Source organism: Nocardioides sp. 1609 (assembly GCF_004522105.1).
Classification (GTDB): Bacteria; Actinomycetota; Actinomycetes; order Propionibacteriales; family Nocardioidaceae; genus Nocardioides.
Genome location: NZ_SPUJ01000001.1, coordinates 57,672 through 173,014, shown reverse-complemented (window position 1 = coordinate 173,014; position 115,343 = coordinate 57,672). Strand labels below are relative to the sequence as shown.

Genomic DNA, 115,343 nt, shown 5'->3' with positions numbered 1-115,343 from the left:
CACCGTCCAGCGCGATGCGCGGCTTCGGGGTGACCATCGCCGACTTCGCCATCGAGTCGCAGATGGACCGCATCGCGCGAGCGCTCGACATCGACCCGCTCGAGCTCCGCCTGCGCAACGCCTACCGCGACGGGGACATGAAGGCGCACCGCAAGGTCGCCTCGGGCACCGCCCTGATCGAGGTCATCCAGCGGGCTGCGGCCCTGGTCGGTCACGACCTGCCGCCGGAGTACCTGGCCATGTCGTCGTCCACCCCGAGAGAGGCCTGAGCATGGCCCTGCTTCGTGGACGCGGCTACGCGTCCGTCAACTACCCCACCGGCATGAACCTCGGCGGCGACCCCTCCCAGGCGCTGATCCACGCCACCACCATGGGCGGCTTCGTCGTCAGCCTCTCCTCGGTCGACCTCGGCCAGGGGCTCAAGACCATCGCGGCGCAGTGCGCGGCCGAGACCCTCGGCATGCCCATGGACAACGTCATCGTCGACACCGCCGACACCGACACCGGCCCGCACTGCATGGGCACCTTCGCCAGCCGGGGCACCCACCGGGTCGGCAACGCCGTGATCATGGCGGCGCGCGAGGCCCGGGAGGTCATGCTGCAGGTCGCCGCCGAGGAGCTCGAGGTCGACGCGGACGACCTCGAGACCGACGGCTCGGGCTTCGTGCGGCTCAAGGGCAGTCCCGAGACGAAGATCCACGTCCAGGACATCGCGCTCGCGGCGCACTTCAAGCAGGGCAGGACCATCTCCGGGCGCGGCATCTTCCTCAAGGAGCGCAGCTACCCGGTCCCCGAGACCGGTGAGATGGACCCCGACTCGGCGCAGGCGCACGCGTGCACGGTCGCCGAGGTCGAGGTCGACGACGAGACCGGCATCGTCACCGTCCTCAGCCTGCACAACGCCTACGAGATCGGGCGGGCCCTGAACCCGGCGATGGTGACCCAGCAGGTCGAGGGCGGAGCGTGGATGGGTGTCTCGCACGCCGTCTTCGAGGCCACCGAGCCCTACTACCCGAGCTCGCGGGCGCACGGTCCCGTCGACTTCTGCGAGTACCTGATGCCCGGACCGGCCGAGACCCCCGTCCAGACCAGCGTCATCCTCGAGCGACCGGCGTCCAACGGTCCGTTCGGCGCCAAGGGCATCGGCGAGATGACGGCCAACGCCCCGATCCCGGCGGTGGCCAACGCCATCTTCGACGCCTGCGGCGTGCGGATCACGGTGATGCCGTTCACCCCGGAGTCGATCCTGCGGGGCCTCGACGAGCTGCGTGACGCGGAGCCGTCGGCCTGATGCTCATCGACCACGCCACGCTGGACCGGCAGCTGTCCGAGCGCCGGTACTTCGCGGACGAGGGCCTGCTGACGGCGGTTCGCCTGGCCGTCGCGCTGGGGCGACCGCTGCTGCTGGAGGGCGAGCCCGGGGTCGGCAAGACCGAGATCTCGCACGTGCTCGCCGAGGTGCTCGGACGCGAGCTCATCCGCCTGCAGTGCTACGAGGGGATCGACGTGTCCCAGGCGCTCTACGAGTGGGACTACCCCAAGCAGCTGCTGAGCCTGCGCGCCGCCGAGGTGGCCGGCGCCGTCGTCGCCGACCTCTACGACGACGCGTTCATCCTGGAGCGGCCGCTGCTGAAGGCCCTGCGCAGCCCCACGGGGGCGGTCCTGCTGATCGACGAGATCGACCGCGCCGACAGCGAGTTCGAGGCGTTCCTCCTGGAGTTCCTCGACGGCTTCCAGATCACCATCCCCGAGATGGGCACGGTGACCGCGACCGTGCCCCCGGTCGTGGTCCTGACCTCCAACCGGACCCGCGAGCTGCACGACGCGCTGAAGCGCCGCTGCCTCTACCACTGGATCCCGTTCCCCCAGCCCGAGCGCGAGCGGGCCATCGTCGAGGCGCAGGCACCCGGACTGAGCGCGCGCAGCGCCGAGCAGCTGGTGCGCTCGGTCAACGTCATCCGCAGCCTGGGCCCGGTCAAGCGGCCGGGCATCGCGGAGTCCATCGCGTGGGCCCAGGGGTCGGTGGCGCTGTCCGAGGACGGCACCGCGTGGGGCGAGGCGCTACGCGCCTCCCTCGGGCTCCTGGTCAAGAACGAGGAGGACGTCGAGCTGGTCGGAGCCCACGACCACGAGGTGTTCACCGATGCCGACGACTAGTCCCGGGGTGCGCGCGGCGGTCGACCCCCGCCTCGTCGCCCGGACCCAGGACCACCTCTTCGCGTTCCTGCGGGCCCTGCACCACGCGGGCCTCAGCGTGCCGGCCAACAAGCAGCGGGACTTCCTCGCCGGGATCGAGGCCGTGGCGCCGTCCACCACCGGACAGCTCTACTGGGTCGGCGTCGCCACGATCGTCACGTCCGAGTCCGGGCACCCGGTCTTCGACGAGGTCTTCCGCCGCTTCTTCGGCCCGCCCGAGGACGCCGTCCTCGTCGTCGACGAGCCCGAGGAGGATCCTGCCGAGCAGGACGGCGACGACGGGGAGGAGGAGCAGGGCTCGGCTCCAGGAGAGGACGAGGTCGAGGACCTCCTCGTCTCGGAGACGAGCGGCTCGGGCCTCCGAGCCGGACTGAGCAGCCCCGAGCTGCCGAGGCGCTTCGGGTGCACCTCGGCGTCGGCGCGCGCGGTGATGCGTGAGATCGCCGCCGAGCTGCCCCGCGCGGTTCCCCGGGCGCGCTCGCGCCGCTACCGACCAGGACGCCGCCGCTACCGGGTGGACCTGCGTGCGGTCTACCTCGAGTCGCGGCGCACGCAGGGCGAGATCGTCCGGTTGCGGTGGCGGCACCGGCCGACGCAGTCGCGTCGTGTCCTGGTGCTGATCGACGTCTCCGGCTCCATGAAGCAGCACAGCCCCGACTACCTGAGGTTCGCGCACACCGTGGTCGCGACCTGCTCGGGCGTGGAGGTCTTCACGTTCGGCACCCGGCTGACCCGGGTGACCTCGGCCCTGCGGCACCGCGACGTCGACGACGCGCTCGACTCGCTGGCTCCGCTGGTCCTGGACGCGGACGGCGGGACGCTGATCGGCGAGAGCCTGGCGGAGCTCCTGGACAACGCACACTTCGTGACCATGGCCCGGGGCGCGCTCGTGCTGGTCCTCTCCGACGGCCTCGAGCGCGGAGACTGCGCGGCCATGATCGGGGCGGTCGGGCGGCTCTCCCGGCTCGCGCACCAGCTCACCTGGTGGTCACCCCTGGCCTGCGACCCCGCCTACCGGCCGCTGACCCGCGGCATGGCCGCGGTGGTCGGGGACCTCGACGCACTCGCGGGTGTCCGCGACCTGGAGACCGCGCTGGCCCAGGTGCGCAGCTCGTTCTCCCACGCCCCCGCGCACCACTCCAGGAGGAGGAACCATGACTGAGCAGCTCTACGACGGCGACATCGTCGACGCGCACCACCACGTGTGGCGCCAGGCAGACATGCCGTGGCTCTCCGGCCCCATGGTGCCCCGCATCTTCGGACCCTACGAGCCGATCCGCCGTGACTACCTCGTCGAGGAGTACCTCGAGGACGCCCGCGCCTCCGGCATCGGGACCTCGGTCTACGTGCAACCCAACTGGCCGCTGGACCGGGTCGTCGACGAGGTGCGCTGGATCGCCGAGCTGCACGAGAGGACCGGCTGGCCGATGGCCGTCGTGGGGTGCGCCGACCTGTTCTCCGAGGACGCCGTCGAGGTGATGCGGACCCAGCAGGCGCTGAGCCCGCTCGTCGTGGGGACGCGGCTCCAGCTGCACTGGCACGAACGCCCGGAGTTCCGGTTCGCCGACGGCCCCGAGCAGATGAAGGACCCGGTCTTCGACCGCAACCTCGCGAGCCTCCCCGACCTCGGCTGGCTCTTCGAGCTGCAGGTCTTCGCCGGCCAGATGTCCGACGCCGCCGCGCTGGTCCAGGCGCACCCCCAGGTCACCTTCGTCCTGGTCCACGCCGGCATGCTCGTCGACCGGGACGACGCCGACGAGCTCCGCCAGTGGCGTCTCGGCATGGACCGGCTCGCCACCCTCCCGAACGTGGTGGTCAAGCTGACGGGGCAGGGCACCTTCGTGCACCGCCTCGACGAGCACCTCCTGCGCTTCGTCGCCGACGAGGTCCTCGACCGCTTCGGGTCGGATCGTGCGATGTTCGGCACCAACTTCCCGGTCGAGAAGCTGTGGACGTCGATGCCGGAGCTGACCCGGGCATGGAGGCGGGCAGTGAGCCGCCGCACGCCGGAGGAGCAGGCCGACGTCTTCTCGCGCACCGCCCGTCGCGTCTACGGGCTGGGGCCGGCTGGTGCGTGACATCCTGTCCTCCCTGGAGAGGTGGACGAGCGCCGAGGTGCCGTACGCCACGGGCACCGTCGTCGGTACCTGGAGCTCCGCGCCTCGCCAGCCCGGCGCCTCGATGGCCGTGGCCGCCGACGGCGAGGTCGTCGGGAGCGTCTCCGGCGGCTGTGTCGAGGGCGCGGTCTACGAGGAGTGTCGCGACGCGCTCGACACCGGCGTGCCGCGGCTGCTGCGCTACGGGGTGTCCGACGACGACGCCTTCGCCGTCGGTCTGACCTGCGGCGGGATCCTCGACGTCTTCGTCCAGCCGGCGACCGCCCAGCAGTCGGCTCTCCTCGACCAGGTCGGCGCCCTGGTGCGGGACCGGCGACCGGTGGCGCTGGCGACGGTGGTCGCGGGGGAGTCGATCGGCCGTCAGGTCCTGGTCACCCCGGACGGGTCCACCGGTGACCTGGGCTCGGACCGCCTGACCGAGGCCGTGGTCGACGACGCCCGTGGCCTGCTCGCCCGGGGTGCCAGCGCCACCATCACCCTCGGCGCCGACGGGCAACGCCGCATGGAGGAGCTCTCGGTCTTCGTCGAGTCGTTCGCCCCGCCGCCGCGACTCATCGTCTTCGGGGCCATCGACTTCGCGGCCGCGGTCGCTCGGATCGGGAAGTTCCTCGGCTACCACGTCGTCGTGTGCGACGCCCGTCCGGTGTTCGCGACGACCACCCGGTTCCCGGACGCCGACGAGGTGGTCGTCGAGTGGCCCCACCGCTACCTGGAGCGGGCCGAGGTCGATGCGTCGACGTCGCTCTGCGTGCTGACCCACGACCCGAAGTTCGACGTGCCGCTGCTCGTGGCGGCGCTGCGGACGCCGGCGGCCTACATCGGGGCGATGGGCAGCCGGCGCACCCACGACGACCGGGTCCGCCGCCTGCGGGAGGAGGGCGTGCCGCCGGAGGCGCTGGCACGGCTCCGCTCACCCATCGGCCTCGACCTCGGCGCCCGTACCCCCGAGGAGACGGCCGTCTCGATCGCTGCCGAGATGGTCGCCTCGACGTGGGGTGGCAGCGGACGCGCCCTGACCGGGACCAGACACCCCATCCACGCCCCGAGCGGGCTCTGACCGCCACGAACCCAGGAGACGACGACATGGAACTACTGCGACTCGGCCCCCTCGGCGCCGAGATCCCGGCCCTGCGGGTGGCCGACGAGGTCTACGACCTGAGGACCGTCACCGACGACATCGACCCGGGCTTCTTCGCCGCGGACGGTGTGGACCGGGTGCGCGAGGCCCTCGACGCCGGCCGGCTCGACGTGCTCGACGGGGCTGACGGCCTGCGCGTCGGCGTACCGGTCGCCCGGCCGGGGGCGGTGCTGTGCATCGGGCAGAACTACGCCGCGCACGCGGCGGAGTCCGGCAGCGAGCCCCCGCGCGAGCCGATCCTCTTCTTCAAGGCCCGCAGCTGCCTGGTCGGCGCGAACGACGACGTCGTCCTGCCTCCGGCGAGCACCCAGAGCGACTGGGAGGCCGAGCTGGTCGTCGTGATCGGCGCCCGCGCCAGCCGGCTCGACTCCCCGGCGGAGGCCGCCGGCGTGATCGCCGGCTACACCGTGGGCAACGACGTCTCCGAGCGGTCCTGGCAGCTCGGCAAGGACGGGGGCCAGTGGTCCCAGGGCAAGAGCTTCGCGACCTTCGGACCGCTCGGGCCCTCGATCGTGCTCGACCCTGTCGACCACGGCAGCCTCGCCATCCGGTCCTGGGTCAACGGCGAGCCGCGTCAGGACTCCAACACCAAGGACATGATCTTCGGCGTCGACCACCTGGTGTGGTGGCTCTCGCACGTGCTGGTCCTCGAGCCGGGCGACGTGGTCTTCACCGGGACCCCGGAGGGGGTCGCCCTCTCCGGGCGCTACCCCTACCTCCGCGACGGCGACGTCGTCGAGATCTCGATCGACGGCCTGGGCCGTCAGCGTCAGTCGGTCACCGCCGGCTGAACCCCTGTTTCCCCTGTGATCCACCTACGAAAGGAACGACCATGGCCTACTTCGTCCTCACCTACGGCTACCACGACACCCCCCTCCGAGCCGAGCGACGCCCCGACCACATGAGCCACCTCGCCCAGCTCGAGGAGGCCGGTTCCGTCGTCCTCGCCGGGCCGCTGGCGGACCTCACGGGCGGCATCATCGTCTTCTCCGCCGAGGACCTCGAGGCCGCGCAGGCGCTCGTGGACCAGGACCCCTACACCCGGCTGGACGTGACCAAGGACCGCACCCTGCAGGAGTGGAAGATCACCGTCGGCCCGTTCGCAGGCTGATGGGAGCGGCCGCCGGGGCCGAGCGCGGCGTCCGTGTGCTGGTGGCCCCTGACTCGTTCAAGGGCACCCACGGTGCGGACGTCGTGGCCGCCTCGGTGGCCGCCGGGCTGCGTTCCGCCGGCGTCGAGCCGGTGAGCATGCCGTTGGCCGACGGCGGCGAAGGCACGCTCGACGTGCTCCGTGGCGCCTACGGCGGCACGGTGCACGACGTGCAGGTGACCGGCCCCCTCGGGGCGCCGGTCACCGGTCGCTTCCTGGTGTCCGCGGACGGCCGCACGGCGGTGGTCGAGACGGCGTCGGCCAGCGGCATCACCCTCGTCGAGCCGCATCCCCTGGGTGCCTGGAACGCCAGCACCCGCGGCACCGGCGAGCTCGTCGTGGCGGCCGTGGCCGGCGGTGTCGAACGCATCCTGCTCGGCGTCGGTGGGAGCGCCACCACGGACGGAGGGGCCGGGGCGGTCGCGTCGATCCTCGAGCACGGGGGGCTGCGGGGCCGTCGCCTCGAGGTCCTCTGCGACGTGACCAGCCCGTTCGAGCGGGCCGCCGCCGTCTACTCGCCGCAGAAGGGCGCCGACGCGGCGACCGTCGCCCGGCTGGAGGAACGACTCGAGGCCCTGGCACGACGCCTGCCTCGTGACCCGAGAGGCGTGCCGCGCACCGGGTGCGCCGGCGGGCTGTCGGGCGGGCTGTGGGCCGCGCTCGGCGCGGAGCTCCGGCCCGGCATCGAGGTGGTCCTCGATGCTCTCGGGTTCGCCGAGGCAGCCGGTGGCTGTGTCGCCGTCGTCACCGGGGAAGGACGTCTGGACGACCAGACCCGGGAGGGCAAGGTGGTGGCCGGCGTGGTCGAGGCGTGCGGCCGGTCCGGTGGGGACCTGCCGGTCCACGCCGTGGTCGGCCAGACCCGGCTGAGCGACACCGGGTCACGAGCGCTCGGACTGTCCTCGGTCACGGTGGCCTCGACCACCGACGAGCTCGTGGCGGCCGGGCGGCGACTGGGCAGGCGGATCCTCGACGAGCACCGCGCAGCCGTGCCGGGCGCCGGCCGCCACGGCTGAGCGTCGTCAGCGCGAGGTCGGCGGCGAGGCGTTGACCCGCATCACGACCAGGAAGACACCACCGGCCAGGAGCGCCCAGAACGCCGCTCCCACGCCCAGGACCGTCAACCCGGACGCCGCGACGACGAACGTGACGGCGGCCGCCTCGCGGAAGCCCTCGTCGCCCAGGGCGGAGGCGGCCGCCGAGCCGAAGGTGCCGATCAGGGCGAGCCCGGCGACCGTGGCGATGACCCCGGCCGGGGCCACGGCCGACACCGTGGTCACCAGGGCGGTCAGCGGACCCAGCAGCATGTAGGTGACCCCCGTGGAGACGCCGGCCACCCAGCGACGGGCCGGGTCCTCCCCGGCCGTCGGTCCGGCCGAGATGGCCGCGGTGATCGCACCGAGGTTGATGGAGAAGCCGCCGAGCGGCGCGGTGGCCACCGTCGTGACACCGGTGTACCTCAGGGCCGGGGCCAGCGGGGCGCGGTAGCCGAACGAGCCGAGCACCGCGACGCCGGGGATGTTCTGGCTCGTCATCGTCACCAGGTAGAGGGGGACGCCGAGGGCCACCATGGTGGCGAGGTCGAAGGCCGGCGTCGTCCAGGTCAGGGTCGGGGCGAGGTCGCCGGCGGCGACCTCCGAGAGCGACCCGGAGGCCACGATGACGACGATCGCGGTGGCGAACGCGCCGGGCACGGCCCAGCGGCGGGCGACGCGCAGCAGCACGAGCCAGACCAGGAGCACGGGGGCCACGGCGCCCGGCTCGTCGACCACGGCCAGGAACGGCTGGACGCACAGGGTCAGCAGGACGCCGGCGAGCATCGCGTTGGCCAGCGAGGTCGGGATCCGGCGCACCAGGTCGCCCAGCGGCCGGACCAGGCCGGTCGCGAGGTAGAGGAACCCGGCCAGGGCGAAGGCGCCGACGGCGTCGGCGTACCCGCCGTCGGGCACAGTCGCGCCCGCCAGCAGGGCAGCGCCCGGGGTGGACCAGGCGATGGTCACCGGGATCCGGGTGCGCCAGGAGAACAGCAGGCAGCCCAGGCCCATGGTCGTGGTGACGACCAGCAGCCCGGAGGCCGCGTCACCGGGGGAGGCGCCGACCCGGTCCAGTCCGGCGAGGACGACCGCGAAGGAGGAGGTGAAGCCGACGACGGCGGTGATGACGCCGGCGACGACGGCCTGGCCCAGCTGCGGGTCGCGGGAGGAGTGGTGCTTGATGCGTCAGTCCTTGAGCTCGCAGAGGGTCTGGCCGCTGGTGACCGTCGCGCCGACCTCGGCCACCAACCCGGTGACGGTGCCGGCCTTGTGGGCCTTGAGGGGCTGCTCCATCTTCATGGCCTCGATGACGACGATGGTGTCGCCCTCGGCGACCTCCTGGCCGTCGGTGACGACGACCTTGACGATGGTGCCCTGCATCGGGCTGGTGACGGCGTCGCCCGACGCCGCGGCGCCGGCCTTCCTGCCGGCCGCGCGCCTCGGCTTCCCCTGGCCGCCCGCGCCCGCGCCGGAGGCCAGGCCGCCGAGGCCGCCCGGGAGGACGACCTCGAGCCGCCTGCCCCCGACCTCGACGACGACGCTCTGGCGCTCCTGGGCCTCCGCGGGCTCGGCCGTCGCGCCGGCGTACGGGGTGATCTGGTTGTCGAAGTCGGTCTCGATCCACTGCGTGTAGATGCTGAAGCCCTCGCCGTCGCCGATGAAGGCGGGGTCGCGGGTGACCGCGCGGTGGAACGGGATCACCGTCGGCATGCCGTCGACGACGAACTCGTCGAGGGCACGGCGCGAGCGCTCCAGGGCCTGGGTCCGGTCACGCCCGGTGACGACCAGCTTGGCGATCAGGGAGTCGAACGAGCCCGGGATGGTCTCCCCGTTCTCGTAACCGCCGTCGAGCCGGACGCCGGGGCCCTGCGGCGGGCTCCAGGCCGACAGGGTGCCGGGCGCGGGCATGAAGTTGGCACCGCCGTCCTCGGCGTTGATGCGGTACTCGATGGAGTGGCCGGTGACCGTGGGGTCGTCGTAGCCGAGCTCCTCGCCGGCGGCGATGCGGAACATCTCGCGCACCAGGTCGATGCCCGTGACCTCCTCGGAGACGCAGTGCTCGACCTGGAGACGGGTGTTGACCTCGAGGAAGGAGATGGTGCCGTCGGCGGCGACGAGGAACTCGCAGGTGCCGGCGCCGACGTAGGCCGCCTCGCGCAGGATCGCCTTGGACGAGGCGTAGAGCTGGGCGACCTGCTCGTCGGTGAGGAACGGCGCGGGTGCCTCCTCGACGAGCTTCTGGTTGCGGCGCTGCAGCGAGCAGTCGCGGGTCGAGACGACCACGACGTTGCCGTGCTGGTCGGCCAGGCACTGGGTCTCGACGTGGCGCGGCTTGTCGAGGAACTTCTCCACCAGGCACTCGCCGCGGCCGAACGCCGAGACGGCCTCGCGCACCGCGGACTCGTAGGCGTCGGGGATCTCCTCGATCGTGCGGGCGACCTTGAGCCCCCGGCCGCCGCCGCCGAAGACCGCCTTGATCGCGACCGGCAGGCCGTTGGCCTCGGCGAACGCGACGACCTCGTCGGCGTCCTTGACGGCGTCCTTGGTGCCGGGGGCCAGCGGCGCGTTCGCGCGCTCGGCGATGTGCTTGGCCTTGGCCTTGTCGCCGAGCGCCTCGATCGCGGCCGGCGGCGGGCCGATCCAGACCAGCCCGGCGTCGAGGACGGCCTGGGCGAAGGCGGCGTTCTCGGCGAGGAAGCCGTAGCCGGGGTGCACGGAGTCGGCGCCGGACCTCTGGGCCACGGCGATGATCTTGGCGATGTCGAGGTACGACTCGGCGGGGGTCGCGCCACCGAGGGAGTGCGCCTCGTCGGCGAGCCGGACGAACTGGGCGTCGCGGTCGGGGTCGGCGTACACCGCGACGCTGCCGATCCCCGCGTCCTTGCACGCCCGGACGACCCGGACGGCGATCTCGCCACGGTTGGCGATCAGGACCTTCTGCAACGGCTTGACGTCGGGCACGCGTGGCTCCTGTGGTGCGAGGGATCGGGCGGCGGCCGCGGTCGTGTCGCGGGCGCCGCCGGGCACGTTACCGCTCCCGGCCCGGCCCGGAGCGGGTGGGCCGAGGGGCAGACCGCGCGGCGGCGGAGCCCCTGTCTATGCTCGAGACGTGTCCGAGTACCAGCAGGAACGCAAGGGGTTCTGGTACGAGGCGAGCGGCATCGCCACCTCGGAACCCATCGCCCTCGAGACCTGGGCGCGAGCCGCCCACCCGATCCTGGAGGAGGCCGCCGCGTCGTACCACGCGGTGGTGCGGGAGACGGTGCTCGCCGAGCGGCTGCAGGTCGACTCCGGCATCCGCACGACCCGCTCCCACGACCGCTGGCTCACCAAGGTGCTGCTGCCCCTGGTGCACCTGCACGCCCGCGACGGCTACCCGCCGCTGACGGCGCTGGTCGTCGACGCGAACGGACGGGTGGGGGAGCGCTACGACGCCGTCCTCCAGGCCGCCGAGGAGCGTCCGATCACCGAGGCCCTGGCCCGCGAGCAGCACGCCGCGGAGTCCCGGCTCCTCTGCTACCAGTGGGCCGGCTCCGCGCCCGAGGACGGCGGCGTCCCCGACTCCGTCCACCGGACCCCGACGCGCGCGGCCCGCGCCCCCCGCGCCGCGGCAGCACCGCGCACGCCCCGCGCCCCGGGCGAGCCGAAGGCGCCGCGCGCGCCGCGCGAGCCGAAGGTGGTGGCGCCCAAGCGGGTGGCGGTCACCGACCGGCCGGTCAACGTCTGCCCGCGCTGCTTCATGGCGATCCCGGCGACCGGCCTTTGCGACAACTGCGACTGACCACTCCTAGAGTCTCCGCGTGGCTCTCTCCGACAAGCAGCAGGTCCCCGAACCCGATCCCGGCTCCGGCGATCCGACCGACTTCTGGTCGTGGTGGCTCGACGAGGGCGCGGACGCCTGCGAGACGGCCATCGAGAGCCGGTCCTTCGAGGCCGTCAGCGACGAGATCAACACGCGGGTGCACGCCGTGGACCCGCGCCTGGTCTGGGAGCTCGGCCCCGGCCGGGAGGCCCGCCACGTGCTGGTCGTGACGTCCGAGGGCGACGCCGGTGCCCGGGCCGTCGCCCGGCGGTGGCTGCGGGCCGCGCCCGCCGCGACGGCCACCTGGGAGTACGCCGACGCGCGGCAGGCCGAGGTCGACGTCGACGCGATGGTGCTCAAGATCGGCGAGACGGAGGTCGACTTCGCCGCCGTCCGGGTCGTGGCCGAGCGGGTGGGCAACCACGTCGACGTCGTCGTGCACCACCCGGCGATGGCGGCGCTGCCCGAGCAGGCCCGCAACACCGTCGCCTTCCTCGCCCTCGACGCCACCCTGGGGGAGAACGACTGCGAGACCTGGGTGGGCGCGGTCGAGGTCGCGCTGGCGCCACCGGTCGGCGCCACCCTCCTGTCCGCGCTGCGCGACGCCGTCGAGGAGGTCCGGGCCGACTCCGTCGACGAGCACGGGACGCCGGTCTGGGTGCTGCTGCGCGGCGAGGTCGACGGCGCGCCGATCATGGCCGCGGCGCAGGTGCCGCTCGCCGGCAGCTGGGCACCGCACCTCGACACCCACCTCGCGGTGGACGTGCCCTACCGGCGCGCGACCGAGCAGGGGCTGCCCGACCCCGGCACCCTCGAGTCGCTGCGCGCGCTCGAGGACCACCTCGGTGATCGGCTCGGCGACTCCGCGCGGCTGGTCGCGCACGAGACCTCCGCCGGCACCCGGACCCTGCACTTCTACGCCGACTCGACGGCCCCGGCCGCCGCCGTCGTCGAGGCCGCGGTGACCGGCTGGGACCAGGGCGCCGTCACGGTCGCGGCGCAGCCCGACCCGGCCTGGCACGCCGTGCGGCACCTGCGCACCTGACCCGGCCCGCGCCGGTTAACAAACGCTAACCAATCGGGCTACGATCGCGGGCATGACGTTCGAGCTGACCCGTGAGCACGAAGAGTTCCGACGCAGCGTCCGCGAGTTCGCGGAGGCCGAGATCGCGCCGCACGCGGCGCAGTGGGACCGCGACCACCACTTCCCGGTCGACGTGGTGCAGAAGATGGGCCGGCTCGGGCTGTTCGGCCTGACCGCCCCCGAGGAGTACGGCGGCGCCGGCGACGACGGCGACTTCACCAGCCTCTGCGTCGCGATCGAGGAGCTCGGCCGGGTCGACCAGTCGATGGGCATCACGCTCCAGGCGGGCGTCGGCCTCGGCATCAACCCGATCCTCACCTACGGCACCACCGAGCAGAAGGACCGCTGGCTGCCCGCCCTCGTGGCCGGCGACGCGCTGGCCGGCTTCGGGCTCACCGAGCCCGGCGCCGGGTCGGACGCCGGGGCCACGGCCACCCGGGCCGACCTGGTCGGCGACGAGTGGGTCGTCAACGGCGCGAAGCAGTTCATCACCAACTCCGGGTCCGACATCACCAGCCTGGTTACGGTCACCGCCCGCACCGGCACCCGCGACGACGGCCGCCCCGAGATCAGCGCCATCACGGTGCCCAGCGGCACGCCCGGCTTCGTCGCCGAGAAGGCCTACGACAAGCTCGGCTGGCACGCCTCCGACACCCACCCGCTCAGCTTCGACGACTGCCACGTCCCGGCCGACGCGCTGCTCGGCGAGCGCGGCCGCGGCTACGCGCAGTTCCTCGCCACCCTCGACGACGGCCGGGTCGCGATCTCCGCGCTCAGCGTCGGCTGCCTCCAGGCCTGCCTCGACATGGTCGTCCAGTACGCCGGCGAGCGGCAGACCTTCGGCGGACCGATCGGTCGCAAGCAGGGTGTCGCGTTCCAGATCGCCGACCTCGAGGTGATGCTCCAGGCCTCCCGCCTGCTCACCTACAAGGCGGCCGCGCTCAAGGACGCCGGGGCGCCGTACCGGCAGTTCAAGCAGGCCGCCGCCGTCGCCAAGGTCTACTCGACCGAGTCGGCCGTGACCGGCACCCGGATCGCCACCCAGGTCTTCGGCGGCTACGGCTTCATGGAGGAGTACCCCGTCGCCCGGTTCTACCGCGACGCGAAGGTCCTCGAGATCGGTGAGGGCACCTCGGAGGTGCAGCGGATGCTGATCGCCCGCGGACTCGGCCTGCCGGTCGAGTGACGCCTGCGCGGAACCCCGGTCGCCGTCTCCTACGATGGTCGGTGTGACCGACCCCTGGAGACGCCGTCTCGGTGAGGTCGCACGGTTCTTCGTGGTCGCCCAGGCGGCGACCTGGGTCTCCTTCGTGCTGTTCAACGTGCTGCTGCACGGGATGTTCGTCGGCGACGCCCTGCTGGAGGACCAGGCCATCCCGGCCTACGTGCTGGCCAACTGCGTCGGCATGGTCATCAGCTTCCACGGGTCCCGCGGCTGGGTCTTCCCGCACCGGCCCCCGCGACAGGCCGACGGTGGCCTGACGGCGTACGTCGTGATCAACCTGGCCGCGATGGTGCTGCCGGTCGGCTGCCTCTACCTCAGCCGCGAGGTCCTCGGTCTCGACAGCGCCCTGGCCGACAACCTCTCCGCGAACGGCATCGGCCTGGTGCTGGCCTTCGGCGCCCGGTTCCTGCTGTTCAAGCGGTTCGTCTTCCCGCTGCCGGCCGAGTCGACCCCGGACGCCGTCGCCACCCGGTGACCCGCTGCGGCCACGGGGACCCCCGGGGGTGAGGTAGGACGCGGCCGCGGGTGTGAGCGTGGGGCCCGTCCTACTCCGAGGAGGCCCCGTGCTCCCGTCCATCCTGGCTCGCGAGCGCACCGTCGCCGGCCCCGGCTACAGCCGCTGGCTCATCCCGCCCGCGGCCCTCGCCGTCCACCTGTGCATCGGGCAGGTCTACGCCACGAGCGTCTACAAGAACGCGCTGGTGGCCCACTTCGACAGCAGCCTGACCACGATCGGGTTCATCTTCTCGCTGGCCATCGTCATGCTCGGCCTGGCGGCCGGGTTCGGCGGCACGTGGGTCGACCGGAACGGGCCGCGGGCCGCCATGGCGGCCTCCGCGGCGTTCTGGGTCACCGGGTTCCTGGTCGCCGCGCTGGGGATCACGCTCGGGTGGCTCTGGCTCGTCTTCCTCGGCTACGGCGTGATCGGGGGGATCGGGCTCGGCATCGGCTACATCTCGCCGGTGTCGACGCTGATCAAGTGGTTCCCCGACCGGCCCGGGCTGGCCACCGGGATGGCGATCATGGGCTTCGGGGGCGGGGCGCTGATCGCGAGCCCCCTCAGCGGGCGCCTGATGGGCCTCTACGACTCCGGGTACGACGCCTCCGACCCCACCTCGGTCGCCGACGGCCACGCCGTCGCGCTGCTCTTCGTGACGCTCGCGGGCCTCTACCTCGTCTTCATGTCCTTCGGTGCGTTCACGGTGCGCGTCCCCGCCGACGACTGGGTGCCCGAGGGGTGGGACCCCTCCGAGGTGCAGACCAAGAAGCTCGTCACCACGGGCAACGTCTCGGCCGACAACGCGATCCGCACCCCGCAGTTCTGGCTGCTGTGGGTCGTGCTGTTCTGCAACGTCACCGCCGGCATCGGCATCCTCGAGCAGGCGGCGCCGATGATCCAGGACTTCTTCCGCGAGGGCGGGACGTCGAGCGTCAGCGCCGCGGCGGCCGGTGGGTTCGTCGGCCTGCTGTCGATCGCGAACATGTCGGGCCGCTTCGTCTGGTCCTCGACGTCCGACGTCGTCGGCCGCAAGCCGATCTTCCTGCTCTACCTCGGGGTGGGACTGGTGCTCTACATCCTGCTCGCCACCGTCGGGTCGTCGTCGACCGCGCTCTTCGTGCTGCTGGCCGCGGTCATCCTGACGTTCTACGGCGGCGGGTTCGCGACGATCCCGGCCTACCTGCGCGACCTCTTCGGCACCTTCCAGGTCGGCGCCATCCACGGCCGGCTCCTGACGGCCTGGTCGGCGGCGGGCGTGGCCGGCCCGTTCATCGTCAACCGCTTCCTGGACGCCCAGGGTGAGCCGGGAGCGTTGACCGCCGACGCGTACCGCCCGGCCCTGCTCACGATGGTGGCGCTGCTCGCCGTCGGCCTGGTCGCCAACCTGCTGGTCCGTCCGGTCTCGGAGCGGTTCCACGAGAAGTCCCACGAGAAGTCCCACGAGGGGAGCACGGCATGAGGGCCCGCATCGCGGTCGCCTGGGCCCTGGTCGGCGTCCCGCTGGCCTACGGCGTGGTCGAGACGCTCCGGAAGGCCGCGAGCCTGTTCAGCGGCTGAGCCACAGGTCGGTCCAGCGGTGGCCGAGGTCGAGCACGAGGGTGCGCAGCAGCGGCAGCGAGACGCCGACGACGTTGTGGAAGTCGCCCTCGATGCCGGTCACGAACGCGCCGCCGAGGCCGTCGACGGTGAACGCCCCGGCCACGTGGAGCGGCTCGCCGGTCGCGACGTACGCCGCGATCTCGTCGTCGGTGACGTCGGCGAAGTGGACGGTCGTGGCGGCCGTGGCGCCGACGGAGCGTCCGGTCGCGGTGTCGCGCAGCCAGTGACCGGTCCGCAGCACGCCCGAGCGCCCGCGCATCGCGCGCCACCGCGCCACCGCCGTGGCGTCGTCACCGGGCTTGCCGAGTGCCTCGCCGTCGAGGTCGAGGACCGAGTCGCACCCGAGCACCAGGGCTCCGCCGCTCGTCGCCGCGACGTCGTCGAGGTCGGCGACGGCGTCGCACTTCAGGCGCGCCAGCCCGAGAGCCAGGTCGGCCGGGGCGAGGTCGACCAGCTGCGACTCGTCGACGCCGGACACCACGACGGTGGGCTCGATCCCCGCCGAGCGCAGGGTCGCGAGGCGGGCGGGGGAGGCGGAGGCGAGGACGAGGTGCGGCACGGTTCCCGCCGTCAGCAGGGCAGGGCGCTGCCGCGCCACCCGCCGGGGCCGTGGGGGAGGGTGCGCCGCACCTGGCGGTGCGGGCTGCCCCACTCGGGACGACGGCGCGGCGCCGGCGCCTCGTCGCCACCGAGCGCGGCGAGGACCGCGACGACCGCCGCGACCTCCTCCGGCGTGGCGTCGGGGTTGACGATGCGGAGCACCGGCGCGGTTTGGGCGGCGCGGTCCGGCTGCTCGGGGGGTGTCTCGCCGACCCCGCTCACAACGGGATGTTCCCGTGCTTCTTGGCCGGCAGCGTCTCCCGCTTGGAGCGCAGCAGGCGCAGCGCGCGGACGACCTCCAGGCGCGTCTCGTGCGGGTGGATGACGGCGTCGACGTAGCCGCGCTCGGCCGCGATGTAGGGGTTGGCGAGCGTGGTCTCGTACTCGTCGATCAGCTCGGCGCGCTTCGCCTCGACGTCACCGCCGTCCTTCTCGATCTTGGCCAGGGTCTTGCGGTGCACGATGTTGGCGGCGCCCTGCGCCCCCATGACGGCGATCTGCGCGGTCGGCCAGGCGACGTTCATGTCGGCGCCGAGGTGCTTGGAGCCCATCACGTCGTAGGCGCCGCCGTAGGCCTTGCGGGTGATCACGGTGATGAGCGGGACCGTGGCCTCGGCGTAGGCGTAGATGAGCTTCGCGCCACGGCGGATGATGCCGTTCCACTCCTGGTCGGTGCCGGGCAGGAAGCCGGGCACGTCGACGAAGGTCAGCACCGGGACGTTGAAGGCGTCGCAGAACCGCACGAACCGCGCGGCCTTCTCGGAGGCGTCGATGTCGAGGCACCCGGCGAGCTGCAGGGGCTGGTTGGCCACGACGCCGACCGAGCGACCCTCCACGCGGCCGAAGCCGACGAGGATGTTGGGGGCGAACAGCTCCTGGACCTCCAGGAAGTCCTCGTCGTCGAGCACGGCGGTGATGACGTCGTGCATGTCGTAGGGCTGGTTGGCGCCGTCGGGGATCAGGGTGTCCAGGGCGCGGTCACCGTCGGTGACCTCCATGTCGGGGACCTCGTCGTGCTCCGGCGCCGGGTCGAGGTTGTTCTGCGGGAGGTAGGACAGCAGCGCCTTGACGTACTCGAGGGCGTCCTCCTCGTCGCTGGCCATGTAGTGGGCGTTGCCCGACTTGGTGTTGTGGGTGCGGGCGCCGCCGAGGTCCTCCATCGTGACGTCCTCGCCGGTGACGGTCTTGATGACGTCGGGTCCGGTGATGAACATCGCGGAGGTCTGGTCGACCATGACCGTGAAGTCGGTGACCGCGGGGGAGTAGACGTGGCCGCCGGCGCAGTTGCCCATGATGAGGCTGATCTGGGGGATGACGCCCGAGGCGTGCACGTTGCGGCGGAAGATCTCGCCGTACAGGCCCAGGGAGACGACGCCCTCCTGGATGCGGGCGCCGGCACCCTCGTTGATGCCGATGATCGGGCAGCCGGTCTTCATCGCCAGGTCCATGACCTTGGTGATCTTCTCGCCGTAGACCTCGCCGAGCGAACCGCCGAAGACGGTGAAGTCCTGGCTGAAGACACAGACCTGGCGGCCGTCGATCGTGCCGTAGCCGGTGACCACGCCGTCGCCGTAGGGGCGGTTCATCTCGAGCCCGAACGCCGTGGAGCGGTGCCGCGCGAGCTCGTCGAGCTCGACGAAGGAGCCCTCGTCGAAGAGCATCGCGATCCGCTCGCGGGCGGTCTGGCGGCCCTTGGCGTGCTGCTTCTCGATCGCCTTCTCGGAGCCTGCGTGCACGGCCTCGTCGAGGCGCCGCTCGAGGTCGACGAGCTTGCCCGCCGTCGTGTGGAGGTCGATTCCCGACCCGGCGTCGGGGACGTCGGTGCCCTCTCCCGGCTGTGCGCTCACGGCTCTCCTCACCTCACCCCGTCTGGCGGGCTGCTTGGACTTGGCGGATCGGTACGACAGGCTAGACCCCGTGACCACGGACTCGACGGAGCGCCCACCACTCGACAAGGCCCGCCTGACGAGCGAGCACCCGGAGCTGATGCCCGACCTCGCCGTCGAGGTCGTCGACGTCCTGGAGTCCACGAACGCGGTCGCCGCCGCCCGCGCGCAGGAGGGGGCGCCCGACGGTCTGGTGATCGTCGCCGACCACCAGAGCGCCGGTCGGGGCCGCCTCGACCGCACGTGGGAGACGCCCCCGGGCACCGCGGTCACCTTCTCGGTGCTGCTGCGGCCCGACGCCCCCACCCGGTCGTGGCCGTGGCTGCCGCTGCTCACCGGCTACGCCGTCGACAAGGCCCTCAAGTCCAACGGTCTCGAGGCCGGGGTGAAGTGGCCCAACGACGTCCTGGTGGGCGAGAAGAAGGTCGCCGGCATCCTGGTCGAGCGGCTCGAGACGCCGTCCGGTCCGGCCGCGGTCGTCGGCGTGGGCATCAACGTCGGCCTGCGCTCCGACGAGCTGCCCGTCCCGACGGCGACGTCGATCGAGATCGAGCTCGGCCGCCCCGTCGACCGCACGGACGTCCTGGTCGAGGTGCTCAACGCGATCCGCGAGGCCGTCGACGCCTGGGAGCTCGGGGGCGACCTCAACGGCATGCGCCTGCGGGAGTCCTACGCCGCCGCCTGCGTGACGGTGGGACGCGACGTCCGCGTCGAGCTCCCCGACGGCTCCGTCCTCGAGGGGCGCGCGGTCGAGATCGACCCGACCGGGCAGCTCGTCGTCGAGCACGACGGTGCGCGCACGCCGGTCGCGGCGGGTGACGTCGTGCACGTGCGGACCGCCTGAACGCGCCCCAGCGCCTCTCTCCACCTCGGCCGGATCAGTGCAATGATCCGTGCGTGGTCATCTCCTCGAAGCTGTTGAACCCGGGTGAAGAGATCGTGGTCAGCACCCGCACCCACGCCAAGGCGCTGCTGCTGCCGCTGCTGACCCTGGTGGTGCTGCTCGCCCTCGGTGTCCTGGCCCAGAGCCTCGTCGACCAGGACACCGTCACCCTGGTGATCTGGGTCGTCCTCGCGCTGCTCGTGGTGTGGCGCGTGCTGTGGCCGTTCCTGGAGTGGCTCACCGCGTCGTACACGATCACCAACCGTCGGCTGATCACCCGCCACGGCGTGATCACCCGCCGCGGCCACGACATCCCGCTGGGCCGGATCAGCGACGTCGCCTACGAGCGCGACCTCATCGACCGGATGCTGGGCTGCGGCACGCTCGTCATCAGCGACGCCAGCACCAACGGCCAGGTGCTGATCTACGACATCCCGCGGGTCGAGGACACGCAGCGGCGGCTCAACCACCTGCTGCACGGCCTCCACGGCGGCGAGACCCGGACGCACGAGGGGCACTGATCAGCACCCCCGACCGGCCCGACGACGACCGTCCCGCAGCAGCGGCGACGTCGGCCGAGCGCACCTGGAGCGACCCGGGCCAGATCGTCCGCGCGATCCTGCGCGAGGACCCGATCTACTCCGCCTCCGAGGTCGCCGACGAGTCGGGCATCTCGCTCGACCAGGCCCGCCGGCTGTGGCGGGCCCTCGGCTTCCCCGAGGCCGACGGCAACGCCGTCTACACCGCGTCGGACGCCGGCGCGCTGCGGGCCCTGGGCACCTCGATCGAGTCCGGCCTCCTCGACTTCGACCTCGCGGTGGCGATCACCCGGGCGCTCGGGCAGACGATGGCCCGGCTCGCGGACTGGGAGGTCGGTGCGCTGACCCACCGGGTCGACGAGATGCACCACGCCGGGCCGGCGCCCGGTGACCGCGTCGACACCGCCCTGCGGATGCTCGACGACCTCAGCGACGGCTTCGAGTCGCTGATGGTCTACGCCTGGCGCCGCCACCTGGCTGCGGCGGTCTCGCGGATCATGGCCCTCGACCCCGACGACGACCTCAACACCACCGAGCTGACCGTGGGCTTCGCCGACATCGTCAGCTTCACCGCGTTGAGCAACGACCTGTCCCGGCAGCGGATCGGCGACCTGGTCGAGCTGTTCGAGTCGCGGTGCGCCGACGTCGTCGCGGGCCAGCGCGGCCGGGTGATCAAGAGCATCGGCGACTCGGTGCTCTTCGTCAACGACGACCCCATCCGGGCCTACGACACCGCCGAGGGGATCATCAACGTGATCGGCCGCGACAGCCGGATGCCCGACGTCCGGCTCGGCCTGGCCACCGGGGGCGTGGTGATGCGGCTGGGCGACGTGTTCGGCCCGCCGGTCAACATGGCCGCCCGGCTCACCGCTGTGGCCCGGCGCAACCGGATCATCGTCGACGCCGCGATGGCCGCGCTGCTGCCGGCCGACCAGTTCGAGACCCGGCGGCTGCCGGCCCGGCCGGTGCGCGGCTTCGGGCTCGTGGAGCCGGTCGCCGTCCGCCGGCACTGACCGACGTCCGGCACCGGACGCCGGCCGGGAGGTCGCCGGGCCAGCAGCTGGTCTAGATGAATTGGTGAAATACCGTCGCAACCCGTGTCGGGGGGTCCCGGGGTTCCTACCGTGGTCGGGTGCACGAGTACCAAGGGGTCCGCGTGGATCCCGAGGTGCGCGGGGTCTGGCTGCAGGGCGAGCCCCTCGCGCTCTCCCGCAAGGAGTTCGACCTCCTGCTCGCCCTGATCTCGCGGGCCGGCCAGATCGTCACGCGCGAGGAGCTGATGCGCGACGTGTGGCAGACGACGTTCTGGACGTCGTCCAAGACGATCGACGTGCACCTCGGCTGGTTGCGCCGCAAGCTGGGCGACGACAGCCGCCACCCGCGCCTGATCACCACCGTGCGCGGTCGGGGGCTGCGGTTCGAGACCGAGGCTCCCGTCCCGGCGGAGTGACCGGGGCCCGGTGCCCCTAGGGTTGGGGGGTGCCTGGGTCCGCTCCTCTCGTCGCGGTCATCGGTGGCGGTCAGCTCGCCCGGATGATGGCCGAGCCCGCCGCCGCGCTCGGCATCCCGCTGCGCCTGCTCGCCGAGGCCCCGGGTGTCTCCGCGGCCCAGGTGATCGTCGACCAGCAGGTCGGCGACCACACCGACCTCGCCGACCTCCGCTCGGTCACCGCCGGCGCCGCCGTGGTGACCTTCGACCACGAGCACGTGCCCACCGCCCACCTCCGCGCCCTCGCGACCGACGGCGTCGCCGTCCGGCCCGGCCCCGACGCCCTCGTGCACGCCCAGGACAAGGGCGTCATGCGCGAGCGGCTCGGCGCGCTCGGCGTGCCCTGCCCGCGCCACGCGATCGTCGCCTCGGTCGCCGACGTCGAGGCGTTCGGCTTCCCGTGCGTGCTCAAGACCACCCGCGGCGGCTACGACGGCAAGGGCGTCTGGGTGGTCCGGTCGGCCGACGACGTCGCCCGTCCGCTCGCGACGGCCGAGGCGAACGGCGTCCGGCTGCTCGCCGAGGAGCTCGTCGACTTCCGTCGCGAGCTGTCCGCGCTCGTCGTCCGCGCGCCGAGCGGCCAGGCGGCGGCGTACCCCGTCGTCGAGTCGGTGCAGCGCGACGGCGTCTGCCACGAGGTGGTCGCCCCGGCGCCCGGCCTCGACCCCGCGCTGGCGACCTACGCCCAGGAGGTGGCGCTGCGGGTGGCCGGCGAGCTCGACGTCACCGGCGTCCTCGCGGTGGAGCTGTTCGAGGCGTCCGACGGGCGGATCCTGGTCAACGAGCTGGCGATGCGGCCGCACAACACCGGCCACTGGACCCAGGACGGCGCGGTGACCTCCCAGTTCGAGAACCACCTGCGCGCGGTGCTCGACCTGCCCCTCGGCTCGCCCGCGCCGCGCGAGCGGTGGACGGTGATGGTCAACATCCTGGGCCGACCCGAGGACGCCGACGGCGCCGGTCAGCCGGGACGCCTCTACGACGGCTACCCGCACGCGATGGCCCGCGACCCGCGGCTGCGCGTGCACCTCTACGGCAAGGACCTGCGCCCCGGGCGCAAGGTCGGCCACGTCAACGCCTACGGCGACGACCTCGACGACTGCCTGGAGCGGGCGCGGCACGCCGCCGCCTGGTTCCGTGGCGACCTGGGCAACGAGAGCGAGTGAGCAGATGAGCCAGCAGACCGGCGTGCCGACCGGCGGTCCCCGCGTCGGGATCGTGATGGGGTCCGACTCCGACTGGCCGGTGATGAAGCTCGCCGCGCTGGCGCTGGAGGAGTTCGACGTCGCCCACGAGGCCGACGTGGTCTCGGCCCACCGGATGCCGGAGGAGATGCTGGCCTACGGCAAGGAGGCCGCCGGTCGCGGGCTGTCGGTGATCATCGCCGGCGCCGGGGGAGCCGCCCACCTGCCGGGCATGCTCGCCTCGGTCACCCCGCTGCCGGTGATCGGCGTCCCGGTGCCGCTGAGCAACCTCGACGGCCTCGACTCGCTGCTCTCGATCGTCCAGATGCCGGCCGGCGTGCCGGTCGCGACCGTCGCCGTCGGCGGCGCCCGCAACGCCGGGCTGCTCGCCGTCCGGATCCTGGCGGCGTCCGACCCGGCCCTGCGCGAGCGGATGGTGGCCTTCCAGGCCGACCTGAAGCGGTCCGCGCAGGAGAAGGGTGCGGTCGTGCGTGGGGAGAGCGGTGGCCGGCGCCTCGGCTTCTAGCTCGTCGCGCCCGACCGCGCGGCTCGTCGGGATCGACGTCGCCCGCTGCCTGGCGCTGCTGGGCATGGTGGCCACGCACGTCCTCGACGCACGCACCTCCGCCGGTGACCTGACCTGGTCGCAGTGGCTGGCCGGCGGCCGCGCGTCGGCGCTCTTCGCGGTGCTCGCCGGCGTCTCGCTGGCGCTCGTCTCGGGTCGGCGGACGCCGTTCGCGGGCCGCCGGCGGGTCCGGTCGAGCCTGGCGATCGTCGTCCGGGCGGTGCTGGTCGGTCTGGTCGGGCTGCTGCTGGGGGAGCTCGACACCGGCCTCGCGGTGATCCTCACCTACTACGCGGTGCTCTTCGTGCTCGCCCTGCCCTTCCTCGGGCTGCGGGCCAGGCCCCTCCTGGCCCTGGCGGCCGGCTGGGCGGTCGCCGTCCCCGTCGTCAGCCACCTGGTGCGGCCGGTCCTGCCGGACCGCGGCACCGCGAGCCCGGCCCTCGACCAGCTGGCCGAGCCCGGACGCCTGCTGTCCGAGCTGCTGCTCACCGGCTACTACCCGGCCGTGCCGTGGCTGGCCTACCTGCTGCTCGGCCTCGCCCTGGGCCGCCTCGACCTCGGGTCGACCCGGGTCGCCGCGCGGCTGGTGGCGGTCGGCCTCGCGGTCGCGGCCGGCGCGACCCTCGTCTCGGGACTGCTGACCCGCGACCGGTTCGGCGCCGCCGAGCTCGACCGGATCGCCTCCGGGATGTACGGCCAGACCCCGACCGACGACGGCTGGCGTTGGCTCCTCGTCGTCGCGCCGCACTCGACGACGCCGTTCGACCTCCTGCAGACCGGCGGGAGCGCCGTGGTCGTGGTCGGTCTCTGCCTGCTGCTGGTCGCGGCCGTGTCGGCCCTGGCCGAGCCGGGGGAGCGGGCGGTGCAGGTGCTGTGCGGGGCCGGGACGATGACGCTGACGCTCTACAGCCTGCACGTCGTCATGCGCACCGACGTCGTCTGACCCGCCGAGGAGCCGGACAGCTTCGTCTGGCACGTGCTGGTGCTGCTGTGGATCGGCGCGCTGTACGCCGCCCTCGACCGCTCCGGACCGCTCGAGCGGGTCGTCGCGACGGCGTCGCGACGGATCAGCGGCGGCGGCGGCGGTCGCGAACGACGCCGAGCACCATGACCACGACACCCAGGGCGATCCAGCCGTGGCCGGTCTGCCCGACGACCGTGATGGCCAGGCCGACGACGGCCAGGCACGCCAGGATGACGCCGATCTCGATCGTCTTCTCGTCCCGCTCGGCCTGGCTGCGCACGGAGCTAGTATGGGCAGGTAACGGCGCCGACGCGATCCCGGTGGGCGGTCGGGGTCTTCCCCGATGTGGTCGCGACCCGGCTCGTCCTGGCGTCGGAGCACGACTCGGGGCCGTCGGTTCCTCTGGTGGGCGGCTGCCCCGGGCGGGCTCGTGGGGGGCGCTGCTGCTCCTCGGGCTGCGCAGGCCCCGGCGGGACGTCGTACCAGGGGGTGGTGCCGCGGTACCTGCGGACGATCCGGTGCCCGCCCCCGCGCCGCGACGATCATCGGGTGCCTGAGAGCTCCCTCCCGCCAGACCCGCGACCAGACCCGCGACCCGACCCGCGACCCGACCCGCGGCCGGCCCGCCAGCAGTGGGCCGACGTCGCCAAGGGCGTCTGCATCGTGCTCGTCGTGCTGTGGCACGTGACCCGCAAGGACTACCTCGCCCTCCCGTGGGACGTGGGCGTGCCGGTCACCGGCGCCTGGGGCCGGGCCTCCGAGCTCCTGCTGCCCGTGCGGATGCCGCTGTTCTTCCTGATCTCGGGGCTCTTCGCGGCCCGCCAGGTCGAGCGGCCGTGGCCGGAGGTGTGGCGGCGCCGGGTCGCGCCGCTGGCGTACCTCTTCGTGCTCTGGACGCTGGTGCACACCCTCGTCCTGCAGGCCACGCCCGGTTTCGACACCGCGATCGCCGACGGTCCTCGCGCGCTGCTCGTGCAGCTGACCGTGACGCCGGGAAACCTCTGGTACCTCCTCGCCCTGGCCCTGTACGTCGCCGTGGCGCGCGCGACCCGGTCCGCGCCGCACTGGGCGCTGGCGGGCGCCCTCGTGCTCAGCGCGGTGGCGAGCGCCGGCCTGGTGCCCACGCCGGGCAACCGGGCCGGCCTGCTCGTCAACCTCGTCTGGTTCCTGCTCGGCGCGCGCGCCGCGCGCCTGCCCGCCGTGGGGCGGCTCTCGCGCGCCCGTCCGTGGGTGGTCGCCGGCGTGGTCGCGGCGTTCGCCGTGGCGGCCGGGCTGTGGCAGGCGCTGGACGCCGACGCCTGGTTCGGCGTCCGGCCCCTGCTCGGGCTGCTCGGCATCCTCGCCGGCGTCGCCGCGGCCGGTGTCCTCGCCCGCACCCCGGTCGGCCCGGCCGTGGCCGCCCTCGGCCGGCGCACCCTGCCGATCTACGTGCTGCACCTACCGCTCGTGGCGCTGGTGCACGCCACCTCGGGCCGCGTCGTGACCGACGGCGTCGCGCGGTCGCTACCGCTCGCCGCGCTCTACCCGGTGCTCGTCACCGCCGCGGTGGTCCTGGTCTGCCTCGCCCTGCAGCGGCTGCTGGAGGCGGTCGGGGCGCGGTGGCTGTTCGCCGCGCCGTGGGTCGGCCTGAGTCGGCGTGAGTCGGCCTGAGTCGGCGGGTCAGCGCCCTCGGTGGGTCGGTCAGCGCTCGACGAGCCCGTGCTCGTGGGCGTAGACGACGATCTGGACGCGGTCGCGCAGGCCGAGCTTGCGCAGGATCGCTCCCACGTGGGTCTTCACGGTCGACTCGGAGGCGAACACCAGGCCGCCCACCTCGGCGTTGGAGAGTCCGCGGGCGACGGCGCCGAAGACCTCCCGCTCCTTGTCGGTGACCGTCGCCGGCGAGATCGAGGCGCAGGTCTGAGGTCGAGGTAGGCCGCCGGGGTCGGCGTCGGGGGCGTGAAGCTGCCCGCGAGCAGCGAGGTCAGGTCGCCGGGGGCCAGCACGGCGTTGCCGGTGTGGACGGTGCGGATGGCGTCGGCCAGCATCGGCGGCGTGGTGTCCTTGAGCAGGAAGCCGCTGGCGCCGTGCCGGATCGCGGTCGCCGCCCGGTCGTCGAGGTTGAACGTCGTCAGCACGACCACCCGCACCGGCCGGGCCCCGCCCGCGGCGCGGCGCGCCACCCGGTCGGGCGCGAAGATCTGCCGGGTCGCCTCGACGCCGTCCATCTCGGGCATCCGGACGTCCATCAGCACGACGTCCGGGGCGAGCTCGTCGACGAGCCGGACGGCCTCGAGCCCGTCGCCGGCGGTGCCGACGACACCCATGCCGTCCTGGGCGTCGACGATCACCCGCACGCCCTCGCGGAACAGCTCCTGGTCGTCGACGAGGAGCACCCGGATGTCGGTCATGGCCCCATCATCCCGGGTCGCCCGCACCGTCTCAGAGCCGGCTGACGGGCAGCCAGGCGGTCACGGTGAACGACACGACGGCGTCCTCGTCGCGGCGGCGGACGTCGAGCCGGCCGCCGACCGCCTCGAGCCGGTGGCGCATGCCGTCGAGACCGCGACCGGTGTCGTCGGTCTCGCCGGCCCCGGCGGGGGGCCGGGTGAGGGCGGTGTTGCGGACCTCGATCCGCAGCTCGCCCGCGAAGGCGCCGTCGGGCCAGTGCCGCTCGACGAAGACCGGCTCGTCGCGGCTGCCGTGCTTGACGGCGTTGGTCAGCATCTCCTGCAGCACGCGGTAGGCGACGACCTCCAGCTCGGGCGGCAGCGGCTGCGGCGTGCCCAGCTCGCGCGACACGACCTCGTGGCCGCCGGCCCGCACGCCCTCGACCAGGGTGTCGAGCGGGCGCGGCGCGGCGCCGGCAGCGGCGTCGGGCGTGAGCACCGCGCGCACCTCCTGCAGCGAGGAGCGGGCCGAGGTCGCGATGGTCGCCATCGTCTGCTTGAGGCGGGCGGGGTCGTCGTCGGGCAGGTACTGCCCCGACTCGGCCTGGGCCAGGATCACCGCGAGCGAGTGCCCCACCACGTCGTGCACGTCGCGGGCCAGCCGGGCCTGCTCGTCGCGCAGCCGGGCGATCTCGCGGGCCTGCTCGGACTCGCGGACGGCGCGCGCGGCCTCCTCCTCGGCCCGGACCTGCGAGGCCTGGGAGGCGCGGGCCCGGTCGCTGAAGCGCATCGCGATGCCGGCCAGCCAGGGCAGGCCGAGCAGGCCGACCACGATGACGACGGCGCCGATCCGCCACGAGTCGCCGAAGCGGTACGCCGTGTCGAGCAGGGCCTGGTAGCCGACGACGTCGAGCAGCGGCAGGTAGTCCTGGGTGGCGACCAGGAGCACCAGGCAGAACGCCGCGCCCGGCACCGAGAGGGCGCTGGCGAGCACGGTGAGCGGGTGGCCCCAGCGGGCCGAGGCGAAGGAGACCACCACGAAGGCCGCCTGCACGAGCATCAGCTGGGTGTCGCTCGCCAGCTGCAGCAGCAGCACCAGCCAGGCGAGCGCGAGGGCCGGTCCCGGGAACCGGCGGCTCGCCGCCACGGCGCCCGCGGTCGCTGTGGCCACGAGCGCCAGCGCGCCCCGGCCGTGGGTGCTGTAGACGTACGTCGTCGAGACCGCCTCGGCGAGGCCCAGCGCGAGGACGAGCACGCTGAGGGCGAGCGTCGGCGCCCACTGCCTCACCCGATCGTCCACGACCCCGCCTCGACTGGATGGGTGGACCGGCTCATGACCGGGCCATCGAACCACGTCGCCGGCGCCCACCGGGTGCTCACCCGGGCCCACCAGGGCCGACGCCGGGCGAACCGGGGCTCATGCCAGCGCGTCGCGGACCAGCAGGTCGAGCAGGTCGGCGTACGGCAGGCCGGCGGCGGCGAACATCCGCGGCACCTGCGACTGGGCGGTGAAGCCGGGCATCGTGTTGACCTCGTTGAGCACCGGCCCGGCCATCGGCCCCCGGGACACCTCGTCGGGGAGGAAGAAGTCGACGCGCGCCACGCCGGCACAGCCCAGCGCGTCGTAGACGGCGACCGCGGCGTCCTCCAGGGCCTTGCGCTCGGTGTCGGAGATCGCGGCCGGCAACCGGAAGTCGGCGTGGCCGCCGTACTTCTCCTCGAAGCCGAACAGCCCGTCGACCACGATCTCCAGCGCCGGCGAGACCACCCGCGACCCGTCGGGACGACCGAGCACGGCGACGTCGACCTCCCGGCCCACCACGACGTCCTCGACGAGGACCCGGTCGTCGAGGGCGAAGGCGGCTGCGAGCGCGTCGTCGAGGCCCGCCGGGTCCTCGACGAGCGTGACGCCGTGGCTCGACCCGGCCGCGACCGGCTTGACCACGACGGGGTGGGTCCACCGGTGGCCCGCGCGGCCCGCCGGGGTCAGGAGCACGCCCGGGGCCGTGGCCACCCCGACGGCGTTCGCGACGAGCTTGGTCGTCCACTTGTCCATCGCGAGTGCGCCGGCGCGCACGCCGGAGCCGACGTACGGGACCCCGGCGAGCTCGCACAGGGCGGCCAGGGTGCCGTCCTCGCCGTGCGGGCCGTGGACGACGGGCAGCACGACGTCGCACCGGCGCAGCAGGCACGCGGCGCCGGTGAGCCCGACCGGGCGCCCCTCGCGGTCCAGCCAGGTGCCGTGCGGATCGATGGTCAGCCGGACGACGTCGTACGCCGCGGGGTCGAGGTGGTCGGCGACCGACGCGGCCGAGGCGAGCGAGACGTCGTGCTCGCAGCTGGCCCCGCCGCCGATGACCGCGACGCGGACCCGGTCGGTGGTGCCGGTGGGGGTGCCGGTGGGGGTGCCGGCGGGGGTGCCGGCGGGGGTGCTCATGACCGGGCCACCCGGGCGCCGATGCCGGTGACGATCTCGTGCTCGATGGTGTCGGCCCAGGCCGCCCAGTCGGCGACGGTGGGCTCGCCGGCGTGACCGGGCCCGAAGACGGTCGCCACGTCGCCGGGCTGCACGGGCTGGTCGCCGACGTCGACGACGACCTGGTCCATCGAGATCCGCCCGACCACCGGGTGCCGGCGACCGCGCAGGGCCACCTCGGCGCGCCCGGACGTCGCCCGGGGCAGCCCGTCGGCGTAACCGAGGGGCAGCAGCGCCAGCGTCGTGGGCCGGTCGGCCGACCACGCGTGGCCGTAACCGACCGCGGTGCCGGAGGCGACCCGCCGGACCCCGACCACCGGCGCGGTGAGGGTGAGAGCGGGGGAGAGCCGGGTGCTGCCGCTCGGGTCGATGCCGACCAGGCCGGCGCCGACCCGGCTCATCGTGTGCAGGGCGGCGGGGTCGGTGAGGGTGGCCGCGGTCGCGGCGAGGTGGCGCAGCGGCGGCCGCAGCCCGGCGGCGCGGGCGACGCCCAGGCCCCACGTGAAGACCGTCCGGGCGGCGGCGTTCGCCGGGTCCTCGGGGACGTCGGCGCAGCCGAGGTGCCCCATCACCCCGACCACCCGCACCTGCCCGGCCCGCTCGGCCCGGCGGGCGGCGCGGCACAGGGCCGCCCAGTCGGACGGGGCGGAGCCGTCGCGCGCCATCCCGGTGTCGAGGTGCAGGTGCACCCGCGCGCCGAGTCCTGCGCGGGTCAGGGCCGCGAGGTGGGCCGCGCTCGGGACGGCGACGTCGACCTGGTGGCCGATCGCGGCGGTGAAGTCGGCCTCGACCGGGTTCAGCCAGCTCAGCACGGGCGCCCGGACGCCGTCCGCGCGCAGGGCGAGCGCCTCGTCGAGGCTGGTGACCCCGAGCCAGGAGGCGCCGTGCGCGAGCGCGGTCCGGGCCACGGCGGCGGCACCGTGGCCGAAGCCGTCGGCCTTGACGACGGCCATCAGTGCGCCGGGGGTCCGTGCCGCGAAGAGCGCGGTGTTGGCCGCGACGGCGTCCAGGTCGACGTGCAGCCGGGCCCCCACGGCCCCGATGGCCCCGACGGCCCCGACGGCCGGCCGCGGCGCCGGTGACGTCGGCACCGCGGGGTGCTCCATCGCCGGCTGGCTCATGCCGCGACCGCGATCTCGACCGGGCCGTGGAGGGCGTGCGGCGCCCCGGTGAGCAACGCCCAGTAGCGGTCGCCGTAGGACCAGTGCCACCACTCGGTCGGGTAGTTGACCAGCCCGGCTCCTCCGAGGACCCGGGCGAGCAGGTCACGGTGGGCACGGGCGTCGGCGCCGATGCCGTCGGCGTCGAGGTAGCAGCGGCCCCCGCTCTCCTCGGGAGTCGCGTCGATCGGCGTCCCGAGGTCGAGCTCGTCGCCGCAGGCGTCGACGAGGGTGACGTCGACGGCGGCGCCGGCCACGTGCGGCGCCACGGCGACCGGTGACACGAAGCGGCTGGAGAGCACGTGCAGGTCGACGGCCGAGATCCCCGGGTGCCGCGCGCAGAGGGCGGCGGAGTACGTCGCGATGATCGAGCGCTGGTCGGCCACGGTGCGGTGCCCCTCGACGACCCGCAGGCCGATGCCGGCCGGGAGGGCGGCCGCCGCGGCAGCGAGCCGCCCGGCGATCCCGGCCCGCACCAGGGCCCGGACGGGGGAGAGGCCCACGGGCAGCCGCACCAGCGGCTCGCCGGTGTCGTGCACGGGCACGGCGGCCACGCGGGGGTCGGAGAGCAGGATCGTCATGCCGGGGTCCCTGCGGCGTCGTTCGCGGCGGAGGGCAGCGGGGCGGCGGAGGACGTCGTGGGGTGGGTCATGAGGGGAACGCTAGGAACGCACGGCGTCGGTGCCCTCCACCTCAGGTACCGGTGCGCCGACCTGCGGTACCGCGCGGCTCAGTCGCCGCGGACCCGTCCGCGCATCGACTTCGTCCGACCGCGCTGCTTCTTGGCCTCCAGCCGCCGCCGCTGCGAACCCCTGGTCGGCTTGGTGGGGCGCCGGGTCGGCGCGGGCGCGGCCAGTGCGGTGCGGAGCCGGTCGACCAGCCGCTCGCGCGCCGCCACCCGGTTGCGGTGCTGGGAGCGGTGCTCGGAGGCGACGACGAGCACCGGCGACCCGACCCGCCCCACGACCCGGGCCCGCTGGGCGTCGGTCAGGGCGGTGGAGCCGAGGACGTCGTACTCGAGCTCGACGCGGCTGTCGGTGGTGTTCACCGACTGCCCGCCGGGGCCCGAGGACCGGCTGAACCGCTCGACGAGCTCGCCGGCGGGGATGGTGACGTCGGGCCCGACCCGCAGGTCCGTGCCCGGGGCGGTCACGGCGCGTCGCCGCGCCGACGCCACTCGATGGCCGGGCAGGTGTCCATCACCATCGGGACGCCGGCCGCGACCGTGCGGTCGTAGGCCGCCTCGTCGACGACCCCCAGCTGGAACCACACCGCGCGCGCCCCGACCGCGACGGCCTGGTCGGCGAACTCGCCGGCCGCCTCCGAGCGGCGGAAGACGTCGACGACGTCGATCCCGAACGGGACGTCGGCCAGCGTGGGGTACCCCTGCTCGCCGAGCACCTCGGCGCCGTCCGGGTTGATCGGCACGACCCGCTTGCCGCGCTCCTGCAGCAGCGCGGCGATCGAGTACGCCGTCCGGGTGGTGTTGGGGGTGAGCCCGACGACCGCCCACGTGTCGCACTCGTCGAGCATGAAGCGCACGGAGTCGGGGTCCTGCCAGTCGGGTGTCACCACGTGGTCACGGTACCCACCCGGATCCCGGTCCCGGTCCGCATGACGCCGGGACCCCGGGGTACGGCGCTGTCGAGAAGCCGCCGAGATCCCCCCGCCCGGCGGCTTCTCCTCACTCCCCGGGGGCGTCGACGCGACGGCATGTCGTATTCCGCCCCGATCCTGCTGGACACATGTCAAACTATTCGTGTCACGGGTGTTGTGTGTCACACGGCGTCAGTGTCAGCATGCAATTGCACTGGGGGGCCCGATGGACAACCTCCGGAAGGTAGCTCGCACATGGGGTCGAGTCGCACACTGAACGAAGCCACCCGTCGGCTCGAGACGGCCAGGTTGCTGTCGCGCGCTCGCGCCAGCCAGGGGGATGCCCGGGCCGGCTACGAGGACGAGGTCATCCGCCTCAACATGGTCGTCGCCACCGACGTCGCCCGCCGCTACCACGGTCGCGGGATCCCGGCGGAGGACATCGACCAGGTGGCCTACCTGGGCCTGGTCAAGGCGGTCCGCGGTTTCGACCCGGCCGTCGGGCACGAGTTCCTCAGCTACGCCGTGCCGACGCTGCGCGGGGAGATCCAGCGCTACTTCCGCGACGCCGGGTGGACGATCCGGCCGCCGCGCTCGGTCCAGGAGGTGCAGGCCCGGGTCACCCGGGCCGACGCCGCCCTCACCCAGAGGCTCGGCCGCGCACCCCGGCCGCAGGAGATCGCCGAGCACCTCGACGTCCCGCTCGAGCTCGTCGTCGACGCGCTGGCGGCCACCGGCTGCTTCAGCCCGCAGTCGCTCGACGCCCCCCGCCCGGACGGTGAGCAGACGACCAGTCCGCTCGACCGGCTCGGCGGTGTCGACCCGGCCTTCGCCACGGCCGAGGCCAGGCTCGCGCTGCGCCCCGTCATGGCCGACCTCTCGCAGCGCGAGCGACGGATCCTCGAGCTGCGCTTCTTCGAGCACCGGACCCAGGCCCAGATCGGGATCGAGGTCGGCGTCAGCCAGGAGCAGGTCTCCCGGCTGCTCACCGGCATCCTGCGGCGGCTCCGGAAGACCCTGGTGGCCTGACCCCAGCGGTCCCGGGTCAGTCCTCGGGGAAGATCCGGGGCAGGTCGGTCGCGCGCCCGGTGAACTCCGGGGACCGCTTCTCCAGGAACGCCGCCACGCCCTCCTTGCCGTCGCCGACCGAGGCGTGCCACATCGCCAGCGAGTCGGACAGGTGCGCCTCGCGCGGGTCGGCGGTCGCGGAGTTGCGGTAGACGAGCTGCTTGGCCAGCGCCAGCGCGGTGGGGGAGCGGTCGACGACGAACGAGCGCGCCAGCTCGACGGCGGTCGGCACCAGGTCCTCGGGCTCGTGCACCGAGCGGACCAGCCGGCCGGCCAGGGCGGCGTCCGCGGTGAGGATCTCGGCGGAGTAGACCCACTCGAGCGTCTGCTGGACCCCGACGATCCGCGGCAGGAACCAGCTCGACGCGGCCTCCGGCACGATGCCGAGTCGCCCGAACACGAACCCGATCCGGGCCTTCGTGGAGGCCAGGCGGAGGTCCATCGCGAGCGTCATGGTCGCGCCGATGCCGACGGCGGCGCCGTTGATCGCCGCGATCACCGGCTTCGGCAGCGCGTGGATCGCCAGCGTCACCTTGCCGCCGGTGTCGCGCACCCCGTCGACGTACACGGGGTCGTCGAAGCGCTCCCGGATCGACTCCGGCGTGGGGTCCTGCGTCTCGTCGAGCCCGAAGACGTTGCCCTCGGCGGACAGGTCCATCCCGGCACAGAACGCGCGACCCTCACCGGTCACCACCACGGCCCGGACGGCGTCCTCGAGCGCGTCGGTCGTGAAGACCTGCAGCAGCTCGCGGGCCATGGTCAGGTCGAAGGCGTTCAGGGCGCCGGGTCGGTGCAACGTCAGGAGGGCGACGCCGTCCGCGTCGACCTCCCAGCGAAGAGTCTCGTAGGCCATGCCCGTCATCCTGGCGGCCCCGCCCGCGCCGCCGCGCGGCGGGGTGGCCGGTCTCCCGTCGCGCCGAGTCGGCGTGGAGGTGAAGTCGGATCGCGTCGAGTCGGCGTTGCGGTGAAGTCGGATCGCGTCGAGTCGGCGTTCGTGCTCGACGCGAACGCCGACTCGGCGTCGGGGAGGTCCAGCACCCCCGGTGGGCTGGACCACGCCCGGGCGGCGGCGACTACTGGCGGGGGATGCCGTTCGGGGTGCACTGGGCCTTGGTGATGTCGCCGGTGCTGTCGTCGATGATCGCCTGGAAGAGCGGGTCGGCGCGGTCGCGGTCCCAGGTCTCGGCCGACGGGCCGGTGACCGGCATGGTGCAGGTGAGGTTGTCACCGGTGCCGGTCTTGGTCATGGCGTAGGCCCAGCGGCCGGCGTCGATGGAGCTGGTGCCCTCGCCGAAGCCGAAGAACGTCGGCACGGCGCGGTTGAGCTTCCACCAGCGGACCGGGTTGGCGACCGACCACGGCGAGAGGACCTTGTCGCCGATCGCACCGATGACCTCGCGCTGGCGCTCGACGCGGGCCAGGTCGCCGAGGGCCGACTGCTTGCGGGAGCGCGAGTAGGCCAGCGCGGTCCGGCCGTCGACCTCCTGGCAGCCCTTCTTGATGTCCAGGCCGGCGAGCGGGTCCTCGAGGCGTTCCTTCGGGCAGACCTCGATGCCGCCGACCGCGTCGACGACGTCCGCGACGCCGCCGAGGCCGATCTCGACGTACTTGTCGATCCGGATGCCGGTCTCGTTCTCGAGGGTCTGCACGAGCAGCTCGGGGCCGCCGCGGGAGTAGGCGGAGTTGATCTTGGCCTGGCCGTAGCCCGGCATGGCGACGATCGAGTCGCGCGGCACCGACAGCAGCACGCTCGGGCCGTCGCCGGTGTGCAGCAGCATGATGGTGTCGGTGAGCTCGGACTTCGGGTTGCCGGTGCTCAGCTCCTTGCGCTCCTCGGCGCTCAGCCCGGCGCGGGAGTCGCTGCCGACCAGGAGGTACGTCGTCCCGTCCTGCTCGGCGGGACGCTCACCGCTCGGCTCGTAGGCGACCTGGTCGGCGCTGCGCCAGGTCACGAAGGGCACCGCGACGGTGTAGACGAGCCACAGCAGGAGCAGCACGAGCACGGTGCGCACCCAGAAGCGCGGACGGCGCACCCGGCGGGCCCAGAAGCCCCCACCGCCGCCGCGACGGCTCGGCTCGGCGGGTCCCGGCGGGACGGGCGGGCCGGCGGGTGCCGGGGGGCGCTGCTGCGGGGCGTCGTACGGCGTGGGAGCGGGCTGGACCGGGCGCGGCGTGGTCGGGCGGGCGGCGGTCGGCTCGGGACGTTGCTGGACCGGCATCATCCGGGTGGCCTCGGGGGCCGGCTCGTCGGCGGGCTGCTCGGCAGGTCGGTCGGGGTCGCGGTTGCCTCCGTAGAGCCAGCCGAACTCCGGCCCGTCCTGGGGGCCGCCGTTCCCGGGGCGGTCTGTCATGGGGCAAGACGGTACCCGTCCCGGGTGCATCGACCCTCGTCGGCGTGCCGTGAGCCCTGTGACCCGTGTGACTGGTGATACTGGCGTTCCGTTCTGCTTCCTTCCCCAGCAGAAAGATCCTTCCCATGTCGCCCGTTTCGGAGCGAGCCGCCCAGGTGCGGTTCCGTCGTGCGCTGTCCCTGATGGCCATGACACTCGTCGCACCCGGTTCCGCCCAGCTGATCGCCGGCAACCGGCGCGTCGGACTCATCGCCTTCTGCAGCGCAGCCGGCCTCCTTGCCCTCTCCTTGATGGGCGGTCTGCTCGCCCTCGTGCACCGCCCCTTCGCCTACTGGGTGGCCACCAGCCCCTCGGCCCTCTTCTGGATCTACCTGGTGCTGACCGCCGCGGCCGTCGGCTGGGCGGCGCTGTTCGTCGACGCCTGGCGGATCGGCGAGCCCCTGTCGTACTCGATGACGCACCGGCGGATGGCCGTGGGCGTCAACGGGCTGCTCTGCTTCTCCGTGGCCGGGACCCTGCTGGTCGGGGCGCACCTGGTCGGCGTCCAGCGCGACTTCATGAACGCGACGTTCGGCGACGGCGAGGCGTCGGGCGCGCACCACGGCCGCTACAACGTCCTCATCATGGGCGGGGACGCCGGCGCCGGCCGCTGGGGGCTGCGGCCCGACTCGATGACCGTGGCCTCGGTGGACGCCGAGACCGGCAAGACCGTGCTGATCGGGCTGCCGCGCAACATGTCGCACTTCCCGTTCCGCGAGGGCTCGGTGATGGACGAGCAGTTCCCCGACGGCTTCGACTGCGACGGCTGCATGCTCAACGGCGTCAGCACCTGGGCCGAGGACAACACCGAGCTCTTCGGCAAGGCCGAGAACCCCGGCGTGGACGCCACGATCATGGCGATCGAGGGCATCACCGACCTGGAGATCAACTACTGGGCGATGGTCAACCTCGAGGGCTTCAAGGACCTCGTGGACGCCGTGGGCGGCGTCACCCTCAACGTCCGGCAGGAGATCCCGATCGGGCTGCCGGGCGACAAGGTCACCGGCACGATCGAGCCCGGCACGCGGAAGCTCGACGGCTTCGAGACGCTCTGGTACGCCCGGGCCCGCGACGGCTCGGACGACTACTCGCGGATGGCGCGCCAGAAGTGCGTGATGAACGCGATGCTCGAGCAGATCAGCCCCCAGTCGGCGCTGCGCAACTTCCAGAAGATCGCGGAGGCGTCCTCGGACATGGTCTCGACGAACCTGCCGTCGTCCGAGGTCGACCGGTTCCTCGACCTCGCGATGAGGGCCAAGGGCCAGAAGCTCGCGACGCTGTCGCTGGTGCCACCGATGATCGCGACCGCCGACCCCGACATCGACCTGGTCCACGCCAAGGTCGCCGAGGCGATCGCCAAGGCCGAGGGGCGGGCGCCCGAGACCCCGGACGACGGCGCGACCAAGCCGAGGAAGAAGCAGTCGACCAGCGTCACCGGCGGCTCGGTCGGCTCCCTCAAGGAGGGCTACGCCGCCAACGACTCCGAGGACCTGGGCGCCGCCTGCTGACTCGAGCGTCCCCGAGGCGCCATCCTCGAGGCGTCAGGGGGCTAGAAGGCCCAGCGGGCGGCGACCTCGTCGTGCACGTCGTCCGACACGGCGGCCACCAGGCCGCCGGAGTGCGGGGTGCGGGGGTCGTAGGGGTCCCCGGACGGCGTCCGCAGCGTGCCGCCGGCCTCGGTGAGCAGGAGGCCACCGGGGGCGTGGTCCCAGGGCATCGTGCCGCTGTAGAGCAGGTAGTCGGCCGCGCCGGCCACCAGCTGGGGGTAGTCGACGCCGCAGCACACCCACGACAGCACGAGCGGGCGGTGGCCCTCGAGCGTCTGCCCGACCCAGGCACGGCGCGACGTGGCGCCGCGCCACGTCGACGGCGGACCGGACGGCGGCGTGGCCTTGAGCGGCTCGCCGTTGCGGAACGCGCCGCCGCCGAGCTCGGCGACGTAGGCGACCTCGTGCTGCGGCTGCCAGATCCACGACCGGACGACGACGCCGTCGCGCAGCTCGGCGGCCATCACGGCGTGGTCGGGGGAGCCGTTCACGAAGTTCTTGGTGCCGTCGACCGGGTCGACGGTGAAGGCGTGGGCCGCGGTCGCGTACCGGTCGCCGAGCGTCGGGTCTGCCGCGAACGCCTCCTCGCCCAGGACGACGGCGTCCGGGTAGGCCTCCAGCAGCGCGGCGGTGATGAGCACCTCGGCCTCGTGGTCGGCGACGGTCACCAGGTCGCCGGGGCTCTTCTCGCTGATCTGGTCGGCGTCGAGGGAGCGGAAGCGAGGCGTGATGACCTCGGCGGCGACGTCCTGCAGGAGGGTGGTGATGGCGTCGGTCTGCACGCCACCACAGTAGAGGCGCACAGTAGGGTCTGCGTCGTGCAGGTCGTGGCGGTGGTGGTGACGTTCAACCGGCTCCCCCTCCTCGAACGGCTGCTCGACCGGCTCCTGGAGGTGCCGGAGGTCGCCGAGGTCCTCGTGGTCGACAACGCCTCCACCGACGGCACCGGGGAGTGGCTGCGCCGCCGCTTCCCCCACGACGGTCGCGACCGGGTGCGGACCCGGACCCTGGACTCCAACACCGGCGGCGCGGGCGGCTTCGCCACCGGGCTCACCTGGGCGATGGACCGCGGCGCCGAGCTCGTCTGGCTGATGGACGACGACGCCGTCCCGGAGCCCGACTGCCTCGCGCTGCTGCTCGAGCGGACCGACCTGGACTTCTGGGGCCCGGCCGTGGTCGCGGAGCAGGACCCCGCGCGGCTGTGCTTCCCGATCCGGCTGCCCGGTGGCACCCGCGTGGTGCACCGGATGGCCGAGGTGGAGGCCGCCGCGCGCGACGGGCTGATCCCCGGCGTGGTGATCCCGTTCAACGGCGTCCTGGTCACCCGCGAGCTGGTCGAGCGGATCGGTGTCCCGCGCGCGGAGTTCTTCATCTGGGGCGACGACGTCGAGTACCTCTGGCGTGCCGAGCGGGCCGGCGCCCGGATCGCGACCGTCGTCGAGGCGATCTTCACCAACCCGGCCACCGACGACCTCGGCACCCCGATGATGTTCGGCCGCACGACGTACAACCACACGCCGAGCGACCTCAAGCACTACTGCATGGCCCGCAACAACACCGTCAACCTGCGTGCCTACCGCGGCTGGCCCTACGTGGGCATGTTCTGGGTCAAGACCGTCTGGTTCTACCTCTTCACCCGGCGCCGGCCGGGCCGCATCGCGATGAGCGCCCGGGCGGCGTACGCCGGGCTGCGCGGCGACTTCACCGGCCACCGGAAGTACCTGGCGTGAGCGCGGCCGAGACGGTCGCGGTCGTCGTGGTGACCTACAACCGCGCCGACCTGCTCGAGGGCATGCTCGCCGGCCTGGCCGCGCTCGAGCCGGCCCCCGACGCCGTGATCGTGGTCGACAACCACAGCGACGACCACACGGCCGACGTCCTCGCCCGCGCCGCGACGCCCGGCCTGCAGGTCATCCGCACCGACGACAACCTCGGCGGCGCCGGTGGCTTCCACCTCGCCGTCCGCACGGCCCACGAGCAGGGCTACGACCGGATCTGGCTGATGGACGACGACGTCCTCCCGGCAGCCGACTGTCTCGCGACGCTGATGGCCGTCGACGAGGCGTGCCTGACGTCGGTGCGCGAGGACCGCCGCGGCGCCCTGGTCGAGAAGGCCGCGACCCGGTTCGACCTGCGCAACCCGCTGGCGATCAAGCCGAAGACCTCGATGGTCGAGACCGACTTCGGCACCCGCGCGGCGATGCCCGAGCTGGTCGAGGTGCAGAACGTCGCCTTCGAGGGATTCCTCGTGCGCCGCGAGGTGATCGACGCGATCGGCCTGCCCGACCCGGCCTACTTCATCTTCTACGACGACGTCGACTTCGCCGTGCGCGCCCGACGCGCCGGCTACCGCATCTGGGCGGTCCGCGACGCCGTCCTGGTGCGCCGGCTCGACTTCGACCAGCAGCACGACCTGGCGGGCTGGAAGGGCTACTACATGTACCGCAACCTGTTCGTCGTCCACCGCCGCTACGGCGAGAACGCGCTGGTGCGCGCCAAGCCGTGGCTGATCGCGGTGGCCGTCGTCCTGCTCAGCCCGGTGCGCGGTGGACGCGCCGAGGCCCGCAACGTCGTCCGCGCCGCCCGCGACTCCCGTCGCCTCGCGCGGCTCTCGCCCGAGGCCCGACCTCAGCGCTCGTCGTGACGTCCGGCCGCCGCTGACCCGTCACCGATAGGTGACGGGTCAGCGCACCAGACACGCTGACCCGTCACCGATAGGCGACGGGTCGGCGCGCCAGACACGCTGACCCGTCACCGATGGGCGACGGGTCGGCGTGAGCTCACGAGACGGGGGTGGAGGCGACCTCGTCGGTGACCTCGGCGCGCTTGAGCCGGGGACGGAGCCCGTCGTGGTTGCCGGTGGCCAGGGCGGCGAGCCAGACGGTGACCGAGCCGAGCGCGACGCCGCCGAGGACGTCGACGAAGTAGTGCCAGCCGAGGTAGAGGGTGGCCACGATCGTGAGGCCGAGGAAGAGCCACGACACCACGCGGATCCAGCGGGCCAGGCCGACGTACTGGGCGAAGACGCAGATCGTCACCATGATGCCGGTGTGCAGCGACGGGAAGGCCGCGATCGTCTGCAGGGTGCCCGAGCCGAAGACGTCGCCGACGACCGTGACGCGGTCGTCCCACATGCTGTCGGCGAGGTCGGTGTTGTAGGTGTGGGCGAGGCCGTCGAACTGGCCGCGCTGCGCCTCGGTGTAGACCGGGCCGACCGACGGCAGCATCAGGTACACCGCCGCGCCGAGCAGCCAGTCGAAGGCCACCGCGGTGACGTACCACGAGCTGGCGGTCCGCGACCGGGTCCAGACCAGGGCGATCGCGATGCTCACCGGCACCAGGGCGATCCAGATGAAGTAGACGCCGGAGAAGACGTGCGAGGCGATGCCGGTGCCGAACAGGTCGTGCATCAGGACGGCGGGGTCGTGACCGAACCACAGCACCTGGTCGATCTTGCGGAACTCGGCGTCCCAGTTGTTGCCGTTGACGAACGGCACGAAGCTCTTGAGGTTCCGGAACGCGGCGTAGGTGAGGTACCAGGCGCCGATGCCGCTCAGGGCGAAGAGCCAGTGCGCCTTGGTCCAGCGCTCCCGCATGATCCCGCGCAGGGTCTCGACCGCGCCGTGGGAGCCGTGCGTCAGGCGCCAGACCAGCCGGGGCAGGACGTCGAGCGCGATGGCGCCGAAGACGATCGCGGGGAACCGGATGTAGCCGGGCACGAAGTTGTCGGGGTCGCGGATCGGCAGCTCGGCGACGGCGGCGAACACGACGGTCGCGACGGCCATGGCGATGCCGGCCGCCCAGGCGTACCCGAAGTTGCGCTCGAGAACGGCGCGCACGCCCACGGACTCCTGCATGGGCGCAGTTTACGCGTCCGATCCCGCCACGACGGCATCCGCGGACCCGGCGTGGGCCCGGTCACACGGGACCCGTGCGGCGTCCGGTCGCGGTTGTGACACGGTCGTGGGCGTTGCGGAATCGGGGGAGGGTGGCAGCATCCGTAGACTGACCGATCGTGTCTGCCGCAACGACTGACCCCGCCCGGTCCGCACCGTCCGCCCCGCCCGACCAGCCCGACCTGGTCGTCGTCGGCTCGGGCTTCTTCGGCCTGACCGTCGCCGAGCGGTGCGCCGCCGACCTGGGCCTGAAGGTGCTGGTGATCGAGCGTCGCTACCACCTCGGGGGCAACGCCTACTCCGAGATCGACCCGGAGACCGGCATCGAGGTGCACAAGTACGGCACCCACCTGTTCCACACCTCGAACAAGAAGGTGTGGGAGTACGTCAACCGGTTCACCGACTTCACCGGCTACCAGCACCGCGTCTTCGCGAAGTACCAGGGACAGGTCTACTCGTTCCCGATGAACCTCGCGCTCATCAACCAGTTCTTCGGCAAGGCCCACACCCCCGACGAGGCCCGCGCACTGATCGCGGAGCAGTCGAGCGAGATCGACACCAAGGACGCCGCGAACCTCGAGGAGAAGGCGATCAGCCTCATCGGGCGGCCGCTGTACGAGGCCTTCGTGAAGGGCTACACCGCCAAGCAGTGGCAGACCGACCCCACCGAGCTGAGCGCCGACATCATCACGCGCCTGCCGGTCCGCTACACCTTCGACAACCGCTACTTCAACGACACCTACGAGGGCCTGCCGGTCGACGGCTACACCGCCTGGCTCGAGCGGATGGCCGACCACCCCAACATCGAGGTCCGCGTCGACACCGACTTCCTCGACCCCTCGAACGGCCTCGCCGAGCAGTACAAGGGCAAGGTCCCGATCGTTTACACCGGCCCGGTCGACGAGTACTTCGCCAACAGCGAGGGCCGGTTGTCCTGGCGCACCGTCGACCTGGTCCAGGAGACCGTCGACGTCGACGACTACCAGGGCACCGGCGTCGTCAACGCCAACGACCAGGACGTGCCGTGGACCCGGGTGCTGGAGTTCAAGCACCTCCACCCCGAGCGCACCTACCTGCCGGGCAAGAGCATCGTCGTCCACGAGTACTCCCGCGCCGCCGAGGACGACGACGAGCCGTACTACCCGATCAACACCGCCGAGGACCGCGCCAAGCTGCTGAAGTACCGCGACCTGGCCAAGCAGGAGCCGATGGTGCTCTTCGGCGGGCGCCTCGGCACCTACAAGTACCTCGACATGCACATGGCGATCGGCTCGGCGCTGTCGATGTACGAGAACAAGCTCAAGCCGCACTTCGCCGACGGCGCCCAGCTCACCAGCGGAGGGGTCGACCAGTGAGTGCCACCCCCCGGGGCTCCGCGCCCCTCCCGCCCCGCTCCTCCACCGAACAGTTCCGAGGGGACCCCGCATGAGCATCACCCACACCCAGACGACCGAGGGCGCGGCGTCGCACGCGGCCGGGATGGCCCGGGTCCAGCTGATGCGGCAGATCATGCCGGCCGACCGCGACACCGACGTCATCAGCCTGTACGTCGACCCCGACCCCCTGGCCCTGGACGCGGACAAGTTCGACATCGGCCACACCCGCGCGGCCCAGGAGGCCAACGCGATCACCACCCGGATGGCCACCGCCGCCAAGGGCGTGCGGGTCGTGCACCCCGACCAGATCCTCTCCCGCACCGCCTTCAAGGTCGAGCACGGCGAGACGATGTCGTTCGGCAGCTACTTCAACGCCTTCCCGGCGTCGTACTGGCGCCGGCACACCGTCGTCTCCGAGGTCCGCCTCACGGTGCGGCTCGAGGGCGAGGGCGCCAGCGTCATCGTCTACCGCTCGATGGCCAACGGCCGGTCGCAGCGCGTCGACTCCGGCACCGTCGAGGGGGACGCGGGGGAGTTCTCCTTCGACCTCACGCTCAAGCCGTTCACCGACGGCGGCTGGTACTGGTACGACGTCGTGGCCACCGACGAGGACGCCGTCGTGCGCTCGGCCGAGTGGACCGCGGAGGTGCCGCTCGACCGCGCCACGAGGGGCACGGTCACGATCGGCATCACCACGATGAACCAGCAGGACTTCTGCGCCAAGCTGCTCACCCAGCTCGGTGGCGCCGAGGAGCTCGACGACCTCGTCGACGAGGTCCTGGTGATGGAGCAGGGCACCAAGAAGCTCGTCGACTCCGAGTTCTTCCCGGCCGCGCGCGAGGCGCTGGGAGACACCCTGCGGATCATCGAGCAGGGCAACATCGGCGGCTCCGGCGGGTTCGCCCGGGCGCAGTACGAGGGCCTCAAGGCCGGCCGGTCGACGTACGTGATGATGCTCGACGACGACACCGAGTGCGAGCCCGAGGGCATCGTCCGGGCCGCCACCTTCGGCGACCTGGGCCGCAAGCCGACGATCGTCGGCGGACACATGTTCTCGATCTACCAGAAGGCCCAGCTGCACAGCTTCGGCGAGAAGGTGTCGCCGTACACGTTCTGGTGGGGCTCGGCGCCCGGCGTGGTGCCGCAGTGGGACCTCAACGAGCGCAACATCCGCTCGACCCGCTGGCTGCACGCCCGGATCGACGTCGACTACAACCCGTGGTTCATGTGCCTGATCCCGGTCCAGGTGCTCGCCGACATCGGGCTGTCGCTGCCGCTGTTCATCAAGTGGGACGACTCCGAGTACGGCCTGCGCGCCAAGGAGGCCGGCTACCCGACGGTGAGCCTGCCCGGCGCGGCCGTGTGGCACGTGCCGTGGACCGACAAGAACGACGCCCTCGACTGGCAGTCCTACTTCCACGTGCGCAACCGGTTCATCGCCGCGCTGCTCCACTCGAAGTACCCGCGCGGCGGCCGGATGGTGCAGGAGAGCCTCAACCACCAGATCAAGCACCTGGTGTCGATGCAGTACTCCACCGTCGAGCTGCGGCACCGCGCGCTCCTCGACGTCCTCGCCGGCCCGGAGGGTCTGCACGACCTCCTGCTCACCACGCTCCCCGAGCTCAAGGCGTCGGTGAAGGGCTTCGACGACGCCACCTACATCACCGACCCGGGCCAGCTCCCGGAGGTGCGCCGCCACCGGCTGCCCCGCAAGGGACGCGAGCCCTCCCCGGTGATCTCCGGCAAGGCCGCCACGATCCAGGCGCTGATCCAGCCCATCCGGCAGCTGCGGCAGCCGCGCGCGGTCGCCCAGGTCAACCCCGAGGCCGAGATCATGGGCCAGGACGCGCGCTGGCACAAGATCGCCCGCTACGACTCCGCGCTGGTCACCCTGCCCGACGGGTCCTCGACGGCGTTCTACAAGCGCGACCGCGCGAAGTTCCTCGACCTGGTGAAGCGGACCCTCGCCGTGCACCGCGAGCTCGCGAGCGGCTGGGACGAGCTCGCCGAGCGCTACCGCGCCGCGATGGACGACATGACGTCGCCGGCCACCTGGGAGAAGACCTTCCAGCCGTGGCTGACCGACGCCAACTCCGAGCCCGGGTCCGACGACTGAGCGAGATGCGATGACCGACACCACCACCGACGCGGCCCGGGCCCTGGCCGAGAAGGACCTGCCGCCGCTGGCCCCACCGACGGCCGACAACGGGCTGAAGGCGGTCTTCCAGCGGCGCTACCTGCTCAAGCTGCTGGTGACGCGCGAGATCAGCGCCCGCTACCAGGGCTCCGTGCTCGGCCTGCTGTGGTCCTACATCAACCCGCTGTCGCAGTTCTGCATCTACTTCTTCATCATGGGCACGATCTTCGCCCTCCACAAGAACGTGCCGAACTTCGCGATCCACATCTTCTCGGCGCTGATCATCGTCCACTTCTTCAACGAGACGTTCAACGCCGGCACCCGCTCGATCGTGCGCAACCGGCAGATCGTGCAGAAGATGGCGATGCCACGGGAGATGTTCCCCGTCGCCTCGATGCTGGTCTCGCTCTACCACGTGCTCCCGCAGGTGGTCATCCTCGTCGTGGCCTGCCTGTTCTCCGGCTGGCGCCCCGACGCCACCGGGGTGCTGTGCTTCTTCATCGCGCTGGTCCTGATCAGCGTGCTCGGCACCGGGTTGGCGCTGATGTTCAGTGCGGCCAACGTGTTCTTCCGCGACGTCGGCAGCGTGGTCGCCATCCTGACCAACGTGGTGCGCTTCGGCGTGCCGATGATCTACAGCTACGAGATGGTCGACCAGCGCTTCGGGAGCTTCGCTCCGTACTACATGCTGAACCCGCTCGCGAACGCCGTGATCCTGTTCCAGCGCGCGTTCTGGACGGGCAGCACGGACCAGGAGACGGTCATGCCCGACCACCTGGTCGAGCGCGGGCTCGTGATGGTCCTCGTCGCCCTCGTGGTGCTGGGCATCGGCCAGCTGGTGTTCAGCCGGCTCGAGAACAAGATCCCCGAGAGGCTCTGACGTGGCCGACTCCATCCGCGTCGAGCACGCGACCAAGACCTTCACCAAGCGCTACCAGCGCACCCTCAAGCAGATCACGGTGGCCAAGCTGCGCGGCAACCCGACGATCGCGGAGTTCAACGCCGTCGACGACGTGTCGTTCACCGTCGAGCAGGGCGAGTCCATCGGCCTGATGGGCCTCAACGGCTCCGGCAAGAGCACCCTGCTCAAGATGATCAACGGCGTGATGCGGCCCGACTCGGGCTCGATCCTCACGCGCGGTCGGATCGCCGGGCTGATCGCGACCGGAGCGGGGTTCCACCCCCAGCTCACCGGGCGCGACAACCTCGAGCTCAACGCCGCCATCCTCGGCATGACCGAGAAGGAGCTGGCCCGCAAGTTCGACGCGATCGTCGACTTCGCCGGGCTCGAGGACAAGCTCGAGACCCAGGTCGGCCACTACTCGTCGGGCCAGAGCGCGCGGCTGGGCTTCTCCATCGCCATCCACGTCGACTCCGACATCTTCCTCGCCGACGAGGTCCTCGCGGTGGGGGACCGGCCGTTCAAGAAGAAGTGCCTGGCCCGGATGGGGGAGATCCGCGACAGCGGCCGCACCCTCTTCTACGTCTCGCACTCGGCGGGCTCGGTGCGCCGGATGTGCTCGCGCGTCCTGGTCCTCGAGGAGGGCCGGCTGGCCTACGACGGCCCGGTCGACGCCGGCATCCGCTTCCTCGAGTACGACGACGACGTCACGCCCGAGAACGAGGAGGAGATGGACGAGGAGCTCGGCGCCGACATCTGAGGTGTCCGCCGACCCACGTGATCCGTGGGCGCCCCGTCCGTCGGCCGTGCGTGACCTGGCCGCGCCGCGACCCGCACCGCTCGCGAGAATTGACAAATCTCGAAGTCGGCGGCGTGTCGAGTGGAAATTACAGTCATGTAGTTACTCAGATTCCCTTCCCAACCCCTGTGACTGATGTGAAAGTTGCGTCTCGTGTGACTCTTCCCCTCGCACTGGAGCTGCTGAAAACATGTCATCTGAGAACGCCACGTCCACCCACCCCAAGCACCCGCGGTTCGTCACCGCGTGCCAGCAGCTGCTGGTCCTCGGCGTCATCTGCGCCGTCCTGACGCCGGCCGCCCGGGTCATCTCGATCGAGCTCGGCCCCGCCCCCGACGGCGCCGGCACGTCGTCGTCCGGCACCGCCGCGGCCACCCCCTCGCTCGCGTTCGCCGCGTACGCCGAGGCGCAGCAGGTCCCGACGCTGGTGCCGACCAAGGTCGTCGACCCGACGGTCCGCGAGGTCTCGCTCACCGCACCCCGCGGCGCCCGGATCGCCCCCGGCATGCTCGCCGCGCGGGCCACGCTCACGCGGGGCGGCGCGACCCAGCTGGTCAGCACACCGCAGAAGGTCACCGGCTACGGCGCGGTCGGCGTCACGTGGGAGCACGGCGCCGTCGTCCCCGACGACGAGATCGCGATCCAGGTCCGCACCCGCGACGAGGCCGGCTGGTCGTCCTGGCTGGACATGGAGTACCACGACGACCACGGCCCCGACCCCGACAGCGCGGAGGCCAGGAAGGCCCGCCCCGGCACCGACGAGCTGCTCGTCGGCGAGGTCGACGACGTCCAGGTGAAGATCGTCAGCGACGCCGCCGCGCCGCCCGACGTCAAGCTCGCCGTCATCGACCCGGGCGTGGCCGCGGAGTCGAAGAAGGAGCTGCCCGCGCTCGACACCGCGCCCGCCGGCACGGCCACGGGCGGCAGCACGGCCGCCCCGGCCGTCGGAACGACCGGGGGCGGCGCCCTGCCGTCGTCGGCCGGCGACCTCGAGCTCGCCGCCGCGACCTACACCCCCAGGCCGGTCATCTACTCGCGGGCCCAGTGGGGCGCCGACGAGCGGATGCGCGACGCGAGCTCGCTGCACTACTACGAGGTCCACGCCGGCTTCGTGCACCACACGGTGAACGCCAACAACTACAAGGCCAAGGACGTCCCGGCGATCCTGCGGGGCATCTACGCCTACCACACCCAGTCGCGCGGCTGGAGCGACGTCGGCTACAACTACCTGGTCGACCGGTTCGGTCGCATCTGGGAGGGCCGGTACGGCGGCGTCGACCGCGCCGTCGTCGGCGCGCACACCCTCGGCTACAACGACGACTCCTTCTCGATGTCGGCGATCGGCAACTACGACATCGCCCAGCCCTCGCAGGCCATGGTCCAGGCCTACGGCGTGCTGTTCGGCTGGAAGCTCTCGCTGCACGGAGTGAAGGCGGCCTCGACGAAGCAGTTCGTCACCTCACGCAACTTCCAGGCCATCAACGGCCACCGCGACGCCGGCTCGACGGCCTGCCCCGGGCGGTACCTCTACGCGAAGCTGCCGGAGATCCGGAAGCTCGCCGCCCAGGCGCAGGCCGGGTTCGCCGGCCGGCAGCTGGAGTCGAACCTCGCCGGCTCCGACCAGCCCGACGTGCTGGTGCGCCGCAAGTCCGACGGGCGGGCGGTCGTCGTCCCCCTCGTCAAGCGCGGGACGTCGGTGGTCGCTGGCAAGCCGATCGTCACCGAGGTCAGCCTGGCCGGCGCCACCGCCTTCTTCAACGCCGGTGACTGGGACCGGGACGGCTTCTCCGACATCATGGTCCGCGGCGGCGACGGCAGGCTGTACCTCGCCGGCGGCAACGGCAAGGGCGGCTTCCGCACCGGGATGCCCATCGCCACGGGCTTCGCCGGCGTGCGGCTGCTCGCCGCGGCCGGCGACGTGACGGGCGACGGCTGGCCGGACCTGATGGGCCAGCCGAAGAACGGCTCGATGCGGATCTACCCCGGTGCCGGCGGCAAGGGCGTCGGCGCCAGCTACGTCGCCTCCAGCGCGGTCTCGGCGTTCCGGCAGATCCCGATCGGTCTCTGGGGCGCCGACGGGGCCCCGGACAGCCTGTTCCGGAACGGCAACCGGTTGCAGATCCTGCACGGCAACGGTCCCGGCGGCCTCACCGGCTCCATCAAGACGATGACCTTCGACATGAGCCCTTACGACATCGCCAGCGGGATCAGCGACGTCGGCCTCGTCGGTCACCCCGACCTGGTGGTGCGCAAGAAGGGCACCGGCGAGATGTACCTGGTCCGCGGCTACCGCAAGGGGTTCGGCGCACCGACCCTGCTCGGCACCGGCTTCGACGCCTACGACCGGATCGGGTGAGGCCCGACACCCCAGGATGTCCGGTCGCTCAGGCAGGGAAGCGGGCGGTGGCGCGCTCGGCGACGTAGGTCGCCTCGAGACGCTCCCGTCCGGCCTGGACGACCAGGACGAGAGAGCCGCTGCGTGCCAGCGGCTCCGTGAAGGAGGCGACACCCGGTGGGGAAGCCGGGTTCGTCTCCGACAGGAGGCGGCCGCCGTCGGTGACGAGAGTCCCGGCGGCGGCTGCTTGCCACAGCTGGGCCTGCGTCACCGCGGTGCCCCCGAGGTCGTGGGCGACGTCGTCGCCCGCGGGAGGGTCCCACGCGGTGAACGCGTCGGGCTGCGACCAGATCTCGGTGCCGACGTCGTGGACGCCGGCCGGGACGCCCCCGGCGAAGCGCACCCCCATCGGGAGCAGCGCGCACGCCAGCACCACCCGGTCCTCGGCCTGGGGTGCCCACCGCTCGAGCGAGTCCGGCCCGCACACGACGGCGTCCGGGGCGTCGTCGTCGGTGACCACGAGCCCGGCGGTCCAGGCCGCGCCGAGGAAGACGGTGCCGAGCCAGTGCGGCGGCAGGTCGACCCGCAGCGTCGCGCCGCGCCCGAGGTCGAGCTCGTCGACCAGCAGGGAGGCGGCCTTGGCCACCCAGTTCGCGTACGTCGTCACCGAGAGCTCGACGCGCTCCCCGGTGGCCTCGTCGTAGAACGTGACGAGCGGGCGCCCGGCGTCGCGGCGCAGCTGGGCGGTCAGGACGGCGGCGAACGTCGTGGCGGGAGGCACGCCTGCAGTCTCGCGCAGGCCGGCGACTGGCTAGTCTCCGCCCCATGACGACGCCCGGACCCGCCATCGACCGACTCTGGGCCGTCGTGCCGGCCGGGGGAGCGGGCACCCGGCTCTGGCCCCTGTCGCGCTCGTCGGCGCCGAAGTTCCTGCGCGACCTCACCGGCACCGGCCGCTCGCTGCTCCAGGAGACCCGGGCGCGGCTCGCCCCGCTCGTGGAGGACCGCTTCCTCGTCGTCACCGGTCGCGCCCACCGCGACGCCGTCGTCGACCAGCTCCCCGGCCTGACCGCCGACGCCGTCCTGGCGGAGCCGTCGGCGCGCGACTCGATGGCCGCGGTCGGCCTGGCGGCCGCCCTCCTCGAGCGGCGCGACCCGGACGCCGTCCTGGGGTCCTTCGCCGCCGACCACGTCATCAGCGAGCCGGAGGCCTTCGAGGCCGCCGTGCGCGCCGCCGTACGGGCCGCCGAGGACGGGTGGCTGGTCACCCTCGGGATCGAGCCGACCTTCGCCTCCACCGCGTTCGGCTACATCCACCTCGGCGCGCCGCTCGACGGGCACCCCGGCACCGCGCACGTCGCGGCGTTCGTCGAGAAGCCGTCGGCCGACGTCGCCGAGCAGTACCTGGCGACCGGGGAGTTCCGGTGGAACGCCGGCATGTTCGTCGTCCGGCCCACGGTGCTGCTCGACCTGCTCGCCGCCGGCGACCCCGGGTTCGCCGCCGCGCTGCGCTCGATCGCGGCCGACCCCGACACCCTGGACGACGTGTGGCCGACGCTCCCGCGGATCGCCCTCGACCACGCCGTCGCCGAGCCGGCCGCCGCGGCCGGCCGGGTCGTCGTGGTGCCGGCCGCCCTCGGCTGGGACGACGTCGGCGACTTCGACTCGCTCGCCGGCCTCCTCGAGGACCCCGACCGCGCCCGCCTGACCGTCCTCGGCGACGACGCCCTCGTGCTCGGCCGCGACGCCACCGGGCTCGTCGTCCCGGCGTCCGGACGGGTGGTCGCGGTCGTCGGCCTCGACGACGTCGTCGTCGTCGACACCCCGGACGCGCTCCTCGTCACCACCCGCGAGCGCGCCCAGGACGTCAAGGCGATCGTCGCGGCGCTGCGTGACGCCGGACGCGGCGACCTCCTGTAGCGGGGCTCCCACGGCTGGGCGGGCCTGCCTGAGCGCCGACGAGAAGTCCGGGGCTCCGCCGCCAGCCCGCCCGCGGCGGCCCGGCCTCGGTGGGACCGGGCCTCAGCTCGTTCCTCGCTGAGACCCGCCCAGCTCAGATGATCGTGGCCTCGGGGGCGTCGGTGTAGGGGTAGGTGTCCATGAAGGTCTCGAGCGCCGCGCCGCTGACGTCGCCGCAGTACTGCCACACGCCGGTGGACTCCTCCGTGGTGCCCTTCCAGTGCGTGAAGGCGACGTGCTGGCCGTCGGGGAACCTCGCGCCGTCCTCGTCGGAGTCGAGCCACGGAGCCGCGATGAACTTGTTGCGGTAGTTCTTCGCGTCGCCGCTCTCCTTGAACTTGTTGGCGATCGCCCGGATCTGGCCCAGCTGGGTGGCGTCGTCGGCGATCGTCTCGTCGTACCAGAGGATCGTGTAGCCGTGCTCGAGGTTGTGCACGAGCTGCTCGAGCTCGGGCCGGTCGTCGGCGTCGTAGAACTTGTCCTCGAACGGCGCAGGGGCGCCGATGGCGTTCCAGTGCGCGCCGTACGCCGGCGGGGCGGCGTCGTAGGTGACCTGCTGCGGCTCGTCGACGTGGCTGCCGACGTCGCTGCCGGCCTTCTCGACGACGTCCTGGCAGGTCGAGGCGGCAGCGCCGATCTCGCTGAGGGCGTCGTCCTCGTACTTGGACTCCTCGAAGGCGCCGCGGGCCATCGGGTACGTCGCGACCCCGATGATGACGACCGCGATCGCGACCGCGACCAGCACGATCGCGTTTCCGCGCTTCTTCTCGGCGGTCCGCTGCTTCTTCAGGGTCTCCTCGATCAGCTTCTGGCGCTCGGTCTTCTGGGACTTGGACGACTTGGCCACGGGTCGGCTTACCTCATTCAACGGGTCGGGAGTCGCGCAGAGTCTACGGAGTGCCCTTGAGGATCTGTCGAGCGGCACCGTCTCGGGCGTCAGGACCCCCGTCGGGACCACCGTCGGGAGCCAGGTGCCAGCCGAACGCGAACGCCACCACTGCGGCCAGGGGAGCGGCCGCGGCCGGGACCACCAGGGTGTCGTCGTCGACGCGGACGGCAGCCACGTCGAGCGCCTCGAGGAGCGCACCGGCGAGCTCCACGGCCGGGGCCGGGCGGCCGAACGGCGTCCGGTCGGCCGGGTCGCCGCGCAGCGCCCGGACCACCGCCTCGCGGGCGCCGAGACCGAACATGTCGGCGTCCTCGGCCCGCACCAGGGCGACCGCGCCGGGGCCGTCGTCGCCGTCGGGGAGGACCAGGTCTGCCCGCCCGCGGACGACGGCGAAGGGCCGGCCGCCGAGCTTGCCCTGGGCCAGCTCGGCGAGCCCGGCGATCTCGTCGGCCACCGCGGGTGCGGTCACCGCGAGCTCGTTGCCGTGCCCGTCGACGCGGCCGGCGAAGTCCTCGGCCACCAGGACGCCGGCCGCACCGACCGCGATGTCGGTCTGGCCCTCGCGCCAGGCCCGTCCGGCGGTGTCGGTGACGACGACACCGAGGGTGCGGCCGGTGCGCGCGCGTAGCGCGGCGCGGAGCCGCCGGGCGGACGCGTCGGGGTCGAGGGGGAGCAGCACGGCGCGGCCGCGCTCGACGTTGGAGCCGTCGATGCCGGCGGCGGCCAGGGTGAGGCCGTGGTGCGTGCGGGCGATCGTGGTCGGCCCGCGGCGGGCGACGACGCGGGCGGTCTCGGCGGCGAGGTGCTCCTCGCGCGACCCGTCGACGACCCGGCCCTCGGCCTTGCTGACCGCCTTGCTCGTCACCACGACCACGTCTCCGTCGACGAGCCCACCGGGGAGCCTGCCCGGGAGCCCGTCGGTCCGGTCGGTGCCGAGGGCGGCGAGGAGGAGCGCGGCGAGGTCGTCGCCGGGACGGACCTCGGGGACGCCGTCGGGGGCGAACGCGGTGAGGCTGCCCCCGGTGCCGGCCCCGGTCACCGGACCAGCTCGACGGCGGCCGCGGCCATCGCCGCGGTGGCGTCGAGGTCGGTCATCATCAGCGGGACGGCGGCGCAGGCCAGCCCGGCCGCCCGGACCGCGTCGACCTGGTCGGCGTCCTGCTCGTCGACGAGCCAGCCGTCGAGCACGCCGCCTGCTCCCGCGCCGGCGCGGGAGCCGTAGTGCAGCCCGACGGCGCCGGCGGTGACCTCGACCCCGATGGAGGTGAGCATCTGGTGGGCCATCCCGCGCACGTGGGTGCCGCCGACGATGGGGGAGAGGCCGACCACGGGGGCCTCGGTCGCGCGCAGGGCGTCACGGACGCCGGGCACGCCGAGGATCGTGCCGACCGAGACGACCGGGTTCGACGGCGGCAGGAACACCAGGTCGGCGCCGGTGATCGCGTCGAGGACGCCGGGCGCCGGCGTGCTCTCCTCGAGCCCGACCACGACGACCGCCTCGGCGGGCACCGCGGCGCGCAGCCGCACCCAGTACTCCTGGAAGTGCACGACCCGGCGGCCGCTCGGGGCGCTCGGGTCGGCGATCGCGACGTGGGTCTCCACCCGGTCGTCGGTCATCGGCAGCAGGCGGACCCCGGGACGCCAGCGGTTGCAGAGGGCGCCGGTGACCGCCGAGAGCGGGTACCCGGCGTCCAGCATCTGGGTGCGCACCAGGTGGGTGGCGATGTCGCGGTCGCCGAGGCCGAACCAGGTCGGCTCGACGCCGTACGCCGCCAGCTCGTCCTTGACGCTCCACGACTCGTCGCGGCGGCCCCAGCCGCGCTCCAGATCGATGCCGTCGCCGAGGGTGTACATGACGGTGTCGAGGTCGGGACAGATCTTGAGGCCGTGCATCCAGAGGTCGTCGGCGGTGTTGGCGACGACGGTGATCTCGGCGTCCGCGGCGACGCCCGGCAGGGTGCCGTGCGCCACGGCGTGCCGCAGCCCCTGCAGGAACCGGGCGCCGCCCATGCCGCCGGAGAGCACCGTGATGTTCTTCATGGCCCCTACTCTGCCGCCCCCCGCCGCCGCGGCGGACCCACGGGTCCGGACCAGACCGGACCCCGGCATCGCCGGCGATACCAGAGATCCGCTTGACTTCCCTGCACGACAGGCATGTAATTCCAACATTGTTGTTCCGGGATCTCCCACCAGCTTGACGGGCCACCCGGCACGGCGTGGCACCCGATCGCCAGGTGTCGACATCGCACGGGTCGAAGTGTGAAGAAGCGGGTCGAGAGGTGGAACCATGAGGGAGCTCTTTCTCCTGGCTCCGGACACGGACGACGCGGGATGGCAGGAGCGCGCGCTGTGCGCTCAGACCGATCCCGAGGCGTTCTTCCCGGAGAAGGGTGGGTCGACGCGTGAGGCCAAGAAGGTGTGCCTCACGTGCGAGGTGCGCAACGACTGCCTCGAGTCGGCGCTGATGAACGACGAGCGGTTCGGGATCTGGGGCGGGCTCTCCGAGCGGGAGCGGCGCAAGCTCAAGAAGCGCGTGGTCTGACGCAGCACCATCCAGAGGGACGCCCCGGTCGACGACGGCCGGGGCGCCTCTGCTTTTCCGACGACTTCTCCGAGGACTTCTCCGACGGCGTCGCGTCGACGACGGGACCCGGCCGGTGAGGACTTCGGGGCCCGTGGACGGTTGGCCTAGGCTCGCAGATCGTGTCCGCCCCGTCTGTCCCGTCCGCACCGCCGGGCCGCGTCGTCGCCCTGCTGGTGACGCACGACGGCGCCCGCTGGCTGCCCGGGGTCGTCGACGGGATCGCGGAGCAGGGCGCCGCCCTGTCCGGCGTCGTCGCGGTCGACACCGGCAGCACCGACGGCAGCCGCGACCTGCTGCCCGAGGGCTACGACCTGGTCGAGGCGACGTCGTCGGCGTCGTACCCGGACGCCGTCCGGATCGGGCTGGAGCGGGTCGCCGCCCAGGCGCCGGACACCGAGTGGGTCTGGCTGCTGCACGACGACTCCCGCCCCGCGCCCGGCGCGCTGGCCGCGCTGCTCGCGGCCGCCGCCCGGCGTCGCGACGTCGACGTCCTCGGCCCCAAGCTGCGCGAGTGGCCGTCGCTGCGGCGCCTGCTCGAGCTCGGCGTCACCCTGTCGGGCACCGGACGCCGCGAGACCGGCCTCGAGCGCGGCGAGTACGACCAGGGCCAGCACGACGAGGAGCGCGAGGTCCTCGCCGTCAACAGTGCCGGGATGCTCGTGCGTCGACGCGTGCTGGAGGCGCTGGGCGGCTTCGACCCGCGACTGCCCATGTTCGGCAACGACCTCGACCTCGGCTGGCGCGCCGCGGCCGCCGGCCACGCCACCCTGGTCGTCCCGGACGCCGTCGTCTTCCACGCCGAGGCCGCCCACCGGGGGCTGCGCCGCACCGCGCTGACCGGCCGCCACACCCACTACCAGGAGCGGCGCGCCGCGCTCTACACGCTGCTCGTCAACAGCAGCGCCGCCGCGCTGCCGTGGCGGGTGCTGCGCCTCACGCTCGGCACGCTGGTCCGGATGGTCGGGTTCCTCCTGGTCCGCTCGGTCGGCGAGGCCCTCGACGACCTCGCCGCGCTGGTCGCCGTCGTCCTCCGGCCGGGCCAGGTGCGCGCCGGGCGGCGCGAGCGGCGCGAGCGCGCTGCCGCGGGTGGCCCCGACCGGGAGCGCGTCGAGCGGTTGCTCCCGCCCCCGTGGCTGCCGTACCGCCACGGCCTCGACTTCGTCGGCGACGTCGTCTCCGCCGTCACCCAGCAGGCCTCCGACGTCGCCGAGCGCCGCCGGGTCGCGGCCGCCGAGCTCGACCCGTCGTCCCAGGCGGCGACCCGGCTCCGCGCCGAGCGCGAGCGTGACGAGGACGACGAGCTCGCCGACTCCGGCGCGATCGCCCGGTTCTTCACCAACCCGGTCGCCCTCACGATGACGCTCGTGGTGGCCGTGATGCTGGTGGCGGCCCGCACCGCGCTGGGCCAGGTCAGCGGCGGCGCCCTCGCCCCGGCCCCCGACGGCGCCGGTGCGTGGTGGTCGCTGCACCTCGCCTCCTGGCACGAGCTCGGGTTCGGGACCGACGTCCCGGCGCCGCCGTACGTCCTCCCGCTCGCCCTCCTCGGCACCGTCCTCGGCCCGATCGGGGCGGTCAGCCTGCTGCTGCTCGGCTCCGCGCCGTTCGCGCTGTGGGGTGCGTGGCGCTTCCTGCGGGTCGCCGGACGCCTGGTGAGCCCGCGCGGCGCGCCGCGCTGGATCCTGGTCGGCGGCGCCACGGCGTACGCCGTCGCCCCGGTCGCCGCCGGCGCCTGGGGACACGGGCGTCTCGGGCTCGTGGTCGCCGGCGCCCTGCTGCCGTGGCTGGCCCACGCGGCGCTCGGGTTCGCCGAGCCGGAGCCGGACCGCCGCCGGCGCGCCGGCTGGCGGGTGGGGATGCTGCTCACCCTCACCACCGCGTTCGCGCCCACGACCTGGCTGGTCGCGGCGGTCCTGGTCCTCGTCGTCCTCGGCACCGGCCTGCTGCTCGCGCGCGGGCTGGTCACCGCCCGCGACGTGTGGCTCCCCCCGCTCACCGCCGTCGTCGTCCCGGTGGTCCTCCTCGCCCCGTGGTGGGTCCCGGCGCTGACCACCGGCTCGGGCGCCGCGCTCGTGCTCGACACCGGGCGCCCGCCCTCCGACGGCGTCGCGCCGCTCGACCTGCTCGCCGGCCGGCTCGGCGACCTCGCCGCCCCCGCCTGGGCGGGCCTGGCGCTGGTGGTGCTCGCGGTGCTCGCGCTGCTGCCCCGCGCGACGCGCATCCCGGTCACCCTGTGCTGGCTGGTCGCGCTGGTCTCCGCCGCGGTCGGCGCCGTCCTCGGCACCGTGACCGTCGCCCTGGCCGCGACCGACACCCCCGCCGGCCTCGGCGGGCCGCTGCTGGCGGCGCAGGCGGCCCTCGTGGTCGCGGTCGTGCTGGGCGCCCAGGGGGCCACCCGGGCCGGCCTGGCCGGCCCGCTGCGCGCGATCGGGATGGTCGCGGCCGCGGCCGCGGTCGTCGTCCCCCTCACGGGGATCGCCTGGTGGCTCACCGGCGACGACGACCTCACCTCCGCCGACTCCTCCGTCGTCCCGGCCTACATGGTGCAGCGCTCGACCACCGGCCCCGAGCACGGCGTCCTGGTCGTCAGCGGCAGCGTCGCGACCGGCCTGACCTACACCGTGCGCCGCGGCGACGGGGTGACCCTCGGCGAGGACGAGGTGCTCGCCCTCAGCGACACCGACGCCGCCGACGCGGCCACCGTCCGCGACTTCCTGTCCCGCCCCACCGGCGACGTCGTCGACCGGCTGGGCGGGCTCGGCATCGAGTACGTGCTGCTCACCTCGCCGGTCGACGGCACGGTGGCCGCGGCCCTCGACGCGACGTCCGGCCTGGTCCAGGCCGGCTCCGACGCCGGCACCCGCGCCTGGGAGGTCGACCGGCCGCTCGACCCGGACGCCGTCGCCGGCGACGGCACCGCGGCGCGGGGCGTGGTGCGGGCCGTCCTCCTCGTCGTCCAGGGTCTCGGCGTGGTGCTGGTGCTGGTGCTCGCGGCCCCGACGCTGCGACAGAGGAGACGACCATGACCACCCCACCCCGTCAAGCGGCTCCTGCGCCGCGCTCCCGCGCCGGACGGCGCGCCGGAGGCCCCGCGTGAGCGACCCGACCCCCACGACCGGACGCCGGGCGGCCACCGGCGGACGCGCCGCCCGCGCCCGCTTCGACGTGACCACCCTCGCCGCCGTCGTGCTGCCGGTGCTCGCCGTGCTGGCCGCCCTGCTCGTCGACACCGGCTCCGAGCCGCGTCCCGACGTCGCACCGGAGGAGACCGCGCTGTCCACGGCCAGCGTCGTGTGTCCCGCCGGCGGCAGCGGCATCCAGGTCGCCTCGACGTCGGGCGCCCGTGGCGACCTGACCGTACGCAGCGGCCGCGGGGACGACCTCGACGTCGCCGTCGCACCGGGCCGGTCCACCGAGGTCGACACCGGTGAGCGCGCCGCCGTCGTCGTCGGCGACGGCGACCTGGCGCCCGGGCTGGTCGCCGCGAGCTTCTCGCGACCGCTGGCCAGCTTCGACTGCCGAGCCCCGGTCTTCGACCACTGGTTCACCGGGGTCGGCGCCGGCGCCCGGCACCAGTCGGTCCTGCAGCTGGTCAACCCCGACGAGGGCCGCGCCGTCGTCGACGTCGAGGTGCTGGGCAGCGAGGGCGTCGTGGACGCCCCGGGCCTGCGCGGGGTCGCCGTGCAGGGCGGGGAGTCCCGCACCATCGGCCTCGCCGCCACCCTGCCGCGGCGCGACGAGCTCACCCTCCACGTGAGCGTCGTGCGGGGCCGGATCGCGGCGAGCGTCCGTGACGCCGTGCGCGGCATCGGCGGCAGCCGGGCCGGGGACGACGGGCTCGGCTCGCAGGACGCGCCCGCCACCGAGAACCTCCTGCTCGGCGTCCCCGGGGGCAGCGGGCCGCGGATCCTGTTCGTCACGAACCCGGGCCCGACCCAGGAGCGCGCCACCGTCAAGGTGGTCACCGCCGACTCCGCCTTCACCCCGGCCGGGCTCGAGGACGTCGTGCTCCCGCCGCGGTCGGTCGTGCCGGTGCGGCTGACCCGCGTGCTCGCCGAGGTCGGCACCGGTGCGGAGCGAGCACTGGGGGTGCTCGTCGAGTCCACCGTCCCGACGACCGCCAGCCTGCAGATGTTCTACCGCGGCGACCTGGTGCGCTCCTCGCCCGTCGCGCGGCCCGACGGTCCCGGCACCGCCGTCCTGCCGGCCGGCAGCAAGAGCCTGGTGCTGGGCGGCGCGGCCGGCCCGGGCGCGGTCACCGTCACGCTGTGGGACGCCGACGGCGCGACCCTGCCCGAGCAGCGGGTCGAGGTCGCCAGCGACCGGGCGAACGTCGTCGACCTGCCCGCCGAGGCCCGCCTGGTGACGGTCGCCGGCGTCGCGGCCACCTCGGTCGTGCTGGTCACCAACGACGACGGCGCGACGCTGGTCCCCGTCCGGGCTCCGGTCACCACCGGTCTGGTGCCCGATGTCGCCCCCGGCCTGCCCTGACCCCCCGGACCGCGCGCCCGGACCCTGCCCGACCGCCGAACCGCCCGCCCGCCCCGCCGGCTCAGTCGTCGGTGTCGTCGAAGCGCGGGTCGACCTGCTCCGGGTCGATGCCGAGCAGCTCGGCGACCTGCTCGACGACGACGCGGTGCACCAGTGCCTCGAGCTCGCCGCGGGAGGAGCTGCGGTGCTCGATCGGGCGCCGGAAGACCACCAGCCGGGTCGGTCGGGTGCCGGTGCCGCGCACCAGCGAGGAGAGCGGCACGGTGCCCGACTCCCAGTCGTCGGGCACCTGGGGGGCGTCCTCGACGGCGTACTCCACCAGGCCGAGGTGCTCCTGCCAGCGGTCCTCGATGTCGGCGACGACGGCGAGCACCAGGTCGTCGAACCGGTCGCGACGGGTCCGGAGCTCGGGCGTGCGGGGGTCACGGGGGAGGACCGCCGGCCCGCGCATGCCGCGGTCGCGCCGGTCCCTGGTCCGGCTGCGTCGTCGACCGGTGCCCCCGGGACCTGCGTGCTGTGCCACCCCGCGAGCCTAGGCGGCAACCGCGGTCGGCACGGGTACCGTCTCCTCCGTGAGTCTCCGGCGCTGTTCGCGCACCCCCTGCGGTCGCCCCGCCGTGCAGACCCTCACCTACGTCTACGCCGACCAGACCGCCGTCCTCGGCCCGCTGGCGACCTTCGCCGAGCCGCACGCCTACGACCTGTGCGCCGTGCACAGCGAGCGGCTCTCCGCCCCCCGGGGGTGGGAGGTGCTCCGCCTGGCCTCCGACGTCCGCGACACCGGACCCAGCTCCGACGATTTGCTCGCGCTCGCCGACGCGGTCCGCGAGGCGGGCCGGCCGGCGCCCGTGGAGCGCACCCGCCCCGCCGAGGAGGGTGGTCGCGAGACCAGCCGCCGCGGCCACCTGCGGGTCCTCACCACCGACTGACCGACTGACCGGCGGCCCACCCGGCCCCACTAGGCTCTGCGCATGGCACTCGACCCCGGTACGGTCCACGCCGTCTTCAAGGCCTACGACGTGCGGGGCACCGTCCCCGACCAGGTCGACGAGGAGCTCGCCGCGGCCACCGGTGCGGCGTTCGTGGAGGTCGTCGGGGCGCGCGAGGTCGTCGTCGGGTACGACATGCGGCCCAGCTCGCCCGGTCTCGCCGGTGCCTTCGCCGACGGCGCCAACCGGGCCGGCGCCGACGTGACCCTGATCGGGCTGGCCTCCACCGACCAGCTCTACTTCGCCTCCGGGCTCCTTGGGCTGCCGGGCGCGATGTTCACCGCCAGCCACAACCCGGCGCAGTACAACGGCATCAAGCTCTGCCGGGCCGGGGCGCAGCCGGTCGGCACCGACACCGGGCTCACCGCGATCCGCGACCTCGTCGCCGCCGGGCACGCGCCGAGCGGCTCGGGCGGTGGCTCGATCACCGAGCACGACGTCCTGGAGGCCTACGCGGCCCACCTGATCTCGCTCTCCCCGGTCACCGGGCGGCCGCTCAAGGTCGTCGTGGACGCCGGCAACGGGATGGCCGGTCACACCGCGCCCGCCGTCTTCGCCCGTCTCGGCACGCAGGTCGAGCTCGTGCCGCTCTACTTCGAGCTCGACGGCACCTTCCCGCACCACGAGGCCAACCCGATCGACCCGAGCACCCTCGTCGACCTGCAGCGCACGGTCCTGGAGGTCGGCGCCGACATCGGCCTGGCCTTCGACGGCGACGCCGACCGGTGCTTCCTCGTCGACGAGCGCGGCGCCGCCGTGTCGCCGTCGGCGCTGACCGCGCTGATCGCCGAGCGCGAGCTCGCCCGGCACCCGGGCTCGGTGGTCATCCACAACCTCATCACCAGCCGCGCCGTGCCCGAGATCGTCACCGAGCTGGGCGGTCGCCCGGTGCGCACGCGGGTCGGCCACTCCTACATCAAGGCCACGATGGCCGAGACCGACGCCGTCTTCGGCGGCGAGCACAGCGGTCACTTCTACTTCCGCGACTTCTGGCGCGCCGACTCCGGCATGCTCGCCGCGCTGCACGCCCTCGCGGCGCTGGCCGGCGGCGACCGGCCGCTGTCGGCGCTGATGGCACGCTACGACCGCTACCCGCTGTCGGGCGAGATCAACTCGACCGTCGCCGACCCGGCCGCCGCCGTCGCCGCGGTCGAGGGCGCCTTCGCCGGCCGGCCCGGCGCCACCACCGACCACCTCGACGGGCTCACCATCAGCCACGCCGACTGGCAGCTCAACCTGCGGATGTCCAACACCGAGCCGCTGCTGCGGCTCAACGTCGAGGGCGCCGACCACCGAACCATGACGGCGACGCGCGACGAGGCGCTCGCCCTGATCCGCGGAGGAAATCGATGACCGACACCACTGGCAGCAGCACGGGCGGGACGGGCGGGATCGACCCCGCGCTGCTCGAGATCATCGTGTGCCCCGACTGCCGCGGCGACCTGGCCGTCGTGACGGCGGACGGCGCCACCGAGCTGGTGTGCCAGGCCTGTGGTCTCGCCTACCCGGTGCGCGACGACATCCCGGTGCTGCTCGTCGACGAAGCCCGCCGCCCGGCCTGACCGGGAGGACGACGCGATGACCTGGTTCGACGAGTCCCGCCTCGACGACGAGATGGCCCTGGGCGCCTCCGACCTGCGGCTGCGCACCCTGGCCGAGTCCGGCGCGCGGGTGCGCCGCGAGGCCGAGAACGCCGCTGCCGCGACCGCGATCGCGGTCGAGCGCGCCCAGGACGCCCGCCCGCGCGCGGTGATCGCCGCCGGCCCCGACTCGCGGCTGCTGCGCGCCGTGCTCGAGCCCTGGTGCCCGGTGCCGTTCGTCGCGTGGCCCGGGCAGGGTCTGCCGGGCTGGGCGGGGAGCCTCGACCTGGTCGTCGTGCTGGCCCCGAACGGCTCCGACACCGGGACGGCGTCCGCGGTCGCCGAGGCCGTGCGCCGCGGCTGCCAGGTCGTGGTGGCCTGCCCGCCAGCGTCCATGGTCGCCGAGCACGCCGACGGGCGCTGGAGCACCCTGCTCCCGACCGTCGCCGACGACCAGCTGGCCACGGCCGTGGTCATGCTCACCTACCTGCACCGCGTCGGCCTCGGCCCGGACGCCGCCCCCGACGGCGTCGCCCAGGCCCTCGACGACGTCGCGATCTCCTGCTCGCCGCACCGCGACATCTCGATCAACCCGGCGAAGATGCTCGCGATCTCGCTCGCCGACGCCAACCCGCTGGTGTGGGGCGGGTCGGTCCTCGCGGCGCGGGCCGCCCGCCGCGTCGCCGAGTCCATCCGCCGCTCGAGCGGGCGGACGGCCCTGGCCGGCGACGCCGAGCACCTGCTGCCGGTCCTCGAGGCGACCCGGCCCCGCGACGTCTTCGTCGACCCCTTCGCGAGCGAGCCGGGGTCCGGCGGGGACCTGCGTCCCGTGCTCGTCGTCCTCGACGACGGCGCCGACGACCCCGTCGTCCGCGAGCACCGCGGCCGCCTCGGCGCCGCGGCCGACGGGCGGGGCGTCCGGGTCGAGACGGTCACCAGCGAGGCCCCCAGCGAGGTCGCCCGGTACGCCTCGCTGCTGCTCACCGGCACCTACGCCGCGGAGTACCTGCGGCTGGGCATCGTCGAGGACTGAACCGGGCCGGGCGCGACGGCGGCGCCGGCCGGGGACCCGGCAGCGGGCGGACGGCACGCGGGCGTCACCGCGTGCTCGTATAGCCTCTGCCGCATGAGCGCTGGGCTGTTCGGACTCCTCGACGACATCGCCGTGCTCGCCAAGCTGGCGGCCGCGTCGGTCGACGACGTCGGCGCCGCGGCGGCCCGCGCCAGCGCCAAGGCAGCGGGCGTCGTCGTCGACGACACCGCCGTCACGCCGCAGTACGTCCAGGGCGTCGCCGCGAAGCGCGAGTTGCCGATCATCAAGAAGATCGCGATCGGCTCGCTGCGCAACAAGCTGCTCTTCATCCTCCCCGCGGCGCTGCTGCTCAGCGAGTTCGCGCCCGACTGGGTGCTGCCCGTCATCCTCATCTGCGGCGGCACGTTCCTGGCCTACGAGGGTGCGGAGAAGATCTGGGAGCGGGTGAGCGGCCACGGCGCCGCCGCCGACGACGCGCCCGCGGCCGAGATCAGCCCCGAGCAGGAGAAGACGATGATCGCCGGTGCGGTGCGCACCGACTTCATCCTCTCCGCCGAGATCATGGTGATCGCCCTCAACGAGGTCGCCGCCGAGGCGTTCGTGGCGCGCGCGGTCATCCTGGCCGTCGTGGCCGTCGGCATCACGATCCTCGTCTACGGCGTGGTCGCGGCGATCGTGAAGATGGACGACGTCGGGCTGAGCCTCGCGCAGCGCCCCTCGGCCGCCGCCCAGCGCATCGGGCTCGGCCTCGTCAAGGCGATGCCCCGGCTGCTCGCCACGATCTCCGTCGTCGGCATCGCCGCGATGCTCTGGGTCGGCGGGCACATCCTGCTGGCCCAGCTGCACGAGCTCGGTGTCGACCCGCCCTACGACGCGGTCCACCACCTCGAGGTGGCCGTCCACGACGCGGTCGGCGCCCTCGGCGGCGTCCTCGGCTGGCTCACCAACACCGCGGCCTCCGCGGTCGTCGGCCTGGTCGTCGGCGCGATCGTCGTCGCCGTCATGCACGTGCTGCCGTTCGGCAAGAAGCACGGCGCCGCTCACTGAGCCCGGCCCCGGCCGCCCACCCCGGTATCACAGGGGTGTGGTGCTCCAACGATTCTTCGTACGGCGATGCGCAGTCCTAGCCTTGTACCACGCGCTTCATCCGCATCGAACAGCACACAGGAGCACCCGTGGACTTCAAGGTCGCCGACCTCTCCCTGGCCGACTACGGCCGCACCGAGATCCAGCTCGCCGAGCACGAGATGCCCGGCTTGATGGCGATGCGCGAGCGCTACGGCGACTCCAAGCCGCTGGCCGGCGCGCGGATCGCAGGCTCGCTGCACATGACGATCCAGACCGCCGTCCTCATCGAGACGCTCACCGCGCTCGGTGCCGAGGTCCGCTGGGCCTCGTGCAACATCTTCTCGACCCAGGACCACGCCGCGGCCGCCGTCGCGGTCGGCCCGAACGGCACCGTCGACGCCCCCGCCGGCGTCCCGGTCTTCGCCTGGAAGGGCGAGACGCTGGAGGAGTACTGGTGGTGCACCCAGCAGATCCTCGACTGGCCCGGCGACACCTTCGCCAACATGATCCTCGACGACGGCGGTGACGCGACCCTGCTCGTGCACCTCGGCCTCGACATGGAGAAGACCGGCGTCGCGCCCGACCCGGCCTCGGCCAAGAGCCACGAGCAGAAGGTCATCTTCGACGTCCTCAACGCCTCGCTCGCCGAGAACCCGACGCGCTGGACCCCGATCGCCGCCGAGATCAAGGGCGTCACCGAGGAGACCACCACCGGCGTGCTGCGTCTCTACGACATGATGAAGGAGGGCTCGCTGCTCTTCCCCGCCATCAACGTCAACGACTCGGTCACCAAGTCGAAGTTCGACAACAAGTACGGCTGCCGCCACTCGCTCATCGACGGCATCAACCGCGCCACCGACGTCCTCATCGGCGGCAAGGTCGCCGTGGTCTGCGGCTACGGCGACGTCGGCAAGGGCTGCGCGGAGTCGCTGCGCGGCCAGGGTGCGCGCGTCATCGTGACCGAGATCGACCCGATCTGCGCGCTGCAGGCCGCCATGGACGGCTACCAGGTCGACACCCTCGACAACGTCCTGGCCATCGCCGACATCATCATCACCGCGACCGGCAACAAGGACGTCGTGACCGTCGAGCAGATGTCGCGGATGCGCCACAACGCGATCCTCGGCAACATCGGCCACTTCGACAACGAGATCGACATGGCCGGCCTCGAGGCCGACGGCGTCGCCGTCCGCAAGAACGTCAAGCCGCAGGTCGACGTCTGGACCTTCCCCGCGGGCAACGCGATCATCGTGCTGTCCGAGGGCCGCCTGATGAACCTCGGCAACGCCACCGGCCACCCGTCGTTCGTCATGTCGAACTCGTTCACCAACCAGGTCCTCGCGCAGATCGAGATCTTTACCAAGCCCGAGGAGTACCCGGTCGGCGTCTACGTGCTCCCGAAGCACCTCGACGAGGAGGTCGCCCGCCTCCACCTCGACGCGCTCGGCGTGAAGCTGACCACGCTCAGCACCGACCAGGCCTCCTACCTCGGCGTGGCCGTCGAGGGTCCTTACAAGGCCGAGGCGTACCGGTACTGACCGAGTGCGGCCGAGCTCGCGAGGCCGCGCCCAGCAGCACCTCGTCAGCCTGAAGCCGAACGCCACCACGGAACCCGTGGTGGCGTTCGGCTTTCCGGTTCCGGGGTCTCGTCGGCGCCCGCTCGTGCCTGCTTGCTCGACCTCCGGTGGTGCTCGGGTCGCCGGCTCCGGCCCCGCTCGCTCGACCACCGGGGTGCACGTTCCTGGCGCTCAGCGGCCCGGTGACACAATGGGGTCCATGACAGAGCCGTCGAACGACCTCGCGACCAACGGTCGCGTGCTGGTCGTCGACGACGACGCGGCCCTGGCCGAGATGTTGTCGATCGTGCTGCGGCAGGAGGGCTTCGACTCGCGCACCGTCAGCCGGGGCGACCGGGCCATGGAGGCCTTCCGCGACTACCGGCCCGACGTCGTGCTGCTCGACCTGATGCTGCCCGGCCGCGACGGCATCGACGTGTGCAAGGAGATCCGCGCCGAGTCCGGCGTCCCTATCGTGATGCTCACCGCCAAGGGCGACACCGTCGACATCGTGGTGGGACTCGAGTCCGGTGCCGACGACTACGTCGTCAAGCCGTTCAAGCCGAAGGAGCTCGTCGCGCGGATCCGGGCGCGGGTGCGCCGCAAGGAGACCGCCGGTCCGGAGCAGACCGACGCGCTGGCGATCGGTGACCTCGAGATCGACGTCGCGGGGCACGCCGTCAGCCGGGCGGGGGAGCCGATCGGGCTGACGCCCCTCGAGTTCGACCTGCTCCTGTGCCTGGCGCGCAAGCCGTGGCAGGTCTTCACCCGCGAGATGCTGCTCGAGAAGGTGTGGGGCTACCGGCACGCCGCCGACACCCGCCTGGTCAACGTGCACGTGCAGCGCCTGAGGTCGAAGGTCGAGCACGACCCCGAGCACCCCGAGATCGTGGTGACCGTCCGCGGGGTCGGCTACAAGGCCGGCAAGGCCTAGGACGTGTGGGCCCCGCGGGTGCCGTCGCGTCTGCGCCGGGCGCCCACCTTCTGGCGGCGCTCCATCCAGGCCCGGGTGGTCGCAAGCACCCTCGTCCTGTCGGCGGTGGTGATCAGTGCGGTCGGGTGGTACCTCCTGCGCCAGACCCGCGACGGACTGCTCGAGAACCGCGTGGACGCCGTGCTCGCCGAGTCGGCCTCGGCCACCCGCGACGCGCAGGGTCGGCTGCAGGCCGCGCCGGCCGGTGGCACCGACGCCGCCAGCCAGGTCCAGGACCTGGCCCGCGAGATCATCGGGCGCGCCGACACCCGTGGCTACCAGGTCGTCATCACCGGCCCGGTCGACGCCGGCGTCCCGCTCAGTGACGCGGTCGCGACCTACAGCGCCGGCCTCGACGTCGTCGCGACCCTGCCGGCCGCGCTGCTCGACCGGATGTCGGCGGTGGGCGCCGGGCCGGCGTGGACCTACACCGAGGTCATCTCGGCCCGCACCGTCGAGACCGACGTCATCAGCGACGAGGCCGAGGACGGCTCCGTCCCCGGGATCGTCGTCGCCTCCCAGCTCCGGCTGCCCGCCGACGGGCGCACCTACGCCCTCTACGTCGTCTACCCGCTCGCGGAGGAGCAGGAGACGCTCGGCCTGGTCACCCAGGCCCTGCTGACGGCCGCCGTCCTGCTCCTGGTCCTGGTGGCCGGCATCACCTGGCTGGTCACCCGCCAGGTCGTGACGCCGGTCCGGCTCGCGCGTCAGGTCGCCGAACGCTTGGCCGCCGGCCGGCTCCAGGAGCGCCTGCGGGTCACCGGCGAGGACGACCTCGCGCGGCTCGCGACGTCGTTCAACCAGATGGCGAGCAACCTGCAGCGCCAGATCCGGCAGCTCGAGGAGCTCAGCCGCGTGCAGCGCCGCTTCGTCTCCGACGTGTCCCACGAGCTGCGGACGCCGCTGACGACCGTGCGGATGGCCGGCGACGTCCTGCACGACGCGCGCTCGAGCTTCGACCCGGGCACGGCTCGCGCCGCCGAGCTCCTCCAGACCGAGCTGGACCGCTTCGAGACGCTGCTCGCCGACCTCCTCGAGATCAGCCGGTTCGACGCCGGCGCCGCCGTGCTCGACCTCGAGGACGTCAACGTCGGCGACGTGGTGCGCCGCGTCGTCGACTCGACGAAGGTCCTCGCCGAGCAGCGCGGGGTCCGGATCGCCGTCGAGGACGCCGACCGGGCCTGCCTCGCCGAGGCCGACGCCCGGCGCGTCGAGCGGATCGTGCGCAACCTGGTCACCAACGCCATCGACCACGCCGCCGTCGGCGGCCGCGACCCCGGCATCGTGATCCGGCTCGGCGTCGACGACGACGCCTCGGCCGTCGCCGTCCGCGACTACGGCGTCGGGCTCGAGCCGGGGGAGTCGGCGATGGTGTTCAACCGCTTCTGGCGCGCCGACCCGGCCCGGGCCCGCACCAGCGGCGGCACCGGGCTCGGCCTCTCGATCGCGCTCGAGGACACCCACCTGCACGGCGGCTGGCTCCAGGCCTGGGGCCGCCCGGGGCGCGGGGCCCAGTTCCGCCTGACCCTGCCCCGCCGCAGCGACCACGCCCTGCGCCGGAGCCCCCTCCCGCTGCAGCCCGACGACGCCGACGACCGCGACGAGGTGACCGCATGAGCCCCCGGCGTCCCTCCCGGCGTCCCTCCCGGCGCCCCTCCCGGCGCCCCTCCCGGCGCCCCTCCAGGCGGTGGCCGGCCGTGCTGCTCGCGCTGGTGTGCCTCCTGCCCGTGACGGCGTGCACCGGCCTGCCCGACTCGGGTCCCGTGGTCGAGGCCGGCACCGAGTCCCAGGTCAACGAGCGCGAGCCCGACGAGGTGAACGCCGTCCCGCCCGTCGCCGACGCCACCCCCGACGAGATCGTCCTTGGCTTCCTCAAGGCGATGACCGCCTGGCCGACCGACACCGAGGTGGTCCAGCAGTACCTCGCCACCTCGGCCGCCGGGGAGTGGGACCCCGGCGCCGCGACCATCACCTACGTCGGGCAGCCGCTGCCGCGCGAGGACAACCTGCGCTTCACCCTCACCCTCAACGACGCCGAGCGGATCGGCCGCGACGGCGTCTGGGCCGGCCGGCTGCCCCCGGAGGAGCAGGAGCTGGCCCTCGACCTGACCATCGAGGACGGCCAGTACCGGATCCTCGACCCGCCGGACGCGCTGGTGGTGCCCGACTCGTGGTTCGCCCAGCGCTTCCAGGTGGCCTCGCTGTACTACTTCGACCCGAGCGGCCGGATCCTGGTGCCGGAGCCGATCTACGTGCCCCGGGGCGAGCAGCTGACCTCGACGATCATCGCGCGGCTGCTGGCCGGTCCCGGTCCCGACCAGCGGCGGGTGATGCGGTCCTTCGTGCCCCCCGGCCTACGGGTCGAGGTCTCCGTCCCGGTCTCCGCCGACGGCGTCGCGACGGTGCCGCTCGTCGGGGAGGCCGGCGTCCAGACGGGGGAGTCGGTCGAGCGGATGCTCGCCCAGCTCGCCTGGACGCTGCGCCAGGACCCGACGATCGACGCGGTGCGGGTGACCCTCAACGACCTGGTCCTGGCCGGTCCCGGTGGTCAGGAGGAGTACCGCGTCAGCGACGCCGACCGGTTCGACCCCGCCGGGTCGCCGGCGACCGACGGGCTCTTCGGGATCCGCAACGGGGCCCTGGCCGAGCGCGACGGCAACGAGCTGGTCCCGGTGGTCGGCCCGTTCGGCACCGGCCAGCTCGCGATCGAGAGCGCCACGGTCGACATCGCCGGCGACGCCGCCGCCGGGGTCACCGCCGGGGGCAGCCTGCTGGTCGTCGCGCCGATCGTCGAGCCCGAGGAGGGTGTGGCGGTCCCGGTGCGTCGTCCCCTGCGCGGCACCGACCTGCTGCGCCCGACCTGGGACTTCGCCGGACGGATCTGGACCGTCGACCGCACGAGCCGCGGCGCCGTCGTCCGGGTCGTCAGCAACGGCCGGGCCCGGCGCCTGGACGTGCCCGGTGTCAGCGACCGCGACGTCCGGTCGTTCCTGGTGTCCCGCGACGCCACCCGGTTCGTCGCGGTCGTGCGCGAGCCGGCCGGCGACGAGCTGCGGATCGGCCGGATCGAGGTCGACGACCGCGGCGCCCTCGACGGAGTCGCCCGGACCGAGCAGATCGCGGTCGAGTCGGGCTCCGGCATCCGGATCCGTGACATCGCCTGGACCTCGCCGACCACGATCGCGCTGCTGAGCCCGCTCGACCCGGGCGCCATCTACGACGTCCGGGTGGTCAGCGTCGACGGGTCGCCGGCCAGCTCCGAGCCGCTCGCGGGCCCCCTCACCGACCGGGTGCTCGGGCTGGCGGGCACCCCCGTGACGGGCCTGCCCATCTACGGGCTCACCCGGAGCGGGCTGATCGACCTCAGCGACCGCAGCACCTACGGCTTCGTGGGCGACCCCGCGACCGGCATCGGCTACGCCGGCTGAACCGCGCGCGGCGCGCGGGTCACCCCGGCCCGTCCACAGGTCCCCGCCCGCCGGTGGCGGACCGACGGGCCGGGCTGGTGCGATGACCGGGTGATCGGGCTGCGCGACGCCACCCTCGACCTGCTGCTCGGCGGCACCTGCGTCGGGTGCGGCCGACCCGGCCGGGTGCTGTGCCCGGCGTGCCTCGCGGGGCTGCCCGCCGGAGCGGTGCCGTGCGCGCCGTCGCCCCCGCCGGCCGGCCTGGCGCCGGCGTACGCCGCCGCCCGCTACGAGGACGTCGTGCGCGAGGTCGTCGCAGGACACAAGGAGCGCCGCCTGCTCGCGCTCACGCCGGTGCTCGGACGACTCCTGGCGCAAGCGGTGGCCGCCCTCCTCGGCGACCGGCTCAGGACGCTCGGCCCGGCCCCGGTCGTGCTGGTCCCGGTGCCGTCGCGGGCGGGCGCCGTCCGGGCCCGCGGGCACGACCCGACCCGGGCCGTCGTCGTCCGGGCCGCCCGGCACCTCGGCGCGGACGTCGTCCCGCTGCTGCGCTCGCGGGTCGGCGTCGTCGACCAGGCCGGCCTCGACCTCGAGCACCGGCGCGCCAACCTCGCCGGGTCCATGGCCTGCCGCCCCGGCCCGCTGCGCGCGCTGGCCCGGCGCGGCACGCCGGCGCACGTGGTCGTCTGCGACGACGTCCTCACCACCGGCAGCACCGCGCGGGAGGCCCAGCGCGCCCTCGAGGCGGTCGGGGTGGTCATCGCCGGGATCGCGTGCGTGGCCGCCACGCCGCGGCGCGCCGCCCCGTCCTCAGCGCCTTCACAGCCACCGGATGTTCCACCGGGTGTGGCCACCCACTAACGTCTGTGTATGGAGTCCGTCCGGGTCCGTGGTTGCGTCGTCCGGGGTGTCCACCCCGCACGGCTAGCCGATGCCAGTCGCAGGCGAAACGGCCCACGTAACTCGGTGCCCGGTGCCCCTGGCGCCGTGCACACCCCCGCCCCGGCGGGGGCACGAGGATCACGGTGCGGCTTAGAGGTAAGTCCTGCCCCGTCCCGGCCGTCACATGCGGTCAGCCCACGCCGGTCCGCCGGCGCGGGCGTCGGGAGAAGGCCAGTAGTGGCAGAGAAGCTGCGAACGTCTCAGCAGGCGGTTGTGGGGTCGAAGACCAGGTCGGCCGGACGGACTCCAGCTGTACCGACAGCGTCAGCTGTCGCACCCTGAGAAACCAGCTGCTAGCGGGAGGTTCACCATGGATGTTGTCGTCACCGGTCGACACTGCGAGATCACCGACGCATTTCGGGGGCACTGCGCCGAGAAGCTCGAGAAGCTCGAGAAGCACGACCACCGGATCATCCGGGTCCACGTCGAGGTGGAGTGCGAGCCCAACCCCCGCCAGCACGACAAGTCCATCCACGTCGAGCTCACCGCGTTCTCCAAGGGCCCCGTGGTCCGCGCCGAGGCGGCCGCCGACCACCAGATGGGTGCGCTCGACCTGGCCCTGGACAAGATGGCCTCGCAGATGCGCCGCGCCGCCGACCGGCGTCGCGTGCACCGCGGCCGTCGGGCACCGGTCTCGGTCGGGCAGGCCCTCGCCGACGTCGTGCCCGACCTCACCGACCCCGCCGACGACGGCGCCGCCGACGACACCCAGGACCGCTCGGTCGGACCGATCGACGTCACCGGCGACGGGCCCCTCGTCGTCCGTGAGAAGACCCACCCCGCGACCCCGATGACGCTCGACCAGGCCATGTACGAGATGGAGCTGGTCGGCCACGACTTCTACCTCTTCGTCGACAAGGAGAGCGAGCGACCGGCCGTCGTCTACCGCCGGCGCGGCTACGACTACGGCGTGATCTCGCTGGACCTGGAGTCCTGAGCCCGTCCGGCGGCCGGCCGGTCGCCGGCCGCCGGACCCTGTCCACATGCTGTCCGTCTGCTGTCCCTCTCCTGTCCGCCTGCTGTCCGCCCAGCCGCCCGACACCTGTCCGCCGGTGGGGCGTCGACGCGCGGCGGGAAGCGCTGACGACCTGACCGTCGCCGTGCGATGATCCGGGGGTGGCGGACGTCGTGGGGACAGGGGCAGCGGCCGATCGCGAGCCGATCCGGGTGCTGGTCGTCGACGACCAACAGCTCTTCCGCCGGGGGCTGACGATGCTCCTGGCCGTCGAGCCGGGCCTCGAGGTCGTCGGCGAGGCCGGTGACGGCGTCGAGGGCACGCAGCTCGCCGAGACGGCCGCACCCGACGTCGTCCTGCTCGACGTGCGGATGCCGAAGCGCTCCGGCATCGAGGCGTGCCGCGCGATCAAGGAGTCGGTCCCGACCGCCAAGATCATCATGCTCACCGTCTCCGACGAGGAGGCCGACCTCTACGAGGCCGTCAAGAGCGGCGCCTCGGGCTACCTGCTCAAGGACTCCTCCATCGAGGAGGTCGCCCAGGCGATCCGCGTCGTCGCCGACGGCCAGTCACTGATCAGCCCGTCGATGGCGATCAAGCTGATCGACGAGTTCAAGCAGATGTCGCGCCCCGAGCGGGAGACCGGTCCGGCGCTGCGCCTGACCGAGCGGGAGCTCGACGTCCTGCGGCTCGTGGCCCAGGGCCACAGCAACAAGGAGATCGCGGCGCGGCTGTTCATCAGCGAGAACACCGTCAAGAACCACGTGCGCAACATGCTCGAGAAGCTCCAGCTCCACTCCCGCATGGAGGCCGTCATGTACGCCGTCCGCGAGAACCTCCTCGAGCTCCCGTAGCTGGAGGCCGGTGGTTTCGACGGCGCTCGACCTCCGGTGGTGGGCTCGCGCTCGGTCGTGCGGCCGTGCTCGGGGGGACTGTCCCCGGCGTCCGGTAGAACGGTGCCGTGACCCCACGACCGCAGTCGCTCTCGCGGGCCCAGGCGCGGCGGATCGCGCTGGCGGCGCAGGGATTCCTCGACAAGCCGCACGACCCGCCCACGATGCGCACCCTCGCGCGCACCCTCGACCGCACCGGCGTGCTGCAGGTCGACTCGGTCAACGTGCTGGCGCGGGCGCACTACATGCCGCTGTACTCGCGGATGGGGCCCTACGACCGGTCCCTGCTCGAGCGGGCGTCGTCCGGGCGCCGGGAGCGGCGCCTCGTGGAGTACTGGGCGCACGTGCAGGCGTTCATGCCCGTCGAGCTGTGGCCGGCGATGGCCCACCGGCGCGACCACCACCGCGAGCGTCGTGGCAAGTGGTCCTTCGTCGCCGAGGACGACGCCCTGGAGGCCCGGCTGCTCGCCGAGCTCGCCGAGCGGGGTGCGTGCACCGCGCGCGACCTCGACGACGGGCTGCCGCGCAGCAAGGACAACTGGGGCTGGAACTGGTCGAGCACCCGGCGGATGCTCGACTACCTGTGCTCCGCCGGCGTCGTCGCGATCGCCGGGCGCACCAAGCAGTTCGAGGTGCTCCACGACCTGCCCGAGCGGGTGCTGCCCGACGCCGTCCTCGCCGCGCCCGACCTGACGACCGCGGAGCAGCACCTCGCGCTGGTGCGCCGCGCCGCGCTGTCCCACGGCGTCGCGACGGTGCGCTGCCTGGCCGACTACTACCGGATGAGCACCGACGACACCGCGCGCGCCGTGGCGGTCATGGTCGAGGCCGGTGAGCTCGAGCCGGTGACGATCGAGGGCTGGAAGCGTCCGGCCTACCTCCACCGGGACGCCCGTCGTCCGCGGGCGATCGGCGCCCGGGCCCTGCTCAGCCCGTTCGACCCGGTGGTGTGGGAGCGCGAGCGCACCGAGCAGCTCTTCGACTTCCACTACCGCATCGAGATCTACACCCCGGCCGAGAAGCGGGTCTACGGCTACTACGTGCTGCCGTTCCTGCTCCGTGACGAGCTCGTCGGCCGGGTCGACCTCAAGGCCGACCGCGCCACCGGCCGGCTGCTGGTCAAGGGCGCCCACGCCGAGGACGGCGCGCCCGACGACACCGCCGCCGAGCTGGCCGCGGAGCTGCACCGGATCGCCGGGTGGCTGGGCCTCGGCGACGTCGTCCTCGACGGCGGGGGAGACCTCGCTCCCGAGCTCCTCACCCACCTGTGACGCGGCACCGCGGCACCGCGGAACGGGGTGCTGGCCCCGATCGTTAGGATGGTCGACGGCCGTGCCGACGCACGCGCACCCCCGAGCTCCAGGAGTCCACCGACGTGCCCGCGATCATCGACAAGCTCCTCCGCATCGGCGAGGGCAAGACCCTGCGTCAGCTCGAGGCCGTGGCCAAGGCGGTCAACGCCATCGAGGACGAGTTCAAGAAGATGAGTGACGCCGAGCTGCAGGGCATGACCGGCGAGCTCAAGGAGCGGCTCGCCGGAGGCGCCACGCTCGACCAGATCATGCCCGAGGCCTTCGCCACCGTCCGGGAGGCCTCGCGCCGGGTCACCGGCATGCGGCCCTTCGACGTCCAGGTCATGGGTGGCGCGGCGCTGCACCTCGGCAACATCGCCGAGATGAAGACCGGTGAGGGCAAGACCCTGGTCGCCGTCCTGCCGTCGTACCTCAACGCGCTGGCCGGCAACGGCGTCCACGTCGTCACCGTCAACGACTACCTGGCCAAGTTCCAGTCCGAGCAGATGGGCCGGATCCACCACTTCCTCGGCCTGACCGTCGGCGTCATCCTGCCGTCGATGCGCCCCGCCGAGCGTCGCGTGGCCTACAACTGCGACATCACCTACGGCACCAACAACGAGCTCGGCTTCGACTACCTGCGCGACAACATGGCGGGCTCGATCGAGGAGTGCGTCCAGCGTGGCCACGCCTTCGCCGTCGTCGACGAGGTCGACTCGATCCTCATCGACGAGGCCCGGACCCCGCTGATCATCAGCGGTCCGACCCAGGACGAGGTGAAGTGGTACGGCGAGTTCTCCAAGATCGTCGCGAAGCTCACCATCGACGAGGACTACGAGGTCGACGAGAAGAAGCGCACCATCTCGGTCCTCGAGCCCGGCATCACCAAGGTCGAGGACCACCTCGGCATCGAGAACCTCTACGAGTCGGTGAACACGCCGCTGATCTCGTTCCTCAACAACGCGATCAAGGCCAAGGAGCTGTTCCGCAACGACAAGGAGTACGTCGTCATGAACGGCGAGGTGCTCATCGTCGACGAGCACACCGGCCGCATGCTCGCCGGTCGCCGCTACAACGACGGCCTGCACCAGGCCATCGAGGCCAAGGAGGGCGTGACCGTCCGCGAGGAGTACCAGACCCTCGCCACGATCACCCTCCAGAACTACTTCCGCCTCTACGAGACGCTCTCCGGCATGACCGGCACGGCCATGACCGAGGCCTCGGAGTTCGACAAGATCTACGGCCTCGGCGTCGTCCAGATCCCCACGAACCGCCCGATGGTGCGTCAGGACCAGGCCGACCTCGTGTACCGCACCGAGGAGGCCAAGTACGACGCCGTCGTCGACGACATCGCCGAGCGGCACGAGAAGGGCCAACCGGTCCTGGTCGGCACCGTCTCGGTCGAGAAGTCCGAGCACCTGTCCAACAAGCTCAAGGGCCTCGGCATCCCGCACAGCGTGCTCAACGCGAAGGTGCACGCCGACGAGGCGCAGATCGTCGCCCTCGCCGGTCACAAGGGCGCCGTCACCGTCGCCACCAACATGGCCGGTCGCGGCACCGACATCATGCTCGGCGGCTCGGTGGAGTTCCTCGCCGACGCCGAGCTGCGCAAGCGGGGCCTCGAGCCGACCGGCGAGACCGCCGACGAGTACGAGGCCGCCTGGCCCGGGATGCTCGACGAGATCAAGGCCCAGGTCAGCACCGAGCACGACGAGGTCCGCGAGCTCGGCGGCCTGTACGTCGTCGGCACCGAGCGGCACGAGTCGCGACGCATCGACAACCAGCTGCGCGGTCGCTCGGGGCGTCAGGGCGACCCGGGGGAGTCCCGGTTCTACCTGTCCCTCGAGGACGAGCTGATGCGGCTGTTCAAGTCCGAGTGGGTCGACCGCGTCCTGACGATGCTGAAGATCCCCGACGACGTCCCGATCGAGAACAAGCGGGTCACGAACGCGATCGCCAACGCCCAGGGCCAGGTCGAGTCGCAGAACTTCGAGTCCCGCAAGAACGTCCTCAAGTACGACGACGTCATGGACCGCCAGCGCAAGGTCATCTACAGCGAGCGTCGCGAGGTGCTCGAGGGCGCCGACATCGAGGAGCAGATCCGCGGCTTCGTCGACGACGTCGTCGAGGGCACCGTCCGCGGCTCCCTCGAGGAGTTCGCCGAGGAGTGGGACCTCGAGCAGCTGTGGACCGACCTCAGGCAGTTCTGGCCGGTCTCGCTCGACCGTGAGGCGCTGGTCGCGGAGGCCGGCGGCAGCCAGAGCGACCTCGACAAGGAGGAGCTGATCGCCAAGCTCCAGGTCGACGCGCAGGCTGCCTACAACGCCCGCGAGGAGGAGGTCGGCCCCGAGGTCATGCGCGAGCTCGAGCGCCGGGTCCTGCTGTCGGTCCTCGACCGCAAGTGGCGCGAGCACCTCTACGAGATGGACTACCTGCGTGAGGGCATCTACCTGCGCGCCTACTCGCAGCGCGACCCGCTCGTGGAGTACCAGCGCGAGGGCTTCGACATGTTCGCCGCGATGATGGACGGCATCAAGGAGGAGGCGGTCGGCTTCCTCTACAACCTCGAGGTCCAGGTCGAGGAGGGCGACGACGCCGACGACGACGAGGTCGTCTTCGAGGACGAGGTCGAGGAGCCGCTGCGCCGCGAGCTGCCGTCGGAGGCCCAGCCCGCAGAGGCCCCGGTGCTCACCAAGCAGGCCCCGCTGGTCAAGGCCAAGGGGCTCGAGAAGCAGGCCCTCCCGGCGAACCTCAAGCTGTCGGCGCCCGACGAGGACGGCGAGGTCGTCGAGTCCGGTGACCTCGTCACCGCCGGGGACGACCCGTACGCCGGGATCGGTCGCAACGCCAAGTGCCCCTGCGGCTCGGGCAAGAAGTTCAAGCAGTGCCACGGTGCCCCGGGCGGTCCGACCGGGATCACCGCGCGCATCGGCTGACCCGTACGTCGTCGACGGCCACCAGACCCACCGGGTCCGGTGGCCGTCGACGTTCGCGGGCAGCCAACGCCGGCCCTCGAGGTCGAGCGAGCGAGCGTCCGCGAGCGCCGACGACACCTGGCGGCGACGGCTACCCGACCCCCCAGGTCGGGTAGCCGTCGACCTCGTAGCGTCTCGTCACGCGGGTCACGACCTCGTTCCTCGGTCGTGCCGCTTGCTCGACGACCTCCGACGAGGCTGCCCTCGTGCCTCGGGCAGCGTCGTCACGCGAACTCCAGGGCGGTGCAGAGCCAGCGGTCGCCCCGCCGCTCGAAGCGCGCGGCGACCGCGCGCGAGCGCTCGCCGTAGCGCACGTGCACGCCCACCTCGGCCACGTCGACCGCGGTGAAGCAGCTGTGCACCGACTGCACCCGGGGCCGCACCGGTTGCACCCGGGCGACCCCAGGAGTGTGCCCGCCGGCGCGGGCCACGAGCATCGCGCGACGCTCGAGGTCCTGCTGCACCTCGCGGCTGGTCCACCGCAGCAGCTGGCTGGCCGGGCGGTCGCCGCCGACGATCTCGACGGCGGCCTGGGCGAAGCGGTGCGCCCACCGGTCGACGTCACGGCGTCGGCGCAGGTCCGGTCCGGGCACGGCGGGCGGGTCCAGCCGCGGCTGCAGGTCCAGGGCCAGCGTGCCCTGCACCGCCGTGAGGGGCGCCGGCACCCGGAGGGGCACCACGTTGTCGTGGAACGGACTGGTGCGGTGACGGGTCGTCGCCACGGTGGTCTCCTCTCAGTGGTCCGGACGCCGCTCGGGCGCCCGGAGGTGCAGGCCGGGATGGATCAGGTCGGGGTCGGGTCCGACGGCGTCCCGGTTGGCCGCGTACAGGGCGGCGGTGGCGCGGGCGACGGCGGCGTCGTCGGCTGCTGCGGGGGCGATCCGCGATCTCGCGATCGACCACAGGCTGTCGCCCGGCCGGACGACGACTCGTCCGGCCGCGGGCGCCGGGTCGGACCGGTCGGCCCGTCCGGCAGGAGGGGCCGGTGGGCGAGCGGGTCCGCTGGGGCGGTCGGGGAGCGGCAGCCCGTCGAGGGACGGCGGCGCCGCGGGTGCCGGCGCCGGAGCGTGGGCGCCGTCGGAGGCCTGGCCGGGGGCCGCCGTCAGCACCGCGAGCCCGCACGCGACGAGGACCGCGCGGGCCGCCCACGCCGGGACGCCCCGCAGCGGTCGGGCCGGGCCCGGCCGCGCCCCGGCCCGGAGCACCTGCGCCAGGACGACGGTGGTGACCACCCACGCCCAGCCGGCACAGAGCGCGAGCGCCACCGTGGCGACGTCGACCAGGACGAGGTCGAGACGGGCGTCGAGGTCGACGCCGGCCGCGGCCCAGCCGGCGGTCACCGCCGTGAGGGCCGCCATGCTCGCCCACACCAACCCACCGCGCAGCGCCCTTAGCGACATCCCGAGAACCTCTGTGTTTGCGTTCGTTTGCATCACTCAACGCTTGTTGTCATCGGTCGTCAAGGGTTCCTCCACAGGCCCGGGCTAGGGTCGGGCGATGGGGTGGGAAGCCGATCTCTTCGGGGTGCTCGACGACCTCGAGCAGCAGGCCGAGGCGATGTACGACGCCGAGCGGGCGCCGGAGCTCGCCGACCGGTCCCGGGCCGAGTACCAGCAGGTGCCGCTCGCGACCCGCCTGATGTCCTCGGTCGGACGCGAGGTGACCCTCCACGTCACCGGACTCGGTGTCCTCGCCGGACGCCTCGACCGGGTCGCCCACGACTGGTGCCTGGTCGCCGGCCCGACCGGCGACTGGATCCTCCCGCTCGCGGCCGTGGCCGCCGTCGACGGCGCCTCCGACCGGGCGGTGCCCCAGGTCGCCTGGTCACCGCTCGCCCGGCTCGGCCTGGGATCCGCCCTGCGTCGGCTCGCCGACGCGGGGGAGCGCTGCGTCCTGCACCGGCTCGACGGCGCCCGCCACGACGGCGCCCTGCGCCGGGTCGGTCAGGACTTCGTCGAGATCGTCGTCGGCGAGCCGCCGCACGTGACGTTGGTGGCCTTCACCGCCCTGGCGGCCGTGCAGAGCCGCTGACCGGTCCCGAGGGTGCCGGCCTCGCCAGGGCGGCTGAGCAAGCGGGATTCAGCGCGCCGACAGGCCCCAGCGGCGACGGTGACCGGCGGTGGTGGCTCGGCCTCGGTGGGTCAGGGGGTCTCGACACGCGGGTCGCGGCTTCGTCCCTCAGCCGCGCCGCTCGCTCGACCACCTTCGACGAGGGTTCGCACTCGCTTCGCTCGCGCGACCCTCGTCAGGTCGCGTCGGTGTCGAAGGGGGGAGCCTCGTGCTGGAGCAGTGGGCGGGCAGAGCGCTTGCTGCGGGGCTGGGCGGCCTCGTCGCCGGCGTCCTCCATCGCCTCGATGATGTGCTTGCGCACGATCGCGCGGGGATCGAGGTCGCGCAGCTCGAGGTCGGCGTACTCCGGCCCCAGCTCGTTGCGCAGGTCGTCGCGGGCGGAGTTGGCCAGGGTGCGGACCTTCCGGGCCAGCGCACCGGCCTGCCGGGCGAGCTCGGGCAGCTTGTCGGGGCCGAAGACGAACACCGCGACGAGGGCGAGGACCGTCAGCTCCGGCAGGCCGACCCCGAACACGTCAGGCCCTCAGAACCGGTTGCTCGGGGTGAGGCCGAGCTGCATGCCGGCGAGACCGCGGCTGCGGCCCGACAGCTGGTCGGCGATCGCGGTCAGCTCGAGCGCGGCCGGGGCGGTCGGGTCGGCGTCGACGATCGGCTTGCCGACGTCGCCACCCTCGCGGAGCGAGACGTCGATCGGGATCCGGCCGAGCACCGGGACGTCGTAGCCGAAGCGCTGGCCGAGGGTCGTGGCGACCCGGTCGCCACCGCCCGAGCCGAAGATCTCCAGGCGGTGCTCCTTGCCCTCCGGGGTGCAGTGGGGGCAGGGGAGGTGGCTCATGTTCTCGACGACGCCGACGACGCGCTGGTGCATCATCGAGGCCATCGTGCCGGCCCGCTCGGCCACCTCGGCCGCGGCCTCCTGGGGGGTCGTCACGACCACGACCTCGGCACCCGGCAGGTGCTGGCCCAGCGAGATGGCGACGTCGCCGGTGCCCGGCGGCAGGTCGAGGAGCAGGACGTCGAGGTCGCCCCAGTAGACGTCGGACAGCATCTGCACGAGTGCGCGGTCGAGCATCGGACCACGCCACGCCACCACCTGGTCGCGGCGGGGCTTGAGCATCCCGATCGAGATCACCGACACCCCGGACGACGTGGGCACCGGCATGATGAGGTCGTCGACCTGGGTGGGGCGCGAGTCGGCGACACCGAGCATGGCCGGCACCGAGTGGCCGTAGATGTCGGCGTCCACGACGCCCACCTTCAGCCCCTGCTTGGCCATCGCGATCGCGAGGTTGACGGTGACCGACGACTTGCCGACGCCGCCCTTGCCGCTGGCGACGGCGAAGACCTTCGTGAGGTTGCCGGGCTGGGAGAACGGGATCTCGCGCTGCGCCTGCCCACCCTGCAGGACCTCCTTGAGGCCCGCACGCTGCTCGGCCGTCATCACGCCGAGCGTCAGGTCGACGTCGGTGACCCCGGCGACCCGGCCGAGGGCGGTGTTGACGTCGCGGGTGATGGTGTCCTTGAGGGGGCAGCCGGCCACGGTGAGGAGCACCGTGAGGCGCACCAGCCCGTTGTCGGTGATCTCGACGGTGTCGACCATCCCGAGCTCGGTGATGGGCCGCTTGATCTCGGGGTCCTGCACGGTCGCCAGGGCGGCGTCGACCTGCTCGCGAGTGGGTGAAGTCATGGTGGTCCCAGTCTAGGTTCCGGGTGGTCCCGGACGGTCGGCGGCGTCGTCGTGACCCGGCCCACGCCCGGGTCCGACCTCGCGCGCCGCCTCCCGGGCGACCGCCCGCGCGGTCTCGGTAGTGCGCTCGTCGAGCTCGGCGAGCAGCGAGCGCAGCTCGGAGCGCACGTAGTCGCGGGTCGCGACCTCACCGACCGCCATCCGGAGCGAGGCGACCTCGCGGGCCAGGAACTCCATGTCGGCGTGCGCCCGGGCGTTGGCCTGCCGGTCCTGCTCGTTGATCACCTTGTCGCGCTGCTCCTGCCGGTTCTGCGCGAGCAGGATCAGCGGGGCGGCGTACGACGCCTGCAGGCTGAGCATCAGGGTCAGGAAGATGAACGGGTAGCCGTCCCACTGGGCGCTCGAGGGCACCAGGGCGTTCCAGCCGACCCACAGGACGACGAAGAGCGTCATGTAGGCCAGGAACGTCGCGGTCCCCATGAACCGCGCGAACTGCTCGGCGAAGACGCCGAACGAGTCGGAGTCGTAGGCCGGGCGGCGCACCAGCTGGCGGCGGTTGTCGCGCGGGGTGTCGAGCCGCTCGCGGCGCTCGGGCCGCTCGGGACGCTCAGCCACGGCGTCCGCCCTCGCTCAGGCCGCGGTCGCGCCAGTTGGCCGGCAGCATGTGGTCGAGCAGGTCGTCGACGGTGACGGCACCGAGCAGGTGGCCGTTCTCGTCGACGACGGGCGCGCAGACGAGGTTGTACGTCGCGAGGTGCGCGGCGACCTGGTCGATCGTGGCTTCCGGGCGCAGGTTCTCCATCGACTCGTCGAGCGCGCCGGCGACCAGCGTGGACGGCGGCTCGCGCAGCAGCCGCTGGATGTGGGCCACCCCGATCAGCCGGCCGGTCGGCGTCTCGAGCGGCGGGCGGCAGACGTAGACCAGCGCGGCCAGCGCCGGGGTGAGGTCCGGGTTGCGGACCAGGGCCAGCGCGTCGGCGACGGTGGCGTCGGTACCGAGCACCACCGGCTCCGGCGTCATCATCGCGCCGGCGGTGTTCTCGACGTACGACATCAGCCGGCGGACGTCCTTGGCCTCCTCGGGCTCCATCAGGTCGAGCAGGATCTCGGCGGTCTCCGGCGGGAGGTCGGCGATCAGGTCGGCGGCGTCGTCGGCCGACATCTCCTCGAGGACGTCGGCGGCCCGCTCCGAGTCGAGGTGCTCGAGGATCTCGACCTGGTCCTCCTCCGGCATCTCCTCGAGGACGTCGGCGAGCCGCTCGTCGTCGAGGGCGGCCACCACGGCGGCGCGACGCTCCGGGGGCAGGTCGTGGATCATCGTGGCCGCATCGGCCGGGCGCATCTCGTTGAGCGCGTGCAGCAGGGCGGTCGCCCCCTGCGTGTCGCCGCCCGGGCGGGTCAGGCCGTGGACGTCGCGCCACTCCACGACGTGGGTCTGACCGCGGCGGCGCAGCGCCTTGGCCGGCTCCTGGACGGCGACGCGGCTGAGCACCCAGTCGCGCGTGCGGCCCTGCTCCATCGCGACGTCGTAGATGGTGCCGGTGATCGTGCCGCCGCCGCCCGGCCCGCCCGGTCCGCCCGGGATCGTCACCTGCCGGTCGAAGAGCTGTCCCACGACGAGCGTCTCGGTCGAGCGCTGCTCGAAGCGACGCATGTTGAGCAGGCCGGTCGTGTAGACCTGCCCGGCGTCGACGTTGGTGACCCGGGTCATCGGCACGAAGATCCGGCGCCGCCCGAACACCTCGCCGACCAGGCCCAGCACGCGGGGCTGGCTCGCCTCGGAGCGCATCGCGACGACGAGGTCGCGCACCTTGCCGACCTGGTCGCCCTGGGGGTCGAAGATCGGCAGACCCACCAGACGGGCGACGTAGACGCGCGCGGGACTGCTCACGTTGTCGCACGCTACCCGGGGACGACGGTCCGGACGACGCGACGGTCCGAGCGAGGTCACGGCGATCGGCGTGAACGGGACCTACACTCCATCCATGGCGCTCACCCCGACCCTCCCACCGCGCGCCGGCGCCGCGCTCGTCGCGCTGCTCCTCGCCGGCGTGGTCCTGACCGGGTGCGGCTCGGACGACGACGGCGACGCGACCGGGCCCACGTCCGGCTCCCCGTCCTCCTCGACGGGCGACGCGCCCAGCGACACCGCCAGCGCCACCGAGGGACCCGACGACACCGCCGCGCCGACCGAGACCGGTGAGCCGACGACGTCGGCGGTCCCGGTCCCCGAGGGCACCCCGACCTGTGCCGACGTCTGGGTCGCCGGCGCGACCCTGCCGCGCACCTACTCCGGCTGCGCCGAGGGCGAGACCCTCGTGGCGGCCGACCGGCTCGGCTGCTCCTCGGGCCAGCGGATCGTCCGCTACGCCGACCGCTTCTACGCCGTCGCCGGCAGCGACATCACCGAGACCTCGGGTCCGCTGGCGCAGGACCCCGACTACGGCGACGCCGTGGCCCGGTGCCGTGGCTGACACCGGAATTTTCCGATCGGGAGGACTTGACACACAATCTCCCACCAGTGCCCGTCCGTCCCGGACCGGCACCGAACGACACCCGACCCGATGGGATCACCTGGCTGTGGCCAAACTTCTCGCGTTGATCGTTGCCGTCGCAGCGCTCTCGGTACCTGCCTCCCAGACGTCCGCGAGTGCGACCCCGGACCCGGGCGGGAAGGGCGAGCGCGGCACCTTCAAGAGTGCCGAGCCCGACACCTTCCGGACCCCCACCCCCGACAACTTCAACCCCCGCCCGGGCGCGACGTTCAACAGCCCGCTCGGCGGCGTGACCGAGCGGCGCTCGATCTTCCGCAAGATCGTCCGGTCGATCGACTCCACGCCCAAGGGCGAGCAGATCAACTTCTTCACCTGGAACTTCCTCACCAGCGAGGGCACCGACGCGCTGCTGCGCGCCCAGGGCCGCGGCGTCCGGGTGCGTCTCCTCATGGACAACCGCAACAACGTCGAGGTCCCCAACCAGCCGTTCCGGCGGCTGAAGGCCGAGCTCGCCAAGAACAACAAGAAGCGCAAGGACGGCGTCCGCAGCTGGGCCCGCGTCTGCAAGGGCTCCTGCCGTGGCGGCACCGGGTCCTCGCACTCCAAGTTCTTCATGTTCTCCAAGGCCGGCAAGGTCCCGCGCGTCGTCATGCAGGGCTCGGCCAACCTGACGCTGGCCTCGACCAACAACCAGTGGAACGACATCTACACCCACACGCGGAGCAAGAACGTGTGGAAGTTCTACGCCAAGATCTTCCGTGAGTCCTCGAGGGACCGGCGGGCCGCCAAGCCGTACGTCACGCAGCGCTTCGAGAGCGGTTTCCGGCTGATCCAGTTCCCGATGGCCACCTCCAAGGACCCGGTCATGCAGCTGCTCAACCAGGTGCGCTGCTCGGGCGCGAAGAACACCGCCTCCGGCCGCACCCGGATCCGGATCGCTCCCGACGTGATCCGGCAGGACCGCGGCATGCGCCTGGGCAAGAAGGTCCGTGCCCTGTGGAACAACGGCTGTGACATCCAGATCGGCTACACCGTCCTCGGCATCGACGTCGGCCGGATGCTGCGTGCTCCCGGCCCCCGCGGTCCGGTGCCCATGCGTCACCTGGTCCAGGACGTCGACGACGACGGCGAGTTCGACAACTACTTCCACCTCAAGGCGATGTCGGTCGTCGGCAAGCTCGGCAACGACGCCTCCGCGTACGCCGTCCTGAACGGCTCGGCGAACTGGTCCGGCCTGTCCGCGGTCAGCGACGAGAACCTCGGCATCTACCGCAGCAAGCGCGACACCCAGCGCTACGAGTCCCACATCCAGTACTGGTACGGCCGCTTCGGCGGCGCCAGCGCGCGGACCGTGCCGAGCTTCCGCGGCGCCACGACGCCGCCGTCCGGCGACCACCTCGTCTTCGGCTCCGGCGCGAACGCCGTCTACGAGGACGGGACGCCCTACAGCACCACCGGCGTCGACCCGTACGCCAACATGACCGGGAACTAGGGACCCGGTGGTACGACTGGGTCCCGCCGTCCGGATCCGGCGCGTCGACGACGACGGCGTCTCCCTCCTCGTGGGGGACGACCGTCCCGTCGACGTCTGCTTCGACGGACGGCGGGTCTGGACGTTCTGGAGCCGGCGCGACAGCGACCCGGTCGGGGCCGACTGGATCCGCGGGCCGTGGCCGCTGCGGCACGCGGCGTGGCCCAAGCCGCTGCGCGGGCACCTCAACGGCAGCAGCCGGGTGAGCGTGCGTGACTCGGTGACCGGTCGGGTCCTCCACGACCGGCGGCTCACCCTCGGCGACGGCGAGGGCACCATCGCGGTGGAGAACCGTCGCGGTGTCGAGCTGGGCATCGACAAGTCCGGCCGGCTGGTCCCGACCTTCGCCACCCGCACCGAGCGCGACATCGACGCGCTGCTCGACGCCACGGACGCCGTCCTGGCCGCGCTGCGCGAGACCGGCGTCGAGCCGTTCATCGCCTACGGGACGCTGCTCGGCGCCGTTCGGGAGGGCCGGGTGCTCGGTCACGACTCCGACGCCGACCTCGGCTACGTCAGCCGGTTCACGACGCCGGTCGAGGTCGCGCTCGAGTCCTACCGGATCCAGCGCCACCTCGCCGAGCGCGGCTACGCGATCGCGCGCTACAGCGGGGCGTCGTTCAAGATCTCGGTCACCGAGGAGGACGTCACCCGCGGCCTCGACGTGTTCGGCGGCTTCTTCGACGGGGGCCGCCTGCACCTGATGGGCGAGATCAACACGCCGTTCGAGCCGTCGTGGATCAGCCCCCTTGGCACCGCCCTGCTCGACGGGCGACCGATGCCCGTGCCGGCGCGACCGGAGAAGCTGCTCGAGGCGATGTACGGCCCCGGCTGGCAGGTGCCCGACCCGGCGTTCAAGTTCACCACGCCGGCCCACACGATCCGCGCGTTCGACGACTGGTTCCGCGGCACCCAGCCCGGCATCCGCTACTGGGACCGGCGCTCGCACCACACCAAGCGCAAGCCGCCCCGCGCGGAGCCGAGTGCCCTGGGACGTCGCGCCTCGGTCATCGCGCGCGACATCGGCGCGACCGAGGTGCTCGACGTCGGCGCCGGCCGCGGCCGCGACAGCATCTGGCTGGCCCGCCAGGGGCTCGCGGTCACCGCCTACGACTACGTGCCGCGCGGCCTCGACCTGGTGGCGGCGCAGGCGGAGGCGGAGTCGCTGCCGCTGGAGGTCCGCCACCTCAACCTCACCGATCGGCGCTCGCTGTTCGCCGAGGGCGCGCGCCTGGCCCACCGGCCCGGCAAGCGGGTGGTCCTCGCCCGGCACGTCGTCGACGCGACGTCGTCCCACGGCCGCGAGTCGCTGGCGCGATTGTGCTCGATGGCGCTGCGCGAGGGGGGTCAGCTGCTCGCCGAGTTCCACCCGGCGGTCGTGGAGCGCGGGGAGCCGGACCCCACGCGCGAGGAGTGGATGCTCGGTCGTCCCGACGTCGACGTGTTCGTCGCGCTGCTGCGCGACGCCGGTGCGAGGAACGTTAGGGTCATCCACCGGAAGGGTCCCGCCCGTCCGGTCGTGCGAGTCGTAGGAGTGTGGTGACGTGGTGCAGGTGAGTGATCTCCGACCCGGGGGCTCGCGAGCGACGATCAAGCGTCTCGAGGAGCGGGTCGCCGACCTCGAGACCGACCTGACCGAGCTGCGCCGGCACCAGGTGCGCCTCGCTGAGCTCGCCGACGTCGTCCAGGAGCTGCTCGTGCCGCTGGCCACGCGCGACGAGGCCGCCGTGGCGGAGGCGATCGAGCGGTTCCAGAGGTCGCTCTAGTGACCCACGGGGCCACCGGCGACGGGGGCGACCACTAGTGGTCGACACCGTCTTCGTGCACATCGGGCTGCCGAAGACCGCGACGTCGTACCTCCAGACCATCATCTGGGCGCACCGCGACACGCTGCGCGAGCGGGGCGTCGTCGTCCCCGGCCGGGAGCGCCGTGACCACCTGTGGGCCTCGCGCACCGTGCGCGAGGAGCGCAAGCAGGAGCGTGCCCCCGAGCGGCAGCGGACGGCCTGGGACCGGGTGCGTCGCGAGCTGGCCGGGTCGAGCGGCACCGGACTGATCAGCCACGAGTTCTTCGCGGCCGCCAGCGCGCGGCAGGCCGCCGCCATGGTCGCTGCGCTGGCCCCGGCCGAGGTGCACCTGGTCGTGACGGCCCGCGAGCCGCTCGGCCTGTTCGCGGCGAGCTGGCAGGAGAGCCTCAAGAACGGCGCGACGACGGCCCTGCCCGACTACGGCCGCACGGTGTCGAGGCGGCCGAGCGACATCTGGAACTGGCGCACCCTCGACCTCGGCCTGGTCCTGCGGCGGTGGACCGAGGCGGTCCCGCCCGAGCGGGTCCACGTGCTGGCCCTCGACCCGACCGCGCCGCGGGACGACGTGTGGCACAGGTTCGCCGGCATCGTCGGGTTCGACACCGCCGGCATCGACCTGTCGGAGTCCTTCCCGAACTCCTCGATGGGCGTGGCGCAGGCCGAGACGCTGCGCCGGGTCAACGCCCGCCTCGACGGGTTCGGCAGCGCGTTCGACCGCGGGGTCTACCTGCGCACCTACCTCGCCGACGAGCGGCTCGTGCCGCAGGGCGGCGAGCGCTTCTGGCCCGAGCCCGACCAGGTCGCCGACTGCCGCGAGCGCGGCCGGGCGACCGTCGACTACCTGCGCAGCGCCCCGTTCGACGTCGTGGGCGAGCTCGACGACCTCCTGGTCCCCGACGAGCTCGACGAGCGTCGGGTGCCGGCCTCGGTCACCGACGCCGAGGTCGCGGCCGTCGCGGTCGACCTGGTGGCCTCGATGCTCGACGACGTCCGCAGCCTGCGGCAGCGCCAGGGCGGCGCCGGCGACGGCGGCGCGGGTCGGCTGTCGCGGTTGCGCGACCTGGCCGGCCGCGCGGGGGTGCGGGCGCGAGCCCGTCTCAGCCGCGGCGACCGAGAGGGTTGAGCCGGCCCAGCTGCTCCTTGCGGCTCGGCCGCGCGGCGTCGCTCCCTCGGGCGTCCTCGACGAGGAAGTCGGCCTTCGGTCGCTCCGCGAGCTCGGCGACCCGGTCGGCGAGCGCGCGGCGCTGCCCGTCGTCCAGGGCGCGCGGGCTCAGCCCGCGGCCCACCGGGTCGGCCTCGACCAGGAGACCGAGGTCGGCGAGGGCGGCGACGTCGTCCTGGGTGGTGCGCTCGTAGATCTCGCGCAGGTAGCGCCCGCGGACGTCGTCGGGCAGGTCGCGGGTCACTAGGGTGCGCAGCGCCTGGGCCGAGGGCGCCCGCGACGCGCGGTAGCGCGCCGGGCCGGCGTGCGCGAGCGCGGTCCACTTGCGCACGAACTCCTCGCCCGACGGCGCGTCGTAGTGCAGCACGCTGAGCCGCGGGTCGTGGTGCCGCTCCTGCTTGTGACCGTCGGGGGAGACCGCGTCGTGCAGGGTCAGTCCCAGGCCGGAGCCGGGGCGGACGCCGGACTTGCCCATCACGTGGCCGTGGAAGTAGGCCTGGTTGGTGGGCTCCTCGATCCGGCCCAGGACGTGCAGGAGCGTGAGGTCGGGATCGTCGAGCAGCGTCTTGAACTGCGTGGGGCGGGTGCTGTCCCAGGTGCTCACCGCCTCCCACGGCGGCAGCCAGACCGCGTCGAGCGCCGGGGGGACGGCGTCCAGGGCGTCGCGGTCGAGGCGCGCCACCTCGTCGCCGTCGACGTGGAAGAGCCACTGCGCCCACCCGAACGGCTCGAGGACCGCGCGCGCCCAGTTCGCGTTGGTGCGCTGACGCACGTTCAACCCGTGCGGCCGGTCGCCGTCCCACCAGCCGCCGCGGGTCGTCGGGAGGCAGGTCACGTGGGGGTGGTCGGCCAGCGCCGCGGCCACCTCGCGCTGCCCCGCGTCCTTCGGCGCGTCGAGGAACACGAACATGTGGTCGACCCCGGAGGCCAGGTTCGCCGCGACGAAGAAGGCGACGTTGTCGACCGAGTCCTTGATGGTCGAGGCGGTGAAGAACATGGTCGCCACCGTAGTCAGCGCGCCCGCGGGCGCGCTCGCGAACCCCGGCGCGGCAGGCCCCCCGTGTTAAGGTCCGGCACGTGGTCCAGCCCTCCCATCGCGCTCCCGAAGGCGCCGCGAGAGGCCCCCGCCGAGGTCTCCTCGGCCTGGTCGGACTCCTCGTCCTCGCCCTCGTGCTGGCCGGTCTGTTCCTCGCCGACCGGGAGCCCGGCACGCCGACGGCCGAGGACCCCGCGCCCACGACCCCGCTCGGTCCCGACGACGACGCGACCCGCGCCACCGACGACGCCGACGACGAGGCGGAGGCCCTGGCCGCCGAGGAGGCGGTCGCCGAGGAGCAGCAGCGGGTCCAGCGGGTGGTGGCCCGGAAGGCCGAGGCCCGCGCCGCGCAGATCGACGAGAAGCGGGACGTCGCCGACAAGGTCGCCCGCCGCGAGGCCCGCCTGGCCCGGATCGAGGCGCTGAGGAACCAGCCGTTCGACGTGAGGGTGGGCTCCTTCAACGTCCTCGGCAGCCAGCACACCGGCCCGGGCGGCCCCCGCCCCTACCCGGCTGCGTCGACCCGGTCGGTGGGCGCGGCCAACCTGATGTCCAAGCACGGCGTCGACATCGTCGGCACGCAGGAGCTCCAGGACGACCAGCTGCGCGCCATCCAGGGACGCACCGGGATGGCTGCCTACCCCGGCCTCGCCTGGGGCTCGAAGGAGACCGACAACTCGATCCTCTACGACGACGGCCGCTTCGAGATGGTCAGCGGCGACAGCTTCACGATCACCTTCATGGGCCGCCCCCGCCCCCAGCCGATCCTCAAGCTCCGGGTCCGGGAGACCGGCCGGGAGTTCTACGTCGTCAACACCCACCCCTCGGCCGGGGGCGGTCGCTACGCCGCCGAGCGGGCACGCGGGCGGGCGACGTTGATCGGTGTCGTCAACGGGTTGAAGTCCGAGGGGCTGCCGGTCTTCGTCACCGGCGACATGAACGACCGCGAGCCCTTCTTCTGCCAGGGTGTCGCCGTCGGGGGCCTGGTGTCCTCCAGCGGGGGCAGCTACGGCGGCGGGTGCAACCCGCCTCCGGGCCCGATCCCGGTCGACTGGGTCGTCAGCACGCCCGACGTGAGCTGGACCGGCTACTGGCGCGACACCGCCGCCACCGACAACCGGATCAGCGACCACTTCTTCATCAGCGCCATGGCCCATGTCGGCTGAGGCCACCGGACCGACCAGGACCACCGCAGCCGCACCGGGGTCGCCCCCGAGTTCCTCGGGCTCCTCGGGCTTCAGGCCCGACATCCAGGGCATCCGCGCCCTCGCGGTGCTGCTGGTCGTCGTCAACCACCTCTTCCCGGGCCGGCTCGCCGGCGGGTTCATCGGCGTCGACGTGTTCTTCGTCGTGTCCGGCTTCCTGATCACCTCGCTGCTGCTGAAGGAGGGACGGCGCGAGGGACGGATCTCGCTCGTCGACTTCTACGCCCGGCGGGCCCGTCGCATCATCCCGGCGGCCGCGGTCGTGACGCTGGCGACCGTGGTCGTCGCCCTGCTGACGCTGCCGCTGCTGCGGGTCAAGGACATCCTCTCCGACGCCGTGTGGGCGACGTTCTTCGCCGCGAACGTCCGGATGGCGCGGGTCGGCACCGACTACTTCGCCGAGGGCCAGCCGCCGTCACCGCTGCGCCACTACTGGTCGCTGGCGGTCGAGGAGCAGTTCTACCTCGTCTGGCCCGCCCTGCTGGTGCTGTTGCTCGTCGTCCTGCGCCGCCGCGGCGACGCCGACCTCGACCGCCGGTTCCGGCGTGCGGCGAGCGTCCTCATCGGCGTCGCGATCCTCGGCTCCCTCGCCTGGTCGGTGTGGGCGACCTACGAGTCGCCGGTCACCGCGTACTTCTCCTCCTTCACCCGTGCCTACGAGCTCGGCGCCGGCGCGGCCTGCGCGCTGCTCCCGCGGCTCACGATCCTGACCCGGCTCGCGCGGACGCTCCTCGGTGGCGCCGGGCTGCTGCTGATCGCCGGCACCGCCCTCACCTTCTCGGAGAGCACGGCGTTCCCCAGCTGGCACGCCGCGCTCCCGGTGCTCGGCACCGTCGCCCTGGTCGTCGCCGGCGGGTCCGGCCAGCCGGGCCAGGAGACGGTGGTCGGGCGCCTGCTCTCGCTGCGCCCCGCGGTCGTGATCGGCGACTGGTCCTACTCCCTCTACCTGTGGCACTGGCCGGTGATCGTGCTGCTGCGCGGCAACCTCGGCGGTGAGCGGTTCGGCACGCTGCCGGTGCAGCTGGCCACGCTCGCGCTCATCTTCCTGCTCAGCTGGGCGAGCTACCGGTGGATCGAGAACCCCTTCCGTCGCGGCACCTGGAGGCGGACCGGTCGCTCGCTGCTGATCTACCCGGTGAGCATCGCCACCGTCGTCGCGACCGTCCTGGTGAGCAACCAGGTGGTGCGCTACCAGCTCGGCGAGTTCGACGACAACCCGGCCATCACCGTGGCCGAGTACGCCCCCGACAAGGCCGGCGACGACGAGCACGTCGCGCTGGTGAAGGCCTCCGTGGCCGCGGCCAAGGACGGCGCCGCCGTCCCGAGCGACCTCACCCCGGGGCTGATCGACCTGCGCAAGCAGACCGCGTCGCTCGGCGACTGCGACTACCGCACCGGCACGACCGAGCTGTGCGCGATCGGCGACCCGGACGCCGACCGGTCGATCGTGGTGCTCGGTGACTCCCACGCACGCGCCCTGTCGCCGGCCTTCGAGAAGATCGGCGACGAGCTCGGCTACCGGGTCTACGTGCTCGTCTACAGCGGTTGCTCGGCCACGAGCCTGACCCAGATCGACCGGGAGACCGATCGTGCCTGGGAGGGCTGCGAGGACTTCAAGGACTTCGCGCTCGGCACGATCGAGGACCTCCAGCCCGACCTGACCGTGATCGGCACCGACGTGGGTCGCTTCACCGACCCCGAGACCGGCCGGACCGTCGGCGGCGACGACCCCGGCTACTTCGAGGCCCTCGACCAGGGTTGGCGCGAGCTGTTCACGACGCTGCTCGAGTCCTCCGACCGGGTGGCGGTCGTCGGCAACACCCCGAAGCTGCCCGACGAGCCCGGCGTCTGCCTGACCGACGGTGACCCGGACCTCGGCGACTGCGCGTTCGCGCCCGGGCCGTACTCGGAGAAGGTGGCCCAGGCGTCGTTCGCGGCCGCGGAGGCCGTCGGCGCCGACCGCGTGAACGCGAAGAAGTGGTTCTGCGCCGAGGGGCTGTGCCCCGCCGTGGTGGGCAGCTTCATCACGATGCGCGACTCCGAGCACGTCACGCCCGACTACGCACGCTGGCTCGCGACGCCGCTGGCCCGGGCGCTCGACCTGCGCTGAGGCACGCCGTCCCACCCGGATCCGACACGCCGAGAAGAACTACATGCGCGTAGTTCACGCGTTTGTGTTGTATGTGGCTGGTGGGAGTGGTGTGATTCGTGATGCTCCGGCCCACGCAGGGCCGCGCCCCCCCTCCGAGGAGCCACACGCATGGGTGCACGACTCTCGCCGACCACCGCCGCCACCCGGGTGCGGACCGCCGTCGCGGCGGCCGCCGTGGCCGCCGTCGCGCTCACGATGGCCGCGGTCCCCACCGGCTCGGCGGCCCCGGCCGCCGCGCCGACCACCGCCGCCCGCGCGGCCGTGGTGACGCCGAGCCCGATCATGATGACCCACGCCAACATCTACACGGGTCTGAACGTCAAGCGGTTCCAGGCCGACGTCCGGACCGTGCTCGCGCCGCTTCCCGACTTCGTCACCTACAACGAGGTCCCGTTCCGCACGGACGCGGTGATGGCGCCGACCGGCTACGACATCCACCGCAGCTCGACCAACCGCTACACCTCCGCCACCGCGGTCGCGTGGCGCACGGACCGGTGGACGATGGTCGCCGAGGGCACGTACCGGTTGTCGAACTGGCGGGGCAAGCCCCCGGGCCGGGTCACCGAGCTCGGCCGCCGCTTCGCCAACTGGGTCACGCTCCAGGACGTCGAGGGCCGCACCCTGTCCGTGGTCGCGGTGCACGTCGCCCCGAACGTCCGCGGCATGCCCGACCTCGCCCGTCCCTCGGTGACCCGCCTCGGCGGGCTGGTCGAGAAGCTCGCGCCGTCGGGTCCGGTCCTGGTCGGCGGCGACTTCAACTTCCACTACCGCAGCTCGCGCTACCCCTCCGACCTCCTGTCGGCGGCCCAGCTGGAGCCGACGTTCGACACCCTCGGTTCCTTCTTCGCCACCGGTGACCACCACGGCGCGACGATCGACTACATCTTCAACCGCGGAGCCGGGACGCTGGCGCCCGACCAGCACTTCAGCACCGAGCTGAACTCCGACCACGACGCCGTCACGGCGGGGTTCCACTGGCTCGGCGACGCCCCCTCCGACACCCAGGTGGTGGCCAACGACCCGAGCGGTGACCAGGCCGCCCGCCGCGCCGTGCTCCGCAGCCTCGCGACCGGGATCCGCTCGGCGCAGGCCGGCGACGTCGTCCGGGTCGTGACCAGCCGCCTCGACCTGTACTTCCTGGTCAAGGAGCTGCGCCGGGCCGCGAAGCGCGGCGTCCAGGTCCAGTTCGTCAAGCTCGGCAGGAAGTGGGCGCCGCGGGAGCAGAACCTCGGCTCCCTCCTCGCCCGCCGCGGGGTCCGCGGGAGCTGGGTGCGCCAGTGCACGACCACGTGCGTCCAGGAGTGGAAGCTGCAGGCCCGGGCCGCGACCGGCACGATCAACGGACTGCTCCAGGTGCGCCTCGCGAGCGGCTCCGAGGTGCGCTGGGACACGACCCGCCAGTTCTCCACGCCGCTGCTGACCGAGCCGTCCTCGGTCCGGGTCAGCACCGGCGCCGAGGCCCTCGACGAGGGCCGACGCCTCTTCGCCCTCGTCGCGAACGCCCGCTGAACCCGGCCGGGTTGCCGGGCTTCTCGGTGACCCGCCAGAGTGTGGCCATGTCGCGCGCCCGTCAGCAGCTGTTCGTGCACGTCGGCATGCAGAAGACCGGCACCTCCTACCTGCAGGACGCGATGCTCCGCAGCAGCGACCGGCTCGCCGCTGCGGGGACCGACCTGGTGCCGCCGACCAAGCGCGAGTGCTTCGACCTGATGGTCGTGCTCCGCGACCGCTACGAGGGGCGCCGTGACCCGGCCACCGACCGGGCGACCCTCGAGCGGTTCACGCAGCGGCTGGCCAAGGCGTCGGGGGAGCGGGCCGTCTACAGCCAGGAGTCGCTGGCCGGGGCCGGCCCGCGCCAGATCGCCCGGCTGCTCCAGCTCTGCGGCGAGCGCGAGGTGCACGTGGTCGTCACGGTCCGCGACCTGGCCCGCCAGCTGTCGTCGTCCTGGCAGCAGGAGCTGAAGGCCGGCAGCACGGTCGACCTCCCGGCGTACCTGCGCCAGCTGCGTCGCGCCCAGCGCGCGGGCAAGGGCGGGCACCCGTGGATCCACCTCGACCCGGCGCTGGTGCTGTCGCGGTGGGCCGAGGTGGTGCCGGCCGAGCGGCTGCACGTGGTGACCGTCCCGCCGAGCGGGGCCCCGACCACCGAGCTCCTGGAGCGGTTCGCCCGCGCCGTCGGCTTCGACCCGACGCACGTCGAGCCGGAGGACCGGCCGAGCAACTCCAGCCTCGGGCTCGTCCAGGCCGAGGTGCTGCGCCGGGTCAACGCCGAGCTGCCCCCCGAGGTGCACCGCCGGTGGATCTACGCCGAGGTGGTCAAGCGCGGGTTCAGCGCCGGCGTCCTGGTGAGGCAGCAGCCCCGCAAGATCCTGGTGCCCCGACGGTTCGAGGCGTGGTGCGAGGAGGTCACCGCCGCGCAGCGCACGGCGATCGAGACCGGCGGCTACGCCCTGGAGGGGTCGCTCGACGACCTCGCCTGCCCGCGGGAGGCGTTCACCGACGAGCCGGTGGTCGCCCTGGAGGAGGAGGTGGCGTCGGCGTCCGTCGCCGCACTGGCGACGATCCTGGCGCGACGCGGTGCCGAGGTGGCCCGGGTCCGTGACGGCCGGATCGGCGCCGATCCGGTGCCGGACCGCCAGACCCTGTCCGAGGGCGACGTCGCGGGCGACCCGACCGGCGTGGTCGGCAGGCTCCGGCGCCGGATCGGCCGGTGACCCGACCCGTCGGCGACACCGGCCCGACGCCGTCCGTTCGCCCGTCCCCACTAGGGTCGACACGCCGTCGCTCCCGTCCGGAAGGTCCCCGCATGCCAGTCACCCGCCCGCCGAGGAGTGCGGCGCGATGACCTCCCCGACGCCGGAGGTCGAGGTCACCGGTGAGGAGCTCGGAGCCGCCCGGGTCGAGGTCGTCCCGGAGCCGCCCCGACGGCTGTTCCTGCACATCGGCCTGCCCAAGAGCGGCTCGACGTTCCTGCAGTCGCTGCTCGGCGAGAACCGGGGCCTGTTGCGCGAGCACGGGTTCACCTACCCCTACGTGCGCCAGGAGGGGATGTTCCACGCTGCCCTCGAGATGGCCGGCAACCCCGACCAGTGGGGCGTGGGCCGCGACCGGGTCGAGGGCACGTTCGACCACCTCGTGCGGCGCGGTCGGCGGCTCGGCGGCGACGTCGTCCTCAGCCACGAGATCTTCAGCGCCGCGAACGGCACCCAGGCCAAGGCGATCTTGGACCGGGTGCCCGACTACGAGGTGCACCTGGTCATCACGGTCCGCAACCTCGCGCAGACGCTCACCGCCCAGTGGCAGGAGCGGGTCAAGAACGGCCACGACCAGTCCTTCGCGTCGTTCGCCGACGACATCCTCGACGGCGTCCCCGAGGAGATGGACGACGACATGGTCGGGTTCTGGCGCGGCCAGAACCTGCTCTGGGTCATCAAGCGGTGGAAGCGGTTCCTGCCGCCCGAGCGGATCCACCTGGTCGTGACGCCGCCCGGCGGCACCGGCCCCGACGTGCTCTGGCGCCGGTTCTGCTCGGCTATCGGGATCCCGTCCGACCTCGTCGACGTCGCGAGCACGCCGCGGCACAACGAGTCGCTCGGCGTCGCCCAGATCGCGGTCATGCGGCACGTCCTGGCCGGTCTCGAGGAGATCGGCGAGACCGAGGACGACCGTCTCGAGCAGCCCTGGTACGCCGTGGTCGCGAAGCGCTGGTTCGCCCAGACGGTCCTCAGCACCGCGCGCTCGGGCAAGCCGCAGGCACCGGCCGCGGTCGGCGACCGGCTGGTCGACGTCACGCGGCACTGGATCGAGGTCGTCGAACGGGTCGGCTACCCGGTGCACGGCGATCTCGCCGAGCTCTTCCCGGGCGACGCCGCGCCCGACGCGCGGCACCCCGACGACGTCGCCGTCGAGGACATGTACGCCGGGCTGCCCCGGGTGATCGCGCGGATGCTGCTGCACGTCCGCGACCTGCGCATCGCCGCTCGGGACCTGGAGACCGAGAAGGGCGAGCTGACCCGGGAGCGCGACGAGCTGGCCGCCCGGGTCGAGGAGCTCAGCGGGACGGTCGAGGAGCTGCAGGCCCAGCGCCGGCGGTGGCCGCTGCCGCCGCGCCGCGCGTGACCTGACGGGCGCCCGGCACGCGCTACGGCGTGTCGCCGGGGAAGACCGGCACGCAGACCTCGCCGTCGTCGACGCTCACCCGGTAGTCGGCGACCAGCGGGAGGTGGTCGGAGGCCCGGGTCGCGACCACGCGGACGGTCGAGGGGGTGACCTCGCCGCGCGTCCCGCTGCCGAAGAAGAGGTAGTCGATGCGGATCCGGGGGTTGCCCGACGAGGCGGTGAAGCCGGCGCCGGATCCCAGGACGCTCCAGGTGTCGGTCAGCCTCGCGCGGACCGGGGCGAGGGTCGGGGAGGACGGTGAGGTGTTGAGGTCGCCGCCGAGGAACACGGGGTTCGGGTCGGCCCGGACGGTGTCCATCGCCAGGCGCATCTGCGCCTCGCGGGCGCCGGGCGCCCCCGGCTCGAGGTGGGTGTTGTAGAAGCTCGTCGCGATGCCGTCGACGTCGATCGTCGCGTGCAGCAGACCGCGCTGCTGGGTGGAGCCGGGGCGGGGGAGCGCGATGTTGACCGAGTCGGTGATCGGGTAGCGCGACAGGATCGCGGTGCCGTAGAGGTTGGTCGGCGAGCGGCGCACGTTGGCCCCGAACACCCACGACATGCCCAGGCGCTCCGCGAGCACGACCGGCATGTCGACGCCGTAGGTCCAGGCGCGGCCGCGGTCGACCTCCTGGAGCAGGACGACGTCCGCCTCCAGCCGGGCGATCTCGTCGCCGATCCGGGCGAGCCGGCTGCCTCCCTCGTAGGGCCGGGCCGAGTGGATGTTGTAGGTGACGACCCGGAGGTCGACGCTCGACTCCTGGGGCACGCACACCGTCTGGGGGTCACCGGGCGCCGTCGGCTGCAGGGTCCGGGTTCCCTGGGGGTCCGCCGGTGGCGTGGTCGTCGGCGGGACCGAGGTGGAGGCGGTCGTCGGGTCCACCGGCGAGGTGACGGAGCCGGCCGGGCTCGTGGCCGCGGCGTCGGGCGCGTCGTCGTCCGGGGCGAGGACGAGGACGGCGAACGCGCCGACGACGAGCATCACCACGAGGGCGACGGTCGCCGGGGCAGCCGACCAGCTCTTCGGTTCCACCGGCCCTCGCACTGCCTCTCGTCGTCTGCTCCTCGGCTCGCGAAGCAGAACTGTACGGGGGGAGCCCGCGGTCCCCGGACTGCTATCGTCGCCCAGGTTTCGCGCGAGCGCCCGCCACCGTCGAGGAGAACCGCACCAGCATGTCAGCGAGCAGCACCGCGACCGGGTCGGCGCCGCGCCTGGTCCTCCACATCGGGGCGATGAAGACCGGCACGACCTTCGTCCAGGACCTCCTGATCGCCAACGCCGAGACCCTGGGCGGGCTCGGGTGGTACGTCCCCGAGCAGCGCGCGGTCGTGCGCGCCACCCGCGAGCTGCTGGCGCTGACCGACTCGGCGGTGGGCTCCGCGCGCGCCGGCGCGTCGCCCACCCTGGCCGACGCCCCCCGCTGGGTGGCGCTGATGGACGACGTGCGGGCGCGCACCGCGGAGCCGGGCTGCCACGGCGCCATCGTGTCGATGGAGTTCCTCAGCTACTCGAAGCGGCCGGGCGTGCAGCGGGTGCTCGAGAGCACCCACGGGCTCGACCTGCACGTCGTGCTCACGGTCCGTGACGCCGTCCGGGCGCTGCCCTCGCAGTGGCAGAGCCTGGTCCGCAACGCCCACCGGAGCTCGTGGCCGGAGTTCGCGACCGCGGCCCGGGTCCGGGGGAAGCGTCCGCCGCACCCCGGCACCCGGGCGTTCCGGCGCACCCAGGACGTCCCCCGGATGGTCCGCACGTGGGGCGAGTCCCTGACCCCGGAGCGGTTCGCCGCCGTCACCGTGCCGGCCGGCGCGGACCGGCCGCGCACGCTGCTGTGGGAGCGGTTCCTCGACGTCGTCGGTGTCGACGCCGCCCTGACCGACACCGGCGCTGCCTTCGACAACCCGCAGCTCGGGTACGGCTCGTGCGACCTGCTCCGGCGGGTCAACGACGCCGGTCTCGCGGCCGAGCCCCCCAGCGCCTACCGCCGGGTGCTGCGCCGTCTCACCCACGACCGGCTGCTCGCCCTGCGCGAGCACGAGTCCCGACCACGCGTCGACGCGGTCACGGCGGCGTTCGCCCTCGACCTCAACGCCCGCAGCCTGGCCGCGATCGCGACCCACGCGACCCTGGTCGGGGAGGCCGGCGACCTGCCCGTCGAGCTCGCCCCCGACGCCACCGTCGATGCCGGCGACGTGCCGGTGCAGGTCGGTGACGAGGAGGTGCGCCGGGCGGGCGAGGCGCTGTTCGCCGGTGCGCTCGCGTGGTGCGCCGAGGAGGGGCTCGTCCTGCCCGACGAGCTCACCGCGCCGCTCCCGGGCGATCTCGAGGACGCCGTCACCCAGGTCGCGACCGTGCTCGGCGTCGCGATCTCCGGCGACCCGGCGCACCGCCTGACCGGCTCCCCGACGAGCTCCTGACGGGCCTCGCTGCTACGGCCGCTCCGGCTGCTGCTGCTCGCGCCGGACGTCGGCGGCGCGGCGCGGCGCGGCGCCGGACTCCTCGCGCCGGCGGGCCCGCAGCTGCATGACGGCCATGTCGGCGATGGTGCTGATCGCGGCCTCGGCGATCTCGTCGTCGCGCAGCTCCGGCAACGGGCTGCCGGCGTCGGCGTCGGGCACCAGGGCGTCGAGGTCGCCGTGGGCGCGGATCCCGACGTCGCGCACCGCCGCGACGTGGCCGTGGGCGACGTCGCGCAGCCAGGCGACGGCATCCGGCGGGACGGTGATGCGGGCACTGGCGCCGCGCTTGAGGGCGCCCCGGACCAGCCAGGTGCGCAACCCGGGCACGTAGTCGGTCTCGTACGACGGGAGCCGGCTGCCGAGGGCGGCGTTGGCGCGCCGGTAGACCTCGGCCTCGGTGTAGCCCCACGACGCGTTGATGTCGTCGGTCGGCCAGCTCATCACCGTCGGGTCGAAGCCCAGCAGGGCCCCGAAGTGCCGGTAGAGGCCGTCCGGGTCGGTGGCGCGGTCGGGGGTGACGACGACGTCGAGCCGGTCGGTGCCGACGACCGAGCCCCAGCGCTGCAGGGTGGCGGCGACGTCCTGGCGCTGCCAGAAGTGCTCGGCCCAGGGACCCTCGCGCGTGTGGAGCCGCTCGAGGAACGTGGGGTAGTCGAGCGTCATCCGGTGCTTGAGGAACTGCTGCCACTCCGAGGGGACCACCGAGGTGATGACCCGGACGCTGAGGACCACGCGGGTGTCGAGGCCGGCGTCGTCGGCGATGTCGACGAACCGCTGGATGCGGTCGACCCGCGCCTCGCAGAGGTCCTCGTTGGTGACGAGGAGGCGATCGCCCGGGGTCCGGCGCAGCCGGCGTCCGATCCGGGCGACCCTGGCCTCGTCGAACGGCTCGGCGAAGCCGCGCGCCGTGCGCCACCCGAACGGGCGCAGGATCCCGCGCAGCGACTCGTCGCGGCTCAGGTAGGGCAGGCCGATGCCGGCGGCCTCGAGCTGGGGGGCGGAGTCGAAGAGCCCCCGCTGCAGCGCCGACGTCCCGGTCTTGCTGGCCCCGATGTGGAGGATCAGGTCGCGGCGCATGGCCAGAACCCTAGAGGTTGTGATCGTCGTCTCATCGAGGGCCGCCACCCGTCAGGAGGGCGGCGGCGTCGGTAGATTGCCCGTACTGACCAGTAAGGGAGACACCGAGCGATGCCGCGACTGTGCCAGACCGACGGACTGACCGACGACCAGAGCGAGATCCTCAAGGCGGTGCGGGTCTTCGTCGAGGAGAGGATCCTGCCGGTCGCCACGGAGCTCGAGCACGCCGACGAGTACCCCACCGAGATCGTCGAGGGGCTCAAGGAGCTGGGGATCTTCGGGCTGATGATCCCCGAGGAGTACGACGGCCTCGGTGAGTCGCTGCTGACCTACGCCCTGTGCGTGGAGGAGATCGCGCGCGGCTGGATGAGCGTCTCCGGCGTGATCAACACCCACTTCATCGTGGCCTACATGCTGATGCAGCACGGCACCGAGGAGCAGAAGCAGAGGTACCTGCCGCGGATGGCGACCGGCGAGGTCCGCGGCGCGTTCTCGATGTCCGAGCCCGGCCTGGGCTCCGACGTGGCCGCGATCAAGACGAAGGCCGTGAGGGATGGCGACGACTACGTCATCGACGGCCAGAAGATGTGGCTGACCAACGGCGGCACGTCCACCCTGGTCGCGACCCTGGTCAAGACCGACGAGGGCCACGCCGACGACGTGTCGGTCTACAAGCGGATGACGACCTTCCTCCTCGAGAAGGAGCCCGGCTTCGGCGAGACCGCGCCCGGGCTGACCATCCCGGGCAAGATCGACAAGATGGGCTACAAGGGCGTCGACACCACCGAGATGGTCCTCGAGGGCCACCGCGTCTCCGCCGAGCAGGTCCTGGGCGGCGAGCCCGGCAGGGGCTTCTACCAGATGATGGACGGCGTCGAGGTCGGGCGCGTGAACGTCGCCGCGCGCGCCTGCGGCATCGCCAACCGCGCCTTCGAGCTCGCCATCGCCTACGCCCAGCAGCGCGAGACCTTCGGCAAGCCGATCGTGGAGCACCAGGCGATCCTGTTCCGGCTCGCGGAGATGGCGACCAAGGTCGAGACCTCGCACTCGATGATGGTCAAGGCCGCCCGGCTCAAGGACAAGGGCCAGCGCAACGACGTCGAGGCCGGGATGGCCAAGATGCTCGCCGCGGAGTACTGCAACGAGGTCGTCCAGGACTCCTTCCGGATCCACGGCGGCTACGGCTACTCCAAGGAGTACGAGATCGAGCGGCTCTACCGCGAGGCGGCGTTCATGCTCATCGGCGAGGGCACCAGCGACATCCAGAAGATGATCATCGGCCGTGCGCTCCTCAAGGACTACCAGCTGAAGGGCTGAGCCCGGCGGGGGTACGCGGACGCGCTTCGTCCGCGGAGTCGGGGAGAGTGTCGCCATGGACACCGAGACGACCGAGCTCACCCTCGACACCCCGGCCGGCGCGGCCGCCGCCCACCTCGCCACCCCGGTCGGCGCGAGCCCGGGCGGCGGCGGACCCGCCGTGCTCGTGCTGCACGCCTGGTGGGGCCTCAACGACGACTTCCGCCGGTGGTGCGACGACCTCGCCGCCGCCGGGTTCACCGCGCTGGCGCCCGACCTGTTCGGCGGCCGGGTGGCGACCACGATCGACGACGCCGACGCGCTGCGACGCACCGTCCCGCACGAGACCGGCCGGGCGATCGTCGAGGCCGCCCGCGACGAGCTGCTGGCCCGCACCGGGCGCGACACGGTCGCGGTCGTCGGCGCCTCGCTCGGCGCGGGCTGGGCGGTCGAGCTCGCCGAGGCCGATCCCGAGCACGTCGACGCCGTCGTCCTCTACTACGGCGCGGCCGAGGCCGACTGGTCCAAGGTCCGGGCCCGGGTGCTGCACCACTTCGGGGAGCGCGACGAGATGGACCCGCTGGAGTACATCGAGGAGATGCAGCAGGCGATGGTCGACGCCGGCCTCGACGCGACCCTGGAGGTCTACCCGGACGCCGAGCACTGGTTCGCCGAGCCCGGGCGGCCCGAGCACCACCCCGGTCACGCGGCGACCGCCTGGGAGCGGACGGTGGCGTTCCTCGGCCGGTGACCACCGCCCGCGGCGGCGTGCCAGGGTGAGCGGGTGGATCTCGAGACCGCGTTCCGGAACCAGGCCGAGGCGTGCGGGCGCCTCGGCTCCCCGATGTACGCCGACCTGCTGTCCCGTGCAGCCGACGACATCGTGGCCGGCGGCCCGACGGCGGCCGTCCTGGCCGGCTACGAGGACGAGCCCGGTCCGTCGGCCGTCGCGCTGCGGCTCGCCGGCTCCGTGCACCGGCTGGTGCTCGAGCGGCGCGCCGGCCCGGTGGCCGCGTACTACCCCAGCGTGGGCGGCGCCTGGGCGGCCGACGCCGGGTGGGCGGCGGTCCGCGACCTCCTCGCGGACCAGCCGGCCGCCGTCCGCGAGTGGCTCGACCGTCCGCCGCAGACCAACGAGGTCGGCCGCTCCGCGGCTCTCCTGGGCGGGCTCCTGGAGCTGGGCGCCGCCTGGCCGGGCCGCCCGGTCCGCCTCTTCGAGCTCGGGTCGTCGGGAGGGCTGAACCTGCTCGCCGACCACTACCGCTACCGCACCCGCGACGGCCGCGACGTCGGGCCGCGTGACGCGCCTGTCGTGATCGACGACGCCTGGACCGGGCCGGTCCCGGTCGATGCGCCGTGGCCGCGCATCGTCGAGCGCACCGGGAGCGACGTCCTGCCCGTCGACGTCGCGACGACCGAGGGACGGCTCACGCTCACGGCGTACGTCTGGGCCGACCAGGTGCACCGCCACGAGCGGCTGCGCGGCGCGCTCGCGGTGGCCACGCGGGTGCCGCCACAGGTGCGGGCGCAGTCGGCCGCCGACCTCGTCGACTCGATCGACCTCGCCGACGGACCCGACGACGCCCTCACGGTGGTGTGGCACAGCGTGATGTGGCAGTACCTCGGCCGGGCCGAGCAGGACCGCGTCCGCTCCCGGCTCGAGGAGCTCGGCACCGCCGCCTCCGACGAGCGACCCTTCGCCCACCTCTTCCTCGAGCCGACCCGCCGGAGCCCGGCCGAGGACCACGAGTTCTGGGTGGTGCTCGAGTCGTGGCCTTCGAGCGGTGCGGCCCGCCGGTTCCTCGGCCGCTCGCGGGGTCACGGGGTGCCGTGCGACTGGGAGCGTGCCGGCGACGGCGACCCGGTCCCGGCCTGAGCGACCCCCGGCGGGCCGAGCCGCGCGACGGGCCGGAGTCGTGGTTGGATCGCCGCATGCCCGGGATGATCGTCGCTGTCAGCACGGTGAAGGACACGGCCGACAACGTCCGCCGCTACGTCACCCGCAACCTCGCCAACGGCATCGACCACCTGGTCGTCTTCACCGAGGACACCGGGTCCGCGGCCGAGGCCTTCCTCGACGCGCACCCCCACGTCACGCACGTGCCCACCGGACGCGGCTGGTGGGGTGAGCACCGCTCCGACGACCTCAACGTGCGGCAGCGCACCGCCGCCAACCTGACCCGCGTGCTGCTGGCGCCGTTCGACTGGGCGGAGTGGATCGTCCACATCGACGGCGACGAGATCGCGCTGATCGATCGCGACGTCGTCGCCGCGCTCCCCGCGAGCACCCGCTCCTTCAAGCTCGACCCGCTCGAGGCGGTCTCCCGCGAGGCGTGGCCGAGCGGCGAGGTCACCCACTTCAAGCGGCTGCTGCGCGACGGCGAGCTGAACGTCCTCCGGGTCCTCGGCCTGATCGCCGAGCCGAACAACAAGGCCTACTTCCACGGGCACGTGCGCGGCAAGCGCGGCGTCCGGGTCCGCGACGACGTGCGGATGGGCCTGCACGTCGTCAAGAACGGCGCGGGCCGCTTCGCCAAGGCCAGCACCGACCCGGGCCTGCGGATGCTGCACCTCGACTCCGCCACGGCCGAGGAGTTCTCGCGCAAGTGGATGACCCTGGCCACGTCCAGGTCGCGGGCGGTCTACCGCACCAGCCGGATCCCGGTCGTCCGTGCGCTGCGCACGCTGTCGCGGCTGGACCTGTCCGACGAGGTGCGCGAGCGCTACCTGAGGCGCATCTACGCCCTCACGACGCTCGAGGACTACGACACGCTGCACGACCTCGGCTTCCTCGTCGAGGTCGGGCCCGAGGAGGGCTCGCACCAGCCCCAGGCCGCGCCGCGGCAGGACCTGGAGGTCCTGGCGAGGCTGCTCGCCGCGGCCGCCGACCACCCGCGCACGACCCTGACCCTGCACGACCACGAGGGCGGGTTCGACGTCCTGCGCGACCTGCTGGCCACCACCGGCGTCCCGGTCGGCGCGGCCGCCGGGATCCTCGACCAGATCGCGCGCAAGCCGGTCCGCAACCTCGGCCCGACCCGCGGTCACGGCAGCCAGGGTGCCGGCAAGGGCGCCAACGGTGGCAAGGGCGGCGGCAAGGGCGGCGGCAAGGGCGGTCAGGGCGGTCAGGGCGGTCAGGGCGGTCAGGGCGGCAAGGGTGGCCGGGCTCGCACGTCCGCCCCGGCGCGCACCGGTGTGCGGGCGCGACTGCGACGTCGCCCCTGAGGCACCGGGCGTCGCGACCCGGAAAAGCCGGTCGACGCGTCAGGGTGCCCGTGCCAGGGTGGTGGGCATGACGGATTCTTCGGGCTCCACCAACGACGACCTCAAGGCCAAGATGCGCGAGGCGCTCGACCGCAAGAACACCCACGAGAAGGGCGTGCACCAGGACGGCCCCGTCCACGAGAAGGCCCACGGGTCCGAGGTCAGCGACAACGCCCCCAAGATGCACCGTCGCAAGGCCGGTGGGGGAGGCAGCTGACGCCGCGCCGACCTGACAGACTCACCCTCGACGTACCCACCGGTAACCCGGGCGGGACCCCGTGAGTGAGGAGAGGCATCGTGCAGTTCGGGCGCAGCTACGAGGAGTTCGAGGTCGGGGCCACGTACAAGCACTGGCCGGGCAAGACGGTCACCGAGTACGACGACCACCTCTTCTGCCTGCTCACGATGAACCACCACCCGCTGCACCTCGACGCGCACTACGCCGGGGAGACCACGCAGTTCGGCAGGAACGTCGTCGTGGGCAACTACGTCTACTCGATCCTGCTCGGCATGTCGGTCGCCGACATCTCCGGCAAGGCCATCGCCAACCTCGAGGTCGAGTCGCTGCGCCACGTCGCACCGACGTTCCACGGCGACACGCTGTACGGCGAGACCACCGTGCTCGCCAAGACCGAGAGCCGGAGCAAGGACGACCGCGGCGTCGTCCACGTCGAGACGATCGGCTACAACCAGGACGGCCAGGTCGTGTGCATCTTCCGGCGCAAGGTGATGGTCCCGAAGGACAGCTACCTCCAGGCGCGTGGCGGTGAGCAGCCCGGCCGACCGGTGCCCCAGCCCGACAGGCACTGGCCCGGACCTCAGGCCGACTGACGACCCGGCTCGTCGGCGGCGAACGCCCGCGCCAGCGGCACCAGCGCGAGCACGAGGACGGCGGGGACGGCGAAACCGACCCGCAGCGAGTCGCTGCCGACGACGCCGGTGAGGACCGCGCCGAGCAGCGCTCCGACGTAGTTGAACTGGTTGAAGCGCGCCACGACGGCGTCCACCTGGGCCTGCGAGCCACCCGCGATCCGCGCCGCGGCGGAGAAGCTGAGCGGGGCGACCACTGCGACGCCCGCGCCGGCGACCGTGAACCCGAGGACGGCGACCGGCCAGTCCGGGGCGAGGACGACGGTGGCCAGTCCGACGCACGCGACGACGGCGCCGGTGCGCAGCACCGCGACCACGCCGTGGGTCTGCACCAGCCGGTCGCCGGCGAGCCGGACCACGAGGCTGGCCAGCAGGTAGGGGAGGGTCGCCAGCGCGACCAGGCCCGACGGCGCGACGACGGTGTCGTCGAGGTAGGTCGCGCCCCAGGTCGTGGCGGCGGTGTCGACCATGTAGAAGACGACCATCCCCAACCCGACCAGCACGATCGGACGCCACGGCACGGTGACCGCGACCCCCTCGCCCGGCACCTCGGCCCGCGGGAGGAACCCCGCGGTGAGGGCGACCGCGAGCGGCAGCGCGGCCACGGCGGCAGCGGTGCCGCTGGCCAGCCCCGACGTCGCCAGGGTGACGGCCGCGCCGACCACGCCGCCCGCCGTCCAGGCGCCGTGGAACGAGGGCAGGATCGGCCGGCCGTAGCCGTGCTCGATCGCGACGGCCTGCATGTTGGCGGTGGCGTCGACGACGCCGAGCGCGACGCCGTACGCCGCCAGCCCGACCACGAACGCCGCGAAGGCCGGCGCCAGCGCGAGCGTCGGGACCGCGACCGCGGTGAGCAGCAGCCCGGCCCGCAGCACGGTCGCGCTGTCGTGGCGGGCGGCGAGCCGCTCGGCGACGACCGAGCCGACCCCGGCGAGCAGCACCATGAGCAGCAGGAGCAGCGACAGCTCGAGCTCGCCGAGGTCCCACCGGTCGGCGAAGTCGGGCAGCCGGGTGGTGAGGCTGATGAACACCAGCCCCTGGCTCGCGAAGGCCAGCACGGTCGCCCGGCGGTGCCGGGCGAGGCCGGCGGACACGTCGGTCGGTGGGGTCACGCGCCGATCGTCGCACCGACCGGCCGCGCGAGGGTGGAGATCACGCGACCGACCAGCCCCGGAGTCACGCCCCCGGAGTCACGCCCGGGAGTCACGCCCGTGGCACGGCACGGCGCGCGGGGGTCCCGGGACCGTCGCCCGCGGCGCGCTGCCGGCGACGCCGCGGCACGAACTCGTACGCGCCGACGTCGAGCCGGCCCGCGCGGGGGCGGGGAGCGAGGCGGAGCGGAGCGACGTAGATCCAGCGGGCGCGCCAGCGGCGAGGCGGTCGGACGCCGCGGTCGCGGGCGGGGGACCGGGCGAGGAGACGGAAGTCGTGGGCTGCCGCGTCGACGAACCCGCGCGCGCCGGCGCGCCGGTTGCCGCGCCGCTCGGCCGCGCCGTCGGTGAGGTCGCCGGGGCCGACCAGCAGGTTGTTCCACAGGTGCGTCTCGGCGCCGGTGCCGAAGAGGGCGACGTGGGTGGCCGACGCACCGCGGTTCACGAGGGTGTTGTTGACGACCCACAGCCGCGACCCCGGGTGGGTGAGGCCCTCGGCTCCGTACGCCACGAGCACGGGGTTCTGCGAGGAGGCGCCCTGCTCCACGACGTTGCCGGCGATCAGCGTCTCGCCGCCGTTCGGGACGTCGATCGAGTAGCTCGCCGTGCCGGCGCCGTCGACGATCCGGTTGCCGGTCACGGTCGTGCGGAGCGCGCGCGACTTGAGCTCGTGGCCCACCGACGCGCCCCCCAGCACGCTGCCGGTCACGGTGAGCGACCGCACCTCGCCGACGTAGACGTTGTGCGAGTAGCCGTCGCCGGCGCCGTTGGCGTGGAACCGCGACCGGTGGATGCGGATGTCGCTGGCCGCGTCGGCGCCGGCCAGGATGCCGTTCTCGTTGTGGTGGAAGACCGAGCGGACGACGGTCAGGCCGGTGCCCTCCTGGCGGATCCCCGCGCCGTTGCGGTCGGGCACGGCGGCGCCGCTGAACTCGATCGCCTCGACCCGGGTGCGGTCGCCGGCGACGACCCAGATCGCCTTGCCCTGCGCGCTGCGACCGTCGGCGGTGAGTCGGACCCGGCCCCCGACGGCTCTCAGCGTGACGTCGTCCTGGGTCCAGGTGGCGACGTCGCCCGGGTAGGCCCCGGCATCAATGAGCACCGTGTCCCCGTCGCGGGCCACGGCCGCGGCGGCGCTCGGAGTCGTGAGGGCACGCTCGGGGCCCACCCGCCAGGTCCGCGGACCCGGCGCGGGGTCGGCCGGCGCGCACGGCGCGACCGACCCGGCCACGACGACCGCGGCCAGGGGGACCGCGAGCAGCAGGCGGACAGGTCGCACCCGGCGATCGTGACAGACTGCGGCGGTGACTGGGAACGAGCTCTGGATCGTCCGCCACGGCCCCACCGAGTGGAGCCGGTCCGGGCGGCACACCTCCGCCACCGACCTGCCCCTCCTCGAGGACGGCGAGGACGACGCCCGCGCGCTGGGTGAGCGTCTCTCGGGCCTCGACCCGGCGCTGGTCCTCACGAGCCCGCGACTGCGCGCGCGTCGTACCGCCGAGCTGGCGGGCTTCGCCGACGCCCAGGTCGACGACGACCTGACCGAGTGGGGCTACGGCGAGTACGAGGGCATCACCACCCCGGCGATCCGCGAGCAGCGACCCGGCTGGAACATCTGGTCCGACGGCTGCCCGGGCGGGGAGAGCCCCGACGAGGTCGGCGCGCGGCTCGACCGCGTCGTGGCGACCGTGCTGGCGGCGTCCGGTCCGGTGATCGCGTTCGCGCACGGGCACTCGCTCCGGGTGCTGACGGCCCGCTGGCTGGGGTTGCCGGTGAGCGAGGGCCGGCTGTTCAAGCTCGACACCGCCACCATCTCCCTGCTCGGCCACGAGCGGGAGTCGCCGGTCGTCATCCGCTGGAACTCTTGACGGGGAGCCCGCCCTCCCGCGACCGTGGTCGCCATGTCGCTCTCGGCGGGCTGTCCTCGCTGTGCGGCCCCCGTCACGGAGACCGCCAACGGTTGGGTCTGCCTGGAGCACGCCGACATCGAGCCGCTGTGGCGTCCCGCTGAGGTCACCTACGAGGCGTTCGCCGACCACCTGCACCGATCCCGTGCGGTCCCGAGCTACCTTCCCTGGCCCCTGAGCCCGGGCTGGAGCGTCAGCGACTTCGCGGTCGTCGGGTCCGACCCGGAGCGGGCCCGCGCCACGATGACCTGCGCCTCGGGCCCGAGTGCGCTCGACGGCCCGGTCGACGTCCTCGTGGTCACCGAGGAGGCCGGCACCGGGCTCGGGGCCCGGATCGCCGGCACCGCGCACCAGGACCCCGGACCCGAGATCGGGGCCGGGCCGCCGGTGGTCAAGGTGCGTCTGGACACCAAGGTGGTGCCGCTGTGGGCGGTCTCGACGAACCCGGGGCCGGACCTCGCCGGCCGTGAGCAGGACCGCTCCGTGCTGGCGGGCGAGGCGCACGGCCGCTGGTTGTGGCTCGTGCTGCGCCCGGCGTCGGCGTTGCTGCTGCTGCGCGAGGAGTGGATCCTGCGCGACGCCTCGCGGTCGGGCCCCTCCCTGGTCGAGCTGCCGTTCGGGGGACCGGCACCCACGTGGTGACGCCCTAGGCTGCCCGGGTGCGCATCGACCTCCACACCCACTCCCGGGTCAGCGACGGCACCCAGACGCCCACCGAGCTCGTCGTGGCGGCGCGCGCGGCCGGGCTTGACGTCGTCGCGCTCACCGACCACGACACGGCGGCAGGGTGGGACGAGGCGGCCGAGGCCGCGCTGGCGGTGGGCACCACCCTGGTGCGCGGCATGGAGATCAGCACCCGGCACCGGGGCCAGGGCGTCCACCTGCTCGCCTACCTGCCCGACCCGGAGCACCCCGGGCTGCGCGCGGAGCTCGAGCGGATCGTCGACGGTCGCGGCAGCCGGGCGCCCGCGATGCTCGCCGCGCTCCACGCCCTCGGCATCGAGCTCACCCTCGACGACATCGCCACGGACGGCGTCCCCGGTCGTCCGCACGTCGCCGACGCGCTCGTGCGCGCCGGCGTCGTGGCGACCCGCGACGAGGCGTTCGCCCGCTACCTCGACGAAGGGCGACCGGCCTACGTCGACCGCTACGCCGCGCCGTTGACCGGCATGATCGAGGCGGTCACGGCCGCGGGCGGCGTGAGCGTGGTCGCGCACCCGTGGGGCCGCGGCCGACGGGCCGCGCTGCCGCCCGACGAGCTCGCCACCCTCGCCCGGCTCGGCCTCGCCGGCCTCGAGGTCGACCACCAGGACCACGACGCCGGCGTCCGCGACGAGCTGCGGGGGCTGGCCCGCGACCTCGACCTGGTCGCCACCGGCTCCAGCGACCACCACGGTCTCGGCAAGACCGACCACGAGCTCGGCTGCCACACCACCGCCGTCGAGGAGTACGAGCGGCTCCTCGACCGGGCGGCCGACGCCGCGGCCGCCTCCGGTCGCCCGGTGCCGGCGGTGGTGACCCCCGGATCCTGAGCCGGCGAGCGCGCCGACGAAACCCCTGGCGCCTCCGTGCCGACCCGCCTCGTCGACCCGGCCTCGGTGGGCCAGGCGTCTCGGCCCGCGCCGCCCGCTCGACGACCGACGTAGCGGGTTCCGGCTCGCTCCTCGCCGGACCCGCTAGACCGGACCCGCTACCGACGCCCGATGGACTGGAGGGCCTGCAGCGCCCGGTTCGGGACGAGGCGGGTCAGGGCGATGACGGTCTTGTACTGCGCCCCGGGGATCGAGAGGACCCGCCCCTTGGCGAAGTCCTCGAGCGCCTTCTCGACGAGGAAGTCGACGTCGAGCCACATGAGGCCGTCGCCGCGCTTGACCTCCATCCGCTCGTGGAACTCGGTCTTGGTGAACCCCGGACACAGCGCCATCACGGTGACGCCCTGGCCGCGGTACTCGTGGGCGGCCCACTCGCTGAAGCTGTTGACCCACGCCTTGGCGGCGGAGTACGAGCCGCGGGGGAGGAACGCCGCGACGCTGGACACGTTGATGATGCCGCCGCTGCCGCGCTCGGTCATCGCGCCGAGGGCGGCGTGGCTGAGCCGGAGCACCGCGGTGACCAGGACGGCGAGCATCGCCTCCTCCGTCTCGACCGGGTTGTCGAGGAAGCGCTTCTTCAGCCCGAACCCGGCGTTGTTGACCAGCAGGTCGACCGCCCGCTCGCGGTCGGCGACGCGGGCCTCGACCCGGGCGAGCTGGTCGGGCTCGACGAGGTCGGCGACCAGGACCTCCACCTCCACGCCGTGCGCCGTCCGGAGGTCCGCCGCGACCTGGTCGAGTCGGGTGGCGTCGCGCGCGACCAGCACGAGGTCGTGCCCGCGGCGGGCGAGGTGGACGGCGAAGGCGTGGCCGATGCCGGCGGTGGCGCCGGTGACGAGTGCGGTGGGCATGGCAGGCATCGTCGCAGGGGCACCACCCGCCGCGCACGACACAGGTCACGTCGTCGGGCAGCACGCCGGGGGACCTGCGCCGCTCAGGAGTCGCGGTCGGGCATGATGGGAGCCGATGACCACGACCCTCGCGATCGCCAACCAGAAGGGCGGCGTCGCCAAGACGACCAGCGTCGCCTCCATCGGTGCCGCGCTCGCCGAGCTCGGTCACTCCGTCCTGCTCGTCGACCTCGACCCGCAGGCGTGCCTGACGTTCTCCCTCGGCATCGACCCGGAGGACCTCGAGCTCTCGGTCCACCACGTGCTGACCAAGGGGCTCGACCCCACCGAGGTGGTGCTCGAGACCGACGACGGCGTGGCGCTGATGCCCGCGACGATCGAGCTGGCGCGGGCCGAGGCCGACCTGCTGACCCGCACGGGGCGCGAGCACGTGCTGCGCTCCATGGTCGAGGACCTCGCCGCCCGGGGCAGCGACTACGACTGGATCCTGCTCGACTGCCCGCCGTCGCTCGGGGTGCTCACGGTCGCCGCGCTGACCGCCGCCGACGGCGTCCTCATCCCGCTGCAGTGCGAGACGCTGTCGCACCGCGGCGTCGGGCAGCTCCTCGACACCGTCCACGACGTCAAGCGGTTCACCAACCGCGACCTGGTGGTGTGGGGCGTCCTGCCGACGCTGTACGACGGCCGCACGACCCACGCGCGCACCGTGCTGGAGACGATCTCGGAGACCTACGACCTCGAGGTCGTGGAGCCGCCGATCCCGAAGACGATCAAGTTCGCCGAGGCGCCCGCTGCCGGCCGGTCGATCCTCGCCACCAGCCGCAGCAGCAAGGGCGCCGCCGCCTACCGGGCGGTCGCCGCCAACCTGGTCGCCCGAGCGGGGAGGACGTCGTGAGCCGGCACCGGATGGACCCGCCGCCGCGCTACCGCGCGCGGCAGGGTCGCCTCGTGGTCCTGGGGGTCTCGCTCGCCACGACCGCGGTGGCGCTGCTCGGCAGCATCGGCGTCCTGCCCTCGGCCGCCGACGACGAGCCGCAGGGCGAGAACCGGGCCGCCGTGGCCGCCGCCGACGTCGCCGGCGACGCCGACGACCGGGGCGCCCGCGACGCCGTCGCGACCGCCGCGCCGACGTCGGAGCCCTCCGCGCCGACGTCCGAGCCCTCCGCACCGACGTCCGAGCCCTCCGCACCGACGTCCGAGCCGGGGGCCTCCGACGAGGAGTCCACCTCGGGGGCGCAGGGCCCGTCGGCCGAGGAGACCGCGACGGTGCTGCCGGCCGACAGCGGCACGGGCCGGCGCGTGGTCTTCAGCGAGGGACGGCAGCGGGTCTGGCTGGTCGGGGCGGACGACGAGATCGAGCGCACCTACCTGGTCTCGGGCAGCCTGACCGACAACCTCGACCCCGGCACCTACGAGGTGTACTCCCGCTCCGAGGACGCCATCGGCATCGACGACTCGGGCACGATGGAGTGGTTCGTCCGCTTCACCCAGGGCGACACCGGCGCGGCGATCGGGTTCCACACGATCCCCGTCGACGACGGCGCCCGGGTGCAGACCAAGGCGCAGCTCGGCACCCCGCAGTCGCACGGCTGCATCCGCCAGGCCACGCCTGACGCGCTCGCGCTGTGGGACTTCGCGCCGCTCGGCACCACTGTCGTCGTCACCGCCTGACCTTGACCTCCGCCGAGGGTCCCCGGGCACGTCCTTCCCTCCGGATCGGGTACCCGGGAAAACGACAGGAGTCCCCGGTCGACCGGGGACTCCTGCACGTCAGGACGGGTGGGCTCAGCCCTCGTTCGTGCCCTCGCTGGTGGCCGACGCGGCGCCCGAGCCGGAGCCCGAGCCACCGCGGCGACGACGACGGCGCGGCCGGGTGCCGGCGGGGGCGCCGGAGGCGGTGACCTCCTGCGGCTCGCCGGCGGTCACCGGTGCGTCGGTGTCGGCCGAGCCGGCACCGGACGTGACGCTCTCGCCCGAGCGGGTGCGGCTGCGCGACCGGTCGCGGTTGCGCGGCGCACGCTCGCGGTCCCGGCCACCGTCGCGGCCGCCGTCACGGCCGCCATCACGGCCGCCGTCACGCCCACGGTCCTCGCGCGGCTTCCGCTCCACCGGCTTCTCGGGCACGATCCGGCCCTTGGTGCCGGGCGCGATGCCCTGGTCGTGGAAGAGGTGCTCGGAGGTCGAGTACGTCTCCTGCGGCTCGTCGAAGGGCAGGTCGAGGATCTTGTTGATCATCTTCCAGCGGTGCACGTCGGCCCAGTCGACGAACGTGATCGCGGTGCCGGTGGCGCCGGCGCGGCCGGTGCGGCCGATCCGGTGGACGTAGGTCTTGTCGTCCTCGGGGCAGGTGTAGTTGATGACGTGCGAGACGCCTCGCACGTCGATGCCGCGGGCGGCGACGTCGGTGGCGACCAGGACGCGGATCTTGTCCTCGCGGAACTTCGCGAGGGCCTTCTCGCGCGCGACCTGTGCCATGTCGCCGTGCAGCGGGCTGGTGGCGAAGCCGCGCTCCTCGAGGTCGTCGGCGATCCGCTGGGCCTGGCGCTTGGTGCGGGTGAAGACGATGAACTTCTCGGCGTCCTCGGCCTGCAGGATCCGGCCGATGATCTCCGGCTTGTCGAGGTCGTGGGCCTGGTAGATGAACTGCGCGGTGGCCGGCACCATCGTGGTGTCGTACGACGACTCGGCGCGGATGTTCATCGGGTGCCGCATGTGCGTGCGGGCCAGCGCCACGATGGCGGCCGGCATGGTCGCCGAGAACAGCATCGTCTGGCGGGTCTCGGGGGTCATGCTGAGCAGCCGCTGCACGTCGGGCAGGAACCCGAGGTCGAGCATCTCGTCGGCCTCGTCGAGGACGACGGCGTGCACGTGCGACAGGTCGAGGGCCTTGCGGTTGGCCAGGTCGATGAGGCGCCCGGGCGTGCCGACGACGATGTCGACGCCACTGGTGAGGGTGTCGAGCTGGGTGTCGTAGCCGACGCCGCCGTACACGGTGAGGACGCGGAGGCCGAGGTCCTTGCTGGCCAGGTGCAGGTCGTTGGAGACCTGGAGCGCGAGCTCGCGCGTCGGGGCCACGATGAGTGCCTGGGGCTTGCCCTGCGGCAGGTCGGCGTAGGCGGCGTCGGTGGAGACGACGCTGCGCTGCAGGACCGGGATCCCGAAGGCGAGGGTCTTGCCGGTGCCGGTGCGGGCCTGACCGATGAGGTCGGTGCCCATCAGCGCGACGGAGAGGGTCATCTCCTGGATGGCGAAGGGGGTGGTGATGCCGGCGCGCTCGAGCGCGTCGCAGATCTCGGGGAGGACCCCGAGCTCACGGAAGGTGGTGGTCAATGTTCTGCTTTCCATCGGTCAAGCCAGGCAGCCGATTGCGATCGTTTCGACGAATCTGTGCGGCCGACCGACCGGCGTTGCACCGGGCCGTGGGGCGAGGCTGACCGCGCACATACGGGAGCGGGAATCGGGCGCGTCGGGTCGTGGACCTGGGTCTGCGCTCCCGCTCGTGGAGCCAGTCTATCGAATAGGGTGCGCCCATGTCCGAATCGCCCGACCTCGCGCCGCGTCCCGACGACGGGACGGCACCCGCCGACCCGGTGTACCGCGACGCGGTGGTCGACCTGCTGGGTGTCATCTCCTACGGGGAGATCACCGCCTTCGAGCGGCTCGCCGACGACTCCAAGCTCGCCCCGACGATGCAGGACAAGGTGGCCCTCGCCACGATGGCGGCCGCCGAGCTCGGCAAGGTCGCCCGGCTGCACCAGCGGATCAGCGAGCTCGGCGGGGAGCCGTTCGAGGCGATGGCGCCGTTCCGGGTCGCCATCGACTCCTTCCACCAGCACACCGCGCCGTCCGACTGGCTCGAGGGACTGGTGAAGGCCTTCGTCGGCGACGGGCTCGCCAACGACTTCTACCGCGAGATCGCCGCGTTCCTCGACCCCGGCACCCGCGACCTCGTCCTCGCCTCGCTCGACGACGACGGCGGCCACGCCGCGTTCGTGGTCGAGCGGGTGCGCCAGGGCATCGCCACCGACCCGCGGCAGGGTGGGCGGCTCGCGCTGTGGGGCCGCCGGCTGATGGGCGAGGCCCTCACCCAGGCCCAGCGGGTCGCAGCCGACCGCGACTCGCTCACCGCGCTGCTCACCGGCGGCGTCGACCGTCCCGGGCTCGACCTCGCCGCCCTCGGCCGGATGTTCACCCGGCTCACCGAGCGGCACGCCGAGCGGATGAGCGAGCTCGGGCTCGACTCCTAGCCGGCGCGCGACGTCGGACCGGGCGGCCGAAACCTGAACTTGTCGGCCGGGATCCCGGCCGCCAAGTTCAGGTTTCCCCGGTCGACCGGGGAAACCCCGGCCCCGGAGCTCAGCTCCGGAAGCCCACGGCGCCGGAGACGCCGCCACCGATCTCGATGTAAGCGATCTTGCCCGCGGGGACGATGACCTTACGGCCCTTGCTGTCGGTGAGGGCGAGGACGCCGTCCGCCTGGACGGCGTCGCTCACGAGCTTCTCGACACCCTCGGCGGACTCGTCGGTCTCGACGACGAGCTCACGCGGCGAGTGCTGGACGCCGATCTTGACCTCCATGGTCAGGGCTCCTTCTGTAGGTCGTGCGGGTGTTCAGTCGGTGAGGGGGTAGCCCCGGATGCCGCGCCAGGCGAGGCCCGACACCAGGGCGGTGGCCTGGTCGCGGTCGAGGCCGCCGGCCTCCGAGAGCCAGAACCGAGCGCTGACCTGCGCCATTCCCACGAGGGAGACGGCGAGCAGGCGGGCCGCGGTGTCGGGCAGGCCGGTGTCGTCGCGGATGACGTCGGCGATCTGGGCCGCGCACTCGGTGGTGACCCGGTCGACGTGCTGGCGCACGGCGGGCTCGTTGGTGAGGTCGGACTCGAAGACCAGGCGGAACGCCCCGGTCTCGCTGCCGACGTAGTCGTAGAACGCCGAGATGGCGGCCGCGACGCGCTGCTTGTTGTCGTGCGTCGACTCGAGGGCCAGCCGGCAGTTCTCGATGATCGCGTCGCAGGAGCTGTCGAGGAGCGCGAGGTAGAGGTCGAGCTTGCCCGGGAAGTGCTGGTAGAGCACCGGCTTCGAGACCCCGGCTCGCTCGGCGATGTCGTCCATCGCGGCGGCGTGGTAGCCGTGCCGGACGAACACCTCGAGCGCGGACTCCAGGAGCTGCACGCGGCGCTCCCGACGGGGGAGCCGGCCGCCGCGGGGCCGGGCGCCGTCGATCTCGGGAGGTGTCGGTGCCACGGCGCGAGCCTATAGGGGCGGGGTTCCCACGGAGCGGGCGGCTGTCGGGAGGCTCACCCGCGGCGGGGAACAATGGACGACGACGGCGACGTTGCCCTCCCGTCGACGCACGACGATCGACCCACACCCCGCCACACCCCAGGAGTGAACCCGTGAGCCTTCCCGCGCTGGTCGAGCCGGCCGCCGAGCTGACCATCGACGAGGTCCGCCGCTACAGCCGCCACCTGATCATCCCCGACGTGGGGATGACCGGGCAGAAGCGGCTCAAGAACGCCAAGGTGCTGGTCATCGGCGCCGGCGGTCTCGGCAGCCCCGCGCTGCTCTACCTGGCCGCGGCCGGCGTCGGCACGCTCGGTATCGCGGAGTTCGACGAGGTCGACGAGTCCAACCTGCAGCGCCAGATCATCCACGGGCAGTCCGACATCGGCCGCCCGAAGGCCGAGTCGGCCCGCGACTCGATCCACGAGGCCAACCCGTACGTCGAGGTCATCGTGCACAACGAGCGCCTCGACAACGACAACGTGATGGCGATCTTCGAGGGCTACGACCTGATCGTCGACGGCACCGACAACTTCGCGACCCGCTACATGGTCAACGACGCCGCCTACTTCCTGAAGATCCCCTACGTCTGGGGCTCGATCTACCGCTTCGACGGCCAGGCGAGCGTCTTCTGGCCCTCCAGCGGCGACGAGGCGCCCTGCTACCGCTGCCTCTACCCCGAGCCGCCGCCGCCGGGCATGGTCCCG

General features: G+C 73.2%; 110 protein-coding genes and 1 pseudogene (2 of these 111 cut by a window edge). 74 read left to right on the top strand and 37 right to left on the bottom strand.

Annotated features, from left to right (window positions below; genetic code table 11):
- The 9 genes in view from E4623_RS23290 to E4623_RS00745 are tightly spaced (at most 41 nt apart) and all read left to right on the top strand, a layout consistent with a single transcriptional unit that may run on beyond the window.
- On the top strand, window positions 1-269 hold the final stretch of the coding sequence (locus E4623_RS23290; protein ID WP_134764621.1) for a molybdopterin cofactor-binding domain-containing protein. The gene continues 1,111 nt to the left of window position 1, outside the view; the window shows 269 of its 1,380 coding nt (coding positions 1,112-1,380); its start codon lies off the left edge, out of view; the stop codon is at window positions 267-269.
- A 2-nt stretch (window positions 270-271) separates the two neighbouring features.
- Window positions 272-1,291, top strand: coding sequence for a molybdopterin cofactor-binding domain-containing protein (locus tag E4623_RS23285; protein WP_134764620.1), 1,020 nt, complete (start codon window positions 272-274; stop codon window positions 1,289-1,291).
- Window positions 1,291-2,157: a MoxR family ATPase gene (locus tag E4623_RS00775; RefSeq protein ID WP_134764619.1), complete on the top strand. Its 867-nt coding sequence runs from the start codon at window positions 1,291-1,293 to the stop codon at window positions 2,155-2,157. The genes E4623_RS23285 and E4623_RS00775 overlap by 1 nt, the downstream gene beginning before the upstream one ends.
- Window positions 2,144-3,358 (top strand): VWA domain-containing protein, encoded by a 1,215-nt coding sequence (locus E4623_RS00770; RefSeq protein ID WP_134764618.1) that lies wholly within the window; start codon window positions 2,144-2,146, stop codon window positions 3,356-3,358. Before E4623_RS00775 ends, E4623_RS00770 begins: the two co-directional genes overlap by 14 nt.
- Window positions 3,351-4,274 (top strand): amidohydrolase family protein, encoded by a 924-nt coding sequence (locus E4623_RS00765; protein WP_134764617.1) that lies wholly within the window; start codon window positions 3,351-3,353, stop codon window positions 4,272-4,274. The genes E4623_RS00770 and E4623_RS00765 overlap by 8 nt, the downstream gene beginning before the upstream one ends.
- Window positions 4,267-5,370 (top strand): XdhC/CoxI family protein, encoded by a 1,104-nt coding sequence (locus E4623_RS00760; RefSeq protein ID WP_134764616.1) that lies wholly within the window; start codon window positions 4,267-4,269, stop codon window positions 5,368-5,370. The genes E4623_RS00765 and E4623_RS00760 overlap by 8 nt, the downstream gene beginning before the upstream one ends.
- Before the next feature lie 26 nt (window positions 5,371-5,396).
- Window positions 5,397-6,242: a fumarylacetoacetate hydrolase family protein gene (locus E4623_RS00755; RefSeq protein WP_134764615.1), complete on the top strand. Its 846-nt coding sequence runs from the start codon at window positions 5,397-5,399 to the stop codon at window positions 6,240-6,242.
- Between the two features lie 41 nt (window positions 6,243-6,283).
- On the top strand, window positions 6,284-6,562 hold the full coding sequence (locus E4623_RS00750) for a YciI family protein (RefSeq protein WP_134764614.1): 279 nt from the start codon (window positions 6,284-6,286) through the stop codon (window positions 6,560-6,562).
- On the top strand, window positions 6,529-7,617 hold the full coding sequence (locus E4623_RS00745; RefSeq protein ID WP_209020433.1) for a glycerate kinase: 1,089 nt from the start codon (window positions 6,529-6,531) through the stop codon (window positions 7,615-7,617). The genes E4623_RS00750 and E4623_RS00745 overlap by 34 nt, the downstream gene beginning before the upstream one ends.
- Window positions 7,618-7,623: 6 nt before the next feature.
- Here E4623_RS00745 and E4623_RS00740 read toward each other — a convergent pair whose 3' ends face one another.
- Entirely contained in the window at window positions 7,624-8,787 is a 1,164-nt protein-coding gene (locus tag E4623_RS00740) for a benzoate/H(+) symporter BenE family transporter (protein WP_209020495.1), read from the bottom strand.
- A gap of 33 nt (window positions 8,788-8,820) precedes the next feature.
- On the bottom strand, window positions 8,821-10,596 hold the full coding sequence (locus tag E4623_RS00735) for a biotin carboxylase N-terminal domain-containing protein (RefSeq protein WP_134764612.1): 1,776 nt from the start codon (window positions 10,594-10,596) through the stop codon (window positions 8,821-8,823).
- 148 nt (window positions 10,597-10,744) lie between these two features.
- Between E4623_RS00735 and E4623_RS00730 the strand changes: the two genes are divergently transcribed.
- From E4623_RS00730 to E4623_RS00710, 5 genes are all read left to right on the top strand, one after another.
- Window positions 10,745-11,416 carry a hypothetical protein gene (locus E4623_RS00730; protein WP_134764611.1) on the top strand — a complete coding sequence of 224 codons (672 nt, stop codon included), beginning with the start codon at window positions 10,745-10,747 and terminating at the stop codon, window positions 11,414-11,416.
- Between the two features lie 19 nt (window positions 11,417-11,435).
- On the top strand, window positions 11,436-12,482 hold the full coding sequence (locus E4623_RS00725; protein ID WP_134764610.1) for a DUF695 domain-containing protein: 1,047 nt from the start codon (window positions 11,436-11,438) through the stop codon (window positions 12,480-12,482).
- A 52-nt stretch (window positions 12,483-12,534) separates the two neighbouring features.
- Window positions 12,535-13,707 carry an acyl-CoA dehydrogenase family protein gene (locus tag E4623_RS00720; protein ID WP_134764609.1) on the top strand — a complete coding sequence of 391 codons (1,173 nt, stop codon included), beginning with the start codon at window positions 12,535-12,537 and terminating at the stop codon, window positions 13,705-13,707.
- A 43-nt stretch (window positions 13,708-13,750) separates the two neighbouring features.
- The gene (locus tag E4623_RS00715) at window positions 13,751-14,221 is read left to right on the top strand and encodes a GtrA family protein (protein ID WP_167736410.1); all 471 of its coding nucleotides are present in this window, start codon (window positions 13,751-13,753) and stop codon (window positions 14,219-14,221) included.
- A gap of 88 nt (window positions 14,222-14,309) precedes the next feature.
- Entirely contained in the window at window positions 14,310-15,704 is a 1,395-nt protein-coding gene (locus E4623_RS00710; protein WP_134764607.1) for an OFA family MFS transporter, read from the top strand.
- Window positions 15,705-15,791: 87 nt separating this feature from the next.
- Here E4623_RS00710 and E4623_RS00705 read toward each other — a convergent pair whose 3' ends face one another.
- Genes E4623_RS00705 through E4623_RS00695 form a run of 3 tightly spaced genes read right to left on the bottom strand, consistent with a single transcriptional unit; the run spans window position 15,792 to window position 18,240 of the window.
- A complete protein-coding gene (locus E4623_RS00705) occupies window positions 15,792-16,403 on the bottom strand; it encodes a Maf family protein (protein WP_134764606.1) in 612 nt (203 codons plus the stop codon).
- A gap of 11 nt (window positions 16,404-16,414) precedes the next feature.
- Window positions 16,415-16,666 (bottom strand): acyl-CoA carboxylase epsilon subunit, encoded by a 252-nt coding sequence (locus tag E4623_RS00700; protein ID WP_134764605.1) that lies wholly within the window; start codon window positions 16,664-16,666, stop codon window positions 16,415-16,417.
- Entirely contained in the window at window positions 16,663-18,240 is a 1,578-nt protein-coding gene (locus E4623_RS00695; RefSeq protein ID WP_134765368.1) for an acyl-CoA carboxylase subunit beta, read from the bottom strand. The genes E4623_RS00700 and E4623_RS00695 overlap by 4 nt, the downstream gene beginning before the upstream one ends.
- 121 nt (window positions 18,241-18,361) lie before the next feature.
- Between E4623_RS00695 and E4623_RS00690 the strand changes: the two genes are divergently transcribed.
- The 7 genes from E4623_RS00690 (at window position 18,362) to E4623_RS00660 (ending at window position 23,933) form a co-directional block, all read left to right on the top strand.
- Entirely contained in the window at window positions 18,362-19,174 is an 813-nt protein-coding gene (locus E4623_RS00690) for a biotin--[acetyl-CoA-carboxylase] ligase (RefSeq protein ID WP_245154764.1), read from the top strand.
- Between the two features lie 53 nt (window positions 19,175-19,227).
- On the top strand, window positions 19,228-19,734 hold the full coding sequence (locus tag E4623_RS00685) for a PH domain-containing protein (RefSeq protein ID WP_134764604.1): 507 nt from the start codon (window positions 19,228-19,230) through the stop codon (window positions 19,732-19,734).
- Window positions 19,731-20,765, top strand: coding sequence for an adenylate/guanylate cyclase domain-containing protein (locus tag E4623_RS00680; RefSeq protein WP_280633632.1), 1,035 nt, complete (start codon window positions 19,731-19,733; stop codon window positions 20,763-20,765). The genes E4623_RS00685 and E4623_RS00680 overlap by 4 nt, the downstream gene beginning before the upstream one ends.
- Before the next feature lie 119 nt (window positions 20,766-20,884).
- Window positions 20,885-21,202, top strand: coding sequence for a winged helix-turn-helix domain-containing protein (locus tag E4623_RS00675; RefSeq protein ID WP_134764603.1), 318 nt, complete (start codon window positions 20,885-20,887; stop codon window positions 21,200-21,202).
- 29 nt (window positions 21,203-21,231) lie between these two features.
- Window positions 21,232-22,407, top strand: a complete 1,176-nt coding sequence (locus E4623_RS00670; protein ID WP_134764602.1) for a 5-(carboxyamino)imidazole ribonucleotide synthase — start codon at window positions 21,232-21,234, stop codon at window positions 22,405-22,407.
- A gap of 4 nt (window positions 22,408-22,411) precedes the next feature.
- Complete coding sequence (gene purE / locus E4623_RS00665; RefSeq protein ID WP_134764601.1) at window positions 22,412-22,951, top strand: 5-(carboxyamino)imidazole ribonucleotide mutase; 540 nt, start codon at window positions 22,412-22,414, stop codon at window positions 22,949-22,951.
- The gene (locus E4623_RS00660; RefSeq protein ID WP_134764600.1) at window positions 22,917-23,933 is read left to right on the top strand and encodes a heparan-alpha-glucosaminide N-acetyltransferase domain-containing protein; all 1,017 of its coding nucleotides are present in this window, start codon (window positions 22,917-22,919) and stop codon (window positions 23,931-23,933) included. The genes purE and E4623_RS00660 overlap by 35 nt, the downstream gene beginning before the upstream one ends.
- 124 nt (window positions 23,934-24,057) lie before the next feature.
- Here E4623_RS00660 and E4623_RS22410 read toward each other — a convergent pair whose 3' ends face one another.
- A complete protein-coding gene (locus E4623_RS22410) occupies window positions 24,058-24,234 on the bottom strand; it encodes a hypothetical protein (protein ID WP_167736409.1) in 177 nt (58 codons plus the stop codon).
- A 269-nt stretch (window positions 24,235-24,503) separates the two neighbouring features.
- Here E4623_RS22410 and E4623_RS00655 point away from each other — a divergent pair, with 269 nt between their 5' ends.
- A complete protein-coding gene (locus tag E4623_RS00655) occupies window positions 24,504-25,604 on the top strand; it encodes an acyltransferase (RefSeq protein WP_167736408.1) in 1,101 nt (366 codons plus the stop codon).
- A gap of 30 nt (window positions 25,605-25,634) precedes the next feature.
- Here E4623_RS00655 and E4623_RS00650 read toward each other — a convergent pair.
- The 7 genes and pseudogenes from E4623_RS00650 to E4623_RS00620 form a co-directional block, all read right to left on the bottom strand.
- Window positions 25,635-26,344, bottom strand: a pseudogene (locus E4623_RS00650) (response regulator transcription factor).
- 31 nt (window positions 26,345-26,375) lie between these two features.
- Window positions 26,376-27,623, bottom strand: coding sequence for a histidine kinase (locus E4623_RS00645; protein WP_134764598.1), 1,248 nt, complete (start codon window positions 27,621-27,623; stop codon window positions 26,376-26,378).
- A gap of 117 nt (window positions 27,624-27,740) precedes the next feature.
- A complete protein-coding gene (locus E4623_RS00640) occupies window positions 27,741-28,760 on the bottom strand; it encodes a D-alanine--D-alanine ligase (RefSeq protein ID WP_134764597.1) in 1,020 nt (339 codons plus the stop codon).
- The gene (alr, locus tag E4623_RS00635) at window positions 28,757-29,920 is read right to left on the bottom strand and encodes an alanine racemase (RefSeq protein ID WP_245154763.1); all 1,164 of its coding nucleotides are present in this window, start codon (window positions 29,918-29,920) and stop codon (window positions 28,757-28,759) included. The genes E4623_RS00640 and alr overlap by 4 nt, the downstream gene beginning before the upstream one ends.
- Window positions 29,917-30,540 (bottom strand): M15 family metallopeptidase, encoded by a 624-nt coding sequence (locus E4623_RS00630; RefSeq protein WP_134764596.1) that lies wholly within the window; start codon window positions 30,538-30,540, stop codon window positions 29,917-29,919. The genes alr and E4623_RS00630 overlap by 4 nt, the downstream gene beginning before the upstream one ends.
- A 149-nt stretch (window positions 30,541-30,689) precedes the next feature.
- The gene (gene arfB / locus E4623_RS00625) at window positions 30,690-31,112 is read right to left on the bottom strand and encodes an alternative ribosome rescue aminoacyl-tRNA hydrolase ArfB (RefSeq protein ID WP_134764595.1); all 423 of its coding nucleotides are present in this window, start codon (window positions 31,110-31,112) and stop codon (window positions 30,690-30,692) included.
- Window positions 31,109-31,534, bottom strand: a complete 426-nt coding sequence (locus E4623_RS00620) for a CoA-binding protein (protein WP_245154762.1) — start codon at window positions 31,532-31,534, stop codon at window positions 31,109-31,111. The genes arfB and E4623_RS00620 overlap by 4 nt, the downstream gene beginning before the upstream one ends.
- Window positions 31,535-31,864: 330 nt before the next feature.
- Here E4623_RS00620 and E4623_RS00615 point away from each other — a divergent pair, with 330 nt between their 5' ends.
- A complete protein-coding gene (locus E4623_RS00615; protein ID WP_245154761.1) occupies window positions 31,865-32,584 on the top strand; it encodes a SigB/SigF/SigG family RNA polymerase sigma factor in 720 nt (239 codons plus the stop codon).
- A 16-nt stretch (window positions 32,585-32,600) separates the two neighbouring features.
- Here E4623_RS00615 and E4623_RS00610 read toward each other — a convergent pair whose 3' ends face one another.
- Both E4623_RS00610 and E4623_RS00605 read right to left on the bottom strand, forming a co-directional pair.
- Window positions 32,601-33,476, bottom strand: a complete 876-nt coding sequence (locus tag E4623_RS00610; protein ID WP_134764593.1) for a crotonase/enoyl-CoA hydratase family protein — start codon at window positions 33,474-33,476, stop codon at window positions 32,601-32,603.
- A 220-nt stretch (window positions 33,477-33,696) separates the two neighbouring features.
- Complete coding sequence (locus E4623_RS00605; protein WP_134764592.1) at window positions 33,697-34,974, bottom strand: LCP family protein; 1,278 nt, start codon at window positions 34,972-34,974, stop codon at window positions 33,697-33,699.
- Window positions 34,975-35,099: 125 nt separating this feature from the next.
- Between E4623_RS00605 and E4623_RS00600 the strand changes: the two genes are divergently transcribed.
- Window positions 35,100-36,521 (top strand): LCP family protein, encoded by a 1,422-nt coding sequence (locus tag E4623_RS00600; protein WP_134764591.1) that lies wholly within the window; start codon window positions 35,100-35,102, stop codon window positions 36,519-36,521.
- A gap of 41 nt (window positions 36,522-36,562) precedes the next feature.
- Here the strand turns inward: E4623_RS00600 and E4623_RS00595 are convergent, their stop codons facing one another.
- Window positions 36,563-37,342: an inositol monophosphatase gene (locus E4623_RS00595; RefSeq protein WP_134764590.1), complete on the bottom strand. Its 780-nt coding sequence runs from the start codon at window positions 37,340-37,342 to the stop codon at window positions 36,563-36,565.
- Window positions 37,343-37,378: 36 nt separating this feature from the next.
- Between E4623_RS00595 and E4623_RS00590 the strand changes: the two genes are divergently transcribed.
- Together E4623_RS00590 and E4623_RS00585 are read left to right on the top strand one after the other, a co-directional pair.
- Window positions 37,379-38,290, top strand: a complete 912-nt coding sequence (locus E4623_RS00590; RefSeq protein WP_134764589.1) for a glycosyltransferase — start codon at window positions 37,379-37,381, stop codon at window positions 38,288-38,290.
- Complete coding sequence (locus tag E4623_RS00585) at window positions 38,287-39,204, top strand: glycosyltransferase family 2 protein (protein WP_134764588.1); 918 nt, start codon at window positions 38,287-38,289, stop codon at window positions 39,202-39,204. The genes E4623_RS00590 and E4623_RS00585 overlap by 4 nt, the downstream gene beginning before the upstream one ends.
- Window positions 39,205-39,340: 136 nt before the next feature.
- On the opposite strand, the gene E4623_RS00580 is transcribed toward E4623_RS00585, so the two are convergent.
- On the bottom strand, window positions 39,341-40,417 hold the full coding sequence (locus E4623_RS00580; RefSeq protein ID WP_134764587.1) for a phosphatase PAP2 family protein: 1,077 nt from the start codon (window positions 40,415-40,417) through the stop codon (window positions 39,341-39,343).
- A gap of 158 nt (window positions 40,418-40,575) precedes the next feature.
- Between E4623_RS00580 and glf the strand changes: the two genes are divergently transcribed.
- From glf to E4623_RS00555, 5 genes are all read left to right on the top strand, one after another.
- Entirely contained in the window at window positions 40,576-41,811 is a 1,236-nt protein-coding gene (gene glf / locus E4623_RS00575) for a UDP-galactopyranose mutase (RefSeq protein WP_209020432.1), read from the top strand.
- 70 nt (window positions 41,812-41,881) lie between these two features.
- Window positions 41,882-43,948 carry a glycosyltransferase gene (locus tag E4623_RS00570; protein WP_245154760.1) on the top strand — a complete coding sequence of 689 codons (2,067 nt, stop codon included), beginning with the start codon at window positions 41,882-41,884 and terminating at the stop codon, window positions 43,946-43,948.
- 10 nt (window positions 43,949-43,958) lie between these two features.
- On the top strand, window positions 43,959-44,849 hold the full coding sequence (locus E4623_RS00565) for an ABC transporter permease (RefSeq protein WP_134764585.1): 891 nt from the start codon (window positions 43,959-43,961) through the stop codon (window positions 44,847-44,849).
- 1 nt (window position 44,850) lies between these two features.
- A complete protein-coding gene (locus E4623_RS00560; RefSeq protein WP_134764584.1) occupies window positions 44,851-45,630 on the top strand; it encodes an ABC transporter ATP-binding protein in 780 nt (259 codons plus the stop codon).
- A gap of 229 nt (window positions 45,631-45,859) precedes the next feature.
- Window positions 45,860-48,025, top strand: a complete 2,166-nt coding sequence (locus E4623_RS00555; RefSeq protein WP_134764583.1) for an N-acetylmuramoyl-L-alanine amidase — start codon at window positions 45,860-45,862, stop codon at window positions 48,023-48,025.
- A 28-nt stretch (window positions 48,026-48,053) separates the two neighbouring features.
- Here the strand turns inward: E4623_RS00555 and E4623_RS00550 are convergent, their stop codons facing one another.
- Window positions 48,054-48,785 (bottom strand): TIGR03089 family protein, encoded by a 732-nt coding sequence (locus tag E4623_RS00550; protein ID WP_134764582.1) that lies wholly within the window; start codon window positions 48,783-48,785, stop codon window positions 48,054-48,056.
- Between the two features lie 44 nt (window positions 48,786-48,829).
- Here E4623_RS00550 and E4623_RS00545 point away from each other — a divergent pair, with 44 nt between their 5' ends.
- Window positions 48,830-49,924 (top strand): sugar phosphate nucleotidyltransferase, encoded by a 1,095-nt coding sequence (locus E4623_RS00545; RefSeq protein ID WP_134764581.1) that lies wholly within the window; start codon window positions 48,830-48,832, stop codon window positions 49,922-49,924.
- Between the two features lie 133 nt (window positions 49,925-50,057).
- On the opposite strand, the gene E4623_RS00540 is transcribed toward E4623_RS00545, so the two are convergent.
- Genes E4623_RS00540 through cofD form a run of 3 tightly spaced genes read right to left on the bottom strand, consistent with a single transcriptional unit; the run spans window position 50,058 to window position 52,892 of the window.
- Complete coding sequence (locus tag E4623_RS00540; RefSeq protein WP_134764580.1) at window positions 50,058-50,810, bottom strand: DUF3105 domain-containing protein; 753 nt, start codon at window positions 50,808-50,810, stop codon at window positions 50,058-50,060.
- Between the two features lie 43 nt (window positions 50,811-50,853).
- Window positions 50,854-51,891 carry a coenzyme F420-0:L-glutamate ligase gene (gene cofE, locus E4623_RS00535; RefSeq protein WP_134764579.1) on the bottom strand — a complete coding sequence of 346 codons (1,038 nt, stop codon included), beginning with the start codon at window positions 51,889-51,891 and terminating at the stop codon, window positions 50,854-50,856.
- The gene (gene cofD / locus E4623_RS00530) at window positions 51,888-52,892 is read right to left on the bottom strand and encodes a 2-phospho-L-lactate transferase (RefSeq protein ID WP_134764578.1); all 1,005 of its coding nucleotides are present in this window, start codon (window positions 52,890-52,892) and stop codon (window positions 51,888-51,890) included. The genes cofE and cofD overlap by 4 nt, the downstream gene beginning before the upstream one ends.
- Before the next feature lie 247 nt (window positions 52,893-53,139).
- On the opposite strand from cofD, the gene E4623_RS00525 reads away from it, so the two are divergent.
- The 3 genes from E4623_RS00525 to E4623_RS00515 all read left to right on the top strand — a co-directional run bounded on the left by E4623_RS00525 (window position 53,140) and on the right by E4623_RS00515 (window position 57,924).
- Window positions 53,140-53,394, top strand: coding sequence for a WhiB family transcriptional regulator (locus E4623_RS00525; RefSeq protein ID WP_134764577.1), 255 nt, complete (start codon window positions 53,140-53,142; stop codon window positions 53,392-53,394).
- 161 nt (window positions 53,395-53,555) lie between these two features.
- Entirely contained in the window at window positions 53,556-56,459 is a 2,904-nt protein-coding gene (locus tag E4623_RS00520; protein WP_134764576.1) for a glycosyltransferase, read from the top strand.
- Window positions 56,460-56,526: 67 nt separating this feature from the next.
- A complete protein-coding gene (locus E4623_RS00515; RefSeq protein WP_134764575.1) occupies window positions 56,527-57,924 on the top strand; it encodes a DUF5719 family protein in 1,398 nt (465 codons plus the stop codon).
- A gap of 61 nt (window positions 57,925-57,985) precedes the next feature.
- Here E4623_RS00515 and E4623_RS00510 read toward each other — a convergent pair whose 3' ends face one another.
- On the bottom strand, window positions 57,986-58,447 hold the full coding sequence (locus E4623_RS00510; protein ID WP_245154759.1) for a metallopeptidase family protein: 462 nt from the start codon (window positions 58,445-58,447) through the stop codon (window positions 57,986-57,988).
- A 49-nt stretch (window positions 58,448-58,496) separates the two neighbouring features.
- Between E4623_RS00510 and E4623_RS00505 the strand changes: the two genes are divergently transcribed.
- The 14 genes from E4623_RS00505 to secA all read left to right on the top strand — a co-directional run bounded on the left by E4623_RS00505 (window position 58,497) and on the right by secA (window position 75,548).
- Window positions 58,497-58,853 carry a DUF3499 domain-containing protein gene (locus tag E4623_RS00505; protein ID WP_134764574.1) on the top strand — a complete coding sequence of 119 codons (357 nt, stop codon included), beginning with the start codon at window positions 58,497-58,499 and terminating at the stop codon, window positions 58,851-58,853.
- A 42-nt stretch (window positions 58,854-58,895) separates the two neighbouring features.
- Window positions 58,896-60,266, top strand: coding sequence for a phosphomannomutase/phosphoglucomutase (locus E4623_RS00500; RefSeq protein ID WP_134764573.1), 1,371 nt, complete (start codon window positions 58,896-58,898; stop codon window positions 60,264-60,266).
- Between the two features lie 38 nt (window positions 60,267-60,304).
- Complete coding sequence (locus E4623_RS00495; RefSeq protein WP_209020492.1) at window positions 60,305-60,475, top strand: Trm112 family protein; 171 nt, start codon at window positions 60,305-60,307, stop codon at window positions 60,473-60,475.
- Between the two features lie 16 nt (window positions 60,476-60,491).
- On the top strand, window positions 60,492-61,526 hold the full coding sequence (locus tag E4623_RS00490) for an SIS domain-containing protein (protein ID WP_134764571.1): 1,035 nt from the start codon (window positions 60,492-60,494) through the stop codon (window positions 61,524-61,526).
- 93 nt (window positions 61,527-61,619) lie between these two features.
- Window positions 61,620-62,573 carry a DUF808 domain-containing protein gene (locus E4623_RS00485; RefSeq protein WP_134764570.1) on the top strand — a complete coding sequence of 318 codons (954 nt, stop codon included), beginning with the start codon at window positions 61,620-61,622 and terminating at the stop codon, window positions 62,571-62,573.
- Window positions 62,574-62,701: 128 nt separating this feature from the next.
- Window positions 62,702-64,132: an adenosylhomocysteinase gene (gene ahcY / locus E4623_RS00480; RefSeq protein WP_134764569.1), complete on the top strand. Its 1,431-nt coding sequence runs from the start codon at window positions 62,702-62,704 to the stop codon at window positions 64,130-64,132.
- Window positions 64,133-64,370: 238 nt separating this feature from the next.
- On the top strand, window positions 64,371-65,084 hold the full coding sequence (mtrA, locus tag E4623_RS00475) for an MtrAB system response regulator MtrA (protein ID WP_134764568.1): 714 nt from the start codon (window positions 64,371-64,373) through the stop codon (window positions 65,082-65,084).
- A gap of 3 nt (window positions 65,085-65,087) precedes the next feature.
- On the top strand, window positions 65,088-66,740 hold the full coding sequence (mtrB, locus tag E4623_RS00470; RefSeq protein ID WP_134764567.1) for an MtrAB system histidine kinase MtrB: 1,653 nt from the start codon (window positions 65,088-65,090) through the stop codon (window positions 66,738-66,740).
- 80 nt (window positions 66,741-66,820) lie between these two features.
- Window positions 66,821-68,551, top strand: coding sequence for an LpqB family beta-propeller domain-containing protein (locus E4623_RS00465; RefSeq protein ID WP_167736407.1), 1,731 nt, complete (start codon window positions 66,821-66,823; stop codon window positions 68,549-68,551).
- A gap of 90 nt (window positions 68,552-68,641) precedes the next feature.
- On the top strand, window positions 68,642-69,391 hold the full coding sequence (locus E4623_RS00460; RefSeq protein ID WP_134764565.1) for a phosphoribosyltransferase family protein: 750 nt from the start codon (window positions 68,642-68,644) through the stop codon (window positions 69,389-69,391).
- Between the two features lie 391 nt (window positions 69,392-69,782).
- Window positions 69,783-70,409 (top strand): ribosome-associated translation inhibitor RaiA, encoded by a 627-nt coding sequence (raiA, locus tag E4623_RS00455; RefSeq protein ID WP_134764564.1) that lies wholly within the window; start codon window positions 69,783-69,785, stop codon window positions 70,407-70,409.
- A gap of 179 nt (window positions 70,410-70,588) precedes the next feature.
- Window positions 70,589-71,281: a response regulator transcription factor gene (locus E4623_RS00450; RefSeq protein ID WP_167736406.1), complete on the top strand. Its 693-nt coding sequence runs from the start codon at window positions 70,589-70,591 to the stop codon at window positions 71,279-71,281.
- 107 nt (window positions 71,282-71,388) lie between these two features.
- On the top strand, window positions 71,389-72,591 hold the full coding sequence (locus tag E4623_RS00445) for a crosslink repair DNA glycosylase YcaQ family protein (protein WP_245154758.1): 1,203 nt from the start codon (window positions 71,389-71,391) through the stop codon (window positions 72,589-72,591).
- A gap of 104 nt (window positions 72,592-72,695) precedes the next feature.
- Entirely contained in the window at window positions 72,696-75,548 is a 2,853-nt protein-coding gene (gene secA, locus E4623_RS00440; protein ID WP_134764563.1) for a preprotein translocase subunit SecA, read from the top strand.
- A 263-nt stretch (window positions 75,549-75,811) separates the two neighbouring features.
- Here secA and E4623_RS00435 read toward each other — a convergent pair whose 3' ends face one another.
- Both E4623_RS00435 and E4623_RS00430 read right to left on the bottom strand, forming a co-directional pair.
- Window positions 75,812-76,309: an Rv3235 family protein gene (locus E4623_RS00435; RefSeq protein ID WP_134764562.1), complete on the bottom strand. Its 498-nt coding sequence runs from the start codon at window positions 76,307-76,309 to the stop codon at window positions 75,812-75,814.
- A gap of 12 nt (window positions 76,310-76,321) precedes the next feature.
- The gene (locus tag E4623_RS00430) at window positions 76,322-76,987 is read right to left on the bottom strand and encodes a LysM peptidoglycan-binding domain-containing protein (protein WP_134764561.1); all 666 of its coding nucleotides are present in this window, start codon (window positions 76,985-76,987) and stop codon (window positions 76,322-76,324) included.
- 97 nt (window positions 76,988-77,084) lie between these two features.
- On the opposite strand from E4623_RS00430, the gene E4623_RS00425 reads away from it, so the two are divergent.
- A complete protein-coding gene (locus E4623_RS00425) occupies window positions 77,085-77,618 on the top strand; it encodes a hypothetical protein (RefSeq protein ID WP_134764560.1) in 534 nt (177 codons plus the stop codon).
- Between the two features lie 214 nt (window positions 77,619-77,832).
- Here the strand turns inward: E4623_RS00425 and E4623_RS00420 are convergent, their stop codons facing one another.
- The 4 genes from E4623_RS00420 to E4623_RS00405 are packed head-to-tail and all read right to left on the bottom strand — an operon-like array spanning window position 77,833 to window position 81,235.
- The gene (locus E4623_RS00420; RefSeq protein WP_134764559.1) at window positions 77,833-78,171 is read right to left on the bottom strand and encodes a sec-independent translocase; all 339 of its coding nucleotides are present in this window, start codon (window positions 78,169-78,171) and stop codon (window positions 77,833-77,835) included.
- A gap of 9 nt (window positions 78,172-78,180) precedes the next feature.
- Window positions 78,181-79,344, bottom strand: coding sequence for an Mrp/NBP35 family ATP-binding protein (locus E4623_RS00415; protein ID WP_134764558.1), 1,164 nt, complete (start codon window positions 79,342-79,344; stop codon window positions 78,181-78,183).
- Between the two features lie 12 nt (window positions 79,345-79,356).
- Window positions 79,357-79,959 (bottom strand): DUF1003 domain-containing protein, encoded by a 603-nt coding sequence (locus tag E4623_RS00410; protein ID WP_134764557.1) that lies wholly within the window; start codon window positions 79,957-79,959, stop codon window positions 79,357-79,359.
- Entirely contained in the window at window positions 79,952-81,235 is a 1,284-nt protein-coding gene (locus tag E4623_RS00405; protein WP_134764556.1) for a CBS domain-containing protein, read from the bottom strand. Before E4623_RS00405 ends, E4623_RS00410 begins: the two co-directional genes overlap by 8 nt.
- 94 nt (window positions 81,236-81,329) lie before the next feature.
- Here E4623_RS00405 and E4623_RS00400 point away from each other — a divergent pair, with 94 nt between their 5' ends.
- The 5 genes from E4623_RS00400 to E4623_RS00380 all read left to right on the top strand — a co-directional run bounded on the left by E4623_RS00400 (window position 81,330) and on the right by E4623_RS00380 (window position 86,301).
- Window positions 81,330-81,818, top strand: a complete 489-nt coding sequence (locus E4623_RS00400; RefSeq protein WP_134764555.1) for a hypothetical protein — start codon at window positions 81,330-81,332, stop codon at window positions 81,816-81,818.
- A 124-nt stretch (window positions 81,819-81,942) separates the two neighbouring features.
- Window positions 81,943-83,331 carry a phospholipase D-like domain-containing protein gene (locus E4623_RS00395; protein WP_134764554.1) on the top strand — a complete coding sequence of 463 codons (1,389 nt, stop codon included), beginning with the start codon at window positions 81,943-81,945 and terminating at the stop codon, window positions 83,329-83,331.
- 7 nt (window positions 83,332-83,338) lie between these two features.
- Entirely contained in the window at window positions 83,339-84,913 is a 1,575-nt protein-coding gene (locus tag E4623_RS00390; protein WP_134764553.1) for a methyltransferase domain-containing protein, read from the top strand.
- A gap of 10 nt (window positions 84,914-84,923) precedes the next feature.
- Window positions 84,924-85,136 (top strand): DUF6752 domain-containing protein, encoded by a 213-nt coding sequence (locus E4623_RS00385; protein ID WP_134764552.1) that lies wholly within the window; start codon window positions 84,924-84,926, stop codon window positions 85,134-85,136.
- A gap of 37 nt (window positions 85,137-85,173) precedes the next feature.
- Entirely contained in the window at window positions 85,174-86,301 is a 1,128-nt protein-coding gene (locus tag E4623_RS00380) for a hypothetical protein (RefSeq protein WP_134764551.1), read from the top strand.
- Here E4623_RS00380 and E4623_RS00375 read toward each other — a convergent pair.
- On the bottom strand, window positions 86,276-87,337 hold the full coding sequence (locus E4623_RS00375; protein ID WP_134764550.1) for a glycosyltransferase family 2 protein: 1,062 nt from the start codon (window positions 87,335-87,337) through the stop codon (window positions 86,276-86,278). The genes E4623_RS00380 and E4623_RS00375 overlap by 26 nt on opposite strands.
- Window positions 87,338-87,417: 80 nt before the next feature.
- On the opposite strand from E4623_RS00375, the gene E4623_RS00370 reads away from it, so the two are divergent.
- The 5 genes from E4623_RS00370 to E4623_RS00350 all read left to right on the top strand — a co-directional run bounded on the left by E4623_RS00370 (window position 87,418) and on the right by E4623_RS00350 (window position 94,852).
- Window positions 87,418-88,542, top strand: a complete 1,125-nt coding sequence (locus E4623_RS00370) for an endonuclease/exonuclease/phosphatase family protein (RefSeq protein ID WP_134764549.1) — start codon at window positions 87,418-87,420, stop codon at window positions 88,540-88,542.
- Window positions 88,532-90,691: an acyltransferase family protein gene (locus tag E4623_RS00365; RefSeq protein ID WP_134764548.1), complete on the top strand. Its 2,160-nt coding sequence runs from the start codon at window positions 88,532-88,534 to the stop codon at window positions 90,689-90,691. The genes E4623_RS00370 and E4623_RS00365 overlap by 11 nt, the downstream gene beginning before the upstream one ends.
- Window positions 90,692-90,841: 150 nt before the next feature.
- Window positions 90,842-92,242, top strand: coding sequence for an endonuclease/exonuclease/phosphatase family protein (locus E4623_RS00360; protein WP_134764547.1), 1,401 nt, complete (start codon window positions 90,842-90,844; stop codon window positions 92,240-92,242).
- Between the two features lie 47 nt (window positions 92,243-92,289).
- Window positions 92,290-93,447: a hypothetical protein gene (locus E4623_RS00355; protein ID WP_134764546.1), complete on the top strand. Its 1,158-nt coding sequence runs from the start codon at window positions 92,290-92,292 to the stop codon at window positions 93,445-93,447.
- A gap of 127 nt (window positions 93,448-93,574) precedes the next feature.
- Window positions 93,575-94,852, top strand: coding sequence for a hypothetical protein (locus tag E4623_RS00350; RefSeq protein WP_134764545.1), 1,278 nt, complete (start codon window positions 93,575-93,577; stop codon window positions 94,850-94,852).
- Between the two features lie 22 nt (window positions 94,853-94,874).
- On the opposite strand, the gene E4623_RS00345 is transcribed toward E4623_RS00350, so the two are convergent.
- A complete protein-coding gene (locus E4623_RS00345) occupies window positions 94,875-95,921 on the bottom strand; it encodes an endonuclease/exonuclease/phosphatase family protein (protein WP_134764544.1) in 1,047 nt (348 codons plus the stop codon).
- A gap of 140 nt (window positions 95,922-96,061) precedes the next feature.
- On the opposite strand from E4623_RS00345, the gene E4623_RS00340 reads away from it, so the two are divergent.
- Window positions 96,062-97,303 carry a hypothetical protein gene (locus E4623_RS00340; protein ID WP_134764543.1) on the top strand — a complete coding sequence of 414 codons (1,242 nt, stop codon included), beginning with the start codon at window positions 96,062-96,064 and terminating at the stop codon, window positions 97,301-97,303.
- A 12-nt stretch (window positions 97,304-97,315) separates the two neighbouring features.
- On the opposite strand, the gene E4623_RS00335 is transcribed toward E4623_RS00340, so the two are convergent.
- Window positions 97,316-98,422 (bottom strand): hypothetical protein, encoded by a 1,107-nt coding sequence (locus E4623_RS00335; protein WP_134764542.1) that lies wholly within the window; start codon window positions 98,420-98,422, stop codon window positions 97,316-97,318.
- Between the two features lie 111 nt (window positions 98,423-98,533).
- Here E4623_RS00335 and E4623_RS00330 point away from each other — a divergent pair, with 111 nt between their 5' ends.
- From E4623_RS00330 to E4623_RS00305, 6 genes are all read left to right on the top strand, one after another.
- A complete protein-coding gene (locus tag E4623_RS00330) occupies window positions 98,534-99,739 on the top strand; it encodes an acyl-CoA dehydrogenase family protein (protein WP_134764541.1) in 1,206 nt (401 codons plus the stop codon).
- Between the two features lie 55 nt (window positions 99,740-99,794).
- Window positions 99,795-100,469 (top strand): alpha/beta fold hydrolase, encoded by a 675-nt coding sequence (locus tag E4623_RS00325; protein ID WP_134764540.1) that lies wholly within the window; start codon window positions 99,795-99,797, stop codon window positions 100,467-100,469.
- 33 nt (window positions 100,470-100,502) lie between these two features.
- Window positions 100,503-101,594, top strand: coding sequence for a DUF2332 domain-containing protein (locus E4623_RS00320; RefSeq protein ID WP_134764539.1), 1,092 nt, complete (start codon window positions 100,503-100,505; stop codon window positions 101,592-101,594).
- 56 nt (window positions 101,595-101,650) lie between these two features.
- Entirely contained in the window at window positions 101,651-102,943 is a 1,293-nt protein-coding gene (locus tag E4623_RS00315) for a glycosyltransferase family 2 protein (protein ID WP_134764538.1), read from the top strand.
- Window positions 102,944-103,010: 67 nt separating this feature from the next.
- Window positions 103,011-103,199 carry a DUF5302 domain-containing protein gene (locus tag E4623_RS00310; protein ID WP_134764537.1) on the top strand — a complete coding sequence of 63 codons (189 nt, stop codon included), beginning with the start codon at window positions 103,011-103,013 and terminating at the stop codon, window positions 103,197-103,199.
- 80 nt (window positions 103,200-103,279) lie between these two features.
- A complete protein-coding gene (locus E4623_RS00305) occupies window positions 103,280-103,813 on the top strand; it encodes a MaoC family dehydratase (RefSeq protein ID WP_134764536.1) in 534 nt (177 codons plus the stop codon).
- Here the strand turns inward: E4623_RS00305 and E4623_RS00300 are convergent.
- Window positions 103,801-104,964: an MFS transporter gene (locus tag E4623_RS00300; RefSeq protein ID WP_209020431.1), complete on the bottom strand. Its 1,164-nt coding sequence runs from the start codon at window positions 104,962-104,964 to the stop codon at window positions 103,801-103,803. The genes E4623_RS00305 and E4623_RS00300 overlap by 13 nt on opposite strands.
- 91 nt (window positions 104,965-105,055) lie before the next feature.
- A complete protein-coding gene (locus E4623_RS00295; RefSeq protein ID WP_167736405.1) occupies window positions 105,056-106,282 on the bottom strand; it encodes a right-handed parallel beta-helix repeat-containing protein in 1,227 nt (408 codons plus the stop codon).
- Window positions 106,283-106,307: 25 nt separating this feature from the next.
- On the opposite strand from E4623_RS00295, the gene E4623_RS00290 reads away from it, so the two are divergent.
- From E4623_RS00290 to E4623_RS00280, 3 genes are read left to right on the top strand one after another with little or no spacing between them, the layout of a single operon-like run.
- Entirely contained in the window at window positions 106,308-106,871 is a 564-nt protein-coding gene (locus tag E4623_RS00290; protein WP_134764534.1) for a histidine phosphatase family protein, read from the top strand.
- A gap of 33 nt (window positions 106,872-106,904) precedes the next feature.
- The gene (locus tag E4623_RS00285; protein WP_134764533.1) at window positions 106,905-107,552 is read left to right on the top strand and encodes a DUF6758 family protein; all 648 of its coding nucleotides are present in this window, start codon (window positions 106,905-106,907) and stop codon (window positions 107,550-107,552) included.
- A 17-nt stretch (window positions 107,553-107,569) separates the two neighbouring features.
- On the top strand, window positions 107,570-108,442 hold the full coding sequence (locus E4623_RS00280; RefSeq protein WP_134764532.1) for a PHP domain-containing protein: 873 nt from the start codon (window positions 107,570-107,572) through the stop codon (window positions 108,440-108,442).
- A gap of 158 nt (window positions 108,443-108,600) precedes the next feature.
- On the opposite strand, the gene E4623_RS00275 is transcribed toward E4623_RS00280, so the two are convergent.
- Window positions 108,601-109,353: an SDR family oxidoreductase gene (locus tag E4623_RS00275; protein WP_134764531.1), complete on the bottom strand. Its 753-nt coding sequence runs from the start codon at window positions 109,351-109,353 to the stop codon at window positions 108,601-108,603.
- A gap of 115 nt (window positions 109,354-109,468) precedes the next feature.
- On the opposite strand from E4623_RS00275, the gene E4623_RS00270 reads away from it, so the two are divergent.
- Together E4623_RS00270 and E4623_RS00265 are read left to right on the top strand one after the other, a co-directional pair.
- Window positions 109,469-110,248 (top strand): ParA family protein, encoded by a 780-nt coding sequence (locus E4623_RS00270; RefSeq protein ID WP_134764530.1) that lies wholly within the window; start codon window positions 109,469-109,471, stop codon window positions 110,246-110,248.
- Complete coding sequence (locus tag E4623_RS00265; protein ID WP_134764529.1) at window positions 110,245-111,024, top strand: L,D-transpeptidase; 780 nt, start codon at window positions 110,245-110,247, stop codon at window positions 111,022-111,024. Before E4623_RS00270 ends, E4623_RS00265 begins: the two co-directional genes overlap by 4 nt.
- Before the next feature lie 114 nt (window positions 111,025-111,138).
- Here E4623_RS00265 and E4623_RS00260 read toward each other — a convergent pair whose 3' ends face one another.
- On the bottom strand, window positions 111,139-112,590 hold the full coding sequence (locus E4623_RS00260) for a DEAD/DEAH box helicase (protein WP_245154870.1): 1,452 nt from the start codon (window positions 112,588-112,590) through the stop codon (window positions 111,139-111,141).
- Between the two features lie 293 nt (window positions 112,591-112,883).
- Between E4623_RS00260 and E4623_RS00255 the strand changes: the two genes are divergently transcribed.
- Entirely contained in the window at window positions 112,884-113,600 is a 717-nt protein-coding gene (locus tag E4623_RS00255; RefSeq protein ID WP_134764527.1) for a ferritin-like fold-containing protein, read from the top strand.
- 109 nt (window positions 113,601-113,709) lie between these two features.
- Here the strand turns inward: E4623_RS00255 and E4623_RS00250 are convergent, their stop codons facing one another.
- Window positions 113,710-113,931, bottom strand: coding sequence for a DUF3107 domain-containing protein (locus E4623_RS00250; RefSeq protein WP_134764526.1), 222 nt, complete (start codon window positions 113,929-113,931; stop codon window positions 113,710-113,712).
- A 33-nt stretch (window positions 113,932-113,964) separates the two neighbouring features.
- Entirely contained in the window at window positions 113,965-114,597 is a 633-nt protein-coding gene (locus E4623_RS00245; RefSeq protein ID WP_170981659.1) for a TetR/AcrR family transcriptional regulator, read from the bottom strand.
- A 152-nt stretch (window positions 114,598-114,749) separates the two neighbouring features.
- Between E4623_RS00245 and moeZ the strand changes: the two genes are divergently transcribed.
- Window positions 114,750-115,343, top strand: the start of a protein-coding gene (gene moeZ / locus E4623_RS00240; RefSeq protein ID WP_209020430.1) for an adenylyltransferase/sulfurtransferase MoeZ. It continues 615 nt past the right edge of the window; the window shows 594 of its 1,209 coding nt (coding positions 1-594); it begins with the start codon at window positions 114,750-114,752; the stop codon falls past the right edge of the window.

Bases quoted from the DNA above. Each gene is read 5' to 3' on its own strand.
- E4623_RS23285 (WP_134764620.1), top strand. From the start codon at position 272: ATGGCCCTGCTTCGTGGACGCGGCTACGCGTCCGTCAACTACCCCACC.
- E4623_RS00775 (WP_134764619.1), top strand. From the start codon at position 1,291: ATGCTCATCGACCACGCCACGCTGGACCGGCAGCTGTCCGAGCGCCGG.
- E4623_RS00770 (WP_134764618.1), top strand. From the start codon at position 2,144: ATGCCGACGACTAGTCCCGGGGTGCGCGCGGCGGTCGACCCCCGCCTC.
- E4623_RS00765 (WP_134764617.1), top strand. From the start codon at position 3,351: ATGACTGAGCAGCTCTACGACGGCGACATCGTCGACGCGCACCACCAC.
- E4623_RS00755 (WP_134764615.1), top strand. From the start codon at position 5,397: ATGGAACTACTGCGACTCGGCCCCCTCGGCGCCGAGATCCCGGCCCTG.
- E4623_RS00750 (WP_134764614.1), top strand. From the start codon at position 6,284: ATGGCCTACTTCGTCCTCACCTACGGCTACCACGACACCCCCCTCCGA.
- E4623_RS00720 (WP_134764609.1), top strand. From the start codon at position 12,535: ATGACGTTCGAGCTGACCCGTGAGCACGAAGAGTTCCGACGCAGCGTC.
- purE (WP_134764601.1), top strand. From the start codon at position 22,412: ATGAGCCAGCAGACCGGCGTGCCGACCGGCGGTCCCCGCGTCGGGATC.
- E4623_RS00640 (WP_134764597.1), bottom strand. From the start codon at position 28,760: ATGAGCACCCCCGCCGGCACCCCCGCCGGCACCCCCACCGGCACCCCC.
- alr (WP_245154763.1), bottom strand. From the start codon at position 29,920: ATGAGCCAGCCGGCGATGGAGCACCCCGCGGTGCCGACGTCACCGGCG.
- E4623_RS00630 (WP_134764596.1), bottom strand. From the start codon at position 30,540: ATGACGATCCTGCTCTCCGACCCCCGCGTGGCCGCCGTGCCCGTGCAC.
- E4623_RS00610 (WP_134764593.1), bottom strand. From the start codon at position 33,476: ATGGCCTACGAGACTCTTCGCTGGGAGGTCGACGCGGACGGCGTCGCC.
- E4623_RS00605 (WP_134764592.1), bottom strand. From the start codon at position 34,974: ATGACAGACCGCCCCGGGAACGGCGGCCCCCAGGACGGGCCGGAGTTC.
- E4623_RS00600 (WP_134764591.1), top strand. From the start codon at position 35,100: ATGTCGCCCGTTTCGGAGCGAGCCGCCCAGGTGCGGTTCCGTCGTGCG.
- E4623_RS00580 (WP_134764587.1), bottom strand. From the start codon at position 40,417: ATGCAGGAGTCCGTGGGCGTGCGCGCCGTTCTCGAGCGCAACTTCGGG.
- E4623_RS00570 (WP_245154760.1), top strand. From the start codon at position 41,882: ATGAGCATCACCCACACCCAGACGACCGAGGGCGCGGCGTCGCACGCG.
- E4623_RS00565 (WP_134764585.1), top strand. From the start codon at position 43,959: ATGACCGACACCACCACCGACGCGGCCCGGGCCCTGGCCGAGAAGGAC.
- E4623_RS00555 (WP_134764583.1), top strand. From the start codon at position 45,860: ATGTCATCTGAGAACGCCACGTCCACCCACCCCAAGCACCCGCGGTTC.
- E4623_RS00545 (WP_134764581.1), top strand. From the start codon at position 48,830: ATGACGACGCCCGGACCCGCCATCGACCGACTCTGGGCCGTCGTGCCG.
- cofD (WP_134764578.1), bottom strand. From the start codon at position 52,892: ATGAAGAACATCACGGTGCTCTCCGGCGGCATGGGCGGCGCCCGGTTC.
- E4623_RS00525 (WP_134764577.1), top strand. From the start codon at position 53,140: ATGAGGGAGCTCTTTCTCCTGGCTCCGGACACGGACGACGCGGGATGG.
- E4623_RS00500 (WP_134764573.1), top strand. From the start codon at position 58,896: ATGGCACTCGACCCCGGTACGGTCCACGCCGTCTTCAAGGCCTACGAC.
- E4623_RS00490 (WP_134764571.1), top strand. From the start codon at position 60,492: ATGACCTGGTTCGACGAGTCCCGCCTCGACGACGAGATGGCCCTGGGC.
- E4623_RS00485 (WP_134764570.1), top strand. From the start codon at position 61,620: ATGAGCGCTGGGCTGTTCGGACTCCTCGACGACATCGCCGTGCTCGCC.
- mtrA (WP_134764568.1), top strand. From the start codon at position 64,371: ATGACAGAGCCGTCGAACGACCTCGCGACCAACGGTCGCGTGCTGGTC.
- raiA (WP_134764564.1), top strand. From the start codon at position 69,783: ATGGATGTTGTCGTCACCGGTCGACACTGCGAGATCACCGACGCATTT.
- E4623_RS00430 (WP_134764561.1), bottom strand. From the start codon at position 76,987: ATGTCGCTAAGGGCGCTGCGCGGTGGGTTGGTGTGGGCGAGCATGGCG.
- E4623_RS00425 (WP_134764560.1), top strand. From the start codon at position 77,085: ATGGGGTGGGAAGCCGATCTCTTCGGGGTGCTCGACGACCTCGAGCAG.
- E4623_RS00415 (WP_134764558.1), bottom strand. From the start codon at position 79,344: ATGACTTCACCCACTCGCGAGCAGGTCGACGCCGCCCTGGCGACCGTG.
- E4623_RS00400 (WP_134764555.1), top strand. From the start codon at position 81,330: ATGGCGCTCACCCCGACCCTCCCACCGCGCGCCGGCGCCGCGCTCGTC.
- E4623_RS00375 (WP_134764550.1), bottom strand. From the start codon at position 87,337: ATGTTCTTCACCGCCTCGACCATCAAGGACTCGGTCGACAACGTCGCC.
- E4623_RS00365 (WP_134764548.1), top strand. From the start codon at position 88,532: ATGTCGGCTGAGGCCACCGGACCGACCAGGACCACCGCAGCCGCACCG.
- E4623_RS00360 (WP_134764547.1), top strand. From the start codon at position 90,842: ATGGGTGCACGACTCTCGCCGACCACCGCCGCCACCCGGGTGCGGACC.
- E4623_RS00355 (WP_134764546.1), top strand. From the start codon at position 92,290: ATGTCGCGCGCCCGTCAGCAGCTGTTCGTGCACGTCGGCATGCAGAAG.
- E4623_RS00350 (WP_134764545.1), top strand. From the start codon at position 93,575: ATGACCTCCCCGACGCCGGAGGTCGAGGTCACCGGTGAGGAGCTCGGA.
- E4623_RS00340 (WP_134764543.1), top strand. From the start codon at position 96,062: ATGTCAGCGAGCAGCACCGCGACCGGGTCGGCGCCGCGCCTGGTCCTC.
- E4623_RS00335 (WP_134764542.1), bottom strand. From the start codon at position 98,422: ATGCGCCGCGACCTGATCCTCCACATCGGGGCCAGCAAGACCGGGACG.
- E4623_RS00330 (WP_134764541.1), top strand. From the start codon at position 98,534: ATGCCGCGACTGTGCCAGACCGACGGACTGACCGACGACCAGAGCGAG.
- E4623_RS00325 (WP_134764540.1), top strand. From the start codon at position 99,795: ATGGACACCGAGACGACCGAGCTCACCCTCGACACCCCGGCCGGCGCG.
- E4623_RS00315 (WP_134764538.1), top strand. From the start codon at position 101,651: ATGCCCGGGATGATCGTCGCTGTCAGCACGGTGAAGGACACGGCCGAC.
- E4623_RS00310 (WP_134764537.1), top strand. From the start codon at position 103,011: ATGACGGATTCTTCGGGCTCCACCAACGACGACCTCAAGGCCAAGATG.
- E4623_RS00285 (WP_134764533.1), top strand. From the start codon at position 106,905: ATGTCGCTCTCGGCGGGCTGTCCTCGCTGTGCGGCCCCCGTCACGGAG.
- E4623_RS00275 (WP_134764531.1), bottom strand. From the start codon at position 109,353: ATGCCCACCGCACTCGTCACCGGCGCCACCGCCGGCATCGGCCACGCC.
- E4623_RS00270 (WP_134764530.1), top strand. From the start codon at position 109,469: ATGACCACGACCCTCGCGATCGCCAACCAGAAGGGCGGCGTCGCCAAG.
- E4623_RS00260 (WP_245154870.1), bottom strand. From the start codon at position 112,590: ATGACCCTCTCCGTCGCGCTGATGGGCACCGACCTCATCGGTCAGGCC.
- E4623_RS00255 (WP_134764527.1), top strand. From the start codon at position 112,884: ATGTCCGAATCGCCCGACCTCGCGCCGCGTCCCGACGACGGGACGGCA.
- E4623_RS00250 (WP_134764526.1), bottom strand. From the start codon at position 113,931: ATGGAGGTCAAGATCGGCGTCCAGCACTCGCCGCGTGAGCTCGTCGTC.